The sequence below is a fragment of the Nonomuraea sp. NPDC049625 genome, assembly GCF_040675285.1.
In the GTDB taxonomy this organism is placed as follows: domain Bacteria; phylum Actinomycetota; class Actinomycetes; order Streptosporangiales; family Streptosporangiaceae; genus Nonomuraea; species Nonomuraea angiospora_A.
In genome coordinates this window covers 392,234-504,171 of sequence record NZ_JBFAOQ010000006.1, presented here as the reverse complement: position 1 = coordinate 504,171, position 111,938 = coordinate 392,234, and the positions used below count along the sequence as shown (strand labels likewise).

The window sequence follows — 111,938 nt, the reverse complement described above, 5'->3', positions numbered from 1 at the left end:
CCGCCCCGCCCACCGGCGAGCTGCGCTGGCGGGCACCCCGGCCGGCGCCCGCCTGGCAGGGCGTGCGCGACGCGTCCCAGTGGGGCAACCGCTGCCCCGCCGCCGCCAGCACCAACGGCCCCCGCTCCGAGACCGAGGACTGCCTCTACCTCAACGTGTTCCGCCCCGCCGGAACGAAGGCCGGGCAGCGGCTGCCCGTGCTGTTCTGGATCCACGGTGGCGGCCTGCAGAACGGCTCGGCCAACCAGCACGACGGCACCCTGATCGCCCAGCTCGAGAACGTCGTCGTGGTGAGCGTCAACTACCGGCTCGGCGTGTTCGGCTACCTGGCCCACCCGCTGCTGGCAGCCGAAGCGGGCACGTCCGGCAACTACGGCCTGGCCGACCAGCAGGCCGCGCTGCGCTGGGTGCACCGCAACATCGCCGCGTTCGGCGGCGACCCCCGCCAGGTCACCATCGACGGCGAGTCGGCCGGCGGCTTCTCCGTCTGCGCCAACCTCGCCTCTCCCGCCTCGGCCGGGCTGTTCGCCCGCGCGATCATCCAGAGCGGGTCCTGCACCAGCCGCCCGTACGCGGACGGCGAGCAGGCCGGCGCCTCCGTCGCCACCGCGCTCGGCTGCACCGACCTGGCCTGCCTGCGCGGGCTGAGCGCGGCCAAGCTGGTCGACGGGCCGCAGTTCGCCTCGTTCCTGTACGGCACGCCCGCCCTGCCGGAGAACCCCGACACCGCCGTGCGGGCGGGCCGCTTCCAGCGGGTCCCCCTGATCGTCGGCGCCAACCGCGACGAGGGCCGCACGTTCCTGCAGGGCGCCCGCGGCTGGACCAAGGAGCAGTACGAGGGCTGGGTCCGCGGCCTCTTCCCCGACCGCGCCGACGCCGTCCTGGCCAGGTATCCGTGGCCGGCGCAGTCCGACCAGTTCACCTCGGCGTACCTGGCGGCGGCCGTCTTCACCGACTCCGGCTTCCTGGCCGGCCTCGGCGGCTGCCCGACGCTGCGCTTCATCGAGGCCCTGTCCACCCACACCCGCGTGTACGGCTACCGCTTCGACCACCGCACCGGCCCCGGCCTGAGCCCCGAGCCGGCCGGCTACGAGTGGGGCGCGGGGCACGCCGCCGAGCTGGCCTACCTGTGGCCGAGCTTCGACAACGGAACCCCGATCGCGCCGACGTTCGACGCCTCGGAGCGGCGGCTGGCCCGCGACATGGTGCACTACTGGGGGTCGTTCACGATCGGCGGGCAGCCGCGGGCCGCGTACTCGGCGCGCTGGCCGGCCTTCAACGGGACCTCCCTCGTCATGTCCCTGAGGGCGGGCGGGAAGTCCACGCCGGTCCCGCTGGCCACGATGCTCGCCGAGCACAACTGCGACCTGTGGGAGGCCGGCTGAGATGATGCGCCGCGAGGGCCGGCCGCGAGATCATGGAGGACCCAGGACTCGCGAAGGGCGGCCCCCGTGACGAGAGTTTCCCTGATCGTGCCGTGCTACAACGCGGCCAGGACCCTGCGCCTGTGCCTGGAGTCGGCGCTGTCCCAGACCCGGCCGCCCGACGAGATCGTCGTGGTGGACGACGCCAGCGGCGACGGCTCCCCGGCCATCGCCGAGGAGCTGGGCTGCCGGGTCGTCCGGCTCCCCGACAACCGCGGCGTCTCGGCGGCCAGGAACGCCGGGGTGGAGAGCACCACCGGCGACGTGATCTTCTTCCTCGACAGCGACGTGGCGTTACGCCCGGACGCGGTCGCGGGCGCCGTCCGGATCCTGGAGGAGGATCCCGGGGTCGGCTGCGTCCACGGCGTCTACGACACCGAGCCGCTCATCGACGACGGCCCGGTCGAGTGGTATCGCCTGCTCCACCAGGTCCACTGGCGGCGCAGGCACCTCGGCGAGGTCAACAGCGTCGTGTTCGCGCTGGCCGCGATCCGCCGCTCGGTGTGGCTGGAGGCGGGCCGGCTCGACGAGGGCCTGCGCGACAGCGAGGACGTGGAGTACAGCAGCCGCCTGGCCGTGCGCACCAGGATCCTGCTGACCGACGAGGTGATGGGCCGCCACGACGAGGGGCACCGGTTCCTGCCGGTGCTCGCCGAGCAGTGGCGGCGCGCGCTGCCGCTGATCCCGCTGGCCCTGGCCACGGCCAGGCGCGGCGCGGCCAAGCCCGAGAACGCCAACAGCCGGGCCGGCATCCTCGCCTGCGCGCTCGCGCTGGCGTCCCTGCCGCTGGGGCTGGTGCATCCCGGCCTGTTCGCGGTGCCGGTCGCGCTGGTGGGGTGGTTCGTGGTGGCCGATCCGCGGCTGCTGCGGTTCGTGCACCGGGAGCGGGGGACGGCCTTCACCGCCTACTTCATGACCGTCCACCTGGCGGTCCACGTGGTGCTCGTCACCGGCCTCGCGGTGGGCTCCCTGCGCGTGCTCAAGGGAGCCCCCGCCTGACCCGGCCGTCTGGCGCACGTGGTCAGCGGAGCTGCCGCCCGGCCTTCACCGCCGTCCGGTAGACCTCGGCGGTCCCGGCGGCGGCGCGCGACCAGCTGAGGCTCTCCCTGACGAACCGCTCGCCCCGCTCGGCCAGCCCCCGGCGCAGCGCCGCGTCGGACATCACCTCGATCACGCCCCGCGCGATGTCGGCGGGCTCGCCCGCCCGCACGACGTACGCCGCGGGCCGGTCCGGGTCCGGGCCGAGGAAGACCCGGGAGAAGCCGTCCCCCAGGATCGTCGCCCGGCCCATCGCCATCGCCTCGGTCGCCACCAGCCCGAACGGCTCGAACAGCGACGGGAACACGCACGCCGCGGCCAGCTCGTAGTACTCCAGCAGCTCCCGCCCCCCGACGAACCGCCCCGGGACCAGCACCCGCCCCCGCAGCCCCGTCGCGGCGACGATCCGCTCGACGCCCTCGACGTCCCCCTCGCCGAGGATCACCAGCCGCAGCCCCGGCACCGCCCCGGCGGCCGCCCGCATCGCCTCCAGCAACTGGTAGACGCCCTTCTGCCGCTCGATCCTGCCCACGAACAGCAGCACCGGGTCCCCTTCCGCCAGCCCCAGCCGCCCGCGCAGGTCCGCCGCCCCGGCCCGCAGCGCGTCGCGGTCCAGCGACGGGAGCACCGCCTCGTACGTCCCGCCCAGCGGCACCACGTCGATGGGCGTCCGGGCCCAGCCGGCGGCCACGAGCTGGTCGCGCACCTCCGGCGTGGCCACCACCACCCGCCGGGCGACCCGGGCCAGCCACCGCTCCAGCGCCGCGAACACCTTCAGCGGGTCGGAGATGCTGCGCTGCGGCGCGACGCCGTACTCCGTGGTGTGCACGTGGAAGACCACCGGCAGCCGCAGCACGTAGTGGCAGAGCAGGCCCGACAGGAAGTTCGTCGAGTCGTGCACGGCGACCAGGTCGGGCCGCTCCCGGCGGCGGCGCAGCCGCAGGAAGTAGCGCCAGTTGCTGACCACGACGTTCAGCGCGAGCAGCAGGAACTCCGAGCGCCTGGTGCGGTTGAGCCGCCTTCCCCCGAGCAGGGAGCCGCGCGGCCGGTGCACGCGGACGCCGTCCACGATCTCGTCCACCGGCAGGCGGCCGTCGTTCGGCGTGTACACGGTCAGCTCGTGGCCGCGGGCCAGGTACGGGGTGATCAGCTCAGCGTACCTGCCCAGCCCGGCGGTGACGTTCGGCGGGAACTGGTTGACGACGCAGGCGATTCTCATGGGGGGCTCCGGTAGACGCGGGCGGCCGCCACGGCCACGACGGCCAGCAGGACGAGGTTGGCCAGCGCGAAGCCGGCGAGCCCGCCCGCCAGCCCCTGCCGGTGGATGCAGGCCGCCAGCACGGCCAGGGCGGGCGGCGTCCCCGCGGCCAGGCAGCCGATGAGCACCCTGGCCCCGCGCACCCCGTCCATGGACAGGGCGACCGAGTACAGGTTGAACGCCGTGTGCGCGCCGATGCCCAGCGCCGACAGCGCCATCAGGCCCGGCGAGTACGGGTACTCGCCGCCCATCACCCGGAAGAACACCGTGCTCGCGGCGAACGAGAACACCGCCGTGACCCCGGCGACCGCCGGGACCAGCCGGGCGATCCGCCGCATCAGCAGCGCTTTGTCCATGGTGGCCATCACCGGCAGCAGCACCAGCCCGACCCCGTCGGTGAACACCACGCCCAGCAGCCGCTTGGGGAAGCCGTTGTAGACCGAGTACACGCCGACCTCGGCCGGGCCCGCCCAGTGGTTCAGGAAGATCACGTCGACGCCGAAGAGCACGCCGGTGAGCGCGGCGATGACGGTCACGTACATGCCGTGCCGGTACAGCGACCGGGCCAGCCGCGCCGACCAGAGCCCCGGCCGCACCCGCACCGCCGCCAGCGCCGCCACGGCGAACGCCACGTTCGTGGCGATCAGCGCGACCAGGTACGGCTCGGCCTCCCTGATCCCCAGCACCAGCAGGCAGGAGGAAGCGGCGCCCAGGTACACGACCGCGATGGCCAGCTTGAGCCCCGCCACGAAGGCGAAGCGCTTCAGCCCGCGCAGGAAGCTCTCGGTGAGCTGGTTCACCGTCATGGACGCCGCCAGCGCCAGCCCGAAGGCGAGCGTGCGCGTGTCCACGTTCAGCGCGGCCGTGAGCAGCGGCGCCGCCAGCAGGCCCAGCGCGGCCAGCCCGGCGCTGACCGCCAGCGTGGCCGGCAGCGCCGTCGCCACCAGCTCGGCCCGCCGCCCCGGCTCGGCCCTGGGCAGCTCCTGCAGCATCACGTAGTGCAGGCTCGTCAGCATCCCGACGGTGACGATCAGCGCGATCGACAGCACCACCGTGAACTGGCCGAACGCGCTCGCCCCCGCGCCCCGCGCGATGACCAGCGTGGTCGCCGCCGCCGTGCCGCTGGCCACCGTGCTCACCAGCGTCGGCCCCGCCACCGGGCGCAGGCGCGCCGTGCGGGACTTCAGGAGCCGCACCGCTGGTACGCCCGCCGCGCGAACTCCAGGTCCTCCGGAGTGTTGATCCCGCGCGCCTCGGCCGCGTCCGCCACCGGCACGACCGTCACCGGCCGCCCTTCGGCCCCCGACAGGTGCGTCAGGAACGGCAGGAAGTTCACCTCGCCGGTGGCCGCGCCCGCCGCCGCCCCGGCCGCGTACCGCTCCCACGCCTGCCGCAGCCCGCCGGTGGCCAGGCAGAACACGCCGACGTCGCTGAGCCCGCCGGGACGGCACACGTCGCCCTCGCGGGACTGCCGCACGCGTACGAGCCCGTCCCCGTCCAGCTCGTACTCCACGTACGGATCGGCCATCGGCACCAGCGGCAGCGTCAGCCCCTCGCCCGGGTGGGCGGCCAGGACGTCGCGCACGGTCGCGGGGGAGAGGTTGGCCTGGTCGCCCCAGACCACCAGGATCGTCTCGTACGCCGCCCAGTGCGCGGCGGAGCCGAAGATCGCGTCCCCCATGCCGGTCGGCCGCTCCTGCACGCTCACCGACACCGCGCCCTCGGCGATCTCCCCGGCGGCGAGCTCCCGGAACGGGCCCTCGCCGTCGGGGGAGACGACGACGTGCACGTGCCGCGTCCACGGCCACAGCCGCCGCAGCAGCAGGTGCCACACGGTGACACCCTCGGCCACCTCGATCATGATCTTCGGAACCCCCTGGCCCAGCCGCGTCCCCCGCCCCGCCGCCGGGATCACCGCGCAAACAGTCACTTGTCCTCCAGCAGGGACACGATGTCCTCCAGCCCGCGCACCGCGACCGCGCCGGGGGCGGGCTCGGTGGTGTGGACGTGCAGCGTCACCAGGCCGGCGCCGACGGCGGAGGCCACCCCGTGGGCGGAGTCCTCCAGCACCACGGCCTCGGCCGGATCGACGCCCCACCGGCGGCAGGCCAGGCCGTAGAACTCCGGGTCCGGCTTGCTCACCGGCACGTCGTCGGCGGTCAGCACGTCGCGGAAGCACGCCCCCAGCGACGAGCCCGCCAGCACCCGCTCCACCGACCCCCGGCTGCCGGCGGTGACCAGGTACGCCACCCGTCCCCGCGCCGCCAGCCGGTCGAGCAGCCGGCGCGCCCCCGGGAACGGCCGGACCCGGCCCGCCGCGACGAACTCCCGGTAGAGCCCCTGCTTGCGCCGCGCCAGCCGGGCCGCCACGTCCCGGTCCCCGGTGAGGAGCGCGGCGACCTCGGCGGTGCTCGCGCCCGCGTGATCGGCGTACCGGAAGGACGGGAGGGCGGCCGGTACGAGCTCGGCGACGGCCTGCCGGAACGCGGCCTCGTGCGCGGGGAAGGAGTCCACGAGCGTCCCGTCGAGATCGCACAACCACACCCGCCGCCCGGCCACCAGCCCCGCGACCGGCCCCGCGACCGGCCCCGCGACCGGCGCACCGGCGCCGACGGCGCTTCCCCGGGCGGCGCCGGGCGAGGGGGCCTTCTGGACGGCGCCGGGTGCGGCGCCCGTGGGGCCGCTCATCCGGCCCGTGCCAGCGGGATCTCGCCGAGCACGGCCCGCAGCGCCTCGGCCGTGCGCGGGCCGTCGTGCGTGCCGGGACGCCCGGCGTCCTCGACGTCCGCGCCGATCCAGCGGGCCCCCGCCCAGCAGCCGCGCTCCACGACCCCGAGCGGCACGGCGGGACCCCCGGACCCGCCCCGGCGGCTGAGCACGTGCGTGATCGTGCGCCGCTCGTTGCCCGGGTCGCCCAGGTACGCCAGCGTGCGGTCCACCAGGTCGGTGGCGGTCAGCCCCTGGATGTCGTGGTCGCCCCCGAGGTTGACGACGAACACCCTGGCCGCGGCCCGGCTCTCCGCGACCGCCCCGGCCAGCCCCGGCGTCAGGTAGCTGGGCAGCAGCGACGAGTGCGGCGTGCCCGGGCCGTACACGATGAGGTCGCTGTCCCGGACGGCCGCCAGCGCCTCGGGGCTGGGCGTGACCGTGGCGGCGCGCCGCGCGAGCAGCTCCGGCGACCCGGAGAGCTCGTCCGGGCCGGGCGGCTCGCGCAGCAGGAACAGCCCGGTGATGGCCACCGCGTCCTGCGGCGCGACGATGTCGGCCTCGTCGGCCAGCACCCGCCCGTCCTCCTTGAGCGCGACCAGGAACGCGTTCTCGCCGCCCGTCACGTTGAGCAGCCGCGCCGGCGACCCGAACGTGTGCGCGCACGCGCGTACCGCCGCGTTGAAGTCCTCGCCCAGGCGCAGGTAGGCCCCCGCGAGCACCAGGTTGCCCAGCGCGCAGCCGGCCAGGTCGAGCCCGTCCGGCTCGGCGCGCAGCCGCCCGGCGAACACCCGCAGCTCCCGCGCGATCCGGTAGTCCAGCGGCCCGTCGGCCAGCCGCGCCAGGTCCGCGGCCGTGGTCCCGGCCGGCAGGCGGCGTTCGAGCAGCTCGCGCCGGGGGTCGCCGGGGTCCAGGTGGAGCAGGAGGTTCTTGCGGAAGTCCGAGGGGCCGAGCATGCCCGGCAGGTAGCGGCGCAGCGCGCCGGTGGACAGCCCGTTGTCGTACCCGTTGATCAGCAGGGACAGCTCCAGCCCCGGCACCCGCAGGAGGGCTCGGGCGATCCCCGCCGCGCCGCGCCCGCCGCTGAACATGGCGACCCTCACCGGACCTCCTCGTGGCCCGCGGGGACCCGCAGCACGCCGCGCCGCAGCAGCCAGTGGCGCAGCCCGAGGTAGCCGACGAACAGGGCCCGGTCGCGCGCCCCCCGCCAGAACCGCCAGCCCCGGCTGCCGCCGCCCCGCTCGCGGTGCTCGATCGGCAGCTCCACCCACGCGTGGCCCAGCTCGGCGACGCGGGCCGTGATCTCGGTCGAGCAGTTCATCCCGGCCGACTCCAGCGGCAGCGCGCGGAACAGCGGCCCGTGCACCACCTTGAAGATCGAGTTGAAGTCGCGGTAGCGGGTGCGGTGCAGCAGGTTGCTGACCGCGCCGCTGGCCGCCGACCCCCATCGGTACGGCAGGCTGTCGGCCTTCCTGATCCGGGCGCCCGAGAACGCGAGCCCCGCCCCGGCGCGGATGCGCTCGATGAAGCGGTCCAGGTTCGCGATCGGGAACTGGCCGTCGGAGTCGAGCAGCACGACCCAGTCCATCCGGGTACGCGCGATCGCGGCCGCGATGGCGGCACCCGCGCCCCGGTTGCGCTCGAACGTGACGACGACGAGCCGCGGGCACTCCGCCCGCAGGCCCTCCAGGATCCGCCCGGTCGCGTCGGCGCTGCCGTCGTCGCACACGACGATCTCCCAGGCGCCGATCGCCGGGTTACGCTCCAGGTAGTCCCGCCATTCCGTCACCGCGGCCGCGATGTTGTCCGCCTCGTTGTACGCGGGCGCCGCCACCGAGATGTCGATGAGCGGCGCCGCGGCAGGCGCGTTCGGCAAGGGTCACCTCCTCCGGGTGGCATCCGCGCCGGCTCCCGTCAGGCGCGCGATCCAGCGGTCAAGGGGAAGCAGGTTGAGGCCCACGATCAGCGGGACGTGCGCCAGCGTGAACCAGATCGCCGCGCCGAACGTGATCGGCCCGCCGGTGAACAGGTTGATGTGCGGGGCGTCGATGCGCTCGGGGATCGGCACCGGGTTGACCACCTGCCACATCACGTCCAGGAATCCCGAGAACACGATCAGCACCCCCGTGGCCATGATCTTCAGGCAGCGGCCGGGGGAGCCGCCGCCGATCCGGTACGCGGCGGCGGCGGTGAGCACGATCCCCGGGTAGAACAGCAGGTAGAGATGGGTGTAGAAGCCGTTGCCGTACGCCCGCGCGCCGTCGCCGTAGTAGAACCAGCTGATCCGCGGGATCAGGTAGCCGGTCAGGAAGACGAACGGGGCGTACAGCAGCCAGTGCAGGCGTGGCGACACCCACGGGAAGAACGCGATCGCGCAGCACAGGAAGGCGAAGGCGAGCAGCTTGGCCACGAGCTGCCAGGCGGCGCCGATCTCCCGGGCGTGCGGGGTGGCCAGCCAGACGAAGGCGAAGCCGGCCGCCCCGATGGCCAGGGCGATCCACCAGATGTGCGCGGCCCATGGGCGCCGGGCGTCGAGAAGGGGGTCGGGATGGTTCACTGCCGGTCCTCGTGGAGGGGGGCCATGGGGGAACGCGCTCGCGGGAGCGCTCCCAAACGCAGTATGGCACCTGCGCCCGCAATGATGGCCTCAATACCAAATATCGGACCCGCCGGAATTGTCTGGCCTATTGACTAACCGTAGTGAAGGGGCAAAAGGCCAGCTCAACCCTCTTGCTTCAAGGTATCTGGAAATCTGGAACGTTTTACTCGCGAATCGGCACGAGCGGGCCTGCCTGGGATGTCAAGCCCTCGCTCTCGACGTGATTGCGCCGGCCGTTAGCCGCCCCTCAATTGGGCAAATCTCAGAATTTATGGGCATGTGTGCAGTTCAAGCGGGGTCTGATAGGCTTGGGAGCGCTCCCGCGCCTAGTCCGCATTCTGGGCCCGAAACACTGGTTTCCGGATCGCCGGAACCAGGCCCTGTGGAGGATCCGGCCGGGTGGCATCCCTGCGGGGCCCGCGTCTCGGCGCGACGGCGGGCGAGGGCCGGACCGAATCCTCCAAGGCGTAGAGCGTTGATCCCGGGCCGGAGCTCGGGAATTGCCGGACGATCTCACGATATGTGGACTGTTGCCCACATATGTCCGACATATTTCGCGACGATAGATCGGGCTTTTCGTTTCTGTCAACATAAGTCGGCCGATCATCGAAGTAAGGTAGTACCCATGACAACGGGATCCAACGGCCAGAGCGCCGGAGCGGGGGCGCTGCTGGCGATCCTCCGGGACGGGCGGGCGCGCACCCGCGGCGAGCTGGCCCAGCTCACCGGCCTGTCCAGGTCCACCGTGTCGCAGCGGCTCGACGTGCTGATCGCCGGGAGCTGGGTGGTGGCCGCCGACGACTCGATCTCCTCCGGGGGCCGCCCGGCGGCCGTGTTCGCGTTCAACGAGGGCGCGCGGGTGGTGCTCGCGGCCGACCTGGGCGCCACCCGCGCCCGCCTGGCCGTGCTCGACCTCGGCATGACCGTCCTCGCCGAACGGGCCGCAGACCTGCCCGTCGACCGGGGGCCCGAGCCCACCCTGGAGTGGGTCGCCACCGCCTTCCGCGAGCTGCTGGCCGACGCCGGGTATGACCTCGACCGGGTGTGCGGGGTCGGCGTCGGGCTGCCCGGGCCGGTGGAGCACGCGTCGGGACGGCCGGTGAACCCGCCGATCATGCCCGGCTGGGACGGCTTCGACGTGCCCGGATGGCTCGGGTCGCGGCTCGGCGCACCGGTGCTGGCCGACAACGACGTGAACATCATGGCGCTCGGCGAGCACTGGGCCGCCGGACCCGAGATCGACCACCTGATCTTCATCAAGATCGGCACCGGGATCGGCTGCGGCATCATCTCCGGCGGCCGGCTGCACCGGGGCGCGCAGGGAGCCGCGGGGGACGTCGGCCACATCCGGGTCCCGGCGTCCGAGGCGCCCTGCAGGTGCGGGAACACCGGCTGCCTGGAGGCGGTCGCGGGCGGCGCGTCCATGGCCGCGCAGCTGCGAGCCGCCGGGGTCGACGCGCACGGCAGCCGGGACGTGGTGGCGCTGATGCGCGCGGGCGACCTGCGCGCCACGCGGCTCGTCAGGCAGGCCGGCCGCGAGGTCGGCGCCGTGATGGCCTCGATCGTGAACTTCTTCAACCCCTCGCTCATCGTCATCGGCGGGGACGTCGCCGAGGCGGGCGAGCAGGTGCTGGCGGGGGTCAGGGAGACGATCTACAGCCGGTCGCTCCCGCTGGCCACCCAGCACCTCGGCATCAGGTCGAGCCGGCTCGGCGACCGGGCGGGCGTCGTCGGAGCCGCCGTCATGGTCGTCGACCACGTGCTCGCGCCGGACGCCATCGATCAGGCTTTCGGGCACCATTGACCGCCTCTGCGCGGCGTAGTAACAATTGATCGTCGCAGGCTCCCCGCGCGGTGGCATGTTCGTGGAGCCGGGCACAGTTACGCCGTGACGTGGTCGGCGCACGCGTCCCTCGAGAAAGGGAAACACGCGTGAGCCAGCTCCATGAGCAGGAAGAGGCGCTCCGCCGCACGTTCGGCCTGAGCCGCCGCCGCCTCCTCGCGGCCACCGCCGGCATCGCCGCCGCGGCCGCCGTCCCCCTCGCCCAGCCCGCCGCCGCCGACCCCGTGCAGGCCCAGAGCGGGTGGAACCGGCCGCTGATCCCGCCGGGCAAGCGCGGCATCATCCTCTACACCGTCCGCGACGCGATCGGCCGCGACCCGGCGTCCACGACCCTGCCGTCCGGCTTCCGCCGCGTGTTCGAGGCACTCGCGCGCATCGGCTACCAGCAGGTCGAGTTCGCCGGGTACCGGCAGCACGCCAACGCCGAGGGCGGCGCGAACCTGGAGACCGTCGAGGGCGCCCGCCTGCTGCGGAGCTGGCTCGACGACAACGGGCTGCGGGCCGAGGGCAACCACGGCTTCATCCCGGCCTCGTGGCCGCTGAGCACCGCCGACCTCGACCGGTTCAAGCAGGTGCTGGAGATCGCGAACATCCTCGGCCTGGACCATGTTGGCACCGGCTCCGACCCGACGGGCAGCGCGTACAAGGCCGACTGGGACGTGGCGGCGGAGAAGTGGAACGCGCTCGGCGAGCTCGCCTGCCGGGCCGGGGTCAAGCTCTACACGCACAACCACGACGCGGCGTACGCGTTCCTGCTCGACAGCGGCCCGCTCGACGACCAGGGCCGGCCCACCCGTTCCTCGGGCATCCGCAAGCTGGAGTACTTCTTCGGGATCAGCGACCCCAGGCGGGTCTACTTCGAGATGGACATCTTCTGGGCGCACGTGGCCCAGTTCAAGCACCGTACGTACACGGCGCCCGACGGCTCGGCGCAGACCGACGTCTTCGACCCGCTCGCCACCGTGCTGGCGCAGGAGAAGCGGTTCCCGCTGTTCCACGCCAAGGACGGCACCGCCAACCCGGGCACCGCCAACGGCTACGACATGGTGCCGTTCGGGGCCGGGGACATCGACTACGCCCGCTTCTTCGGCCGGCTCCGCTCCAGGGGCCTGCACAACCCGATGTACGAGCAGGACAACGCGCCCGGCACGGACCCGGGCCAGTCGCTGCAGTACGCCGAGCTCAGCTACCGCAACATGGCCGCCCTGCGCGGCTGACCCCCACCACGACGCCGGACCGCCACGCGATCCCTGCCGTTGCAGCGGCAGGCGTGGCGGCCCGGATCATGACACTCCTCGTCCTAGGAGCGGCATCACCATGCAGCGTACCCTCGCGGTGCTCGGCGGCTTCTTCCTCGCCGCCACCGCACTCGTCTTACCCGGCCCCGCCCAGGCACACGAACCGGCCACCGAGTGGTCGAGCTACGAGAAGATCACGCTGACCAAGAACGTGGGCGAGCCGATCGACCTGGCCGTCCTGCCCGACCGGCGGGTCCTGCACACCGCGCGCAACGGCGACATCAGGCTGACCGACCCGGCCAGCGGCGTCACGAAGATCGTCAACACCGTCCCCGTCTACAACAACTCCGAGGACGGCCTGCAGACGGTCTCCCTCGACCCCCGCTTCGACGAGAACCACTGGGTCTACCTCTACTACGCGCCCAAGACCATGTCGGCGCCGTACCCGGAGACGACGCCGACCGGTTCGGCGCCCAACTCGCTGCCCGCCGGGGCCGACGAGACGTACTGGAACCAGTGGAAGGGCTACAACCAGCTCTCCCGCTTCAAGTGGACCGGCAACGCGCTCGACCTGTCCACCGAGCAGGTCATCATCAAGGTCGAGACGCAGCGCGGGCAGTGCTGCCACGTGGCCGGCGACGTGGACTGGGACGCCGACGGCAACCTCTACCTCGCCACCGGCGACAACACCCCGGCGGGCGCGCCGGGCGCCAACGGGTACGCGCCCAACAACGACGCGCCCGGCATGAACCCGGGCTTCGACTCACGGCGCGGCGCGGGCAGCAGCGACGACCTGCGCGGCAAGATCCTGCGGATCAAGGTCGCGGACGACGGCACGTACACGATCCCCCAGGGCAACCTGTTCCCGCCGGGTACGGCCAAGACGCGGCCGGAGATCTTCGTGACCGGGGTGCGCAACCCGTTCCGGATGGACGTGGACGGGGAGACGGGCACCCTGTCGTGGGCCGACTACGGCCCCGACGCCGGCACCCCCGACCCGAACCGGGGCCCGCTCGGCTACGTCGAGTGGAACATCACCCCGTTCACCAAGCCCATGAACAGCGGCTGGCCGTACTGCACGGGCGACAACTTCAACTACAACGACTGGGACTTCGAGACCGCCCGGCCGGGGCCGTGGTTCGACTGCGCGGCCGGGCCGCTGAACACCTCGCGCTGGAACACCGGCATCGACCGGCTCCCGCCGGCCGTCCCCGCCGACCTCTACTACGGCGACAACAACACCCACCAGCCGGCCGAGTGGGCCGGGCTCGTGGACTTCGACCCGCAGGGCGGCCAGGGGCCGATGGGCGGGCCGATCTACCACTACGACCCGGACAACCCGGCGCCCGGCAAGCTGCCCGCGTACTGGGACGGCAAGGCGTTCTTCGCCGAGTTCTCGCAGGACTACCTGGCGGCGTTCACCGTGACGTACCCGGACGGGCCGGTCACCAAGCTGGAGCACTTCCTGCCCAACGCCGAGCTGCGGGACGCCGCGCAGCCCATCACCGACAGCCCGATGGACATCGAGTTCGGACCGGACGGGTCCCTGTACGTGCTGGAGTACGGCGACGGGTTCTTCCGCGCGAACCCCGATGCCGGGCTCTACCGGATCGACTACACCCCGGACAACAAGACGCCCCAGGCCAGGATGACCATGGACAGGACGTCCAGCGGCCAGGCGCCGCTCACGGTCGCCTTCGACGCGTCGTCGTCCAGGGACACCGAGCCGGGGACGCTGACGTACGAGTGGGACTTCGACGGGAACGGCACGTTCGACGCCACCGGGGCGACGGCCACGCACACCTACACCGAGCTGGGGCAGTACGTGGCGCGGCTGCGCGTCACCGACTCCGGCGGCCGGGCGGGCCTCACCTCGGCCGAGATCACCGTCGGCAACACCGCGCCCGAGGTCAGCGTCCAGACGCCGCCGGACGGCGGGTTCTTCGACTGGGGGAACGCGGTGCCGTACAAGATCGCCGTGCATGACGCCGAGGACGGCGACAGCCCGGTGTGCACGCGCATGCAGTGGACGTTCGGCCTCGGGCACGACGTGCACGCCCACCCCGAGACCACCGGCACCGGCTGCACCGGCGCCTGGCCGACGCCCGCGAACGCGCCCGAGCACGGCGAGACGGAGAACATCTACGGCGTGGTCGTCGCGAGCTACCGCGACAACGGCGCCAACGGCATCCCCGGCGCGCTCGGCGAGGCCGCGCTCACCCTCAACCCGAAGCTCGCGCAGGCCGAGCACGCCGACCAGAGCAGCGGCGTGACCAGGACCGCCGACGACGGGGCGTCGGGCAAGTTCAAGATCACCTCGTTCGACGCGGGGGACTGGCTCGCCTACGACCCGGTCAACTTCACCGGAATCACCGGGGTCCAGACCAAGGCCTCGGGCGCGGGGACGCTCTCCCTACGCTGGAAGTCGCCCACCGCCGCGCCGTTCGCGACGGTGACGATCCCGCCGGGTGACAGCTGGCAGACGATCACCACCGCGCTCGCCGACCCGCCCGCGGGAACCGGCCGGCTGTACGTCACCTCGACCGGCGGCGTGGACGTGGACGCGTTCACCTTCCAGGGCGGGGGCGTCGCGGACACCAGCCCGCCCACCGTCACGGCCACGCTCAACCCTGCCTCGCCCGACGGCGCGAACGGCTGGTACACCCGCAACGTCACGCTCACCGTCACCGCGACCGACAACGGCACGGTGGCCTCCCGCCAGTACTCGCTCGACGGCGGCACCACCTGGGCGAACGCCGCCAACCCGGTGACGCTCAGCGCGGAGGGCGCCAAGGAGGTCCGCTACCGCGCGACCGACAACGGCGGCAACGTCTCCCAGGTCGGCACGGTCACCGTGAAGATCGACAAATCGGACCCGGCGCTGACGGTCACCGGCGTGGAGGCCAAGCCGTACGGCGACTCGGGCACCGTCACCCCGGTCCTGACGGCGACGGACGCGGTCTCGGGGGTGGAGGGCGCCACGGCCAAGCTCGACGGAACCGCGGTTCCCTCGGGCGCGCCCGTACGCCTCTGGACCCTGCCCCTCGGCGACCACTCCCTCGTCGCCACGGCGACGGACCGGTCGGGGCGGACGGTGACGTCGACCGTCACGTTCTCGACGACGACCTCGTACGGTGACGTGCGCGCGCTGATCGCGCACTTCAAGAAGGCGCGCACGGTGACCGCCGCAGGCGCTCGGGAGCTGCTGGAGCAGCTCGACGCGGCCGAGTGGCACGAGAAGCGCGGCAGGCCGGGGCAGGCGATCGAGGCGCTGAAGCGCTTCATCAAGGCCGCGGGCAAGAACGCCAACGTCCCCGACTCCACGTCTCGCACGATCCTGACCCGCGACGCCCAGGCCCTCATCAACCGCCTCACCAACCCGTAACGCTTCGCACGGGCAGTGCCCGGCCCCGCCGGTGTTCCGGCCTCCGCACCCGCCGGAGGCCGGAAGACCGGTACGGCGGGCGGGCCCGCCGGACGTTCGGGCGCCGGTGCGGCGGGAGGGTGTACGACGGTGTCCCGCGCGCCGGTTTCCGGGTTTCCGGGTTTCCGGCGGGGGCGGGGTGAGGCGGCGGTCAGGCGGGGCCGAGGCTCCAGGCCCGGACGGTACGCTCTCCGCCCGTGTCGGCGACCACCGGGTGGCCGCCCCGTTCGGCCAGTGCCAGCGTGGGGATCGTTCCGCCGGGATCCAGGTCGAGCGCTCCTATGGTGTCGCCGTCGTCCAGGTTCCAGACCCGGGTGACGTACTCGTCGTTCCACGGACCGTGGGCGACGACGGCTATGGGCACGTCCCCCCACCGTCCGGTGACCAGAGCCACGGTGCCCCGGTCGTCCGGGCTCTGGTCGCTGAACTCCCACTTCTTCCTGCGCTTGCCCGTGGCCAGGTCGTACACGCGCAGGGTCGCGTCCAGGTGGGTCGAGACGAGGACGGGCTTGCCCTTGATCTCGCCGCAGGCCAGCCGCTCGATCCCGCCGATCTCCCCGGTGCTGAACGAGTGCGTCATCCGCCCGCTCGACAGCCGCCACACCCGGACCCGCTCCCCGCCGTCGCCCGTGACGAGCACGTCGTCCTTGCCCAGCCGGCCGAACGCCAGCCCTCTGATGCCCTGGAAGTGGTCGGTGATCGTGGGGCCGATCTGCTTGCCGGTGGAGATGTCCCACAGCCTCACGACGCTGCGGAGGTCCTTCATGGAGTCGTACTTCTGCGACACCGCCACCGCCTTGCCCGCGCCCGTGACGGTGACCGCGATGACGGGGTCGCTCACCTTGTGCGAGGCGAGGCTCTCGCCGGTCGGGCTCCACAGCCGCATCCGCCCGTCGGTGTGCCCGGAGGCGATCACCGGCGTGCCACCGACCTCGCCGGCGGCCACCTCCGTCGTCGTGGCCCCGCCGTCGCCGAGCCAGGTGGCCGCCCGGTCCAGGCCCCACGTGAACACCGCCCCCTTGGCGGTCCCGCACACGACGGTGCTCCCCGCGGCGGCGAGTGCCGTGATCGCGCCGTCCGCTTTGGGCAGGGGCGCGGACACCGCGACCTGCGTCCCGAAGGGCTCGGCGGACGGCGTCGGCGTCGGTGTCGGTGTCGGGGTGGGGGACGGGCTTCCGGTGAGCGGCTGCTCCGTACGCCGGTCGTCCGGGTCGAGGGGGTCGTTCCTCGGGCGCAGGACAGTGAAGGCGGACACCGCGAGGGCGGCCGCCGCCGCGGCTCCGCCGAACACGGCCCGCCGGCTGACCGACCGGCTCCGCCCGGTCTCCGTATCCGCGTCCGCCACCGGCCCGGCCCCGGCGCGGGGCCCCGTCTGAACGCCGCTCCGGGCATCGGGCCCCGTCTGAACGCCGCTCCCGGCAGGGGGTTCCGTCCGGACGGCCGAGGAGCCGGAGACGGGCCCAGCGCCGGAAGGAGGCCACGCCCCCGGGGGAGGAGGCGGAGGCCCGGCGTGCGCTGCCCCACCGGGCGAAGGCGCCGCCCCCGAAGGGGCCGAACCGGATGGGACCGCTCCAGCGGGCGGCGCCCAGGCGACACCGGGCTGCCCCGCCCCGGCGGGCGCGGGCTGGGCCGGACCGGTGGGCGGGCCGGCGGGGGGTGTTGCGGGGCCGGGGACGCGGGCCGGCGGGCCGGCCTGGCGGATGAGTTGCTGGAGCAGGGTCGTCGGGTCCGGGCGGGTGGACGGGTCCTTGGACAGGCACGCCGCGATCGCCCCCAGCAGGTGCGGCGGCACCCCCGTGAGGTCCGGGGTACCGCTCAGGACGCTGTTCACCACCGCCGCCAGCGTCTCCCCCGCGAAAGGCGTGTGCCCGGTGGCCGCGAACACCATCGTCCCCGCCCAGCTGAACACGTCCGACGCGGGTCCCACCCGCTCGCCCCTGAACTGCTCCGGCGACATGTACGCGGGCGTCCCCACCGGCACCGACGTCCGGGTCGTCGCGTCGAGGGCCTTGGCGATGCCGAAGTCGATGACGATCGGCCCGTCCGGCCCCATCAGCACGTTGCCCGGCTTGAAGTCCCGGTGCACGATCCCCGCCTGGTGGATGGCCGCCAGGGCGGTCAGCGTGGAGATGGCCAGCCGGTCCAGCGCCCCGCCCGACCGCGGCCCCGACGCCCGGACCAGCGTCTGGAGCGTGTCCCCTGGCACGTACTCGCTCACGATGTACGGCCGCTCGTCCGCCATCCCGGCGTCCAGCACCGCGGCCGTGCAGAAGGCGGCCACCCGCCGCGCCGCCTCCACCTCCCGCAGGAAGCTCTTGGTGACGTCCTCGTGTTCCTCGCGGGGGAGGTGCAGGACCTTGACGGCGACCTCGCGCCCGTCGTCGCCGACGCCCCGGTAGACCACGCCCTGTCCACCGGAGCCGAGCACGCCGACGAGCCGGTACGAGCCGATCCGCTCGGGATCGCTCGGCCGGAGCGGGCGCAGGTCCGGCATCCCGCTCCTTCCTCGGGCCAGATCGAGCGATCACACGATAAGGCCGTACGTCCGGATTTACGACATCTTCTCGAAGAAGAACTCGTGCTTCATGAACGACGTGTCATATTCGTGCCCGGGATACGGCGGGATGAGCTGAGACGCCTGGAACAGCCGCCACCCGTCGCGCAACGCCTCCACCCCCGTCTCGTACGGCGGCTCGTCCCCGTCACCGGCGGTCGGTTCGGTGCGCCCGGTGCCGTCGTAGCGCGACCAGCCCACCACCTCGGCGTCGAGCGCGGAGGTGGCCAGGTAGAGAACGAGCACCTGCTGCTTCATGCGACCCTCCCGGGGCGGTTGTTCACGCGAGTCGTCCAGTATTCGACGTCGAACGACGGATCGTTGGTCAGGGCCCGCCACATCCGCACCCGGTTGTGGACCTCCAGTCGCCCGGTCGCCTGCTCGTACCAGGGGAAACGCCGGCCCAGCTCGGCCAGGACGGCGGGATCGTCCAGGTCGGAGGTGTCCCAGAGCCGCACCTGCGGCACGGTCGGGTTGAAGCGGATCTTGAACATGTACCGGCGCACGTCGCTGTCGTTGCGCCGCCCGCCGTGCCAGATGCCGTGGTGGAGCAGCATCACGGTCCCGGCGGGGCAGGTGAGCCGGGTCTGGCCGCGCAGGTTCTGGTAGCGGCCGGTGTCGCTCTCGTTGATCCGGCGCAGGTGACTGCCCGGCACCACGAGGGTGCCGCCCATGTCGGCCGTCACCTCGCGCGGGTAGTACATGAGCTGCACGTCGAAGGCGTCCATGCGGGTGTCGATGATGGCGTCGGCGTGCAGCGGCTGGGCGTGACCGTTGTGCGGCTCGCGGACGTGCACGGCGTGGTGGTCGACGGTCGGGTCGGGGCCGACGAGCGAGTGCAGCGCGCCGGCGACGGCGGGCAGCTCGATCAGGCGGCGGGCGAACGATCCCTCGGGGTAGGCCTGGGTGACCGGAGTGCCGTACGGCGGGCGCGGGATGCCCGCCTCCAGCACGTCGATCGCCTGGTCGTTGAGCTCGTCCGGGACGATCCCGTCGAGCCGCAGATAGCCGGCGGCCACGAATCCGGCGACCTGCGCGGAGGTCAGCAAAGTGGTTCGCATGCCTCGAAGTTAGAACCGGACACCCGCTATGTCGTGGGTTGTAATCATCAACTACTGGTCCATTTTCCCCCGCTGCGGTAGAACAGATCCCTGTGCGGCAGGTGACGATCACGCTCTCCGGCCCGCCGGCGGTGGCCGGCGCGGGGGCGGCGGTGCACGGCGTGGTCAGCGCCCACGACGTGTTCCGGCTGCCCGACCTGTGGCAGCTCCACCTGTACGGGTACGCCGCCGAGCTGGTGCTCGACGGCACCGTGCACGCGATCAAGCCCGGCCACGTCAGCCTGATCCCGCCGGGCGCCGAGGTCCACTACCACTATCGGGGCAGGTCGGAGCACCTGTACGCGCACTTCAGGCTGCCCGGCGGCGACGAGCGGCGGGTCGTGCCCGTCATGCGGGACGCGGGGGACCAGGCGCCGCTCATCGCCGCCTCCCTGCGGCAGGCCATCGCGGCGGTCCCCGACACCAGGGCCAGGGCGTCGGCCGAGGTGTGGACGGTGCTCTGGCGGATCGCGAACCTGCCCGTCGCCGGCAGCGCGCACGCCGTCGTGGCGGCCGCCATGGAGTACATCGACGCGGACCTGGCCGCGCCGCTGACCGTCCCCCGCGTCGCCCGCGCCGCCGGGGTGTCGCACAACCACCTCACCCGGCTGTTCCGGGCCCAGACGGGGCACACGGTGGTCGCGTACATCCGCCGCAGGAGGTTGTCCCGCGCGCTGCACCTGCTGCGCGAGTCGACCCTGGCGATCCCGGCGATCGCGGCGGCGGTGGGCATCCCGGACCTGCAGGCGTTCAACAAGGCCTGCAGACGCGAGCTGGGCGCCTCACCCCGGGCCCTGCGCGCGAGCGGCCCCGAGCACGGCGCGGGTAAGCCGCCACCTGCGGCGAGTGGACCCGATCAGCGGTGAGGCCGGGCGCGTGTCCGGGCCCGCCTGGCGCCGGGGGCGGGCCGTACCCGGTAGGTTGGCCGACCATGGAGGAACGCCACGATCATCACCGCCGCCCCGCCCGTGCCCTGGCCGCGATGGCGCTCGCCGCCCTCCTCGGCACGGCCGCCTGCGGCGACCCGGCCCCGGCGGCCTCGGCGGCCGGCCGGCAACCCGCGCCGAGCCCGTCCGCGCCGAGCCCGTCCGCGTCCACCCCACCGGCGGGCGGGACGCTGCCCGCGCCCGACCAGAAGATCCCCGGCGACCCCGCCCGGCTGGCCGCCGCGCTCAAGGGGACCAGCGCCGCGCTCAACGCCGCGATCGACGCCTGGCCGAAGACCGGCAAGCCGCCCCGGGACGTCGAGCTGCTGGCCCTTCACCAGCAGCGCGCCTACCGCTACACCGCCCGCCACCCCGAGGTGGCCGCCCGGGCCTTCGCGCGCCTGCCGTCCGGGCTGGCCGCCCAGGCCAAGGACAACACCGCCGCCATCCGCGAGCTGCTCTCCCTGGCCCACCCGATCAAGCCCTCGGCCACGTTCAAGGTCCAGCCCGCCCCGCCCGCCGCCGAGCTGCTCGGCCACTTCAAGAAGGCCGAGCGCAAGTTCGGGGTGGAGTGGGAGGTGCTGGCGGCGGTGATGTTCGCGGAGACGAAGTTCGGCCGGGTGAAGTCGGACAGCAACGTCGGCGCCCAGGGGCCCATGCAGTTCATGCCCGGGACCTGGAAGGCGTACGGCATGGGCGGCGACGTGCAGGACCCGCGCGACGCCGTCATGGGCGCCGCCAACTACCTGCGCGCCTCGGGGGCGCCCCGCGACTACCGGCGGGCGCTGTACGCGTACAACCATTCCCGGGCGTACGTGAACGCCATCCTCCTGCACGCCCGCCAGATGAAGCGGGACCCGAGGAACTACTACGCCTACTACAACTGGCAGGTGTTCGTGATCACCACGGCCGGCGAGCGGCGCCTCACCGGCCCGTAGGCCCCGCTACGACCCCCGCTATGACAGGGCGCGCGCGGCGTGGATCAGGGGGACGTGGCTGAAGGCCTGCGGGAAGTTGCCGACCAGCCGGTTGTAGCGGGGGTCGTACTCCTCGGCCAGCAGCCCCACGTCGTTGCGCAATGCCAGCAGCCGCTCGAACAGCGTCTTCGCCTCCTCCTTGCGGCCCTGCATCGCCATCACCTCCACCAGCCAGAAGCTGCACGCCAGGAAGGCACCTTCCCCGCCGGGCAGGCCGTCCACGTCGTTGTCCGCGGCCAGCGGGTAGCGCAGCACGAACCCGTCCGACATGAGCTCCTTCTCGATGGCCGCCACCGTCCCCACCACCCGGGGGTCGTCGGCCGGCAGGAACCCGACCATGGGGATCATCAGCAGCGACGCGTCCAGCTCCGACGACCCGTACGACTGCGTGAAGGTGTTGCGCCGCGCGTCGTAGCCCTTCGAGAGGATCTCGGCGCGGACGACGTCGCGCAGCGTGCGCCACTTGTCGACCGGGCCGGTGCGGCCGAACCGCTCCACGTACTTGACCGCTCGGTCCAGCGCCGCCCAGCACATCACCTTCGAGTGCACGAAGTGCCGCCGGGGCCCGCGCACCTCCCACAGGCCCTCGTCGGGCTCGTCCCAGTGGTCCTCCACGTAGTCGAGGAGCTCCCGCTGGATGGTCCACGCGCGGTCGTCGGGTGACAGGCCGCGCGTGCGCGAGACGAACAGGCAGTTCATCACCTCGCCGTACACGTCGAGCTGGAGCTGCTTGACGGCCTCGTTCCCGATGCGGACGGGGCGGGAGTCCTCGTAGCCGTCGAGCCAGTCGAGGCGCAGCTCGGGCAGCCGGCGCTCGCCCGCGACGCCGTACATGATCTGCAGGTCCTGGGGCCGGCCCGCGATGGCCCGCAGCAGCCACGCGCGCCAGTCGGCGGCCTCCTCCAGGTAGCCGGAGCTGATCAGCGCGTCGAGCGTCAGCGTCGCGTCGCGCAGCCAGCAGAAGCGGTAGTCCCAGTTGCGCACCCCGCCCACGTCCTCGGGGAGCGACGTGGTGGGCGCGGCGACGATGCCGCCGGTGGGGGCGTAGGTGAGGCCCTTGAGCGTGATCAGCGACCGCACCACGGCGTCCCGGTACGGGCCCTGGTAGGTGCACCGCGCGACCCACTCCGCCCACATGGCCTCGCTCTCGCGCAGCTGGGTGTCGGCCTCGATCTGCGGCGGCATCGGCTCGTGCGAGGGGTGCCAGGTGAAGACGAACGGAAACCGGTCGCCCTCCTTGACCGTGAACGTGGCCCGGTGCGCGTAGTCGCCGCCCTTCAGCGGCACGGGGGAGTGCAGCCACACCGAGTCGGGCCCGCCGATGGCCTGCAGGTGACCGTCGCTCTGGCGCACCCACGGCACGATCCGGCCGTAGTCGAAGCGCACCCGCAGCTGCGTGGACATCTCCACGGTCCCGGAGACGCCCTCCACGATGCGCACGACGTCGGGGTTGCGGTCGCGCGGCGGCATGAAGTCGATCACCCGGACCGTGCCCGTCGGGGTGTCCCACTCGCTCTCCAGAATGAGCGTCTCGGGCCGGTAGCGGCGGCGGGTGGCCGGTCTGCGGCCCGTGGGGCCGAGCCACCAGTGTCCGTTGCGCTCGCTGCCGAGCAGCGACGCGAAACAGGACGGAGAGTCGAACCTGGGCAGGCACAGCCAGTCGATCGAACCGTCGCGGCCCACCAGAGCCGCCGACTGCATGTCCCCGATGAGGGCGTAGTCCTCGATCCGCATGCCTAGACGCTACTCGGAGGAGGGGCGATCCCGTGAGGGGGTCCGATCATGTCGCGTCATGCCCGGATCCCCTCACGGGATCACGTCAGGGGGAACCAGCGGGTGAACAGCTGGGTCAACGGCCCGATGGCCAGCGCGAACACCAGCGTTCCCACGCCCACGGTGCCGCCGAGCAGCCAGCCGGCGGCCAGGACCGTGATTTCGATGAGGAACCGGCCCAGCCGCACCGACAGGCCGAGCCGCATCAGCCCGGTCATGATGCCGTCGCGGGGGCCCGGGCCCATCCCGGCGCCGATGTAGAGCACGGTGGCCAGGGCGATGGCGACGACGCCGAGCACCACGTACAGGCCCTGCAGGACCAGGTGCGACGGGGTGGGCAGCAGGAAGATCGCGCCGTCGGCGAACAGGCCCAGGAAGACGACGTTGCTGACCGTGCCCAGTCCGGGCTTCTGCTTCAGCGGGATCCACAGCAGCAGCACCAGGGCGCCGATGCCGATGATGACGGTCCCGATGGACAGATCGGTCCGCAGGGCCAGGCCCTGGTGGAACACGTCCCACGGGTCGTTGCCCAGCCCGGACTCGACCTGGAGGCCGATGCCGGCGCCGTAGAGCGCGAGCCCGCCGTACAGCCTGACGAGGCGCGCGGGAAGGGACGAACTGAGCCGGGGGACGGTCGCTTCACTCATAGTGGCCACAGATTGGCATCCAACCGACTTGCCAAAACAGGGCCAATCACGAAAAGTGGCCTTATGAGGCATCTGTCGGCGACCCAGGTGGCGCGGCTCATCAAGATCGACCCGGCGGCGCGTCCGTACTACCGCGCGCTCGCCGACGGCGTGCGCGTCCTCATCATGGACGGCCAGATCCCGGTACGCGTCCGCATGCCCGCCGAACGCCACCTGGCCGAGACCCTCAAGGTCAGCCGCACCACCGTGACCTCGGCCTACGACCTGCTGCGCGAACGCGGCTACCTGGAGAGCCGCCAGGGCTCCGGCAGCTGGACCGCCCTGCCCGACCCGGCCACCACGGCCGACAACCCGTGGCTCAGCACCGACGGCGACGGCCTCGTCCAGCTCCAGTGCGCCGCCCCGCCCGCGCCGTCGGCCCTGCGGCAGGCGATGCTGGAGGCGGTGGACGACCTGTCCGTGTACGGCATGGGCAACGGCTACGACCCCATCGGCCTGCCCGTGCTCAGGGAGCGCATCGCCGCCCACTACACCGCCAGGGGCCTGGCCACCCGGCCGGAGCAGATCCTCGTCACGACCGGCTCCCAGCACGCCATCCAGCTCGTGCTCGGCCTGCTCGTCGGCGCCGGCGATCCGGTGCTCGTGGAGTCTCCGACGTACCCGCACGCCATCGACGTGGCCCGGCAGCGTGGCGCCAGGATCGTCCCGGTCGGCATCTCGCACGAGGGCTGGCAGGCCGACCTGGTGACGGGGGCCATGCGCCAGTCGGGGGCGCGCCTGGCGTACCTCATGCCCGACTTCCAGAACCCGACCGGCGCCCTCATGGACGACGCCACCCGCGCCGCCGTCGTGGGCGCGGCCAGGCGTACGGACACGGTGCTGCTGGTGGACGAGACCTGGTCGGAGCTGGCGCTGGACGAGGTGCCCCGGACCTCGCCGGCGGCGGCGTTCGACACCGACAGCAGGGTGATCAGCATCGGCTCGGCCTCCAAGCTGTGGTGGGGCGGGCTGCGCATCGGCTGGGTCCGCACCACCGCCGCGCTGGCCCGGCGGCTGGCGATGTTCCGGGCGGCCGTGGACATCGCCAGCCCGGTGCTGGAACAGCTCGTGGTGGCGCGGCTGTTCGACCGGCTGGAGGAGACGCGCGCCGAGCGCCGCCGCACGCTGCGCGCCTCACGCGACGCGCTGGTGTCGGGGCTGCGCGAGCACCTGCCCGAGTGGACGTTCACGGTGCCGCGCGGAGGCGGCACCCTGTGGGTGCGCCTGAACGGCCCGGGCGCCACGCCCCTCGCGGAGGCGGCCGCCCACCACGGCGTACGCCTCGCGCCCGGCCCGTGGTTCGGCCTGGAGGGCACCCTGGAGGGCTACCTCCGCCTGCCCTACACCCAGCCGCCCCAGGTCCTGACGGAAGCGCTCACCCGCATCCGCGCCGCCCGCGACCACGGCCCCACCGGCCCCCGCCGCCCCGTGGACGCGCTCATCGCGATGGTGTGAGGGGGTAAACCTCGACCTCCGCCCGATGCCCGCACGCGGACCGCAACTTGGCGTCCGTGGTGACCAGCGTGCATCCGAGAGCTTCGGCCAGAGCGATGTACGCGGCGTCGTACACGGTCAAGTTGTCGCGTAGCGCCCAGATCCGATCGGCGAGCTTCTCGATCGGATAGCGGACGAGGGGAAGGTCGGAGAAGTCCATGCGTGCTTCATCGGCCCGGTCGATGGGGAGCTTGCCGCTCATCACCAGCCCGCGCAGGGCGCTCAGGAATTCGATGTCGAGCAGTGTGGGAGCGTGCAGCGACCCCGCCTTCTGGAGCGTGCGCACCAGGTCGGGATCGGGTCGCTCGGCCTGAAGGGCGTGGACGCAGGCCGAGGCGTCGACCACGATCATGCGCCGCGGCCCTGGTGGATCGCCGTGAGGATGTCGTCGTTGGTCGGGCCGTTCTCCCGCGACCGCCGAAGCGCTCGCTCGATGACCTCGGCGGTCGTCGGGCGGGTGATGAGCCGCAGCTGGCGACGGAGATAGTCGGCGACCGTGAGGCCTTCGGCCTCCGCCTGAATGCGGAGCGCCTCATACGTCTCGTCCGGGACGTCGTCAATGCGTATCGTCTTCGCCACGCTCTGTGTCACCTCCCTCACGCTAGTCGCTTCCAGCGTGCGACGTCGTCTGCTTTCCCGCAATTCGAGCGCCTCATTCGCTGGAGCCCCGGGCCAAGGGGGCGCGCCATTTGCGGCGCATCGCCATGATCCGCAGCCCGAACGCCAGCACCGCCGCCGCCAGCGTGGCCGGCCAGCCGTGCAGCCCGTACGCCGACAGCGCCGCCATCACCCCCGACCCCAGCAGCGCGGGCACCGCGTACAGCTGGCGGTCGTACAGCAAGGTCGGGATCTCCCCGGCCAGCACGTCGCGCAGCATGCCGCCGCCGATGCCCGTCACCACCCCCAGCAGCGCCGCGTGCAGCGGGGCGAGGCCGTACTCCAGGGCCTTCTCCGTCCCCACCGCGCAGAACAGCCCGAGCCCCGCCGCGTCCAGCACCAGGATGAGCGGCATCACCCGCGCCACGTGCGGATGCCAGAAGAACACGATCACCGTCGCGGCCACCGGCACCAGCACGTACCCGAGGCTCTGGAAGGCGGCGGGCCGGACGTTGAGGATCAGGTCGCGTACGACGCCGCCGCCCAGGGCGGTCATCTCGGCCAGCACCACCATCCCGACCACGTCGAGCCGTTTGCGCACGCCCATGAGCGCACCCGTCAACGCGAAGACGAAGATGCCGACAAGGTCGAGAATTTCAGACACGTCGGAATATTTACCGTATGACCGGTTCGTGGTGCTCGGCCATCATCACCCGCAACCTCCGCGCGAACATGAACAACGCGATCCCGGCCACGATCGCCATCGCCGCCAGCACCAGGTAGTACATCGGATCCGACAGCACCCGGCCGAGCCGCCCCGTCTGCCCGCCGACCGCGTCGCCCACCGACAGCGAGATGAACCAGACCCCGAGCATCTGCCCCTTGAACGCCTCGGGCGCCAGCTTCGTCGTCACCGACAGCCCGACCGGGCTCAGCGACAGCTCCCCGAACACCTGGATGAGGTAGACGAGCACCAGCCACCACACCGACACCCTGCCGGGCCCCGCCAGCGCCGCCGCGACGGCCATGACCACGAAGCTCAACCCTATGACGATCAGCGCGAACGCGAACTTCTGCGGCGTGCTCACCCGCGTCCCGAGCCGCACCCACAACGCGGCGAAGACCGGCACGAAGATCATGATGAACAGCGGGTTGAAGGACTGCGTCGTGGCCGGCTGGATCGGGATGCCGAACAACGACAGGTCGGTGTGGTCCCTGGCGAAGAACAGCAGCTTGCTCGGCGCCAGGTCGTAGATCATCCAGAAGACGGACGCGGCCACGAACAGCCAGATGTAGGCCTTCATCCGGATCCGCTCGTCCTCGGTCAGGTCGTGACTGCCGAGCAGGAGGTACGAGAAGTACGCCACCGGCACGATGAGGATGACCACGGTGATCGCCACGGTGAGCCGGTCGACCGTGAGCGTGCCGGTCGCCGCCCACGCGCCCAGCGCGATCGCCGCCGCCGCCGCGATCCCCGCCCCCCGCCAGAACAGGCGGTGCTGCACGTGGACCGGCCGCTCGCCGATGCCCCGCAGGTATCGGCCGCCCCGGATGTACTGGGCCAGGCCGAACGCCATCCCGACGGCCGCCGCGCCGAACCCCAGGTGCCACCGGTCGCCGGTGGCCAGCCAGCCGACCACGATGGGCGCGAAGAACGCGCCCAGGTTGATGCTCATGTAGAACAGGGAGAACCCGGCGTCCCTGCGCGCGTCGTCCCCCTCGGGGTAGAGCCGTCCGACCATGACGGACATGTTCGGCTTGAGCAGGCCGGTGCCGGCGATGATCAGCAGCAGGCCCTGCCACACGAAGTACGGCGACGACACCGGGAGGGCCATGCTGATGTGCCCCAGCATGATGACGAACCCGCCCCAGAACACCGACCTGCGCGCCCCCAGGATCCGGTCCGCGATCCACCCGCCGGGCAGCGCCACCAGGTAGATGAGCGCGCCGTAGACGCCGACGACCGCCTGCGCCGTCTCCTGAGACAGGCCCAGGCCCTGCTGCGCCGGTGACGCGGCCAGGAACGTGGCGAGGATCGCCCGCAGCCCGTACCAGCTGAACCGCTCCCACATCTCGGTGCCGAACAGCGTGGCCAGTGCCCAGGGATGCCCGAAGAACGTCCTGCCGCTCATGTGTCGCCCCCTCTGTGCACCCGGTCGATTACTCTACGTGAAGGACGCGGGTCTTTCTCCTCAGGCTCTTGCCGCTACCCCCTTGGTGTGGTGCGATGCAGGCCACTCACGCAAGTGAACACTGACTGGAGGCGCGCGCCATGGCCGAAGACCTCGAAGTCCGGGCCGAGATCGAGCGGCAGATCGCCGGCCGTACCGTCTGCGAACGGCTCAGGCACGCCGCCGAGCAGCACCCCGACGCCCCGGCCTATTCCGACCCCGACGGGGACGGCTGGACCACGCTGACCTACGCGCAGGCGCGGCAGCGGGTCCTGGAGATCGCCGCGGGTTTCGTCGCGCTCGGGCTGGAACCCGGGGAGTCGGTGGCGGTGATGATGGTCAACCGCAGCGAGCACGTGCTCGCCGACCTGGGGGCCGTGCACGCCGGCGGGGTCGGCTGCACGGTGTACTCGACGTTCGCGCCCGAGCAGATCGCGTTCGTGGCCGGGGACGTGGCCGCCAGGTACGCGGTGCTGGGCGGCCCGGCCGAGCTGGCCCGCTGGCAGCCCGTCCTGTCCCAGCTGGACGGGCTCCGCAGGATCATCATGCTGGAGGGGGCGCCCGCGGACGAGCGGTTCATGTCGTGGGAGGACTTCCTGGAGCTGGGCCGCGCGCGCCTGGCCGCGGCCCCGGCCGAGGTCGAGGCCCGCATGAGCGCGGTCACCCCCGGCGACGTGGTCACCGTCCTCTACACCTCGGGCACCACCGGCATGCCCAAGGGCGTCCCCCTCACCCACGCGAACGTCTTCTACGAGGTCGCCGCCACCGACCGCATCACGAACCTGCCCGTCCGGGGCACGCAGATCTCCTACCTCACGTACGCGCACATCGCCGAGCGCATCCTCAGCCTCTACCTGCCCCTGGTCAAGGTCTCCCACGTGCACTTCTGCACCGACCTGGCCAACCTGGGCAAGACGCTGGGGCAGGTCAGGCCGATGATGTTCTTCGGGGTGCCGCGCGTGTGGGAGAAGATGATGGCCCGCCTGCTCGCCGTGCTCGCCACCCAGCCGGAGGAGCAGCAGGCCGCCGTACGCCAGGCGATGCGGGCGGGCGCCGCGTACGTGGAGGCCGGCCAGTACGGGCGCACGATCACCCCCGAGATCCAGGCGGCCTACGAGCAGGCGGACGCGTCCCTGCTGTCGATCATCCGCGGCATGATCGGCTTCGACCGCGCCGAGTGGACCGCCACGGGCGCCGCGCCGCTGCCCGCCGAGGTGCAGCACTTCTACGCCGGGCTCGGGCTCAAGGTCATCGACGTGTACGGCATGACGGAGACGACCGGCGCGTTCACCGGCAACAGCCCCTCCTGCTACCGCCTGGGCACCGTCGGCAGGGCCGAGCCCGGCGTCGAGATCCGCATCGCCGAGGACGGCGAGATCCTCACCCGCAGCCCGCTCAACACCCGCGGCTACGTCAACCGGCCCGAGGCCACCGCCGAGCTCATCGACGACGGCGGCTGGCTGCACACCGGCGACATCGGCACGGTCGACGAGGACGGCTTCTACCGGGTGGTCGACCGGAAGAAGGAGCTGATCATCACGGCGGGCGGCGAGAACATCTCCCCGGCCGAGATCGAGAACCACCTCAAGGAGCACATGCTCGTCGGCCAGGCCCTCGCCTACGGCGACAACCGGCCGCACCCGGTGGCCCTGCTGACGCTCGACGGGGAGGTGGCGCCGGGCTGGGCGCAGGCGCGCGGCATCGCGTTCGCCTCGCTGGCGGAGCTGGCCGAGCACCCGGAGGTGATGAAGGAGGTGGAGACGGCGGTCGAGGCCGCGAACGCCAAGCTGGCCAGGGTGCAGCAGGTGAAGAAGTGGGCGCTGCTGGGCACCGAGTGGACGGCCGAGACCGAGGAGCTCACCCCGAGCCTGAAGCTCAAGCGGCGGATCATCCACGCGAAATACGCCGACGTCATCGAGGGCCTTTACAGCGGGCCGCGTTAGGGCACTTTGGCGGGGTTCGCCTGCTCCGGCTGATCCCGGTTTTGCCATTCGTGGCGTGTGTCGAGGTCCTGGCCATTACCGGGCGGTTCCTACCGTCTCGATCATGACCAGAAGCCTTCTTCTCGTCTCGCTCGCGGCCGGGCCGCTCACCGTGCCCGCCCTCCCGGTCGCGACCGAGCCCGTCATCCGCGCGATCATCGTCCGTCCGGCCGAACCCATCGTGGGGGCGAACGACTCCGTACGCCTGGTGGTCGACGTCGTCGCCAAAGGCGTGCGCGGCCAGGGCGGCGTCACCGTCAAAGTCGAACCCGGCGCCCCACCCGGCCCCGTACTGACCGACAAGCTACCGATCCCGGCACCGGCTCCGGCCCCGGCGCCCGCCCCCGACACCGGCTCGGTGGGCTCCGGTCCCGCCCCCACCAGCGGCTCCGTCGGCACCCGCCCCGCGCCGGGCACCGCACCGGGCACCGCGCCCCGTCCGGCACCGGTGGCCCGTCCCGCACCGGGCACGGCGCCCCGTCCGGCACCGGTGGCCCGGCCCGCACTGCCGAACCAGCCCCGGCCGGGCGTCCGGCCCGCACTACCGAACCAGCCCCGGCCAGGAGCCCGGCCGGCGCCGCCGAACCAGCCCCGACCAGGCGTCCGGCCCGTGGCACCCGCCCCGGCGCCCGCACCCGTTCAGGCCCCTGCACCCGTTCAGGCCCCCGCACCCGCTCCCGTTCAGGCGCCCGCTGTCGCTCCGGCGGCGCAGCCACCGCAGCTGGCCGAGGACGCTCTGGAGGGCACCCCTCCGCAGCTGACCTGGCGCACCTCGGGACCGGGATCCGGCCCGCCGGCCCGCATGGCGAACGGCTGGGAGACCTGGCGTTTCCTCCCCGACAAGCAGCTGAACCGGTACTACCCGACCGGCACCTGGACGATCACCGCCACCGCCAGGGGAGCGGGCGGGACGACGGTCACCGAGTACGCGTCGTTCCAGTTCAGGCGGGACACGAAGCTCTCGTCGGTCCGGGCCGACAAGCTGGAGGGCTCCGACCTGGTACGCCTGCGCGGCTCGCTCAGGCGAGTGGACCCGCGCGGCTACACCGACTACGGCCCGTTCGCCAGGCAGCAGCTGGAGATCCTGTGGCGCGGCGACGAGTCCACGGCCTGGGAGCGAATCGGGCAGACGACGACGGACGCCTCCGGGACCTTCGAGGCGACGGTCGCGGGCCGCGCGGGTGGCCTCTGGCGCGTCCGCTATCCCGGAACGGGACACTACGCCTCAGACGCCTCCAAGTCCCGACAAATTACGCAATAGCCGAAAAGATGCCTATAGCACGGCCTTAAACCGCCGTTGCGGAATTGTGATCAGCTTTACTACAACTTTTCCTTACCCTTACGCGTCATTGGCGTTGACATGGCCCCGACTTGGGGCCGTGTCCGAGACGGGGAAGGAATTCCATTTTGAAGATGCGACGTCTAGCCGCCGGCCTGGCGGCTGCCGCCCTGGGCGCGACAATGGTGGCGACCGCCGCCTCGCCCGCGCTCGCGGACCCGGACCCGGGCCTGGACCCGGATGTCGCGGGCTACACGAGCCTGCAGTTCGACGCGAACCCCGAGCCCGCATGGCGGGGCCGGCCCATCACTCTCGAGGGCAAGCTCTCGGTGCAGTGCGACGAGGACTACATCAGTGGCTTCGTGTCGGTGCACAAAGCCGACTACTGCAAGGACTCGGAGCGCTGGCACCGCCTTGCCTGGAAGCGGATCGTGATCCTCTTCCAGCCTGACGGCAGCGGCCGCTGGGAGTACGTGGACACCATCAGGACCAGCGGCAAGGGCTACTTCTCGACGCGGGTTCCGGCCCGTACGTCGGGTACGTGGCGCGCGGTCTTCGAGGGCTCCCGCTCGCTCTCCCCGGCGGAGGGCAAGGACTGGGTCAAGGTCGTCGGCCGCCGCTGATCCACCCCGAAACGCCCGGCCTTTCCCGGCCGGGCGTTTCCCATTTCGACCCCTTTGACGTCGTTGGCGGCCAGGTAGGCCGGCGCGCCGCCGCGGCCGTAAGTGTGGTTCACGCGCATCGCGCGGGCCCGGCCGGGGGCGAGAGTGGCAGCGGCAGCGGGCCTGGATGGAGGTCTTCTCGTCCGCGCTGATCACGTACTCCTCCTCGCCCGGCGCCTGGCCCTGCCAGGTACGGGCGTACAGGTCCACGCACGCGCTCGGCCTGGCCAGGGGCCTTGACCTGGGCGGTCTGTAGCGGCGTGAAGGCGGGCGGGCGACCAGAGCACCTACGGTCGGACAGCCCGGCCGGTCGCTGCTCGGCGAACCGGCCTCTCCAGCGGCGGACGGTGTCCAGGTGCAGTCCCGTCTCGCGGACGATGCGCGCGTTGGAGCGCCCACGCGCCGCATGCAGCACGATTGTCGCTCGCTGCCGGGCCCTGGTGTGGGGTCTTGTGGCCGTGCGCCATCTTCTTGAGCCGGTGGCGCTCGGAGGCGGTCAAGGTGATGGGCACGGGACGAAGCGGCCGATCCTCCCGGAATGGTCAGCGGCCGGTGCGAACGGCGGTGAGGAACCCTCCGCTCGCAGGACCGGGGACGGGACGGCCGTAGGAGGCGGCGAGTTCGGCAAGATCGTGAGGCTGAGGTTGCCAACCGTGTCGGCTGAGCCAGCCGGGGGCATCTTCGCCCAGTCCGCCCTTCCACAATGATGTGTACTGGTCCATCGTCGGCATGCCACGAGTCTGCGCAAGGAAGGCCGAACCAGCGATGTCGCCGTGTTCAAAGGCTAGTCGGCTGCCCGGCGCGGAGAGTTCACCGACTGCGGTCAGCAGACGCGCCGCCTCATCAGCCATCAGGTAGACCAGCAGTCCTTCCGCGAGCCATGCTGTTGGCGCGGTGGGATCGAACCCGGCCGCGACCAGCTCGCCCGTCCAGCTCTCGCGCAGGTCGACCGGAACGATGCCGCGCTCGCACGTCGGCACCGCGTCGCATGCGGCCAGCACCGCCTCCTTGAACGCGAACAGCTCGGCAAGGTCGAGTTCGAACACGCTCACACCGCCCGGCCACGGCAGCCGCAGAGCACGTGTGTCGAGCCCGGCGGCGAGCAGAACCACCTGTGCGCAACCGGCAGCCGTGGCAGTGAGCAGATAGTCATCGAAGAACCGCGTGCGCAGTACTCCATGGAAGGCGAACACGGCGCCCAAGGAGGCCAGCGGCCCCAGTGCGGCAAGGTCTTCGGCGGAGGTGGGCTCCTCGGGAAACGCCCCGGGCGCGGCGTCCAGGAATCTCTGGGCGTACGGATCGTTGAACAGCCGGTCGTCCCTGAGGCTCTCGCGGGCCCTCACCATCGCCACCCCCAGCGCCGTCTTCGCCACGCCCTTCAGTGAGCCGTCTGGCTCCATCGCCGCCTCCTCGATCGAAACTTATTCATCGCCAACGATACATCTCTAGCGATGCTTCTGTGGCGATGTAACCTTCGCACATGGATGGCGGACAGTTGCACCGGCTTGGCAAGCGCCTCATCGAGCTGTCCTCGCAGGTCACCGGCGAGGCCGGCGACCTGTCGCTCACACCCGGGGAGGCCGCTGTCCTGGAAGACGTGATCAAGCACCCCGCCAGCTCGATCAGCGAGATCCACCAACGGACAGGCTTTGTGCAGAGCCACGTGTCCGCGTCGGTCTCGCGCCTCAAAGCGCGTGGGCTGGTGAAAACCGAACCCGACGCGAGCGACGGGCGGCGCACCCGGGTCCGAGTCGCGGACGGAGCTATGCAGGCGATCGGCCGCCGCGCAGCCCGCAGCATCGACCAGGCGATCGGCCGCACCATCGGCGACCCCGGTCGGGCTCGCCGGACGACCGAGCTGTTGCAGGAGCTGGCCGACATCCTGCTGTGACCCGCGCCGGCAAACCTCAAGGGCCGCCCTACCTCGCCGACGCCCCGCCATCACAACAGTCGCCTTACGTCAACCACCGAAGGATTTCCGGAGCCGACCACCAAGCCCGGCGGGACCCAGCGCCCGACGCCCAGCGTGCGCCGTGTGCCCGAGCGTGTCCTGCATGCCACACGTCCCGCACCTCACGTCCCCGGAACGCTCCATCGCCCGGGCTGCCCCAGGACGCCCCACCACCCGCGCGGTCCGGAAGCGGCGGCGCGGCGAAGACGTCCCGGAAGCACGACAACCCGGCGGAGGCTAGTACGACACGGCAACCTGGACGCGGTGGTGCCGGGGCCGCTCGACCTCGTCCACCACCGCCACCCCCAGGTCGGCGAACGAGAACGCGGGCTCCAACGCCGGCACCTCCCCGCCCCCGATCCGATAACGCCCGGTCCGGGACGCCGACTCGTCGAGGAGCACGGGCGGCGGCGCGAGCACCACCCAGTCCAGCCCAGACTTCTCGAACACCTCCAACTCCGCCGCATGCCCCAGCGAGAACGCCCGCGCCTCGGCCGGGAAGTCCGGCGTGTCCACGAGCCGAACCCCCGGCGAGACCTCCAGCAGGCTCCCGATCCCGACCGCCACCAGCCGGGACACCCCGGCCTGCCCCAGCCCGCCGACCAGCGCCCGGGCCGCCGCCGTGTAGAACTCCTCCGACGACATGTCCAGCCGGGCCGCCACCTGGACGGCCGCGTCGTGCCCCGCCGCGACCTCCGCCACGCCGGCAAGGTCGGTGACATCCCCGGCCACCACCCGCACCCGCGCCCCGGACGAACCCGCCCCGGAAGAACCCCACACACCCGCGTACTTCCCGGGATCCCGGACGACGGCCGTCACCTCGTGCCCCCGCCCGACCGCCTCGGCGACCACCCGCATCCCGGCCCGCCCACCGGCGCCGAACACCACGATCTTGCTCACCTTCACCACACCCCTTCTGCCTGGGCCGGCATCCCCGGCCACTCAGCGGAGACGGTAAAGGGCGAGATATCGCTTTCCGCAACGATAGTTACCTACGATGTCGGGATGGCCGAGCCACTCGATCCGGACATGTTCACCGGATGCCCTCCGGTAGTCGCGCCGATCCGCATCGGCGACAAGTGGACCGCGAAGCTCATCCGCTGCCTGGAATCGGGCCCGCGCCGCTTCAAGGAACTCCAGGTCACGCTGCGCGGCATCACCCCGAAGGTCCTCACCGAGTCCCTGCGCGCCATGGAGCGCGACGGCTTCCTCACCCGCACCGCGTACGACGAGATCCCGCCGCGCGTCGAGTACGAGCTGACCGACCTTGGCCGCAGCCTCATCGAACCCATGAACGCGGGCTGCGAGTGGTCGAGAAACCACCTGGCCGAACTGATGAACGCCCGCGAGGCATGGTACGAGGCGGCGGGATGACCCCGCTGACACCGACCGCGTGCGGCGTTTCTCGCGGTTCTGGGGTGTTCGTGTGGAATCGATCTAGGGCGCAAAGTGTTGTCGTGCGGTGAAGGAGTGATTTTGAGCCTCGCCGGACAGGCGTCGTAGTCTGGCCCTCTGGCGAACGAACAGGAGGTGACGCCCCATGTTGCGAGACTCGTTCGGACGGGTGGCGACGGATCTGCGGGTGTCCCTCACGGACAAGTGCAATCTGCGCTGCACGTACTGCATGCCGCCCGAGGGCCTCGACTGGCTCCCCAACGCGCAGCTCCTCACCGCCGACGAGATCGTCCGCCTCGTGGCCATAGGCGTCGAGCACCTGGGCATCACCGAAGTCCGCTACACCGGTGGCGAGCCGCTCATCAGGCGCGAGCTGGTCGACATCGTCGCCCGTACCACCGCCCTGAGCCCCAGGCCGCAGGTCTCGCTGACGACCAACGGCATCGGGCTGGCCCGGCTGGCCGAGCCGCTGGCCGCCGCCGGGCTGGACCGGGTCAACGTCTCGCTCGACACGCTCGACCGCGACACGTTCAAGCGGCTCGCCCACCGTGACCGGCACGCCGACGTGATCGCCGGCCTCGCCGCCGCCGACGCCGCGGGCCTGCGTCCCGTCAAGGTCAACGCGGTGCTCATGCGCGACCTCAACGACCACGAGGCCGTACCGCTGCTGCGGTGGTGTCTCGACCGGGGCTACGAGCTGCGCTTCATCGAGCAGATGCCCCTCGACGCCCAGCACGGCTGGACCCGCGAGGGCATGGTCACCGCCGACGAGATCCTCGACCGGTTGTCGAGCGGGTTCGACCTCGCGGCGGACGACCTGGAGGAGCGCGGCAGCGCGCCGGCCGAGCGGTTCCTCGTGAACGGGGGTCCCGGCCGGGTCGGGGTGATCGGGTCGGTGACGCGCCCGTTCTGCGGGTCCTGCGACCGGGTACGGCTCACCGCCGACGGCCAGGTGCGCAACTGCCTGTTCGCGAGGGAGGAGTCCGACCTGAAGACGCGCATGCGCGAGGGGGCCTCCGACGAGGAACTGGCCGAACGCTGGGTCGCCGCCGTGGCACGCAAGCGCGCCGGCCACGGCATCGACGACCCGTCCTTCCTCCAGCCGGCCCGGCCCATGTCCGCCATCGGCGGCTGACGGCGTGGCGCCCTCGGCCGGGAGCCCGGGTCAGCCGGCCTTCGACGCGGTGATCCTGGCCGGGGGAGAGGCGCGCCGGCTCGGCGGGGCGGACAAACCCGGCCTCACCGTGGGCGGCAGATCCCTGGTCGAGCACGTGGTGACGGCCGTCGCGGACGCCCGCACGACGATCGTCGTCGGCCCCGAGCGCCCGATCCCCGGCGTGGTGTTCGTCCGCGAGGACCCGCCGAGAAGCGGTCCCGTCCCGGCCCTGGCGGCAGGACTGAACGGGGTCACCGCCCCATGGGTGGTCCTGCTCGCGGGCGACCTGCCGTTCCTCACCGCCCCCCACGTCACGTCCTTGCTGAACGCCGCCACAACCCAGCCGCCCAACACCACGGCCGCCCCGGCCCCGCCGGCCCCCGCAACCCAGCCGCCCGCCGCCCCCGTGCGCTCGACGCTTGGCGAGACGGCGCGGTCGGCGCCCGGTGACGTCGCAGGCCCGACACCCGGCGACGTCCTTGAGGCTGTGCCCGGGAACGCGGCACGGGCAACGTCCGAGCGTGCTGCGCGGTCGTCGATGCCCGGCCGGGCAGCGCGACCGATGTCTCAGGACGTCGCAGGGGCGGCGGCGGGAGGTGCCGTGGCGCCGGTGTCCGGAGATGCCCCGGAACCGGCCCCCGAGGAGGGGCCGGTCGGTGGGGTGGTGATGGTGGATGACGGCGGGCGGGAGCAGTGGCTGGCCGGGGTGTGGCCGACGGCGCGGCTCAAGCGGGCCCTGGCCGCCTACCCGGGCCGCTCGCTCAAGGGCCTGCTCGGCCCCCTCACGGCCGTACGGCTGGCGTTGCCGGGAAGGCCCTGGTTCGACTGCGACACAATGGATGACCTGGAGGAGGCTCGTATGAACGTGCTCAACGAATGGACTGTCCTGGCCTGCGAGGAGCTGGGCATCGACCCGGCCACCGTGGACCGCGACCTGATTCTCGATCTCACCAAGGAGGTCGCCCACGGCGTCGCGAGACCGGCCGCGCCCCTGACGGCGTATCTGCTCGGCCTCGCCCAGGGCGCAGGGACCGCCCCCGACGACGCGGCGGCGAAATTGATCACATTGGCGAAGAACTGGGGACAGGCCACAGCCGAGACGCTGACAGACGGCTGACACTCGAACGAACTCTTGAAGTCAAGCCGCCCTCCCGCCTGAAGATTTCCTGTGAATAACGAGGCGGGAGGGAGTGCAAACGGTTTCGGGAAAGCGGCCCTATCCGACTGCGGCCGACGTCGCCAACTGATCAAAAACTTCCGGGAAAGGGCGACGCCGGGTGGTTACGGGGGCAAACCACCCGGCGTCGCGTCATCGGCGTTCCGACGGGGGCCCGGAACGCCGGCACCAGCACTCCGACGGGGGACCGGAGCGCTTGCCTAAAGCGTACACCTACAACCCGTGGGATGCGTCAAGACTTAGTCACGACCCGATCTCGCGTCGATGCAGCGGTATCTCGGTTTGGTTAGCTTCAGGGGTGCCAAAGGTAGGCGGAGGGGCAGCCTTCCCTCTCTCATTGGCCCCGATTACGGCTATGTATGGCAAAAAGACTGCGGCGGCGATGAACAGCAGCCGGTACGGCCACGGCACCGGCACCACGACCGCCAGGATCAGGCAGATCGTCCGGATGCCCATCTTGATGAGGTAGCCGATCTCGCGCTTGCGGATGTCGTCCGTCAGCGACGGCTTGGCGTCCGTGACCTGGTGAACGTCTGGTCTCCTGCGCCACCCCTTCATATCTTCCACCGTAGGCCTGGAACAGGCCGGGTGCGACAGCGCCCCGGTGCGGGAACAGGGGTCATGCGATCATGGCCTTTGAGTAAGGAGGATGTGGAGATGACGGATCGAACGTACCGGGTGACCGAGATCGTCGGAACGTCGGGGGAGAGCGTCGACGAGGCCATCCGCAACGGCATCAGACGGGCCTCGCAGACGCTCCGTCACCTCGACTGGTTCGAGGTGACGGAGATCCGCGGGTACATCGACGCGGGAGAGGTCGCACACTTCCAGGTCGGCATGAAGGTGGGCTTCCGTCTCGAGGACGCCTGACTCGAAAACACCGCAACGGGCCGCGTACGGCTCTCTGACGGCCGTAGGGGGCCGTGCGGGCCCCGGGGATCGGAGAGTCGTCCCCCCGCCCCTCGCCGGAGGCGAGAGGTTAGATTGGCCGGTGTGAGTGTTGAGTTCCGGATCCTGCTGGTGTGCACGGCGAACATCTGCCGTTCCGCCATGGCGCAGGTGATCGCCGAGGCGATGCTCAACTCCGCGCACCTGCCCGTGGCGACGGGGAGCGCGGGGGTTCGCGCGCTGGTCGGCCGGCCGATGGCCCCCCACGCGATCACGGCCCTCGACCGGCTGGGCCTGGACGGCCGGGCGCACCGTGCCCGGATGCTGGATCACGACCTGGTCAGCTCGGCCGATCTGCTGCTGACGATGGAGGCCGGGCACCGGGCCGTGGCCGTCGAGATCGCCCCCGAGGCGGAGCGCAGGACGTTCACGCTGCCGGAGTTCGCCGAACTGGCGACCGGGGCGGGGCACCGCCGTTATCGCTCGGACACGGCCGAACGGGCGCGGGCGATCGTCGAGTCGGCCGCCGAACGGCGCGACGCGCGGCGGGCGCCCGAGGTGTACGACCCGTACGGCGGCCCGTACGAAGGCTACGAGGCGTGCACCAAGACCCTCGGCGAGGCTCTCAGCCACGCCCTGGGCGCTCTGCTGGGCCCTCGCTGATCACGGGCTGATCATGGGGGCCGCGCCCGGGATTGGGCGCGGCCATCGGGAAGGTCAGCTGGCCTGGCTGACCGTGGACATGTTGAAGTCCGGCACCCGCACCGCCGGCATGATCGTGCGCTGGAAGTAGTCGTTCCACTCCCGGGGCAGCGTGCGCCCGGCGGCGCCCACCTCCGTCAACCGCCCGAGCAGGTCGACCGGGCTCTCGTTGAAGCGGAAGTTGTTCACCTCGCCCACGACCTCCCCGTGCTCGACCAGGTAGACCCCGTCCCGGGTCAACCCGGTCACCAGCAGCGTCTGCGGGTCGACCTCGCGGATGTACCACAGGCAGGTGACGAGGAGCCCGCGCTCCGTGGAGGCGATCATCTCCTCCATGGACCGGCCGCCCTCGGGGCCCGACATGATCAGGTTGGAGATCCCGGGCGTCACCGGCAGGCCGCTCAGCTCCGCCGAGTAGCGGGTCTGCAGCAGGGCCTCCAGGGTCCCGTCCTTGATCCAGCCGGTCGGCCCCAGCGGGAGCCCGTTGTCGAAGACCGAGCTCTCCCGGCTGGAGGCGTGCGCCGTGACGAACGGCGCGCACGCGATGCCCGGCGCCGACGGGTCGCTCGACAGCGTGACGGGCAGCGTGCCCAGCCGCTCGCCCACCCGCGTGCCGCCGCCGGGCTTGGAGAACACCGAGCGCCCGTCGAGCGCGTCCCTGGCCCCCGCCGACCAGAACAGGTAGATCATCAGGTCGGCCACCGCGCTCGGCGGCAGGAGCGTCTCGTAGCGCCCGGCCGGCAGGTCGATCCGGGTCTTGGCCCACTCCAGCCGCTGCGTCAGCGAGGCGTCGAGCGCCGCGACGTCCACGTCCGTGAAGTCCTCGGTGGACACGCCCGTCCACGCCGAGCGCTTCAGGTCGGCCGACTTGGCGTTGAGCTCCAGGCGCCCGGTCGGCTGGTCGTGGCGCAGCCGCAGGCCCGCGGACGTGCCGAGGAACGTCGAGGTCAGCGAGTGCTCCGCGAACCCGTACAGCTTCCTGCCGCCCGCCTCGGCCGCCGCGAACGCGTCGCCGAGCGCGGGCGCGAACCCCTCGAACACCCCGATGTCGGTCGGCTCGACGGCGGAGCCCCAGTGCGGCGACTGCGGCACGCCCTCGACGAGGGCGCGGGCGTCCTCCGCGGGCTGGGCCTCCCGCGCGGCCGCGTCGGCCGCCGCCACCACGTCCGCGAGCTGATCCTCGCGTACGGCGGCCCGCGACACGACCCCGACGCTCTGCCCCGCGATCGAGATCACGGTCAGCCGGGCGGAGCGGGCGACGCCGTTCGTGGTGAGCGTGTTGCCCGCGAACCGCAGGTTGGCCGTGGACTTCTCGTCCACCAGCACCACGCAGTCGTCGTTCGCCGAGAGCTCCAGAGCCTTCTCGACCATCTCCTGCGGCCTCATGCTTTGCCACCCTCCTGAACGGTGTTGAGGATCCGCACGCCCCTGAACAGCGCCGACGGGCAGCCGTGGCTGACCGGCGCAACCTGGCCCGGCTGGCCCTTGCCGCAGTTGAAGGCGCCCCCGAGCACGTATGTCTGCGGCCCGCCGACGGCCTCCATCGACTGCCAGAAGTCCGTCGTGGTCGCCTGGTAGGCGAAGTCCCTGACCTGCCCGGCCAGCTTCCCGTGGGAGATCCGGTACGCCCGCTGCCCGGTGAACTGGAAGTTGTAGCGCTGCATGTCGATCGACCAGCTCTTGTCGCCGACGATGTAGATCCCCCGCTCGACGCCCGAGATCAGCTCGTCGGTGGAGGGGCCGTCCGGTGCGGGCGCCAGCGACACGTTGGCCATGCGCTGGATCGGCATGTGCCCCGGCGAGTCGGCGAACGCGCACCCGTTGGACCGCCCGAGCCCCTTCATCAGGGCCATCCGCCGGTCGAGCTGGTAGCCGACCAGGATGCCGTCCTTGACGATGTCGAAGCTCTGCCCCTGCACGCCCTCGTCGTCGTAGCCGATCGTGGACAGGCCGTGCGTGACCGTGCGGTCGCCGGTCACGTTCATCAGCGGCGAGCCGTAGACCAGCTCGCCCAGCTGGTCGAACGTGGCGAAGCTGGTGCCCGCGTAGGCCGCCTCGTAGCCGAGCGCCCGGTCCAGCTCGGTCGCGTGGCCGATCGACTCGTGGATCGTCAGCCACAGGTTGGACGGGTCGATGACCAGGTCGTAGTCGCCCGCCTCGACGGAGGGCGCCGCCAGCTTCTCGGCCAGCAGCTCGGGCAGCCTGGCCAGCTCGCCCTGCCAGTCCCAGCCCGTGCCCGTCAGGTATTCGTAGCCGCGCCCGACCGGCGGCGCGAGCGTCGACATGTCGTCGAAGCCGCTCTCGTGCGCCTTCATCGCGTTGAGCTTCGGGTGCACCCGCACCCGCTGCTGCGTGGTGACCGTGCCGGCCGTGTCGGCGTAGAACTTCTGCTCCTTGACCTGCAGCAGCCGCGCCGACACGTGATCGGCGCCCTTCAGCAGGCCGGCCGACCAGTCGGCCAGCAGGCTCACCTTGTCGGCCGAGGAGACCTCGAACGGGTCGACGTCGTACTCTGACACCCACACGGCCTCGGCGTGCACCGGCTCGGGCGCCAGCTCGATGGGCTCGCGGTTGATCGGGGCGCTCACCTCCGCCACCCGCACGGCCTGCTCGGCCACGGCCGCGGCGGCCTGCGGCGTCAGGTGGATGCCCGCCGCGAACCCCCACGTGCCGCCCTTGACGACACGCACGGCGTAGCCCAGGTCGTCGGCGTCCATGGCGCCTTCGAGCCGGGCGTCATAAAGGCTGAGCGTCTCGGCTCTGACGCGTTCGAGCCGGAAGTCGGCGTGCTCGGCGCCGAGTTCGCGGGCGCGTTGCAGGGCGGCGTCCGCCAGCTGCCGCAGCGGCAGCTCCAGGAAGTCGGGATCGATCTGGCGCATGTCCACGATCCTAACCCTGTGATCTTGTGCCACCCGGACAACCGCATACCCGCCGGTAGGAGATAGCGTCTGGTGCCATGGCACGCTCTGTACTCGTCACCGGGGGCAATCGCGGCATAGGCCTCGCGATCGCCCGTGAACTCGCCGCGGCCGGCGACGCCGTCGCGGTCACCTACCGATCGGGGGAGCCGCCCGAGGGCCTGTTCGGCGTGCGCTGCGACGTCACCAGCATGGCCGACGTCGAGGCCGCGTTCGACAAGGTCGAGGCGGAGCAGGGCCCGGTCGAGGTCCTCGTCTCCAACGCCGGCATCACCAAGGACACGCTGCTGGCGATGATGAAGGAAGACACCTTCACCGACGTCATCGACGCCAACCTGACGGGCGCCTACCGCGTGGCCAAGCGGGCCATCCGCCCGATGATGAAGCTCAAGCGCGGCCGGATCGTCCTCATCTCCTCGGTGGTCGGCCTGTCCGGCCAGGCCGGCCAGGCCAACTACGCCGCCTCCAAGGCCGGGCTGGTCGGCTTCGCCCGCTCCCTGGCCCGCGAGTACGGCTCGCGCAACATCACGGTCAACGTGGTCGCGCCCGGCTTCGTGGCCACCGACATGACGGCCGACCTCGACCAGGAGGCGATCGTCTCCCGCATCCCCCTCGGCCGCCAGGCGGCGCCCGAGGAGGTGGCACGCGTCGTACGCTTCCTGGCCGGCGACGACGCCTCTTACATCACCGGGGCCGTGATCCCGGTCGACGGCGGACTCGGAATGGGGCACTGACGTGGGAATTCTCGAAGGCAAGCGGATCCTCGTGACGGGCGTGCTCACCGACGCCTCGATCGCCTTCTCGGTGGCCAAGCTGGCCCAGGAGGAGGGCGCCACGGTGGTGCTCACCGGGTTCGGCCGGCTGAGCCTGGTCGAGCGCATCGCCAAGCGGCTGCCGGAGCCGGCGCCGGTGCTGGAGCTCGACGTCCAGAGCAACGAGCAGCTCGACACGCTCGCGGCGCGGGTGGGCGAGCACGTGGACGGCCTCGACGGCGTGGTCCACTCGATCGGCTTCGCTCCGCAGACGGCGTTGGGCGGCAACTTCCTCAACACCACGTGGGAGGACGTCGCCACGGCCCTGCACGTGTCGACCTACTCGTTCAAGTCCCTCGCCGTGGCCTGCCTGCCCCTCATGAAGGAGGGCGGGGCGGTCGTGGGCCTCGACTTCGACGCCACGAAGGCGTGGCCCGTCTACGACTGGATGGGCGTGGCCAAGGCGGGCCTGGAGTCGTGCAGCCGCTATCTCGCCCGCGACCTGGGGCCGCACAACATCCGCGTCAACCTGGTGGCGGCCGGTCCGCTGCGCACCATGGCGGCCAAGTCGATCCCGGGCTTCAAGGAGTTCGAGGACAGCTGGCCGGCGAAGGCCCCGCTGGGCTGGGACCTGTCGGACACGATTCCGGCGGCCAAGGCGTGCGTGGCGCTCATGTCGGACTGGTTCCCGGCGACGACCGGCGACATCGTCCACGTGGACGGCGGCGTCCACGCCGTCGGCTCCTGATCCGAGGCTGTTGCGGGGTCTCGCGGGTCGCGGGGCCCCGCTTTTCGATGCGCGGGGGTTCCACCGGGCGCGGGCCCGCTCCTGGGTGCGCGGCCGCTCAGGCCACGCGGTGATGGCCGTTGCCGGCGCCGGGGCCGCTTCCGGCGCGCGCCGGTTCGAAGGGGATCGACTCCATCGGCTCCGTGCGCTGGCGCCGCTGCTGGACGATCCGCGTGGCCAGCACCGCCGACCCCAGCAGCGCGATCGTCAGCGCCGTCCCCAGCACGTCCGAGGCGGGCGGGCTGGGCCGTACCACCCGCTTGTCCTGCATCGGCAGGGTCAGCTCATGGGCGAACGGATTGGGCCACAGCAGGTCCACCCGCGGCTCGTCCGTGTCGACCTTCGTCTCCTTCTCGATCACCGGCCGCCCCGTGTCCACGGTCTGCGGGCGCTGCTCCGGCGCCGTGGGCCTCTTGCTGGGCAGGGATTCCACGCCCCATTCGCGGGGCCGCGACGAACGCGAGGGAGAGGGGACGGGCGAGGGGGAGAGCTTCTGCATGTCCTCCTCGCCCACGCAGGCCTGCCCCGGCCGGCAGGCGCTGTCCTGAGGGTCGTCCTCCTGCCCCGGCGCGGAGGTGGAGGGCGACGCCGAGGACTTGGTGTCAGGCGTGGCCTTGGCGGTCGGCGCCACCTCTCCGACCCGGCCGAGCACCTCGTCGGTGGTGTCGTTCACGCCGTCCGTCACCTTTTTGGTGGTCCCGCCGGTCAGGGTGTCGACCGTGCCGGTGAGCGTGTTCACCACGTCGCACAGTGTGTTGGTCACCCCTGAGAGCAGGCCCCCGTCGCGCGTACAGTCCTGCGCGTCGGCCGCCGCGGCTGTCGCGGCCCCTGGGACGGCCGCCAGCGCCACCGCGAGAACTCCAGCCGAGATCGCGGCCCTGCTCCCCATCCGTCCCCTCCTGCGTCGCTTCCGGGGGAAATCTTTATGGACATCGGACATGAGACGCAGGCGTTTGGCAGGTAAAGTTGCGATTCGGTATCGAGTAGTGATACGCGAGGGGGTCTCTCGTTCCTGGGGCGAGGGGTCAGTCGAGTGACGACACGTCATCGAGGGCATCTCGGATCTCTATGGGCAGCACCACGTCCTCGGCCGTCAGGGCCCCCGTGAGCTGCGCGTGCGTACGGGCTCCGACGATGGCCGAGGCGACCCCCGGCTGATCGCGGACCCAGGACAGGGCGACCGCCAGCGGTGAGACGCCGAGCCCGTCGGCGGCGGTCATGACCGACTCGACGACGCTGCGGCTGCGCTCATCCAGGTACGGCCGGACGAAGTCGGCGAAGTGCGGGGTGGCGGCCCGGGAGTCGGCCGGGATGCCGGTGCGGTATTTCCCGGTCAGCACCCCGCGGCCCAGCGGCGACCAGGCCAGCACGCCCACGCCCAGCTCGGCGGCGGCGGGCAGCAGCTCGCGCTCGGGCTCGCGGGCCAGCAGCGAGTATTCGGCCTGCGCAGAGGTGATCGGGATGCGGCCGGGGATCATCTTCTGGGTGACCGCCGCGACGGCCAGCTGCCAGCCGGTGTAGTCGCACACGCCCGCGTAGACGGCGCGTCCGGAGGAGACGATCGCGTCGAGCGCGGCCAGTGTCTCCTCCATCGGCACCTCGGCGTCGTACGTGTGCAGCTGCCACAGGTCGACGTAGTCGAGCCCGAGCCGGTTGAGCGAGTCGTCGACCGCGGCGATCAGGTGGCGCCTGGAGGCGTCGCGCGGCCGGCGGCCGGTCGGCGTCACCACGGCCTTGGTGGAGATCACCAGCTCCGAACGCGGCACCGAGTCACGCAGCATCCGGCCCAGCAGCCGCTCCGAGTCGCCACCGGTGTAGACGTCGGCCGTGTCGACGAGATTGCCACCCGCGTCCAGGAACGTCCGGAGCTGGGCGGCCGCCTCGTCGGCGTCGGTGTCACGCCCCCAGGTCATCGTGCCGAGCCCCAGCCGGGACACCGACAGGCCACTGTGGCCGACATAGCGCTGCTGCATGATCCCGCCAGGTTACCAACAAGAAACCTGCTCATCGGGCTGACGCACCACTGTTGTTCGCGGTTGGCGCGGCCGCGGCGGCCCACGGTGAAATGTTGTGATCCACGCCTGAGACACTTGCCGGGTGACCACGCTGCTTTTGGCCCGCCACGGGCTGACGGACCTCACCGGCCCGGTGCTGGCCGGGCGTACGCCGGGGGTGCATCTGAGCGAGGCCGGCCGGGCGCAGGCCGAGGCCCTGGCGGCCCGCGTCGCGGGCGTCAGGCTGGACGCCGTCGTCTCCAGCCCCCTCGAACGCTGCCGGGAGACGGCCCACGCGGTCGCCGACGGGCGCGGGATGGACGTGCTGATCGACGACCGGTTCATCGAGTGCGGCTACGGTGGCTGGACCGGCCGCCCGCTGAAGGAGCTCGCCCAGGAGCCGCTGTGGCAGGTGGTGCAGGCGCATCCCAGTGCCGTGACATTTCCGGAAGGGGAGTCCCTGGCCGGTATGCAACACCGGGCCGTCGCGGCGGTCCGGGAGTGGAATCAACGCCTGGGGGAGAAGGCTGTCTACCTGGTTTGCAGCCACGGCGACGTGATCAAATCGATCGTCGCGGACGCTCTGGGCCTGCACCTCGATCACTTTCAGCGGATAACAGCCGATCCTGCGGCCCTGACCATCATTCGCTATGCCCCCCTGCGCCCCTTTGTTCTCAAGCTCAACGATATGGGGGAATTGCGGCTCCCCGAGGATTCGGAGGAGAAAGACGGGGGAGAAAACATCACCGGGAGCGATGCCGCCGTCGGCGGCGGACCCGGAACCACGTAAGGTCAGCGTATGCCGGTCTTCGACTACGACCCACCAGAGAGGTTCGTCGCCGGTGCCCTGGGGCAGCCGGGCGCGCGCGCCTTTTTTCTGCAGGCCAGGGCCGAGGGCAGACTGACCACGGTGGCGCTGGAGAAGTTGCAGGTCGCCGCCCTCGCGGGCAGGCTGGACGAGCTGCTGGACGAGGTGCTGCGCCTGAGCGGGGGCACCGCGCACGTCCCGGCGCTGGCCCCGGCCGACCTGGCCGACGACGCGCCGCTCGAGGTGCCCGTCGCCGAGGACTTCCGGGTGGGCACCATGGCACTGGCCTGGGACGCGGAGAGGTCGCAAGTGGTGATCGAGGCGCAGGAGGTCGTCGACGAGGAAGACGTCGAGGCCGCCGACCCCGCGGTGCTGCGGGTGCGCATCAGCGCGGGAGCCGCTCGCGCCTTCACCCAGCGGGCCCTCGAGATCGTCTCCGCGGGCAGGCCACCGTGCCCGCTGTGCGGACAGCCGCTCGACGCTTCCGGGCATGTCTGCGTGCGCCTCAACGGATATCGCGGGGGTGAGGCGGCTTCATGACCGCTCCGGAGAGCGAGCCGGTAGTCAAGCCGTCCCGGCAACCGCCGTCCATGCAGGAGGACGAGGCCCTCGTGCTGCTGCGCGACGGCCGGCTGGAGGTGGCCGGCCGCCTCGTCGAGGCCACCAACATGACGCTCTACTGCTCGGTCAAGCTGGGCTCCCGCTCGGCCGCCTGCGTCTACAAGCCGGTACGCGGCGAGCGCCCCCTGTGGGACTTCCCCGACGGCACGCTGGCCGCCCGGGAGGTGGCCGCGTTCGAGGTGTCGCAGGCGACCAGCTGGAACATCGTGCCGCCCACCGTCTACCGCGACGGCCCCTTCGGCCCCGGCATGGTCCAGCTCTGGATCGACACCGAGCGCGAGATCGACCTCCAGCGGCTGGTCAAGAGCCGAAATCCGCTGGTGCGCCGGATGGCGGTGTTCGACGCGATCGTCAACAACGCCGACCGCAAGGGCGGCCACCTGCTGCCGCTGCCCACGGGGCACGTCTACGGGGTCGATCACGGGGTCTGCTTCTCCGTCGAGGACAAGCTGCGCACCGTGCTGTGGCAGTGGCGCGGCAAGCCCCTCGCCCGCGAGGCGGTGGCCGTGCTGGCCAAACTGGAGCGCGACATCGAGTCCGGCGCCCTCGGGCGCAGGCTGCGCGAGCTGCTGAGCCTGGAGGAGGTCGAGGCCACCTGGCAGCGGGTCAGGCGGCTGCTGGACACCGGCGTGCATCCGTACCCCTCCGAAGGCTGGCCCGCCATCCCCTGGCCCCCGATCTAAAGCGTTCCCGGGCCCGTCAGGGCCCGCCCCTCCCGGCGGCGGCCGAAGCCCGTTTATTACCCTTTGCCCCATGTGCACGCTGATCGTGAAACCCGGGCGGACGCTCACCCTCATGGGCGTCAGAGACGAGTTCACCGACCGCCCGTGGGAGGCGCCGGGCGAGCACTGGCCGGAGCATCCGGGCGTGGTCGGCGGGCGCGACCTCAAGGCCGGCGGCACCTGGCTGGCCGTCAACCCGGCGGCCCGCCGCGCCGCCGCGCTGCTCAACGGGCGCGGCCGGCACGCGCCGGAGCCGGACCGGCTCTCGCGCGGCGACCTGGCGCTGCGGGCCGTGTCCACCGGCGAGCCGCCCGGCCCCGACCTGACCCGCTACGACCCCTTCCACCTGGTGCTCGCCGACCTGGCGCGGATCCGCATGTTCAGCTGGGACGGCGACCGGCTGACCACCACCGACCTGCCCGACGGCGTCAGCATGATCGTGAACACGGGCCTGGACCCGGCGAGCGCACGGGTCGTCGTGTACCTGCCCAGGTTCGAGAGCGAGGCCTGGAGCGAGCTCATCAAGGCGGAGCCGTCCGCCGACCCCGGCGCGCTCATCGTCCGGCACGAACTCCCCGGCGGGCGCATCTTCGCCTCCCTGTCGGTGATGGAGGTCTCACTCTCGGCGGAGGACGTGACGTACCAGTTCACTGACCTGACCGCTGATCGGGACAGATAGGCTCAAACACATGAGATCGTGGGCTGCCCAGAACGTTCCAAAGCTCCCAGGTGAGAGCATTCCGCTGAGTCTCTATGACACCTCGGCCAAGCAGGTGAGGCAGACCGATCCGGGGCCGACCGCCAGGATGTACGTCTGCGGCATCACCCCCTACGACGCCACCCACCTCGGCCACGCCAACACCTACCACGCCTTCGATCTCGTCGGCCGGATGTGGCGGGACGCGGGCCACGAGGTCCACTACACCCAGAACGCGACCGACGTGGACGACCCGCTGCTGGAGCGGGCCGAGCAGACCGGTGTCGACTGGCGTGAGCTGGCCGAGCGGGAGATCGAGCTGTTCCGCGGCGACATGGAGGCGCTGCGGATCCTGCCGCCCCGCGAGTACGTGGGCGTCACCGAGGTCGTCGGCAGGGTGGCCGAGCTGATCTCCAAGCTGTCCGCCAAGGGCGTCACGTACGGCCTGGACGGCGACGTCTACTTCAGCGTGGCCGACGCCCCCAAGTTCGGCCAGGTGTCCGGCTACGACGAGGCGGAGATGCTGGCCCTGTTCGCCGAACGCGGAGGCGACCCCGACAGGGCGGGCAAGCGCCACCCTCTCGACTGGCTGCTGTGGCGGGCCGAGCGGTCCGGAGAGCCCGCCTGGGACTCCTCTCTGGGCCGGGGGCGGCCCGGATGGCACATCGAGTGCACGGCGATCGCCCTGGACAGCCTGGGGGGCGGCTACGACGTCGCGGGCGGCGGCTCGGACCTGATCTTCCCGCACCACGAGTGCGGCGCCTCCGAGGGGCACGCCCTCACCGGCGAGTGGCCGTTCGCCAAGTTCTACACGCACGCGGGCATGGTGGCGCTGGACGGCGAGAAGATGTCCAAGTCCAAGGGCAACCTGGTGTTCGTGTCCAGGCTGCGGGTGGCCCACGACCCGATGGCGGTCCGGCTGGTGCTGCTGGCCCACCACTACCGCGCGGACTGGGAGTATGTCCCGTCCCTGATGGCCGACGCCGAGCGGCGGCTGGCGCGGTGGCGGGAGGCGGTGGCGCTGCCGTCGGGGCCGCGCGCCGGCGAACTGCTGTCCACGGTACGCGCCCGGATGGCCGACGACCTCGACTCGCCGGGCGCCCTGGCCGCCGTCGACGCCTGGGTCGACGAGGCCCTCGCCCAGGGCGGCCCCGACGCCACAGCGCCCGCCCTGGTCCGCGATCTCACCGACGCCCTCCTGGGCATCGCTCTCTGACACCGTCCCGCGAGCGCCGGGTCGAACGGCGCTCGGCGGGGCGTCGCAACCTCCGCTAGAGGGACGCCTGGTGCAGGCCGGGTGAATGCCGGGGGAGCGCGTGGCGGCTGGTGAGGGCGGTGTCGTAGCGGTGCCAGATGAGCGCCGCCACGTCCGGGTCCGGGCCGAGCGGGTCGCTCACCAGCCCCGCTCCCGCCGAGGCCAGCCGGTCGTGGAAGTGGCCGGGCGCGAGCACGTACGAGGCGATGGCCACCCGGGCGGCCGGGGTCGAGGCGAGCCGTTCCATGGCCTCCTCCAGGGACGGCGAGCCGGCCGAGGCGAAGGCGGCCGTGACCGGCCGCGCCAGGCGTACGGCGAGCCGGTGGGCGGCGGCGCGGACGTCGGCGAGGGCGGACGGGTCGGAGGAGCCCGCGGCCCCGAGCAGGACCGCGTCCGTGGCGCGCAGGCCCGCGCGCGCCAGCTTGCGGGCCAGCGCGGAGGTCAGCAGCCGGTGCGGCCCCAGCCAGCCGGCGACCACGGCGTCGGGGCGGCGGGAGGCGATGACCTCCGGCAGGTCGATGTGGGCGTGGTAGCCGCCCGCCAGCAGCAGCGGGACGACGACCACGGGTCCGCGGACGGCGGGCAGCACGTCGGACAGCAGAGGCGAGCTGATCTCGAGGTAGCTCAGCTCGACCCGGTGCCCGGGACGGGCCATCCTGACCGTCTCCGCCAGGGCCGACAGGGTCGACTCCCCGGCGGCGCTCCGCGTGCCGTGCGCGGCCAGGACGAGCGTGGCCGTACGTTCGATCACAGCCCCGCCTCGTACTGGCAGGCGAGCCGGTAGCCGCGCTTGACCACCGTCTCCACGATCCCGCTCGGCCCGAGCGCCCGCCGCAGCCGCGTGATCGCCATCTCCACCGCGTGCTCGGCGGAGTCGCGGGCGACGCTGCCGGGCAGCACGGTACGCAGGTCGGCGCGGGACACCACGTGACCCGGCTTGTCGGCCAGGCGCTTGAGCACCGCCATCGGGGCCGGGGGCAGCGGGCGCAGCTCGCCGTCCACCACCACCGCGTGGCCGCGGATCTCCAGCCGGTGCTCGCCCGCCACGAGCCGGGTCACCCCGTGCTCGGGCAGGTGCCGGGCCAGGGCTCGGGCCAGCGCGCCGAGGCGCGAGCGTTCGGGCTGCAGCGTCGGCACGCCGCGCGAGGTCAGCGGTTCGGCGGTGACGGGCCCGACGCAGGCGGCCACGACCGTTCCGCTGAACGCCGACAGCAGCGACTCCTCCAGCCCTTCGGCGCGGGCCGCGCCCAGCATCGCGTGCACGGCGGGCGCGCTGGTGAAGGCCACCGCGTCCACCGAGCCGGAGATGGTCTGGCTGATGAGGCGGCGCAGCGGCGAGATGTCGCGGTACGGCAGCCACCGGTAGACCGGGATCTCGATCACCTCGGCCCCCGCCCGGCGCAGGTCCGCCACGAAGTCGCTGAGCGGCTCGCCGTGCTGCTGCACCGCGATGCGCCGCCCGTGCAGGTCCTGGTCGAGCAGGTACTGCTTGACCTCCTGGCACGATTCGGTGGCGGGCGTCCAGTGGTCGTTGAGGCCGGCGGCGCGCACCGCGCCCCGGGCCTTGGGACCGCGGGTCAGCAGCCGCGCGTTGGCCAGGTGCTCGCCCAGGTCGGACGACAGGCCCCAGCCCTCGGCGGCGGCCATCCACCCGCGGAAGCCGACGCCGGTGGTGACCACCACGTCGTCGAGCGGCTCCGCCAGGCTGAGCCGGGTCGCGGCGAGCAGGTCGGCGTCCTCGGCCAGCGGGACCAGCCGGATCGCGGGGGCGCTGACCACGCGGGCGCCGCGCCGCTCCAGCAGCGCGCCGAACTCCTCGCGCCGCCTCGTCGCGGTCACGCCGACCGTGAAGCCCGACAGGGCGTCGGGGGCCGTCTCCGGGGAAGATCCGCCCTCAAGGGCAAGCACGCTCATGCCGGCACCTCCAGGTAGTCGAAGATGCCTGGCCGGGCCCCGAGCACCCGGCCAGGCATCACAGGCACGTGTGACGCAAGTGAGATCACCCTCCGATACTGCTTTCGGGTGGTTTCGCCCGCGGGTCCCCTCTGTTACCGCTGTGCTACAAGCCAGGCCCTCAGGGATTGGCGAGGCGCGGTCACGGGAAACGTTGACGGTGACGACGTGGCCTATCGGGGAGTTGCGGGTGACGGTCCGGCCTATTCGCACGTTCGACGATCCGGTGCTGCGTTCGGTCGCGGAGCCGGTGCAAGACTTCGACCGGGAGCTGCGGCGCCTGGTCAAGTCGCTGACCGCCACGATGCGCGCCGGCGCCGGCCGCGCGGGCCTGGCGGCGCCGCAGGTGGGCGAGCCGGTACGGGTGGTGGTCTACTCCTACGACGGCAAGTCGGGCCATCTGGTCAACCCCCGCCTGGAGCTGTCGGAGCGGCGGGTCACGGCCGACGAGGCGTGCCTGTCGGCGCCGGGGCTGTGGTGGCCACTGGAACGTTCCTACATGGTCACAGCGCGTGGCCGCGACATGATGGGCAAGCCTGTGACGGTCCGCGCGCTGGGGGTGCTGGCCAGGGTGCTGCAGCACGAGGTCGACCATCTCGACGGCGTGCTGTTCAGCGACCACCTGGAGGCGGCCGAGCGGGAGCGCTTCCTGGCGGCGGCCCTGCCCGGCTGAGCCCCGTTCGGCTGAGGGGCGTCGTTCAGGCTGCCGAGCGCACGGCGAGCTCCCTGCGCTGCTGCGGGTCGGTGCCGCCCCACACGCCGTACGCCTGCCGCGTGGTCAGCGCGTACTCCAGGCAAGGCTCACGTACGGGGCAGCCGGCGCACACATGCTTGGCCCGTTCGGCCTGCGACTGGCTCGGCCCTTCCAGAGAGATCGGGAAGAACAGTTCCGGGTCCAGTTCGAGGCAGGCGGCCCTGCGGGTCCAGTCGAGCATCATCATGTTGCTCGCGTCTACCCAGCCGACCTGCTCTCATACCTCCGCCGGCTCACCAGCGGCTCCAACCAAGGGCGCGGGCCCACGGCGCGCTGATGGCCGGCACCGGCGCCTCCGCGTCGCTGAGCACCAGGTCGACGACGTCGATCAGGTCGTCCGCGACCTCGGCGGCCTGCAGGATCTCCTCCTGGCACGTCTGCGGGGTGGGGACCAGGATGCCCCTGGCCCCGGCGGCCCTGGCCGCCTCCATGTCCCTGCCGATGTCCCCCACGACCACGCAGTCGCGGGGGCTGACGTCGAGCACGGCGGCGGCTCTGATCACGAGCCCGGGGGCCGGTTTGCGGCAGGTGCAGCCGTCGGCGTCGTCGTGCACGCAGATCGCCCACGCGTCGAACGGCCCCAGCAGCTCCTCCACCCGGGCGTTCACCTGATCCATGTCGTCCGGGGACAACAGACCCTTGGCCACGCCGGACTGGTTGGTGACCACGGCCACCGGCACCTCGGCCCGTCTGAGCCTGGCCACCGCCTCCACCGCGCCCGGCATGGGCTCGACGAGGTCCGGGTCGCCGTTGTACGGCACGTCCCTGATCAAGGTCCCGTCCCGGTCGAAGAGCACCGCGCCGGGACGTCGCTTTTCGAACACCTTCCACCTCCGTCGCGTGCCCGCCAGCTACCCGGGGCCTAACCAGGCAAACAACTACTTAGCGTGACCAAGTCCAGGCCGTTTCTCCTGTTTGCGCATCTCATGGGCGTGGGGAAGGTTTGGGCATCGCTCCTCTCGGTAGCGGTTCCCGTCCTCTGAGGGGGAACGATGAGGTTTCTCGGCATCGACGCGATCTTCCACGAGCCGGCCGCCTGGTGCCCGCGCGCGCAGGCGGCGATGAACGGTCGCATGCCGGGAGCGGTGCTGTGCGACCCGGCCCCGCGCCGGAGGATGAGAACGGTCCCGCGCGCGTCGGCCAGGAGACGGGCCGTGCGCGCCGCGAGCCACCGCGGCCCGGGCGACCGGGGCCGGGTGCTGGTGGCGCGGCTGGACGGGGCCGGCGCCGTGCTGCTGGCCGGGCCCGCCGTAAGGGCCGTGCGCACGCTGGCCCGCGAGCTGGTCTTCCTGGCCGGCCCGGACGGCAGGCCGGCGGCCGAGCTGCTGCCCGGCGTGGACCGGGTGATCGAATGGCGGGCCCCGTGGATCGACCACACCCCGCCGCCCGTCACCAAGGGACAGGCGGCCGACCTGGTCGGCCGGCTCGCGGGCGTCGACGAGGCGGTGATCCTCACCTCGTTCCACCAGTCGGCGCTCCCGCTGGCCCTGCTGCTCAGGCTGGCCGGCGTCCCCAGGATCACCGCCATCAGCGACGACTACCCCGGCTCGCTCCTGGACGTCCGGCACGTCGTGGACGAGAGCGTCGACGTGCCCGAGGCGGAGCGGATGCTGGCGGTCGCCAGGGCGGCCGGGTTCGAGTTGCCGACGGGCGATGACGGCAAACTCGCTGTTCAGCGGCCATTGCCGGATATAGGCGGAAATTTGGGGCAACTGCTGGATGCCGGCGCCGATGCCGGCAAAGGCACGTACGTCGTGGTGCACCCAGGGGTATCGGCCCCCGCGCGGACCTGGCCGGCCGAACGGCATAGGCGGACCGTACGGGAGCTGGCGCAGGACGGACACCGGGTCGTCGTGACCGGCAACGAACGTGACCTCACCGCCTACGTGGCCGGCGGCGTCGCCGTCGATCTCGGAGGCATGACCACGTTCGCCGAACTCGCCGCCGTCATCGACGGCGCCGGGGTGCTCGTGGCCGGCAACACCGGTCCCGCGCACCTGGCGGCGGCGGTCGGGACGCCGGTCGTGAGCCTGTTCGCCCCCGTCGTCCCCGCGGCGCGGTGGGCTCCGTACGGGGTGCCCACGGTGCTGCTCGGAGACCAGGAGGCGCCCTGCCGCGCAAGCGGGGCGCGCGCCTGCCCGGTGCCCGGGCACCCGTGCCTGTCCCACGTGACAAGCGAGCAGGTGGTCAAGGCAGTGAGGGAGCTGACGCAGTGAAGGTCGATCTCATCTCCGAGCACGCGGACCCGCTGGCGCAGGTCGGCGACGTCGACTCCGGCGGCCAGAACGTCCACGTCGCCGAACTGGCCCGCGCGCTGGCCGGGCGCGGGCACACGGTCGTCGTCCACACCCGGCGCTCGTCCGGGCGGCAGCCCGGGTCGGTGACCATGGCGCCGGGCGTCACGGTCGAGTACGTCACGGCCGGGCCGCCGGTCCCCGTCCCCAAGGACGAGCTGCCCCCGTACCTGGCCGAGTTCACCGAGCGCCTGGCCGACCGCTGGGCCGCGAGCCCCCCGGACGTCGTCCACGCCCACTTCTGGATGAGCGGGCAGGCGGCGCTGCGGGCGGCCGGCGGGGTGCCGGTGGTGCAGACGTTCCACGCGCTCGGCACCGTCAAGCGGCGCTGGCAGGGCGACGCCGACACCAGCCCCGCCCACCGGATCGACGCCGAGCGCGCGATCGGCAGGCGCGCCGACGCCGTGCTGGCCACCTGCGGCGACGAGGTGGCCGAACTGCGCGCGATGGGCGTCCCCGAACGCCGCATCGCGGTCGTGCCGTGCGGGGTGGACCTGTCGGTGTTCCGCCCCGGCGGGCCGGTGGCGCCGCGCACGGGCGGCAAGCTGATCCTCAGCATCGGCAGGCTGGTGCCGCGCAAGGGCGTGGACACCGTGATCAGGGCGCTGCGCCGGATCCCGGACGCCGACCTGGTGATCGCGGGCGGCCGCCAGGACGACGAGGAGGCGGTCAGGCTGTACGAGCTGGCACGGGCGTACGGGCTCGAACGCCGGGTCCACGTGATCGGCAGCGTGCCCCGCGAGCACGTACCGGCCCTCATGCGCTCGGCCGACGTCCTGGTGACGGTGCCGTGGTACGAGCCGTTCGGCATGGTGGCGATCGAGGCGATGGCCTGCGGCGTGCCCGTCGTGGCCTCGGCGGTCGGGGGACACCTGGACACGGTCGCCGGCTGCGGCATCCTGGTGCCGCCGCGCCGCCCGCGCGCCCTGGCCAGGGCGCTGAGCGACATCCTCGACCACCCGGGCAGGCGGGCGGCGCTCGCCGCCGCCGGGGCTCGCAGGGCCCGCGACAGGTACGGCTGGGCGCGCGTCGCCGAGCTGACCGAGTCCGTGTACATGCAGGCCGTCAACGGTACGGTCGGCCGCCTGGCCGCGCTCGGAGGCTGAGCGCCCGCGCCTAACGCTCGTTCGCGGCGCGCAGCCAGGCCAGGTAGTCGGCGACCGCCCGCTCGGGGTCGTAGGCGGGTTCGTATCCCGTGTCCTCGCGCAGGCGGGTGATGTCGAGCCAGGTGTTCTGCGCGGCGGGGTCGCGGCCCTCCGGGAGGCCGACCCGGGCGCCGGGGACGAGCTTCCTGATCGCCGCAGCGACCTCGCCGTTGGTCGTCGCCCTCCCGGAGGCCACGTTGTACGTGCGGTGCGCCAGCCGGTCCGCGAGCTGGAGCAGCGCGAGAGCGCGGCCGCAGTCCTTCGCGTAGCACAGGTCGATGCCGTCCTCCATGTACGCGCCGGCGCGCAACGTGGACAGGTCGGGCTCGGTGCCGCGCGCGGCGGCGTGCACGAGCTGGGGAGCGGCGAAGAACGGCGACTGGGGATGGCCGAGCGGCCCCCAGATCGCGCCGATGCGGTAGTGGACCACGTCGAGGCCCATGGCCCCGGCCAGATGGTCGCCGAGCAGCTCGCCGATCTTCTTGAACGCCGGGATCGGGTGGGGTGACGTCATCGGCAGGGGGAGGTCCTCCTGGAGCGCGCCCTCGCCGGTGACGCCGCCGTACACGCCGATCGTGCTGGCCAGGCCGAGCCGCGTCACCTGCCACTCGCTCGCGGCGCGGAACACGTTCAGGAGGCTCCGGATGGACTTGTCCGCGCCCTCCAGGGGCTGGTACGCGCCGGGCGGCCACGGGATGGACCCGGCGAGGTGCACGATGCCGGTGATCTTGTGCCGCTCGCCGACGGCCAGGAGGGCCGCCTCGTCGGTGAGGTCGGCCTGCTCGACGACGACGGGCGCGTCCGCGAACCTCTCGGGCAGCACGGCGGGCCTGCGCTGGACGAGCACGCAGGATTCGCCGAGGTCGAGCAGGGCCTGGGTGGTGTGCGTGCCGATGAAGCCCAGCCCGCCGGTGATCAGAATCATGGTCAGCTCTCCAGATCGTCAGTGCGACTGACAATCAGTCTAACCCTAGAAGCGGTAGTGGAGAACCACGTTCCCCTTCCGCGACAACGCCGCGCTGGGCGCGGTCAGGCGGTTCATCAGCCGCAGCCATGCCGGGAACCCGGCCACCTCGGGCTCCCGCGTCATCAGGACCTCCTTGACCAGCTTCAGCTTCGGGTGCCAGCGTTCGGGCTCCCTTGGGTCGTCGAGGCCGGGGAACTTGGAGACGTCGATGATGTTCTTGCCGACGGCGAACCGCTTCTGGGCCCACACGGCGAATTTGCTGTAGCCGTTGAAGGCGATCTCGCCGGTGGGGAAGTGGCCGATGAGGCGGTTCACCAGCGCGATCATCTCCTCCAGGGAGAGGAACGCGATCAGCCCGTCGGCGACGATCACCGCCGGCCGGTCGGAGGGCAGGCCGTCCAGCCACGCGGGGTCGGTGACGTCCGCGGCGAGGTCGTGGGGCCTGGCTTCATCCGGCAGTAGCCGCCGCCGGGCAGCGAGGACCTCGGGGAAGTCGACGTCGTGCCATTCGGCGGTGGGCGGCGGGGCGATGCGCAGCGCCCGGCTGTCGAGGCCGGCCCCCAGATCGAGGCCGATCGCGTCGGGGTGGCGGGCGAGGAAGCGCCGGGCGATCTCGTCCAGCTTCCTGGCCCGGTGCGCGATGTAGAGGGCGCTGGAGGAGGGGATGTGGAGCTTGCCGTAGTCGTAGCCGACCTTGCGGACGATCTCGTCGGCCATCCGGTCGCCCAGGACGGGGCGGGGCAGGCGGTTGTCGAGCGCCCTGCCGCACAGTGTCAGCCACAGGGTGTCCTGGAGCGGGGTCAGAGCGGGAATGGGGGTCGTCATCGGTCATTCGTCCCTGTTCTCTTGAGAGGCCTCCCAGGCGGCCGTGGCCGCCTTCAGCGGCGCGTCGTCCGCGTACAGGCCGTGGGTGAAGAGCTCCAGCGTGGGCAGCGTCATCCGGCGCAGGACCTCGGGGCCGAAGCCTTCGTGCCCGAGCGCGCGCGTCAGGGGTGGCGCCATGGTCAGCATGGCGAGGCTGGTCAGCACGGTGAGCACGGCCATCGCCCGCACGTCCGAGGACGGCCGCACCGAACCCTCGGCGATCCCGGCCCGCAGGATCGACTCCGACTCGGCCACCAGCGTGTCGACGAACCTGCCGCCCGCGGGGGTGTCCTCCTCGATCGCCCGGACCATGTAGCGCACCTTGAGCTGGTACTCCTCCGGGTCCGCCATGAACTCGCCCAGCAGGTTGGGCGTCCCCGCCTGGTGCGCCCGCCGTACCAGCACGCCGAGCACATGGTCGTCGCAGGCGCTCCGCAGCTTCTCCTTGCTGCCGAAGTGGTGGATGACCAGGGCGGCGCTCACGCCCGCGGTGGCGGCGACGGCCCGCAGGTTCGTCTTCTGGAAGCCGTCGCGGGCGAAGTGGGCGATGGCCGCGTCGCGGATCTTCGCCTGCGCGGTCAGGTCCGAATGCGCTGAACACATGTTCGGCATGCTAAACGCGCGTTCAGCCTCGTGGCAAGGTTTTGCGCGCGCGGTTTTGCGCGCGCGAACACCCCGGCCCCGCCCGCGGGGTCGCCGCGGGCGGGGCCGGGGTGTTGCCGCCGTCAGGCGGGGACGGGATCGAGGCGCAGCTCGCGGACGATCTCGCGAGCGCTGGCCTCCAGCGTCGGGCCGGCGTCGGCGCCGACGAACATCTCGAGGTAGGCCCGGTGGAAGCAGCCCGCGATCAGCAGTCGCGCGCTGGCCTCGGGGTCCACCTCCGGCCCTATCCGGCCGAGGTCCTGCTCGGCCGCCAGGTACGCGGCCAGCGGCGCGACCTCGGTGCGCGGCCCCAGCCCCGTGTCGCGGACGGCCTCGCGGAAGCGGACCGTCACGTTCGGCGAGGTGAAAGCGGGAAGTGCCGCACTTTGTACGTCGATGTAGTAATTAATGCCCGCTCGGGCAATGGGGAGAAGGTTGTCCGCTACGCACCCTTTTCCGATGCGATAGGAGAGATTGTGAAGAATGCTCAGCCAGAGCGGAAGGCGGTCCTGCAACAGCGCGAGGAAGTGGTCCACGGAGCCCCCGGAGCGGTCCTCCCGGAGGGAGACGGCCATCTCGAGGATGCGGCGCCTGGTGTCCTGACTTCTTTGGTGCGGGTCAACATGGGAAGTCGCCATGGCGTGCCTAACGTGCGCGGTCAGTTGAGTAGGCATCACGGCGCGAAGCCGAGGGTGTTTTCTGGATTTATCGAGCTTTGTGTCTGGAGCCGCAACTTGGTGCAATCTTGTACGGCCCCGATTATTACCCGAAATCCCGAAAATTTCGCGGTTTTTATCCCTGAGGGTTAGCTGTCAGTGTCCCGGTCGCGGCGGCGCAGGTAGCGCTCGAACTCCGCCGCGATCGCGTCGCCGCTGGCCTCGGGCAACTCGGCGGCGTCCTTGCGCTCCTCCAGCTCCTTGACGTACTCGGCCACCTCGGTGTCCTGCGAGGCCAGCTCGTCGACGCCGCGCTCCCACGCGCGGGCCTCCTCGTCGAGGTCGCCCAGGGGCATGGGGATCTCCAGCACGTCCTCCAGGCGGCGCAGCAGCGCGAGCGTCGCCTTCGGGTTGGGCGGCTGGGCCACGTAGTGCGGCACCGACGCCCACAGCGAGATGGCGTCCAGCCCCGCCTCGCCGAACGCGTGCTGCAGCACCCCGACGATGCCGGTCGGGCCTTCGTAGCGGCTCAGCTCCAGGTTCGTCGAACGGGCCAGCGCCTCGTCCGTCGCGCCGCCGAGAATGGGCACGGGCCGGGTGTGCGGCGAGTCGTTGAGCAGCGCGCCCAGCATGACGGCCAGCTCGATGCCCAGCTCGCGGCAGATCTCGATGATGTCGGCGCAGAACGAGCGCCAGCGCATGTTGGGCTCGATGCCGCGCAGCAGCACGACGTCGCGCTCCAGGCCCGGCGGGCGGGCGCGCAGCAGGCGCGTCGTCGGCCACACGATCGAACGCGTCAGCCCCTCGCCCATCTCCACGACGGGCCGGGTGACCTGGAAGTCGTAGTAGTCGTCCGGGTCGAGCGCGATCAGCGGCTCGGCCTTCCAGGCGGACTCGAGATGGGCGATCACACCGCTGGAGGCCTCGCCCGCGTCGTTCCACCCCTCGAACGCGGCAATGAGCACCGGGTCTACGAGCTCGGGGAGCCTTTCGAGCTCTATCACGTGTCGCCTCCTCTCTCCATCGTCTCGCTAAGCCTATGCGGTCGGGAGTACTCGGCGTCACCGATCTCCCCGCGAATGCGCAACCCGCGTCTCACGTGCGAACGCGCCATCGCCGTCCCCTCAGGCGAACACCTCACCGCGCCTCCCCACCACCCATCCCAGCCCGCCACTGGACCCGTCCGAAACCCCTACGCCGCCCCGCGTCACCCGTACCTCCTGCACCCTTATCCCGCCTCCACCGCCCGCAACCCCTCCAGCCCTCCTGCACCCACTCGCTCTCCCGCTCCCCACCCCTCCCACCGCTCCATCCACACCCTCTCCCGCACGCCCACACCCGCCCCGACCACTCGCACCGCCACGACGCCTCTCCTGCACTCCCGAACCCGCCCCGGACCACTCGCACCGCCACGACGCCTCTCCTGGACTCCCACTCCCGCCCGCAGTTCGCACTCCTGCCCTTCTCCGGCAGCCGCACCCGCTCACGCCGCCGCGCCTCTCCGGCGCTCCCGCACCTGCCCGCCTCGCGCACCGCCGAGTCCCTGCGGTACTCGCACCCCACCGGCGCTCCCGCACTCGACCGCCTCTCGCGCCCCGGCGCCTCTCCACCACCCGCGACCCTCCTGGCTTCCACGCCGCCACGCCTCGCCGGCCCCACGTCCCCTGCGTCGCCGCTCTTCGCCTCCTGCGCTCCAGCACCGTCCGCCTCCCGCACACCCGTGCCTCCTGCGCCCTGTGCAAGCGCTGCGCCGGACGTGTCCGCTGCGGGGCTTGCGTCCCCTGCGGCTGGTGTGCCTCGTGTGCAATGTGCCGTTCTATGCGCCTGATATGCCCCCTGTGGCCACGTATCTACCCGCTGCGGTGCATACGTGATCTCCCCGCGACCTGCGCCACCCGCCACTCAGGCCAGGGGACGCCCGCCGGCCCCTCGCGCGCGCGTGCGCGTAAGACAAGCGGGGAAGGATCAGCGGCCGTCGGTCGTGCGGACGATCAGGACGTCGCAGGCGGCGCGGTGGGAGACCGCGGACGGCACGGAGCCGAGCAGCCGCCCCGCCAGGCTGTTGAGCCCGCGATTACCCACAACCAGCAGGTCGGCGCGGTGCCGGGCGGCCAGCGAGACGAGCACGTCCACGGCGTCCCCCTGCTCGGCGGCCAGGACCACGTCGGAGGCGCCGGCCGCCACGGCGTGCCCGCGCGCCGCCCGCAGGGCGTCGTCGGCCGGGGTGGAGCCGCCCACCTTGTACGCGAGGTCGCCCAGCCGGTCGGCGGCCGCGGCGCGCTCGCTCTCCCGCATCGGCAGGTACGCGCAGGCCAGGACCAGGGTGGCGCCGGTCGCCGCGGCCAGGGACCCCGCCGCGGAGACGGCGCGGAAGGAGGAGGACGAGCCGTCGGTGCCGACGAGTACGGTGCGGTAGGTCACGGAGACCCCCAATTGGACGCGGCGTTCAATTGACAGTCGGTACGATAGCGCCCGGCACCCATCCCAGGGCCGCCCGGGTCCCCCGGACCGGAACGCTCACGCCCCTGGAGGCCCCGATTTCGCGCCCAAAGCGAACAGGCGTACGGGCCGCTTGCGAGTAGGGCTCCAGGCGCACCCGATAAGCTCTACCCCATGAGCATCTCCCCGTCCTTCCGAGAAGTGTTGTCCCAGCGCGTCATCGTGGCCGACGGGGCGATGGGCACGATGCTCCAGGCCCAGGACCCGACGCTCGACGACTTCCACGGTCACGAGGGCTGCAACGAGGTGCTCAACGTCACCAGGCCCGACATCGTGCGCGGCGTCCACGACGCCTACTTCGCCGTCGGCGTCGACTGCGTCGAGACCAACACCTTCGGCGCCAACCTCGCCGCCCTCGGCGAATACGACATCTCCGACCGCGTCTTCGAATACTCCGAGGCGGGGGCCAGGATCGCCCGCGAGGCCGCCGACCACTGGTCCACGCCCGACCAGCCGCGCTTCGTGCTCGGCTCCATGGGCCCCGGCACCAAGCTCCCGACCCTCGGCCACCTGCCGTACGCCTACCTGCGCGACGCCTACCGCGACAACGCCGCGGGCCTGATCGCGGGCGGCGCCGACGCGCTGATCATCGAGACCTGCCAGGACCTGCTCCAGGTCAAGGCCGCCGTCATCGGCGCCAAGCGGGCCGTCGAAGACTCCGGCCGCGACATCCCGATCATCGCCCAGGTCACCATCGAGACCAACGGCGCGATGCTGCTCGGCTCCGAGATCGGCGCCGCGCTGACCGCGATCGAGCCGCTCGGCGTCGACGTCGTGGGCCTCAACTGCGCGACCGGCCCCGCCGAGATGAGCGAGCACCTGCGCTACCTCGCCCGCCACTCGCGGCTCAAGCTCTCCTGCATGCCCAACGCCGGCCTGCCGGTGCTGACGGCCGACGGCGCGTACTACCCGCTGAGCGCGCAGGAGCTGGCCGACGCGCACGGCACCTTCACCCGCGACTACGGCCTGTCGCTGGTCGGCGGCTGCTGCGGCACCACGCCCGAGCACCTGCGCCAGGTCGTCGAGCGCGTCCGCGGCAAGCAGGTCGCGCCGCGCCGGCCGCACCCCGAGCCGGGCGCGTCCTCGCTCTACCAGACGGTCCCGTTCCGCCAGGACACCTCCTACCTGGCCATCGGCGAGCGCTGCAACACCAACGGCTCCAAGGCCTTCCGCGAGGCCATGCTGGCGGGCGCCTGGGACGACTGCGTCGAGACGGCCCGCGACCAGGCCCGCGACGGCGCCCACATGCTCGACCTGTGCGTCGACTACGTCGGCCGCGACGGCGTGGCCGACATGAAGGAGCTGGCGTTCCGGTTCGCCACCGCGTCCACGCTGCCGATCATGCTCGACTCGACCGAGCCCGCGGTGCTGCAGGCCGGTCTCGAGATGCTCGGCGGGCGCGCCGCGGTCAACTCCGTCAACTACGAGGACGGCGACGGCCCCGACTCCCGCTTCCAGAAGATCATGCGCCTCGTACGCGAGCACGGCTCGGCCGTCGTCGCGCTCACCATCGACGAGGAGGGCCAGGCCCGCACCGCCGACTGGAAGGTCCGCGTGGCCAGCCGCCTCGTCGAGGACCTGACCACCAACTGGGGCATGCGGGTCGAGGACATCATCGTCGACTGCCTGACCTTCCCCATCGCCACCGGCCAGGAGGAGACCAGGCGCGACGGCCTGGAGACCATCGAGGCCATCCGCGAGCTCAAGCGCCGCTACCCGAGCGTGCAGACCACGCTGGGCCTGTCCAACATCAGCTTCGGCCTCAACCCGGCCGCCCGCATGGTGCTCAACTCTGTGTTCCTCAACGAGTGCGTCAACGCCGGGCTCGACTCCGCCATCGTGCACGCCTCCAAGATCCTGCCGATGGCCCGCATCCCCGACGAGCAGCGCCAGGTCGCGCTCGACATGGTCTACGACCGCCGCCGCGAGGGCTACGACCCGCTGCAGCGGTTCATGGAGCTGTTCGAGGGTGTCGACGCGGCCGCCCTGCGCGCCGGCAAGGCCGAGGAGCTGGCCGCGCTGCCGCTGTGGGAGCGGCTCAAGCGGCGCATCATCGACGGCGAGCGCAAGGGCCTGGAGACCGACCTCGACACCGCGCTGGAGCAGCGACCCGCCCTCGAGATCATCAACGACGTGCTGCTCGACGGCATGAAGACGGTGGGCGAGCTGTTCGGCTCCGGGCAGATGCAGCTGCCGTTCGTGCTGCAGTCGGCCGAGGTCATGAAGGCCGCCGTCGCCTACCTCGAGCCCCACATGGACCGGCTCGAGGGCGAGTCGAAGGGCCGCATCGTGCTGGCCACCGTCAAGGGCGACGTGCACGACATCGGCAAGAACCTCGTCGACATCATCCTGTCCAACAACGGCTACCAGGTCGTCAACCTCGGCATCAAGCAGCCGGTCTCGGCCATCCTCGAGGCCGCCGACGAGCAGAAGGCCGACGTCATCGGCATGTCGGGGTTGCTGGTGAAGTCGACGGTCATCATGAAGGAAAACCTGGAGGAGATGAACTCCAGGGGCCTGTCCGAGAGATACCCCGTCCTGCTCGGCGGCGCCGCCCTGACCCGCGCCTACGTCGAGCAGGACCTGGCCGAGCTGTTCGAGGGCGAGGTGCGCTACGCGCGCGACGCGTTCGAGGGGCTGCGGCTGATGGACTCGTTCATGGCCGTCAAGCGCGGCGTCGCGGGCGCGACGCTGCCGCCGCTGCGCGAGCGGCGCGTCAAGACCGGCGCGGTGCTGCAGCGCACGCCCGTCGAGGAGCTGCCCGCCCGCTCCGACGTGGCCGCCGACAACCCCGTCCCCGCGGTCCCCTTCTACGGCGACCGCGTGGTCAAGGGCATCTCCCTGACCGAGTACGCCGCCTTCCTCGACGAGCGCGCCCTGTTCCTCGGCCAGTGGGGGCTCAAGCCCACCAGGGGCGGCTCGGGGCCCGACTACGACGAGCTGGTCGAGCTCGAGGGGCGGCCGCGGCTGCGCATGTGGCTCGACCGCATCCAGACCGAGGGGCTGCTGGAGGCGGCCGTCGTCTACGGCCACTTCCCGTGCGTCTCCGACGGCGACTCGCTGATCATCCTCGACGACGACGGCAAGGAGCGCACCCGCTTCACGTTCCCGCGCCAGCGCCGCGACCGCCACCTGTGCCTGTCCGACTTCTTCCGCGCCAAGGACTCCGGCGAGGTCGACGTGGTCGGCTTCCAGGTCGCCACCATGGGCGCCAAGATCGCCGAGGCCACGGCCGAGCTGTTCGCCAAGGACGCCTACCGCGACTACCTCGAGCTCCACGGCCTGTCGGTGCAGCTCACCGAGGCCCTGGCCGAATACTGGCACGCCAGGGTGCGCTCGGAGTGGTCGATCGGCGGCGAGGAGTCCCTCGACGACATGCTCAAGGTCAACATCCAGGGCTGCCGCTACTCCTTCGGCTACCCGGCCTGCCCCAACCTGGAGGACCAGAAGCAGCTGTTCGAGCTGCTCGACCCCGAGCGCATCGGGGTGTCGCTGTCGGAGGAGTTCCAGCTCCACCCGGAGCAGGCCACCTCGGCCCTGGTCGCCCACCACCCCGAGGCCAAATACTTCAACGTCTGACCCCACCCGGTCCTTCACCGGCCACCCCGTCCTTCACCGGCCGTTCGGTCCTTCACCGCCCGTTCAGTCCTTGGCCGGCTGGCCGGTCCTTGGTCGGCCGTTCGGTCCTTCACCGGGCGTTCGGTCCTTCACCGGGCGTTCGGTCCTCCACCGGGCGGCGGGCGGATGGCGGGCCTCCCGGCCCGGGGGAGGACGATCGCTCACTGGTCGGCGGGTGGGGGCGGCCTCCCAGCTCGGGCGGACGGCCGCTCACAGGTCGCCGGACGGAGGGCTTCCCGCTCCGGCACTCCACCGGCGCTCATTGGTGGCGGGGAGGGGGCACTCGGCATCGCGTCGGTACGCCGTTCACCCTGCGGACGGATGACCGGCGCCCGCTCCCCAGACGGCAGTGCCCCACGAGTCACTGGTGCTGGTGCCGGTGACGGGGGGGCGGTGACGGGGGCGGTGACGGGGGGCGGCCTCTCCGCGCGTCGGGCGGGGCAGGGACAATAGCGGGCAAAACACTACCGATCGGGGGCATGCATGGAAGCGGTCTTCTTCGACATGGACGGGCTGCTCGTCGACAGCGAGCGGGTCTGGCTGGAGATCGAGACCGACGTGATGGCCAGGCTCGGCGCTCGGTGGACGCCGGAGCACCAGGTTCACCTGGTGGGCGGATCCATGGAGCGAACGGTCGACTACATGCTGGCCGTCTCGGGGGCCGACGTGCCTGCCGAGATGGTGCGGGAGTGGATGACCGGCGGGATGGTGCGGCGGCTGACGGCGGGCGTGCACGTCATGCCGGGCGCCTTGGAACTGCTGATGGCGCTGCGGGACGAGGGGGTGCCCGTGGGGCTGGTCACCTCGTCGCTGAAGGAGATCGCTGAGGCGGTCCTCAAGAGCGTGGGGCGTGACCGGTTCGACGTCGTGGTCACGGCGGACGACGTCACGCGTACCAAACCTGACCCTGAGCCGTACCTGACGGCTGCGCGGTTGCTCGGGGTGGAGCCGGTGCGGTGCGTGGTGCTGGAGGACTCTCCCAACGGCGTGGCGGCCGCGACGGCGGCGGGCTGCGCGGTGGTGGCCGTCCCGAGCCTGCTGGCCATCGACCCCGCCCCCGGCCGGCTGGTGGTGCCGTCCCTGGAGCAGGTCACCGTCGCCGACCTCCGCGCCCTCATCCCGACCTGACCCCCATCCGCCCGCACCCCATCCGTCTCCGCCCCGTCTCCGCCACCCCCATCCGTCTCCGCCACCCCCATCCGTCCCCGCCTCCCAGCCGGCCGCATGCTGGCTGCGTTACCCCTTCCACGCGTGCTTGCTGGGTGGCTCCGCTGGTTCGCCCTGTGCCCCCTACTCGGCACCGTGCTGGACGTCCTCGCCGATGGTGCCGCCGTCCGGGGCGGGGCGCTGACTGCCCGTGGACTCGGGGCGGCGGCCGCCGTTGCTCGGCATGAGCCAGTCGTCGGTGTCGCATTCGCTCGCCTCGCTGGAACGCGTGGGGCGGGGCGAACTCGTGCACCGCGCCGCTCCCGTACGGTCGACGCCGCTGGGCGACGTGCTGTTGCCGCGCCCGCGCACCCGCGCCACGCCGCGCACCGGTGCCACGCCGCGCACCGGTGCCACGCCGCGCACCGGTGCCACGCCGCGCACCGGTGCCACGCTTGCCACGCCAGGCTCGCCGCGCACCTGCGCCACGTTCGCCGCCGCCCGCCTTCGACGCCGCGGCGGCCCACACGAGCGGCGCCGCTGCCTGATCGATCGGGCTGGCCGTCCAGCCGGCACGTCGCCGGCCGCGGCCCCCGCCACCCGCCCGCCGACATGAGCGCGACCGCCGCGCCCAGGGATGGGGAGCCGGACCCTTAGGGGGCAAGTGGTTCTTGCGGAGGAGCGGCGGGTGGCGTTTCGCGTGCCAGGATGGAGACGTAGTCGATATGAGGGGCGGCGTGATGTTCAATTCGATCGCCTGGCTGCCGCTGTGCGCCGGACTGAGCGCGGTGGGCCTGGTGTTCAGCTTCCTGGCCTTCAGACGCAGGGGGGCGGCCTCGGGCATGCGGATGGCGGCGTGGGCGCTGCTGCCGGTGGCGGCCTATCTGACGGGCGCGCTGCAGGCGTTGTGGACCATCGGCGCCACCGTCGTGGGTTTCGTGACGCAGCTGGTGTTCAACCCCTTGGTGTGGGCGGGCGTCGCCGTCGCGGGGCTGTCGGCGGTGCTGTTCGTCGCGTCCGGCGTCATGCGCGGCCGGAAACTGGCGAGCTTCAGGAAGAAGACCCCCGGAGAGGCCCCCGAGGTTAAGCCCTCAGCGAACAAAACCGCGCCCAAACCTCAGCAGCCCGCCGTCGCTCCCAAGCAAACTGCCAAGGCAGAGGACGACTTCTCCGATATCGAGGCGCTGCTCAAAAAGCGTGGCATCAGCTGAATACAAGGACGAAATCGGCTATGTCACAGTTCCGAGACGTAACCGGGACGGCTCGTAGACATTCTCCTCAAGATCGATACGAATGAGTTTCTGGTCAATCACAGTTGAGCCACATAGAGCTCAGAGGGACTAGTCACACCAGCTCAGGCCATAGATTCTGCCTCCTGGGGCCGCGACACGGCGGACCTCGCTCGCATGGGCGCACTACCCTGACCGGGACCGCGCCGACACGGACGATGTCGTCTGGAATCCAGGGGGCTACTGGCATGACCGCACCGCTCGATGTTCCGGAATCGGCCATCGAAGCAGGGCCGGAGACCGTTCTTGAGGGAGCGGAGACCTCGGTCATCAGGGGACGTTCCCTGGGGCAGATCGCGTGGATGCGCCTCAAGCGCGACCGCATCGCGATGACCGGTGGCATCGTCATCCTGCTGCTCATCCTGGTCGCCGTCTTCGCCCCGCTGCTGGTGTCGTGGTTCGGGCACCCGCCGGGTGAGTGGCACCGGGAGAAGCTCGACCCCTCCATCGGCGCGCCGCTGGGCGCATTCGGCGGCATCAGCAGCGACTTCCTGTTCGGCGTGGAGCCCGACTCGGGCCGCGACCTGTTCAGCCGCGTCCTGTACGGGGCCCGCATCTCGCTGCTGATCGCGTTCTTCGCGACCCTGCTGTGCGTGGTGCTCGGCACCGTCCTCGGGATGATCGCCGGCTTCTTCGGCGGCTGGGTCGACACCGTCATCAGCCGCCTCATGGACATCTTCCTGGCCTTCCCGCTGCTGGTGTTCGCGCTGGCGCTGGCCGGCGTCATCCCCGACAAGGCGTTCGGCCTGTCGGGTGACACGCTGCGGATCAGCCTGCTGGTGTTCATCATCGGGTTCTTCAACTGGCCCTATATCGGACGCATCATCCGAGGTCAGACGCTGTCCCTCCGTGAACGGGAGTTCGTCGACGCCTCCAGGAGCCTGGGCGCGCGCAACCACACCATCCTGTTCAAGGAGATCCTGCCCAACCTCCTGGCGCCGATCCTCGTCTACTCGACGCTGCTGATCCCCTCGAACATCCTGTTCGAGGCCGCGCTGTCGTTCCTCGGCGTGGGTGTGCGGCCGCCGACTCCCACGTGGGGAGGCATGCTGTCGGACGCCGTCCACAACTACCAGGTGGCGCCCAACTTCATGATCTTCCCCGGTCTCGCGATCTTCATCACCGTGCTGGCGTTCAACCTGCTCGGTGACGGCCTCAGGGACGCCTTCGACCCCAAGGCCCGATAGCCCTCGTGAGTTTTCAGCAAGTTCTCAACTCCTAGATACAAGGGGTGTGTCAGGTCGATGAAGACAAGATCAAAGGCGTCGGCAGTGGCGATGACCGCCGCTCTCGCCGTGGTCGTCTCGGCGTGTGGCGGCGGTGGCGGTGCCAAGAGCACCAGCGGCACCGGCAGTGACGAGAAGCCCGCGAGCCAGTACAACGCGGGTGTCACGCAGGTCGTCAACCCGTCGGAGAAGACCGGCGGCACCCTGCACATGGGCATGCCGGGCGACTTCGACTCCGTCGACCCCGGCGACCAGTACTACGGCTACGCGTGGAACTTCTCCCGCTTCTACACGCGCGCGCTGACCATGTTCAAGCCGGTGCCGGGCGAGGAGGGTCTGCAGCTTGTCGGCGACCTGGCCGAGGACCTGGGCAAGCCCAGCGACGGCGGCAAGACGTGGACGTACAAGCTGCGCAAGGGCATCAAGTTCGAGGACGGCAGCCCCGTCACCGCCAAGGACGTCAAGTACGCCGTGGCCCGCTCCCTGGACAAGGACATCCTGCCCAGCGGCCCGACCTACTTCAACGACTGGCTCGACCTGCAGGGCTACACCGGCCCGTACAAGATGAAGGACAAGCTCGACGACTTCAAGGCCGTCGAGACGCCTGATGACTACACCGTCGTCTTCCACCTGAAGAAGGCCTACGGCGGCTTCGACTACTTCGCCATGCTCCCGCAGACGGCCCCGGTGCCCGCGGCCAAGGACACCGGCTCGAAGTACAAGGAGCACCCGGTCTCGACCGGCCCCTACATGTTCAAGTCGCACGAGCTCACCAAGCGCATCGAGCTCGTGAAGAACCCCAACTGGGACCCGGCCACCGACCCCAACCGCAAGCAGCTCAACGACTCCGTCGAGGTGCTGCTCGGCCAGAACGAGGACGACCTCGACCAGCGCCTGCTGTCCGGCAAGATCGACGTCAAGATCAACAGCACCGGCGTGGCGGCCAACGCCCGCAAGACGGTCCTGACCGACCCGAAGGTCAAGCAGTACGCCGACTCGGCCGCGATCGACCGGACCTGGTTCACCAACATCAACGGTGACGTCAAGCCGTTCGACAACATCCACTGCCGCAAGGCCGTGATGTACGCGGCCGACCGCTCCGCGATCCAGGGCGCCTACGGCGGCCCCGACGCCGGCGGCGACGTCGCGCTCAGCCTCATGCCGTCGAAGATGACCGGCTACCAGAAGATCGACCCGTACGGCGTCGAGGCCAACCCGACCGGCGACCTCACCAAGGCGAAGGAGGAGCTGACGGCCTGCGGCCAGCCCAACGGCTTCAGCACCACCATCTCCTACCGCAACGAGCGCGCCGCCGAGAAGCTGACCGCCGAGTCGCTGCAGCAGTCGCTCGGCCGCGTCGGCATCAAGCTGGAGATCAAGGGCTACCCGCAGGGCGACTACTTCAAGCTGTACGCCGGCAAGCCCGACTTCGCCAAGAAGAACAACCTCGGCCTCATGGTCTACGGCTGGGGCGCCGACTACCCCGAGGGCTTCGGCTTCTTCCAGCAGATCGTCGACAGCCGCGTGATCCGCGACGCCGGTAACACCAACCTCGGCGTCAAGGACCCGAAGATCGACGAGCTCATCGACCAGGCCGCCGGGGAGACCGACGCCGCCAAGCGCAACGCCATCTGGGCGCAGGTCGACAAGCAGGTCATGGACTCGGCGTTCATCCTGCCCTACGTCTGGGCGCACGGCCTGTTCTACCGGCCGCCGACGCTGAAGAACGTCTTCGTCAGCCAGAACTGGGGCATGTACGAGTACCTCACGCTGGGCACCCAGTAACCGGTCAGGCGACCCCGCCGGACACGTCCGTCGAAAGCAGGTGAAGGCTCCGGCGGCCGGGCTCACGAGGCCCGGCCGCCATGGCCGAGATCAGTGTTCACATACATTCTCAGACGGTTGATAGCGGCCGTCATGCTGCTCTTCGTGGTGAGCATCACGACGTTCGCCATCTTCTTCCTCGTGCCTCGGCTCGCTGGGATGTCCGCTGACGACCTCGCCTCTCGTTATGTCGGCAAGGCCGCCAACGAGCAGGTCATCCACGATACGGCGATCCGGCTGGGGTTCTACGATCCGCTCCTGGTCCAGTACGGGCGGTTCGTGAAGGGCATCTTCGTCGGCGTGGAGCGCAACTACGGCCCCGGCGTCGAGCTGTGCCCGGCGCCCTGCCTCGGCTACTCGTACGTCACGCAGAACCCGGTCCTGCCCGACCTGCTCGACCGCATACCGATCACGCTGTCGCTGGCGCTCGGCGCGGCCCTGGTGTGGGTGTTCTTCGGCGTGGCCACCGGCGTGGTGTCCGCGCTGCGGCGCGGCAGCTTCTTCGACCGCATCTCCATGGGCGTCGCCCTGGCCGGCGTGTCGCTGCCGATCTTCTTCACCGGCATCGTGTCGCTGGCCATCTTCCGCGACCAGCTCGGCCTCGTCGGCGACGTCGCCGACTGGGTGCCGTTCAGCGAGGACCCGCTCACCTGGGCCAACAACCTGATGCTGCCCTGGATCACGCTCGCCTTCCTGTACGCCGCCGGTTATGCCCGGCTCACCAGGGCGGGCATGCTGGAGACCATGTCCGAGGACTACATACGCACGGCCAGAGCCAAGGGCCTGCCCGAGCGGGCCGTGGTGCTCAAACACGGGCTGAGAGCCACGCTCACCCCGGTGCTGACCATGTTCGGCCTGGACCTGGGCCTGCTGCTCGGCGGCGCGGTGCTGACCGAGAGCACGTTCTCGCTGCCCGGCATCGGCAAGTACGCCAGGGACGCCATCGAACGCAACGACCTGCCCCAGGTGATGGGCGTCACCCTGGTGGCGGCGGCCTTCATCATCGTCGCCAACCTGATCGTCGACCTGCTCTACGCGGTCGTGGACCCGAGGGTGAGGCTGGCATGAGTGCGTTCCTCCAGGTCAAGGACCTCAAGATCCACTTCCCGACCGACGACGGCCTGGTCAGGTCCGTCGACGGGCTGACGTTCGACCTCGAACGCGGCAAGACGCTCGGCATCGTCGGCGAGTCCGGCTCCGGCAAGTCGGTCACCAGCCTCGGCATCCTCGGCCTGCACAAGGGCAAGGGCGCCAACGTCTCCGGGGAGATCTGGCTCGACGGCGAGGAGCTCGTCGGCGCCTCCCAGGAGCACGTGCGCGGGCTGCGCGGCAAGAAGATGGCGATGATCTTCCAGGATCCGCTGTCGTCGATGCACCCCTTCTACACGGTCGGCGACCAGATCATCGAGGCGTACCGCATCCACCACAAGGTCACCAAGGCCGTGGCGAAGAAGCACGCCATCGACATGCTCGGCCGGGTCGGCATCCCCGAGCCGCAGCGCCGTGTCGACTCCTACCCGCACGAGTTCTCCGGCGGCATGCGCCAGCGCGCCATGATCGCCATGGCGCTGTCGTGCGACCCCGAGCTGCTCATCGCCGACGAGCCCACCACCGCGCTCGACGTGACCGTGCAGGCCCAGATCCTCGACCTCATGGTCGACCTGCAGCGCGAGTTCAACTCCGCGCTGATCATCATCACCCACGACCTGGGCGTGGTGGCCGAGCTGTCCGACGACATCCTGGTCATGTACGCGGGCAAGTGCATCGAGTACGGCAGCGCCGACGACATCTTCTACCGTCCCGAGCACCCCTACACATGGGGTCTACTGGGATCGATGCCCCGGCTCGACCGGGAGCCCACCGAACGGCTGCTGCCGATCAAGGGCTCCCCGCCGTCGCTGATCAACGTGCCGCCGGGCTGCGCCTTCAACCCCCGCTGCCCGTACGTCGAGCGGACCGGGGACAAGGCCAAGTCCGAGGTCCCGGAGCTGCTCCAGACCCAGGGCGGCCACCTGGTGCGCTGCCACATGGACCGGACGGAGCGGCGGGAGCTGTGGGAGAACGAGATCAAGCCACTGCTGGAGACCCAGTGACCGAGCCCAAGAACGAGCCGCTCCTTTCCGTACAGGGCCTGGAGAAGCACTTCCCCGTGACGAAGGGCCTGCTCAAGCGGCAGGTCGGCGCCGTCAAGGCGGTCGACGGGATCAGCTTCGACGTGTTCAAGGGCGAGACGCTCGGCCTGGTGGGGGAGTCCGGCTGCGGCAAGTCCACCACCGGCCGGCTGGTCACCCGGCTCCTCGAACCCACCGCCGGCAAGGTGATCTTCGAGGGCGAGGACATCACGCACATGGGGCAGGGCAAGCTGAGGCCGCTCCGCCGCGACATGCAGATGATCTTCCAGGACCCGTACTCGTCGCTCAACCCCCGCCACACGGTCGGCACCATCGTCGGCGCGCCGTTCCGTATCCAGGGCGTCAAGACCGAGCACGGCGTCAAGCGGGCCGTCCAGGACATCCTCGCCCTGGTCGGGCTCAACCCCGAGCACTACAACCGCTACCCGCACGAGTTCTCCGGCGGCCAGCGGCAGCGCATCGGCATCGCCCGCACCCTCGCGCTCAAGCCCAAGCTGATCATCGCCGACGAGCCGGTCTCCGCGCTCGACGTCTCCATCCAGGCCCAGGTCGTCAACCTGCTCGAAGACCTGCAGAACGAGCTGGACCTCACCTACGTCGTGATCGCCCACGACCTGTCGGTGGTGCGGCACATCAGCGACCGGGTGGCCGTCATGTACCTGGGCAAGATCGTGGAGATCGGCGACCGCAAGCAGCTCTACAGCGCGCCGATGCACCCGTACACCAACGCCCTGATGTCGGCCGTGCCTGTGCCCGACCCCAAGGCGCGCAAGGAGCGCGAGCGCATCCGGCTGGCCGGCGACGTGCCCAGCCCGCTCAACCCGCCGCCCGCCTGCCGCTTCCACACCCGCTGCTGGAAGGCGCAGGAGATCTGCAAGACGGTCGAGCCGCCCCTGGAGGAGCTGGCCAGCGGCCACCGCGTCGCCTGCCACTTCCCGGAGAACGCCCCGGCCTCCGCCGAGGCAGCCCCCGCCACCGCGTCCTGACGGTGTCCTGACGGTGTCCTGACCGGGGGTGCGCCCCCGGTCTCAGGAGTACGTGCCCGGCGTGATCAACCCGGTCTCGTAGGCCAGCACCACGGCCTGCACGCGGTCGCGCAGCCCCAGCTTGGTCAGCACGTTGCCGACGTGGGTCTTGACCGTCGTCTCGCTCACCACGAGCTTGGCCGCGATCTCCGCGTTGGACATGCCCTTGGCGATCAGCCGCAGCACCTCCAGCTCCCGCTCCGTCAGCCGGTCCAGCCGCGCCGGAGCGGGCTGCTCGTACGCCGACGGCAGCCGCTTGGCGAACCTGTCGAGCAGCCGCCGCGTCACGCTCGGCGCCACGATCGCGTCGCCCGCCGCCACCACCCGGATCGCCTGCACCAGCTCGTCGGGCGGCACGTCCTTCAGCAGGAACCCGGACGCGCCCGAGCGCAGCGCCTCCACGATGTACTCGTCCAGGTCGAACGTCGTCAGCACCAGCACCTTCGGCACGTGCGCCGTCGGCGCCGCCTCCCGCACGATCCTGCGGGTCGCCTCGATGCCGTCGACGCCCGGCATGCGGATGTCCATCAGCACCACGTCGGGCAGCAGCGCCCGCGTCTGCTCCATGGCGTCCTTGCCGTCGCCCGCCTGCCCCACCACCGTGATGTCGGACTCGGCCTCCAGAATCAGGCGGAATCCCGTACGCAGCAGCGGCTGGTCGTCCACCAGCAGCACTCTGATCGTCATTGGCCGTCCTTCAACGGGAACCTCGCCCGCACTTCGAAACCGCCCCCCGGTAGCGGACCGATGTTGAGGATTCCACCATAGAGTGCGACCCGTTCGCGAATGCCCACCAAACCGTGCCCTGGCGGCGCGGACACCCCGGCCGCGCCCAGCCCGTCGTCCTCCACCCGTACGTCCAGCTCACGGGGGTCGTGGCGGACGGTCACCACGGCCTTCGCGCCCGCCCCGGCGTGCCGCAGGCTGTTCGTCAGCCCCTCCTGGGCCAGCCGGTAGGCGGCCAGGTCGACCCCGGCGGGCAGCGGCCGCGGCTCTCCCTCCACGATCAGCCGGGTCGCCAGCCCCGCCTCGCGCATCTGCTCCACCAGCGCGGGCAGATCGTGCACGCCGGGCTGCGGGCCCAGCTCGGCGCGGGCGTCGGTACGCAGGACGCCGACGATGCTGCGCATCTCCGTCATCGCCATCCGGCCCGTGTGCTCGATCGCCGACAGCGCCTCGCGCGCCAGGTCGGGATCGGAGGCCAGCACCCTGCGCGCCGCGGCCGCCTGCACGGTCATCACGCTGACGTGGTGGGCCACCACGTCGTGCAGCTCGCGGGCGATCCGCGAGCGCTCCTCGGCGCGGGCCGCCCTCGTGTCGGCCGCGCGCGCCCGCTCCAGCCGCTCCGCCCGGTCCTTGAGCTCGTCCAGGTACGCCCGGCGCAGCCGCAGGCTCCGCCCCGCGCCCCACACCGCCACCAGCACCACGGCCACCACGACGTGCTCGCTCCAGCTCGTCGCCCTGACCGGGCCCGCCAGAGCGCCCAGCACGTACGTCACCAGCGAGATCAGCAGCCCCGCCAGCGCCATCGCCAGCCCGCGGTAGGAAGCCACCGAGTACAGCAGCACCAGCCCGGCCAGCCCCGAGATCCCGGTCCCGTAGCCGAGCACGGTCAGCAGCGTCTCGGGCACCAGCTCGGCGCACATCGCCGCCAGCGGCCACCTCCTGCGCGCCGCCACGGGCACGCACGCCAGCACCACCAGGACCCCGCCCAGCGGGTCGGGGGCGCGCATGCCGTCGACCGCCAGGCCCTGCGCCTCCAGGCGGTCGGGACCGTAGAGCACGAACATCGCCACCGACGCCGCGGCCACCACTCCGGCGAGCACGGAGTCGTGGAACGTGGTCCGGTCTATGCGCACCGCTTCACTGTAGGCCCAGGTGAAAACCCGTAACCTCCTCCCTCGGGAGGATTACCACCCACACGCCCCCGAACCCGCGCCGCCCCGGCGCAACGGGTGCGCGGGGTGGGTCAAAGTTCGTCGGTGGCGGCGCGGCGGTGGCTGCGGGTGGTGTCGCCCGGTTGGCGGGCCGGGATCGGTGGGGGTGTGCCGCCGAACTCCGGGCACAGGGCCTGGTGGTCGCACCAGTCGCACAGGCGGCTGCGGCGGGCCCGCCACTCGCCGGACTCCAGCGACCGCTCGATCGCCGTCCACAGCGCCATCACCTTGCGCTCGGTGGCCAGCAGGTCGGCCTCGTCCGGGGCGTAGCGCAGCACCTCGCCCTGCCCGCCCAGATAGACCAGCTGCAGCAGCCGAGGCACCTGGCCGCGCAGCCGCCACAGCACCAGGGCGTAGAACTTCATCTGGAACAGCGCCTTGGCCTCGAAGTCGGGGCCCGGCGCGCTGCCCGTCTTGTAGTCGACCACCCGGACCTCGCCGGTCGGCGCCACGTCGAGCCGGTCGACGTAGCCGCGCAGCATGAGCCCCCCGTCGAGGACCGCCTCCACGTAGAGCTCGCGCTCGGCGGGCTCCAGCCGCGTCGGGTCCTCCAGCGTGAAGTAGCGCTCCAGCATGCCGCGCGCCTGGACCAGCCACTCGGCCTGCTCGGCCTCGTCGGCGAACATCTGCGCGTACTGCGCGTCCTCGTCCAGCAGCCGCTGCCACTGCGGCTCCAGGAGCTCCAGCGCCGCCTGGACCGAGCGCCGCGGCGCCGGGAGGTCGTAGAGGCGCTCCAGGACCGCGTGCACCACCGTGCCGCGCACCGCCGCCTGCGAAGGCTTCTCGGGGAGCTGGTCGATCACCCGGAAGCGGTAGAGCAGCGGACAGGTCATGAAATCGCCCGCCCGGGACGGGGAGAGAGCTCCGATGATCTCCGGTTCGGTCAACGTCATGCACCGCACTCTAGGTCAAGACCCCGACAGAATAGCCCTCGCGCCACGATGATCACCCGATCCGGCGCGTAGCATCAAGGCAGCAACAGCACGTAATGGACGTTCAAGGAGTGCGGTGAGCGAGCAGAGCCCGCGGCAGGAGTTCTCCGGCCTTCGGATGGGGAAGCCGTTCGGCATTCCGGTGTATGTCTCATGGACATGGTTCATCGTGGCGGCGGTCATCACCTGGGTGTTCGGGCGCCGGGTGACCAACATGCTGCCCGAGCTCGACAGCGCGGCCGCCTACGCGGTCGCGTTCGTGTTCGCGGTGCTGCTGTACGTGTCGGTGCTGCTGCACGAGCTGGCCCACAGCGTGCTGGCCAAGTTCTACGGCCTGCCGGTGCGCAGGATCACCCTCTACCTGCTCGGCGGCGTGTCGGAGATCGAGAAGGAGCCGCCCACGCCGGCCAAGGAGTTCCTGGTCGCCGCCGCGGGGCCGGCGCTGTCGCTGGGCCTGGCCGGGCTCGGCCTGGCCGCCGACGTCTACGTGATCAACGGCGGCGGCATCGTCGAGGTGCTCGTCTGGTGGCTGTGGGTCGCCAACCTCATCGTCGGCGTGTTCAACCTGCTGCCCGGCCTGCCCCTGGACGGCGGCCGGATGCTGCGCGCCGGAGTCTGGAAGCTGACCAAGAACCCCAGCTCCGGCACCATCGTCGCCGCCTGGGGCGGCCGCGTGCTGGCCGTGCTGCTCGTCGTGTTCTCGATCGCCACGGCCCTGCAGAGCGGCCAGGTGACCGACCCGCTGGACCTGCTGTGGCCGTTCGTGCTGGCGTCGTTCATCTGGCTCGGCGCGAGCCAGTCGCTGCGCGTGGCCAAGATCCGCGCCAGGATCCCGCAGGTCAACGCCCGCGCGCTGGCGCGCAGGGCGATCCCGGTGACCGCCGAGACGCCGCTGTCGGAGGCGCTGCGGCAGGCCGCCGAGCGCAACGCGGGCGCCCTCGTCGTGATCGGCCACGACGGCGAGCCCCTGGCCATCGTGAACGAGGCCGCCGTCCAGGCCACCCCCGAACACCGCCGCCCCTGGGTGAGCGTCGGCTCGGTCGCCAAGTCCCTGGAGCCCACCATGGTGCTCGCGGCCGACCTGACCGGGGAGCCGCTCATCGACGCCATGCGCGAGGCCCCGGGCAGCGAGTACCTCCTGGTGGAACGGGGCGGCGAGATCTACGGGGTGCTCGCCACGGCCGACGTGAACCGGGTTTTCACGGGCGTCTGATTTGTCCCACTCGTTTAAGCGGCGGGCCATGGATAGGGTCGTGTCCAGCAGTTTCGGGCGGTCCGGAGCCGACTCCGGCCGGTTACTGCGATGTGACGACTGGCCGATAGTGTTCTGTTTGGCCAGACTTGCACAGTTGAGGGGTTTGCCGCAGTCCATCGGTTCACCGAATCGAGACGACGTGGCCGCGGCACGGCCCCTTCGTCTGGGTATGCGTATGGCTGGTGGCCAGCACGGCAGTGCGGGTGCCGTAATTTCGCCGGCTTCCGGGGAGGAGACACGAGTGACCGAGCGCAGCGAGGGCACCGATGAGCAGCGCAGCGCCGTCGTCATGAGGGAGGACGCATGACCGACCAAGGCTTCGGAGTGGTGCGTCCGCTTCCCGGTAACGGGCTTGTCGCCTACGCGGGCGGGCTGCTGCTGGTGTGCGACGCCGGCGAGGCCGCGGCCGACGACCTGCTCGACGCGCTGCGCGAGACGGCCGCGTCCGGTGGCGACGGCAGGGCGCTGGCCCGCCGCGCCGCTCAGGTGCTCGCGGCCAACATGGCCGGCGACCCGGCCACCTGCGCCGTCGCGGGCCGGGTCGGAGAAGGCGTGGCCGTCCTGGTCAGCGGCTCGGCCGCGGCCGTCATCGGCACCCCGGGCGGTGAGACGCGGCTGGCCGGCAGCGACTCGCTGACGTGGGCCGACCGGCTCGTCACCGGGCCCGTCGAGCGGGTCGAGCTGAGCCTGCCCGGCGCCGGCACCCCGCACCCCGCGGTCCGCTTCGACGGCGGCGTGGTGCACGGCGGCGGCCTCGTGGGCGACCTCACCGAGCGGTCCTCGGCGCCCGCCCCGTCCAGGCCGCTCACCAGCGAGATGCCCGCCACGGCCTTCCATCTCGAGGCCGACCTGGTCCAGCAGCCTCCCGCGCCGGTGGAGCGGCCACCGTACCCGCTGGCCGACCAGCCGCCGGTCGTGCCGGGGCCGCCGTCGGGCCCGCAGCCCGCGCCGGTGGAGCAGCCGTCGTACCTCTCGCCCCAGGACCAGCCCCCGTACGTCCCGCCCCAGGACCCGCCGCCCTACCACACGCCGCAGGAGCAGCCGGCCCCCTTCTTCGCGCCGCCGCAGGATCAGCCGCCGCCCCTGCCGGAGCCGCAGCAGTTCCCCTCCTACGACGAGCCGCCCCCCGGCAACGGCGTGGCCGACCAGCCCATGCCGCAGCACCTGGGCCCGTCCGACCACTTCGACCAGCCCGCGCCGCCCCTGCTCGGCCCGCCCGACCACTTCGACCATCCGGGCCAGCCGCCGCAGGATCAGCAGCAGCAGGACCACGGCGACCGCCCCCTGGTCTACGGCGTCGACTGCAAGAACGACCACTTCAACGACCCGCGCTCGCCCTACTGCGCGGTCTGCGGCATCGCGCTGGTGCAGCGCACGCTCGTCCCCTACAAGGGGCCGCGCCCGTCGCTCGGGGTGCTCATCCTCGACGACGGCACCGCGCTGCCGCTGGAGAGCGACTACCTGCTGGGCCGCGACCCCGAGCGGGCGCCCGAGGTGGCCGGCGGCACCGCCAGGCCCGCCAAGGTGACCAGCCCGGACGGCTCGGTGTCGCGCCGCCACCTGCGGGTGGCGCTCGACGGGTGGGACGTCAACCTGGTCGACCTGGGCTCGGTCAACGGCACCCAGATCCAGCCGCCCGGTGACCCCAACTTCTACGACATCCCGCCGAACGAGCCGGTCACCATCGCGCCCGGGACGACGGTCCGGGTCGGCGTCTCCCGCACGCTCCGCTTCGAGGCGCACCGGGGATAACCCGGCCGCCGGAACGCCCGCGTCCCCGTCCCGGGGCCGCGGGCGTTCTCGTACGCCGCTCAGGACGCCAGGAGCTCGGGGGCGGTGAGCTGCCCCGGCTCGTACCGGTGCATCGCGACATACGGCCGCCCCGGGAGAGCGCGGCGTCGCCTGCGACGGGCGAGGGCTACGGCGCCGTCCGCCCTGGACGCGGTCCGTCGAGCATTCTCACGGAGAGCCAAAGCCCCATGATTTATTGATAAATGGTCAAATATCCGCAAAATCTTCGGACAAATGGGGCGGGCGGGAAGCGGCCATTATCCGGCCGATCCGGGCAGGCAACCGGTCGTCCCTTACCCCGGGATCCGGTCGCCTCCAACGGGGAGGTTCGGCGGCTGGGCCGGGCAGAACGCCCGTACCCCGCGCAACAGCCGTACCGCGGCCTCCAGCCCGCTCGCCGCCTCCAGCGCCCGCCCTGCGGCGGTCGAGAAGCGGCTCAGCAGGTGCTCGTCCCCGTCGCCGAACCCCCGCCCGGCGACCCACACGAACGTGTGGTCCCGCGTCGCCAGCGGCAGGGGAGTGGCCAGGAAGCCCGGCTCGCCCACCGCCGCGTCGCGCGCCAGCCGGACCGTCGCCGGCACGGTCGCCAGCTCCTTCAGCACCCCCGACTCGGCCAGCCACCGGCGCACGCGCTGGGGATCGCCGGGAGGGGCGTGCGTGTGGATCGCGTCGGCCTCCAGCCGCAGGGCGTCCACGCGCACGAATCCCGCGTAGGCCGTGCCCGTGACGGCGGCGGCGGTACGCGCCAGCCGGTCGAGCAGGTCGACGGCCTCCAGGCAGGAGAACGAGGCGATGAGTTCACGCATGGCGGCATCGGCATGGTTGTATGACATCGCGGTGGTCCCTCGGGGGGAGGAGAGATCGCGCGGCCCGATCGCGCGAAACTGAAGTGCGGGTGCCCTGACTATCACCCCCGACGCGGCTCCTGACTAGCCCTCAACAGGAAATCGGGATTTCTGCCCCCTCCCGGTCCGCACGCGTCACGTGGGACGCAGCACCGACCACGCCAGGTCGTCCGCCCGCGTCCCGTCCGCCTTGACGAACAGCCCCCGGTGCACGCCCTCCCGGCTGAACCCGGCCCGCTCCAGCACCGCGTGCGAGGCCGCGTTGCCCGGGTCGGTGCCGGCCACGATCCGGTGCAGCGCCGTGTTCGCGAACGCCCAGCCCACCAGCAGCCTGACCGCCCGCGTCATGAACCCCTTGCCCCGGAACCCGGGCACCAGCGAGTAGCCCACCATGGCCTGCCCCAGCGAAGGGACGACGTGTGCCAGCTGGATATGTCCGGCGAACGCCCCCGACGCCGCGTCCCTGACGGCCAGCTCGATCCGCTGCCCCGACACCCACCAGTAGCCGGTGTAGCGGCAGCGCCGCTCGTGCTCCTCCAGCGTGCCCATCGGCCCGAAGTGATAGGCCGCCACGGTCGGGTCGGCCAGCATCCGGTGGAAGTCGCCGGCGTCCTCCACGGCCAGCGGCACCAGCCGCACCACGCCGTCGCACAGCTCCCCGTCCGCGAAGAACGGCAGGTACGGCTCCGTCGTCGCCGCGTCCTCCGCCAGCCGGGCGAAGGTGACCATGTCGACGTAGCGGCCGTCGCGCAGCCGCTTGGCGTCCCGCCGGCGCCCCTCCTCGAGGAAGCCCGCCTTGACGGCCACCCGCAGGCTCGCCACGTTCTCCACCGCGGCCTGCAGCTCGACCCTGCGCACCCCGTGGTCGAACAGCCAGTCGGTGACCGCCCTGGCCGCCGTCGCCGCGACGCTCCTGCCCCGGGCCCACGGCGCCACCATGTAGCCGATCGAGGCCACGCCCCACTGATCGGGCCGCACGATCCCGATGGCGCCCACGTAGCCGCCGTCCTGCGTGATCACGAACTCCGCGCCGCCGTCCGCCCACTTCGCCGCCGCCTTCTCCAGGAAGCCGTGCGCGTCCTCCATCCGGTACGGCGACGGCAACGCCGGCAGGAACCGGGCGGTCACCGGGTCGTTGCACACTTTCACGATCGCCTCGACGTCCTCCTCCGCGGGAGGCCGGAGAATCAGGGGACCGGTGGAGATCACGTCGCGCGGAAGCATCCCCCATAGATACCGTGCGTCCGGACGCACTCGAAAGCCCTATAACCTTGCGGCCATGGGTTTCCGCAGGCATGGGCCTTTCCAGGCGGGGGATCAGGTGCAGCTCACCGACCCCAAGAACAAACGCCACACGATCACGCTCAAGGAGGACGGCGTCTTCCACACCCACAAGGGCGCCATCCCGCACAGCGACCTGATCGGGCAGCCTGAAGGCTCCGTCGTGCGCTCCTCGGGGGGCACCCAGTACCTCGCCTTCCGCCACCTGCTGCAGGACTACACGCTGGCCATGCCGCGCGGCGCGGCCGTCATCTACCCCAAGGACGCCTCGATGATCGTCGGCATGGCCGACATCTTCCCGGGCGCGCGGGTGATCGAGGCCGGCGTCGGCTCCGGCGCGCTGACGTGCTTCCTGCTGCGGGCCGTCGGCCCCGACGGGCATGTCACCTCGTACGAGCGGCGCCAGGAGTTCGCCGACGTGGCGAGTAAGAACGTGGAGAAGTTCTTCGGCGGCCCCATGGACGACAACTGGCGCCTGGTCGTCGGCGACCTGGTCGCCTCCATCGACGAGAGCGACGTCGACCGGGTGATCCTCGACATGCTCGCCCCGTGGGAGTGCGTCGACGCCGCCGCCAAGGCGCTCACCCCGGGTGGCGTGATCTGCTGTTATGTCGCCACGACCACGCAGTTGTCCAAGACGGTCGAGATGATTCGCGATCACGGGTGTTTCACGGAGCCGCATGCGTGGGAGACCCTGGTTCGCGACTGGCACGTCGAAGGGCTCGCGGTGAGACCGGATCATCGGATGATCGGTCACACGGGATTCCTGGTCACCGCCCGCCGCATGGCGGACGGAGTGACGCCCCCGCCGAGACGCCGTCGACCGAAGGGGACCACCGAGGAACTATGACAATTTGGCCACGAGGGTGCGTTGGTGCGTGACACGGGAACAGATTCCCGTGTGCAGGTGCTGGGAGTATTAAACGCACTATTGAGGATTATTCACCGAATACTGAATGTCACTCTACGAACACTGCCCGGCCAGGTTACGGAGGGGCCCGAGATAGGTAAGGTCCTAAGTAGTCGCCCTCGACTGGGAAGGAGGTGACGGGCGTGGCAGCTCGCGATGATGCTGAGGCTCGAGCCGCGCAGCGCGAACGGGAGGTCGCTGATCTTTCAACACAGGTCTCCTTCCTCCAGGAGGAGATCACCGCGCTGAGGCGGAAGCTGGCCGAGTCACCCCGTCAGGCCAGGGTCCTCGAAGAGCGTCTTCATGAGGCGCAGGCGAATCTCGCGGCCGTGACCGGCCAGAACGAACGCCTGGTCGCCACACTGAAGGAGGCCCGGGACCAAATCGTCGCCCTCAAGGAGGAGGTCGACCGGCTGGCGCAGCCGCCATCCGGTTTCGGCACCTTCCTCGAGGCCAGAGAAGACGGCACCATCGAGGTGTTCACCGGCGGCCGCAAGCTCCGGGTGAACGTCAGCCCTGCCGTCGACATCGACTCGCTGCGGCGTGGCCAGGAGGTCATGCTCAACGAAGCGCTCAACGTGGTCGAAGCTCTCGGCTACGAAGAGGTCGGCGAGATCGTCATGCTGAAAGAGCTGCTCGACGAGGGCAAGCGGGCCCTGGTCATCTCGCACGCCGACGAAGAGCGCGTCGTGCGACTGGCCGAGTCGCTGGTCGGCCAGCCCATCAGGGCCGGCGACTCGCTCCTGCTCGAGCCGCGCTCCGGCTACGTCTACGAGCGCATTCCCAAGTCCGAAGTCGAAGAGCTCGTCCTCGAGGAGGTCCCCGACATCTCCTACGAGGAGATCGGCGGCCTCGGCAGGCAGATCGAGCAGATCAGGGACGCCATCGAGCTGCCCTACCTGCACGCCGACCTGTTCCGCGAGCACAAGCTCCGGCCCCCCAAGGGCGTGCTGCTGTACGGGCCGCCCGGATGCGGCAAGACGCTCATCGCCAAGGCGGTCGCCAACTCCCTGGCCAAGCAGGTCGCGGAGAAGACCGGCCAGTCCGGCAAGAGCTTCTTCCTCAACATCAAGGGCCCCGAGCTGCTCAACAAGTACGTCGGCGAGACCGAGCGGCACATCCGCCTGGTCTTCCAGCGGGCCCGTGAGAAGGCCTCCGAGGGCACCCCGGTGATCGTGTTCTTCGACGAGATGGACTCGATCTTCCGCACCCGAGGCTCCGGCGTGTCCTCCGACGTGGAGAACACCATCGTCCCTCAGCTGCTGTCGGAGATCGACGGCGTCGAGGGCCTGGAGAACGTCATCGTCATCGGCGCCTCCAACCGCGAGGACATGATCGACCCGGCGATCCTGCGGCCCGGCCGCCTGGACGTCAAGATCAAGATCGAGCGGCCGGACGCCGAGGCGGCCAAGGACATCTTCTCCAAGTACCTCATCGCCGACCTGCCGCTGCACCCGGACGACCTGACGGAGCACGCCGAGTCCCGCGAGGGCACCATCCAGGGCATGATCCAGAGCGTCGTCGAGCGCATGTACACCGAGAGCGAGGAAAACCGCTTCCTCGAGGTGACCTACGCCAACGGCGACAAGGAAGTCCTCTACTTCAAGGACTTCAACTCCGGCGCGATGATCCAGAACATCGTCGACCGTGGCAAGAAGATGGCCATCAAGCAGTTCCTCGAAACCGGCCAGAAGGGCCTGCGGGTGCAGCACCTGCTCACGGCCTGCGTGGACGAGTTCTCCGAGAACGAGGACCTGCCCAACACCACCAACCCCGACGACTGGGCCCGCATCTCCGGCAAGAAGGGTGAGCGGATCGTCTACATCCGCACGCTCGTCTCCGGCAAGCAGGGCACCGAAGCCGGCCGGTCCATCGACACCGTCGCCAACACCGGCCAGTACCTGTAGAACCCCCGAACGGGAGGGCCCGCCGCGGCCCTCCCGTTCGCATGTCCGCGCCCCGCCGCGGCGACCCCGGCGAGGACGCCGGATGCGACACGGCCGATACGCATGCACGCCGCCCCGATCAGGCGCACACTGGGCTGATGACCACGCTCAAACGAGTAGACGTGCACGTCGAAGGCGTCGTCCAGGGCGTCGGCTTCCGCCCCTTCGTGCACTCGCTCGCCCGCCGGCTGGGTCTGGCCGGGCGGGTGCACAACGACGTCGACGGAGTGCACATCGAGGTCGAAGGCGCCCTGGCCGGCGTCGAGGAGTTCCTGACCGCGCTCGAACGCGACGCGCCCGCCCTGTCCGAGATCGAACGCGTCACCGTCGTCAGCGCCCGCCCCACCGGCCACAACGGCTTCACCATCGCCGCCGGCCTCCCGTCGGGCCCGCTGCGGCCCCTCGTCCGCGCCGACGGCGCCACCTGCGACGACTGCCTGCGCGAGCTGGCCGATCCCGCCGACCGCCGCCACGGCTACCCGTTCATCAACTGCGCCAACTGCGGCCCCCGCTTCACGATCGTGCGCGGCGTCCCGTACGACCGGCCCCTGACCACCATGGCCGGCTTCGGCATGTGCCAGGCGTGCGCGGCCGAGTACCACGACCCCGGCAACCGCCGCCACCACGCCCAGCCCACCTGCTGCCCCGCCTGCGGGCCCCGGCTGCGGCTGCGCGACGCCCGCGGCACCGAGCTGTGCGGCGACCCCATCGCCGGCGCCGTCACCCTGCTGCGCGCCGGGCGCGTCGTCGCCGTCAAGGGCCTCGGCGGCTTCCACCTCGCCGTGCCCGCCGCCGACGAGCGGGCCGCCGCGGCGCTGCGCGGCCGCAAGCACCGGGAGGAGCAGCCGTTCGCCGTCATGACGGCCGACCTGGCGCAGGCGCGGCGGCTGTGCGAGATCGACGAGCACGCCGCCGAGCTGCTCACCGGCCGCGCGCGGCCCATCGTGCTGCTGCCCCGCCTGCCCGGCGCCCCCGTCGCCGCCTCCGTGGCGCCCGCCACCCGCAGCCTCGGCCTCATGCTGCCCTACACGGCCCTGCACCACCTCCTGCTCGCCGAGCTCGCCGAACCCATGGTCCTCACCGGCGGCAACGTCTCCGGCGAGCCCATCGCCTACGAGGACGACGACGCGCTGACCCGCCTGAGCGGCATCGCCGACGCCTTCCTCATCCACGACCGCCCCATCCACGTACGCGCCGACGACTCGGTCGTGCGCCCCATGGCGGGCGAGGTGACCGTGCTGCGCCGGGCCCGCGGCTACGCGCCCGAACCGCTCGCGATGCGCTGGCCCGCGCCCCGGCCCGTGCTCGCCTGCGGCGCCGAGCTGAAGAGCACCTTCTGCCTGGCCGAAGGACGGCGCGCGTTCGTCTCCCAGCACATCGGCACCCTGGAGAACCACGAGACGCTCCGGTCGTTCGTCGAGAGCATCGACCACTTCTGCGGCCTGTTCGGCATCCGGCCCGAGGTCGTGGCGCACGACCTGCACCCCGGCTACCTGTCCACCCGGCACGCCATGGAGATCCACGGCGTCGAACTCCTCGGCGTCCAGCACCACCACGCCCACATCGCCTCCTGCCTGGCCGACAACGGCGACCCCGGGCCCGTGCTCGGCGTGGCCCTCGACGGGCTCGGCCACGGCCCCGACGGCACCCTGTGGGGCGGCGAGTTCCTGCGCGCCGACCTGACCTCCTTCGAACGCCTCGGCCACCTCGCCCAGGTCCCCATGCCGGGCGGGAGCGCCGCCGTGCGGCAGCCCTGGCGCATGACCGCCGCCTACCTCGGCGACGACCACCCCGGCCTCGACGTGGCCCGCCGCAACCCCTGGGCCGACGCCCTCCGGCTCGCCCCCGGCTCCCCGCTGACCTCCAGCGCGGCCCGCCTCTTCGACGCCGTCGCGGCGCTGCTCGGCGTCCGCGACAAGATCACGTACGCGGGGCAGGCCGTCGTCGAGCTCGAACAGCACGCCGACCCCGCCGAGCGCGGCACGTACGAGGCCGGGATCACCCACGGCGACCTGCTCGTCGTGGAGGGCGCCGACCTCGTCCGCGCCGCCGCCGCGGACCTGGCCGCGGGAGCCTGCACCCGCGCGATCGCCGGCCGCTTCCACAACGGCCTCGCCGACGCCGTCACCCGCGCCTGCGACACCCTCCGCCACGCCACCGGGCTGACCGCGGTGGCGCTGTCGGGCGGGATGTTCCAGAACGCGCTGCTGCTGGAGGCCACCGTGGCCCGGCTGTGCGCGGCCGGGTTCCGGGTGCTCAAGCACGTGCGCGTGCCGCCCGGCGACGGCGGCGTCAGCCTCGGCCAGGCCGCCGTCGCCGCCGCCCGCGACCGCGTCTGACCACCCGTAACCGTGCCCTCACGGTGCCCTCACCGTGCTCTCTTCGGGCTCTCTTCGGGCTCTCCTCGCGGCGGAGTGGCGGGCCGGGGGAGAGCGGCCGGTCGCCCTAGCATGGCGATCATGGAGTACCTCAACCCCGCCCGCGCCCCGTACACCGCGCACGACCGCGCGCTCATCGGGACCGAGCACGCCCGCCAGGCCCGCGCCCACTTCGCCCGGCACCCCTCCTACCGGCCCACGCCGGTCCGCACCATCCCGGACCTGGCCGGAACCGAAGCCGTCCACATCAAGGACGAGAGCGGGCGCATGGGGCTGGGCAGCTTCAAGGCGCTCGGGGGCGCGTACGCCGTCCACCTGCTCGCCGAGCACGAGGGCGGCGGCACGCCGTTCGTGTGCGCCAGCGCGGGCAACCACGGCATCTCCGTCGCCTCCGGCGCCGCCGAGGTCGGCGTGGACTGCGTCGTGTACCTCAGCGAAGGCGTCCCCGAGGCGTTCGCGCAGCGGCTGCGCGGACTCGGCGCCGAGGTGCGGCGCAGCGGCGAGGACTACGAGGCCAGCATGGCCGCCGCGATCCAGGCCGCCGAGCGGAACGGCTGGCGGCTCGTCGCCGACAGCTCCTGGAACGGCTACACCGGCATCCCGCTCGACGTCATGCGCGGCTACACCGTCCTGTTCGACGAACTCGCCGACCCGGGCGCCCTGCCCGCCTTCCCCGCGCAGACCGCGCGCACCGGCGGCCCCGCCGCGGCCCCAGGAGCGCGCGCCGGCCTCGAGGCGTACTCGGGCAGGCTCAACGGCTCCTCGGCCGTGACCGGCGGCCACAGCACGCCCCACGGGGCCGCGGGCGCGCCCACCCACGTGTTCCTCCAGGCGGGCGTCGGCGGGCTCGCCGCCGCCGGCGCCGCGTACGTGCGCGACCGCTGGGGCGAGCAGCCCAAGATCGTCGTGGTCGAGCCGGAAGGCGCGCCCTGCCTGCTCGAAAGCGCCCGGGCCGGCGAGCCCGTACGCGTCCAGGGCGGCCGCACCATCCTCGGCCGCCTCGACTGCCCGGAACCCTCCGTCATCGCTTTCCAGCTCCTCCACCACCTCGCCGACCTCTACATGACGATCACCGACGACCAGGCGGCCGACGCCGCCCGCCTCCTGGCCGGCCACGGCGTCCACCTGTCCGAGTGCGGCGCCGCCGGAGCCGCCGGCCTGCTCGCCCTCACGCCCGCGGCCCGCGACGCGCTCGCGCTCGACGACGCCTCCCGCCCGCTGGTCGTGGGAACGGAGGGCCCCGTGGAACCAAAGTGATCCAGGTGACGTCAAAAAGGGCGTGCACGCACCTAACCGGCCCAAGCATGCTCGGGGGGACGGCCGGTTGGCCGAGCTCGACCTCCTGCGCTTCATCGCCGCCCTGGCCGTCGTCGCCTTCCACTACCTGGTGGCGTACGCGTCCGTCTGGGGGGCCAGGCCCGCCGCGCTGTTCCCGCCGCTGGCGCCCTTCGCGGGGTTAGGCATCCTCGGTGTCGAGCTGTTCTTCATCATCAGCGGGTTCGTCATCCTCATGACCGTGTGGGGGCGCGGCCTCGGCGGGTTCGCCCAGTCCAGGTTCGTCCGCCTTTATCCCGCGTACTGGCTCAGTCTCGTCGCCACCGCGGCGCTCTACGGGCTCACCGGCGCCAAGGCACTGGACCCAAAACTTTCACCAGGCGACTACCTGGTGAACGCCACCATGTTCCAGCGGTTGTTCAAGGTCACCGACGCCAGCCAGGTCTACTGGTCGCTGTGGGCGGAGCTCCGCTTCTACCTGCTGATGGTCATCCTCGTGATCATCGGGGTCACGTACGGGCGCGTCCTGATCTTCTCCGGCGTCTGGCTGGTGGCCGCCTTCGGCGCCGACCTGCTCGGCAACGAGATCGTCAACGAGATCGTCATGCCCGACTACGCGCCCTACTTCATCGCCGGCATGTCCCTCTACCTCATCCACAAACACGGCAGCGCCTGGCTCCCATGGCTCTACGTGGCCGGCGCGTACGCCCTGTCGATCGGCTCCGCGCTCGACCGGGTCCACCGGCGCGTCGACAACGTCGGGTTCAAGAACATGCCGGTCACCGACGTCAGCGTGATCATCACCATCACGCTGATCTTCGCCGTGATGGCCGTCGCCGCCCTCGGGCTGATCCGCCTCAAACCGTCCAGGACGCTCACCGCGCTCGGCGGCATCACATACCCGCTTTACCTGTTCCATGGCGTTGTCGCGGTGGCCCTCATCCCAGCGCTCACCGGCCACATGCCCCCCTGGGCCATCGCCACCACGACCGTCCTGACGGCCGTGGTGCTGTCGTATCTCGTGTACTCCTTTGCCGAACGGCCCATCCAGCGGCTACTCAAGCCCCGCAGACCCACGCAAACCCCGTCAGCTCCGGCCGTACAGGTTGAAAAGGCGTCGGTGCCATAACTCTGTGACCCTGGGGCACTGTGAAGGGCATAGGCTCGGGCATATAAACGGCGGATAGGCAGATCCGGACGAACAGAGGGTGTTGCATGACGGTGCGTCGGGTGATGGGCATCGAGACCGAGTACGGCATCTCCGTACCCGGCCAGCCAGGCGCCAACGCGATGGTGACCTCCTCACAGGTCGTGAACGCCTACCTGGCCGCCTCGGCGGCCCGGGCGCGCAGGGCCCGGTGGGACTTCGAAGAGGAGAACCCACTCCGCGACGCGCGCGGCTTCGACCTGGCCAGAGAGGTCGCCGACCCCAGCCAGCTCACCGACGAGGACCTCGGCCTCGCCAACGTCATCCTCACCAACGGCGCCCGGCTCTACGTCGACCACGCCCACCCCGAATACAGCTCGCCCGAGTGCACCAACCCCCGGGCCGCCGTCATCTGGGACAAGGCCGGCGAACGCGTCATGTACGACGCCGCCACCCGGGCCTCCGCCATCCCCTCCAACGCGCCCATCCAGCTCTACAAGAACAACACCGACGCCAAGGGCGCCTCCTACGGCTGCCACGAGAACTACCTCATGCGGCGCGCCACCCCCTTCGCCGACATCGTCCGGCACCTCACCCCCTTCTTCGTCTCCCGCCAGGTCGTCGTCGGCGCCGGCAAGGTCGGCATCGGCCAGGACTCCCGCGGTGAAGGCTTCCAGATCAGCCAGCGCGCCGACTTCTTCGAGGTCGAGGTCGGCCTCGAGACCACGCTCAAGCGGCCCATCATCAACACCCGCGACGAGCCGCACGCCGACCCCGAGAAGTACCGCCGGCTGCACGTGATCATCGGCGACGCCAACATGTCGGAAATTTCGACATATCTCAAGCTGGGCACCACCGCCCTCGTCCTCGCCATGATCGAAGAAGGCTTCCTCACCCGCGACCTCGCCGTCGAAAACCCCGTACAAGCCCTCCGGGCCGTCTCCCACGACCCCACCTGCCGCTACGAGATCGCCATGCGCGACGGCCGCAAGCTCACCGCCATCCAGCTCCAGATGGAATACCTCGAACAAGCGCGCAAATACGTCGAAGAGCGAGGCACCGCCCAAGAGGAGATGAACAAGGACATCCTCGACCGCTGGGAGTCCGTCCTCACCCGGCTCGCCGAAGACCCCATGCAGCTCTCCCGCGAACTCGACTGGGTCGCCAAACTCGAACTCCTCGAGGGCTACCGCACCCGCGACGGCCTGCCCTGGTCCCACCCCAGACTCCAGCTCGTCGACCTGCAATACTCCGACATCCGCCCCGACCGCGGCCTCTACAACCGCCTCGTCGCCCGCGGACGCATGCAACGCCTCGTCACCGAAGACGAAGTCCAGCGCGCCGTCGAACACCCGCCCAACGACACCCGCGCCTACTTCCGCGGCCGCTGCCTGCGCCAATACAGCGAATCCGTCGCCGCCGCCTCCTGGGACTCCGTCATCTTCGACATCCCCGGCCGCGAATCACTCCAGCGCGTACCCACCCTCGAACCACTGCGCGGCACCAAAGCCCACGTCGGCGAACTCTTCGACCGCTGCCGCACCGCCGCCGACCTCGTCGCCGCCCTCACCGGCGGCGACTGAGCCCTTCTGAACGAGACCGGCCCGCACGGGCCGGTCTCCTACAGCAGCCCCACACCCAGCGTCAGCGTGCCCACCGCCAGGCACGCCCCGCCCGCCACCGTCAGCCAGATCAACCTGCTCGGCTTCGTGTCACCCGGACGCACCACCGACAGGAAGAAACCCAGCGGCATCAGGATCGGCGCGGCCACGATCAACACCCGCGTCAGGGCCTTCACACCCTCCGGCAGACTCGCCTGGTCCACATAGAGCATCGCCACCAGCGAGAACAGCACCAGCACGCCCGCATGCGCGTGCCCGGCCCGCCACAGGCCACGCCGGACCGGGTTGTCCAGATAGCCGGGGACGTTACGCATCAGGAACTTCAACAGGGTGACGCCGCCGAAGGCCACCCCGGGGACTGTGATGAGGAGCACACCGGCCGTGCTCAGGGATGCGGGGGACATCGGAACCTCCTCGTGTGTAGGTGGATCCATTGTTGGATAGTTTGGCTATCTAGTCAAGCCGGCAAGATCGCTGGGCGATCGGCGCGAAATGTCGCTCGGTTCGGGGAAGATATGCCTTAGAGGCAGTCCCCCAACCGGAGGTAGGACATGGCAACCAAGGACACCGGAGGCCAGAAGCAGGCCGGTCGGCGCGAGAGCGAAGTCGAGGAGACCGAGGCCTCGGCGACGCCGGACGTTCAGGAGCGCCAGGAGAAGCTCACGGACGATGTCGACGCAATTCTGGACGAAATCGACGAAGTTCTCGAAGAGAACGCAGAGGAATTTGTCAGGTCGTACGTCCAGAAAGGCGGAGAATAGGGGATAAATCGGACATCGGATAGAAGGGGGGATCGGTGGAGACGCCGGATGGGTGTAAGCGGTGCCCGGACTGCGGGGAAGAAAAGGAGGTCTCGGAGTTCGGGCGCAATAAGCGAATGGCAGATGGGCTGGCGCGATATTGCAAGGCCTGTTTCCAGCGGCGTCACACGCAGAGTTACCGCAAGCGCAGGGAAGAGCAAGGCAAGACCGTGCGTGAGCGCGTCGAAGTGCCTGATGGGCAGAAATACTGCCCCCGTTGTGCGGAGATCAAGCCACTGGCCGACTTCGGAAAGAACAGGGCGCAGAAGGACGGGCTCACCGATTACTGCAAGCCGTGTCATAACCACGTGATGCGCGAGAATCGCATCAAGCGCCACGGCAGCACTCGCAACTACCACCTGAAGCGCCGCTACGGCATCACCCAGGACGACTTCGAGCGCATGCTCGCCCACCAGGGCGGGCTCTGCGCCATCTGCCGGGCCGTCCCCGGCACGTTCGTCGACCACAGTCATGAGACCGGCCAGGTCCGGGGCATTCTCTGTTTCAACTGCAACAACGGGCTCGGCCACTTCGGCGACAATCTGGTGTTGCTGGAGTTGGCTGCCCTTTATCTGGACGGGGAGATTCTCTGGCCCGAGTTCGTGGTCCTCCCGCGGCAGCGCGCCTCGGATGAGGTGGCGCGGACGCGGAGTTATCACCTGACGCAGCGTTATCGGGTGCGGCATGAGGATGTCGAGCGGATGATTTCGGCTCAGCATGGTTTGTGTGTGGTGTGCTGGGATCGGCCGCCCGAGCATGTGGACCATTGTCATCGCACGGGGGATGTGCGGTTTGCGTTGTGTCTGCCGTGTAATACGGGGATCGGGCAGTTCAGGGATGATCCCGGTGTGGTGTGGCGGGCGCTTTCTTATGTCGAGGCGACCGTTGAGGAGTTCGACGAGGTCGAGGTTTCGGAGGAGGAGTTTCGGGGGTTGGTCGAGGCTGAGGAGCGGCTTCGGGGCGAGTTCTATTCGACGGTGTCGAGGGTGGGCTGATCGGCTTTGGGGAGGGTGTAGTCGACGGCGACGCCCAGGAGGCGGACCGGGCGGGTGAGGTCGAAGCGGGCGAGGATGGTGAGGGCCGCCTGCTGGATGGTGGCCGGGTCCGTGGTGGGGGCGGGGAGTTTTGACTGGCGGGTTCGGGTGAGGAACGGGGTGAAGCGGACCTTGACCGATACCCGGGTGATGTCGCGGCCGGCTTCGCGGGCGTCGTGGGCGACCTGGGTGGCGAGGGCGGCGACGTGGTGGGTGATGTCGGCTTCGTCGGTGAGGTCGTGCTGGAAGGTGGTTTCGCGGCTGTGGCCGCGGGCGATCCAGGGTGTGGTGACGATTTCGGCTTCGCCTTTGCCGAGGGCGAGGTAGCGGTACCAGGGACCGTTGGTGGGGCCGAAGTGGCGGGCGAGGTGGGCGGGGTCGGCGGCGGCGAGTTGGGCGACGGTGTGGAGGCCCAGGGCGGCGAGTTTTTTGGAGATCTTGGCGCCGATGCCCCAGAGTGCGTCGGTGGGGCGGTCGTTCATGATCTCGGCCCAGTTGTCGCTGGTGAGGCGGTAGATTCCGGCGGGTTTGGCGAGGCCGGAGGCGAGTTTGGCCTGATGTTTGTTGTCGCCGATGCCGATGGAGCAGGACAGCTGGGTGCGTTCGCGTACGGTCTGGCGGATGGTGGCGGCGAGGGTTTCGGGGTCGTCGGTGGTGGCGCCGAGGAAGGCTTCGTCCCAGCCCCAGATTTCGACGCGTACGGGGAATTCGCGGAGTACGGCCATGACGTGGGCGGAGGCGGCTTCGTAGGCGGGTGGGTCGCTGGGCAGGAAGATCGCTTCGGGGCAGCGTTTGAGTGCGGTGCGCAGTGGCATGCCGGAGTGGATGCCGTGTTCGCGGGCTTCGTAGGTGGCGGTGGCGGCCACGGTGCGGGGTTGGGTGGGGTCTCCTGAGCCGCCGACGACGACGGGTTTGCCGCGGAGTTCGGGGTGGCGGAGGATCTCGACGGCGGCGATGAACTGGTCGAGGTCGACGTGGAGGATCCAGTCCCTCATGGTTTTCAGTATGTCGTGAGGCGGTGTGGAGGCGGTCGTCGCGGTGGGGGAGGCGCGGCGGGGGACTGCCCAGGCGGGGTTGCCGATGGGTGGTGTTTCGCCTGCTTGGACGACGGCCTGGATGAGGGTGGCGGGGGTTCCGGGGGCAGTGGGGGTTTCGGGGTCGGCGATGGTGCGCGGCGGCGGCGGCGGGGTCTTGTCGCCGCCGGACGGGCCCAGCGGCGGAGAACTCGCCGTTCTCGACGGTCAGGTGGGCGCGTGTACCCACGCCGGAGAAGACCTTGGTCAGCACCACCGGCAGCGAGTACAGCAGCCCTCGGCGTAGAGGGTGTAGAGGATGACCGAGCCGGTGCCTTCTCGGGGTCGCGCAGCAGGATGAACTGGAACAGGAAGCCGCCCCAGACGCTGGTGCCGGCGCTCACACGGCGATGGTGGACATGATCGGCTCGCCGCTCGTGGCGGATCCGGGCTCAGCCGCCGACGTGGGCCGGGCCGCCGACGAGGTCCTCCAGCTTCGCCTGGTACGCGGCGGCGGCCTCGTCGGGGCTCGTGCCGCTGACGACGGCGGCGGTGGCCTCCTGCAGCGCGGCCGACACCTGCGGGTAGACGGCCAGGCCGGGGCGGTAGGCGGTGAGGGGCAGCACCTCATCGGCGACGAACTTCAGCATCGGGTCGGCGGTGAGCACCTCGTCGTTGACGTCGGCGCGTGAGCTGATGCGCACCTGCCCGGCCAGCTGCGCCTTCGTGGCCGCGGCCGAGTGCATGAAGGCGAGCAGGTCCCAGGCGAGCCTGGGGTTCTTGGAGTACGGGTTGAGCACGCGGACGGCGCCGCCGGACATGCTGACGAAGTCCTGGCCGCGGACGCCGGCGCCGGGCCGCTCGGCGGGGATCTTGGCGTAGCCGACGACCTGGTCGCGGTCCTTCATGGGGGCGACGCCGGCCCGGGGTTCGACGACGGAGCGCCAGAAGTAGTCGCTCTCGGCGAGGATGCCGATCTTGCCGGCGGCGAACTGGGCGAAGGACTTGTCGCGGCCCTTGGCCTCCTGCTGCAGCTTGGGGTCGCCGAGGCCGCTGCCGCCGTAGATCTGCCGGTAGAAGCCGAGCGCGTCCTTGAGCGACCGGGAGGCGCCGGTCCACTTGCCGGCGGCGTAGATCTCGGATCCGGCGCCGGCGAGCAGGGGGAGCACGCCCTGCATGGTCGTGGCCTCGCCCATGGCGGTGCCGGCGTCGATCTGGATGGGGACGGGCACGCCAGCGGCCTTGAGCCTGGTGCCGGCGTCGATGATGTCCTGCCAGCTCTTGGGCTGCCACGGGCCGGGCAGGCCGGCCTTGGCGAACAGGGTCTTGTTGTAGAACAGGACGCGGCCGTCGGTGCCCTGCGGCAGGCCGTACTTCTTGCCGTCGAAGATGCCCAGGCTCTGCACGGCCTGCGGGATCTGCGACCAGCCCTCCCACTGTTCGACGGTGGCGCCGCCGACCTCCGGCAGCGGTTTGATGTAGCCGGCCTGGGCGAACTCGCCGACCCAGATGCCGTCGATGTCGATCACGTCGGCGCCGGTCCTGGACTTGAGGTCGAGCGCGATCTTCGTCTTGTACTGCTCGTCGTCGACGCCGCTGGGCTGGAAGAGGACCTTGACGTCGCGGTGCGTCCTCTCGAACTCGGGGATCACCCACCGCTTGATCCAGTCGGCGGACTCGGAGTTCTTGCCGCCGGAGATGGAGTTGGCGGCGATGGTCAGGGAGACGCTGCCTGCGCCGGGGTCCGCGCCGGTGCCGCAGGACGTGAGGGCGAGGGTGGCCAGGGTGGCGATCACCGCAGGTCGGCTGGGGAATCGCATGTCGGCCTCCTGTTCAGGACATGCAGACATACCGACAGTCGCACGGCCGCCGGGAGCCGTAAAGAAACGATCTGAACACGGAACGGGGCGGCGTGTGATCACGCGGGTTCGCCGTGAGCTGATCGTGGGAAGTGCAGACAACAACGCAACATGAGTAGGGTCGCCCTAGGAACACTGACGTTTGGAGGGAGTCGCGTGGCATCGCACAGGGATCTGCCCGCCGGCTTGGTCAACCAGCTTTTCCGCAACACCGGAAGTTCCTCGTTCACGGAGTTTGTCAGCTCGTATGCGCCTGATTTGCTGCCGCAGCGGAATGAGGTGCTGGCCACCCCGATCGGCGACCAGGTCCCGCACGCGACGACGATCGTGGCCGCCACCTTCGCCGGTGGCGTGATCATGGCGGGCGACCGGCGGGCGACGTCGGGCAACATCATCTCGCAGCGCGATGTGGAGAAGGTCTTCCGCGCCGACGACTACTCGTGCATGGGCATCGCGGGCACGGCCAGCACCGGCATCGAGTTCGCCCGGCTGTTCCGGGTGGAGCTGGAGCACTACGAGAAGCTCGAGGGCCGCACGATGTCGGTGGCGGGCAAGGCCAACCGGCTGGCCACCATGATCAGGGGCAACCTTCCGATGGCGATGCAGGGGCTGGTGGTGGTGCCGCTGTTCGCGGCGTACGACCCTGACAAGGACGAGGGGCGGATCTTCAGCTACGACGTCGCGGGCGGGCCGTACGAGCGGGAGAGGTTCGACGCGATCGGCTCCGGCTCGATCTTCGCGCGCGGGTCGTTGAAGAAGCTCTACCGCGACGGCTCGTCGGCCGACGACATGGTGATGACGCTCATCCAGGCCCTCTACGACGCCGCCGACGACGACTCGGCGACCGGTGGGCCCGACGTCACCAGGAAGATCTGGCCGATCGTGTCGGTGATCGACGCCGACGGCTTCCGCAGGCTGAGCGAGGAGCAGGTCTCCGACTACGTGGAGCAGATGCTCGAAGCCCGCCTGATCTCGCCTGACGGCCCCATCGCCCCGCTGCGCTAGAAAGGACCACCGCACGTGTCCATGCCTTTTGGATATGCGTCCCCTGAGCAGATCATGCGGGACAAGGCCGACTACGCGCGCAAGGGCATCGCGCGGGGCCGCTCCGTCGTCGTGCTGCAGTATGTCGACGGCATCCTGTTCGTCGCGCCCAACCCGTCGCGGGCACTGCACAAGATCAGCGAGATCTACGACCGCATCGGGTTCGCGGCCGTGGGCCGCTACAACGAGTTCGAGGAGCTGCGGCTCGGCGGCATCCGCTACGCCGACATCAACGGCTACACCTACGATCGCTCCGACGTGACCGGGCGCGGCCTGGCCAACCTGTACGCCTCCAACCTGGGCCGCATCTTCACCGAGTCGATCAAGTCGCTGGAGGTGGAGGTCGTGGTCGCCGAGGTCGGCGAGACCAAGGACGGCGACGCGATCTACCGGCTCACCTTCGACGGGTCGGTCTTCGACGAGCACGGCTTCGCGGCCATGGGCGGCCAGGCGGACGCGGTGTCCACCCGGCTCAAGGAGCGCTACCGCGAGTCGATGTCGCTGGCCGACGCGCTGGAGGTGGCGCTGACGGCGCTCACCGAGCCTGGTGGCGAGCGGCCGCCGGTGGCGCAGCTCGAGGTGGCGGTCCTCGACCGCAACCGGGAGCACCGCAAGTTCCTGCGGCTCACGGGCGCCCGCCTGGAGCGCCTCCTGGCCCAGACCACCACCCCGCCCCCGGCCGCCACCCCGCCGCCCGCGGCCAAGCCCTCGTCCGAGGACACCCCGCCTCCCACGGGGCCTGAGGGCGACGTGGACGACGGCTCGTCGCCGCTGTAGCCGTCCTCCACTCTTCTCACACCCGCCAGGGGCCGCTACGGCTGCCCCTGGCGGGTTTTTCGTTGGCCCGGTACGGGTGTGGCGGTTTCCGGGTCCGGTACGGGGACGGCGGCGATTTCACGGGCGCACTCCTGGACGCAACCGTCATTTCGGCAACTCGCTGTCGGCCTGACGGTGCCTCCAGGGCTTCGTCGGACGCCGCGCCCGTCGCCCGAAGGAGTGCGGGCGGTCGCGCGACACGGCAGCGGGCGTGTGAACGTGAGGGGAAGGCGGCGGGGCGCGGTCAGATGGCCCTGCGGTGGCCATGGTGTGAGCCCATTTGTGGCGGGGCGAGGGTGGTGAGGGTGTGGGCCGGTGTATGGGCAGCGGTCCGTTGGGTGCGGTGTGCGGGGGGAGCTGTGAGTGGTGAGGGTGGTTGAGGTGGTGAAGGGGTCGTTGAGGTGATGAAGGGGCCCCTGAGGGGGTGGAGGGGTCTTTGAGGTGGTGTGGAGTGGTGGGGAAGACGGCGTGGGGGAGTGTGACTTGTATCACTGGGGTTGAGGCGAACTTCGGGGGGTGGTATCGGGTCTCAGAATCCGTGAACACTTCCATGCGTGGCCTCCTGGCGGCCGGTGCCGCTGTGGTCGTGGCGCTGAGCTCCGGCGTGGCCGCTCACGCCGCCTCCGCGGCGGCCGGCGCGTCCTCCGGGTACGCCGCCGCGTTCCCCAACTTCAAGGCGCCCAAGCCTTTCGGCACGACCCTCCAGTCCGACCCGAAGCACGACTTCACCAAGGGCATCCACTCCCGTCATGACGGCATCCTGCGCGGCCGGATCACCCTGATCCGTGGTGACGTGGCCGAGTACCAGCCGATCAAGTGGAAGAAGGGCACCGAGACCGAGGGCTACTTCGTGGGCCCGCCCGAGGGCGATGTCATGGCGTACGCCTCGCCCGTCGCCAAGGACGTGGTCTATCTGTCGGCGTTCGGCTGCGGGGAGTCGGAGGGCGGCATGACGATCAACCGGGACACCGGGCTGGGCAGTAAGCGCTGCGCCAGGTCGGTGCTGATGAAGCGGGAGGGGAAACCCGCGCTCATCACCGTCTACAAGGGGAAGATCGTCCAGGTTCAGGAGATCTGGACGCCCTGACACGAGGGCCCTGGAAAACGCGGGAAAAAGGACCCGCGCCCCGTGGGGGCGGGCGCGGGACAAAGGGGATTAAAGAGGGGTCACAGAGGGCCGGGTGGGAAAACACCTGGAAGATCTCTCCCGCTCGCGGATCCATGGGCATAGTGTGAGGTGATGGATCGTCGCATCTTCGGGCTGGAGAACGAGTACGGTGTGACCTGCACGTTCAGGGGACAGCGCAGGCTGTCGCCCGACGAGGTCGCGCGCTACCTGTTCCGGCGGGTCGTGTCCTGGGGCCGATCGAGCAACGTCTTCCTTCGCAACGGCGCGCGTCTCTACCTCGACGTGGGCAGCCATCCTGAATACGCAACACCTGAGTGTGACAACGTCATCGAGCTCGTCACGCACGACAAGGCGGGTGAGCGCATCCTCGAGGGCCTGCTGGTCGACGCCGAGAAACGGCTTCGCGAAGAGGGCATCGCGGGTGACATCTATCTGTTCAAGAACAACACGGACTCGGCCGGCAACTCCTACGGCTGCCACGAGAACTACCTGGTCGGCAGGCACGGGGAGTTCGGGCGGCTGGCGGACGTGCTGATCCCGTTCCTGGTGACGCGGCAGATCATCTGCGGGGCCGGCAAGGTCCTGCAGACGCCACGCGGCGCCGTCTATTGCGTCTCGCAGCGGGCCGAGCACATCTGGGAGGGCGTCTCCAGCGCCACGACCCGGTCCCGGCCCATCATCAACACCCGGGACGAGCCGCACGCCGACGCCGAGCGGTTCCGCCGCCTGCACGTCATCGTCGGCGACTCCAACATGAGCGAGACCACGATGCTGCTCAAGGTCGGCGCCACCGACCTGGTGCTGCGCATGATCGAGTCGGGCACGGTGATGCGAGACCTGTCGCTGGAGAACCCGATCAGGGCCATCCGCGAGGTCTCCCACGACATGACCGGCCGCCGCAGGGTGCGCCTGGCCAACGGCCGGGAGGCCTCCAGCCTGGAGATCCAGCAGGAATACCTGTCCAAGGCGAAGGACTTCGTCGACCGCCGCGGCGGCGACGCCATCGCCCACCGGGTGCTGGAGCTGTGGGAGCGCACGCTGAACGCGGTCGACACCGGCAACCTCGACCTGGTCTCCCGGGAGATCGACTGGGTGACGAAATACCAGCTCATCGAGCGTTACCGGAAGAAGTACGACCTGCCGCTGTCCTCGCCCAGGGTGGCCCAGCTCGACCTGGCCTACCACGACGTGCACCGCAAGCGTGGCCTGTTCTACCTGCTGCAGAAGCGTGGCTCGGTGGAGCGGGTGGCGTCCGACCTGAAGATCTTCGAGGCCAAGTCGGTGCCGCCGCAGACGACCAGGGCGCGGCTGCGCGGCGAGTTCATCCGCAAGGCGCAGGAGAAGCGGCGCGACTTCACCGTCGACTGGGTGCATCTCAAGCTCAACGACCAGGCGCAGCGCACGGTGCTGTGCAAGGACCCGTTCCGGAGCGTGGACGAGAGGGTGGACAAGCTCATAGCCGGGATGTAGCGCGTGGTTTACCTCGGGCCTACCAGGATGTCGGGTAGGGTGACGCGAATCTGCCGTCTTCCCGAGGGAAACCCATGCGCCGCGCTATGGCCGTACTGGCCGCCGTGCCACTGATCCTGTTCGCCGCCGCCTGCGGATCCGACGACGGTGCGAGCACCGGCGCCACCGCCACCGGCGCTGGCGCCGGGGCGGGGGTCAAGGTCACCGGTGACGTGGGCGGCAAGCCCACGGTGACCTTCCCCGCCGGCACGCCCGCCAGCAAGTCGTCGTACGAGGTGATCCAGCCGGGCACCGGCGACGGGATCAAGGCCGGCGACCGCGTGATCGTCAACCTGACCGTCTACAACTGGGACGGCAAGGGCAACGCGGTCCAGGGCTCCTCCTACGACACCAAGAAGCCCGAGACGATCGCGGTCGACCAGCAGATCCCGCAGGTGCTGCAGGAGGGCTTCACCAAGGTCAAGCACGGCGGGCGGCTGCTGGCCGTGCTCGCCAACGACAGCATGGCCCAGCAGCAGGCCACGCAGCCGGCCGAGCCGACCAAGGTGTTCGTGTTCGACATCGTCGGCACCCAGCCGCCGCCGCTGAAGGCCGCCACCGGCAAGGAGACCGGCGAGAGCCTCAAGGGTGTCAAGGTCGTCAGCCCGGGCGGCGACAAGGCGCCGACGCTGACCACGAAGACCGACGAGAAGCCGTCGGACAAGCTCGTCGTCAAGACGCTCATCGAGGGCACCGGGCCGAAGGTGGAGGCGAGCCAGACGCTCACCGTCCACTACACGGGCAAGCTGTGGGGCAGCGACAAGCAGTTCGACTCCAGCTGGGAGCGGGGCCAGCCGGCCGAGTTCCCGCTGTCGGGGGTCATCAAGGGCTGGCAGCAGGGCCTGGCCGGGGTGCCGGTCGGCAGCCGGGTCGTGATGAGCATCCCGCCGGACCTCGGCTACGGGGACCAGGCGCAGCAGGGCATCCCCGCCAAGAGCACCCTCGTGTTCGTGGTGGACATCCTCGGCGCCTCCTGAGCCGACCTCCCGTCCGGCCCGCGGGAGGGCCGGACGAGGGCCGGACGAGGGCCGGACACGGTAGCATCGCCACGCCCAGCCCCGCCGCGTGGGAGGACCGATGCCGCACCGCCGTACCGCCGTGTTGCTGCCGGTCCTCGTCCTGCTGGCCGGCTGCTCGGGCGGTGCCGCGCGCGATCTCGGCATGACGGTGGACGGCCCGTTCGGGGCCAGGCCGACGATCACTTTCGCGGGCGGCGGACCGGCCGCCGGGCTCCGGGTGGAGGAGCTGGCGACCGGCGGCGGCGCCCGGCTCGGCGCGGACGACACGGCGATCGTCCAGTACACCGCGCACGTCTGGGACGGCGGGGACAACCGCCTGGTCGACTCCACCTTCGACCGCGGCGCCCCGGCCGCGTTCCCGCTGGGGGAGCTGCCGCCGGGGCTGGACGGGGCGCTGCGGGGCCGCAGGGTCGGCAGCAGGGTCCTGGCCGCGCTCCCGCCCGATCAACGCCGTGGCGCGCGCCTGCCGCCCGGCGTCGGGCCCGATGACGAGCTGGTCTACGTGGTCGACATCCTCGGCGCCCACCCCAAGGGCGCCTCGGTCGAGGCGGGCGGCGGCTCGCTGGCGGGCGTGCGCGTCACCGCCGGCGCCCCGCCCGGGCTGGAGGTGCCCGCCACCGCCCCGCCGGCCGCGTTCGAGGTCAAGGTGCTGGCCAGGGGCGAGGGGCGCGGCACGCGGGCGGGGCAGCTCGTGGTCGCCCAGTACGAGGGCGCGATCTGGAGCCGCCGCCGCGTCTTCGAGGCCACCTGGACGAGCGGCCGGCCGAAGGCGTTCAGGATCGGCGACGGCGGCGTGCCCAAGGGGTGGGAGGCGGCCCTGGTCGGGGTGCCCGCCGGCAGCCGGGTCCTGATGGTCGTCCCGCCCTCGTACGGGTACGGCCCCGCCGGCGACCCCGCCCACGGCATCACGGGCACCGACACGCTCGTCTACGTCGTGGACGTCATCGCCGCCTATTGAGGCAGGATGAACCTCATGATCCGCACTTTCCTGGTCATCGCATCCGCCTTAGCCGTCCTCCTCGGCGGAGCCACGGCCGCGTCCGCCGCCGATGACCCGCCCTTCTGCAAGGGCGTCAAGAAGCCCTGCGTCGTCGGCGGCGATGCCGGCACGACGTGGGTGAACACCTCCGCCGCCAACAAGGCCCAGGCCAAGGTCGTGGCCGCCCGCGTGCTGAAGAACGCCACGGCCGCCTACCGCCGTTACCACGCGCCCGAGTGGGTCGACATCTGGGTGATCAAGAAGGGGGCGTGCTGGCGCAGGTACGGCAACGTCCCGTCCGACGCCAGCCGCGCGTGCACGTACAAGCACGTGAAGCGGAAGCTTTCATAGACTCCCGTTGTGAGTAGCGACGACCTCGACGCGCTGGCCCTCCTGCACGACCCCGTACGCCGCAGCCTGTACGCGGCCGTCGCGGGCCGCGGCGGCGACGTGGGCAGGGGGGAGGCGGCCGAGGCCGCGGGCGTCTCCAGGACCCTCGCCGGCCACCACCTCGACAAGCTCGTCGAGGCGGGGCTGCTCGAGAGCGGTTTCCGGCAGCAGGAGAAGAAGGGGCCGGGCAGCGGCCGGCCCGCCAAGGTCTACCGCCGGGCCAGGGGCGAGCGGTCGGTGAGCCTGCCGCCGCGCGACTACGGCGCGCTCGCCTCCGTCCTGGCCGAGGTCGTCGACGCGCTCGGCGCCGAGGAGCGGGCCGAGCGGGCGGCGCGGGAGGCCGGCGCCCGGCTGGCCAAGAGGCACGCCGGTGAGCCCGTCGAGCAGGTGCTCAGGGAGCGCGGCTACGAGCCGTACGAGGAGGGCGGCGCGCTGCGGCTGCGCAACTGCCCCTTCCACGTGCTGGCCGAGGAGCAGCCGCTGCTGGTGTGCTCCATGAACCTGGCCCTGTGCCAGGGGCTGCTCGAAGGGCTCGGCGACGAGCCGGGCCGGGCCAGGCTCGACCCGCGGCCGGGGGACTGCTGCGTCTCCCTCTCTAAAACAAATGAGGATTGACATAGAAGGCGGACGGGTGGTGTGCTGAGCGTCATGCATCTCGCTGAGCTGAACATCGCCCATCTGCGCGCGCCCATCGACAGTCAGGAGCTCGCCGAGTTCGTCGCCCTCCTCGAGCCCGTCAACACCATCGCCGACGAGGCCCCCGGGTTCGTGTGGCGGCTGAAGGAGAGCGAGAGCGACCCCACCGCCACCGTCATCCACGACTACGGCGACCACCTGCTGATGAACTTCTCGGTGTGGGAGTCGCTGGACAGCCTGTGGAACTACACCTACCGCAGCGCCCACCTGGGCGTGCTGCGCAGGCGCAGGGAGTGGTTCCTGCGCCTGGCGGAGCCGTACATGGTGATGTGGTGGATCCCCGAGGGTCATATCCCGACGCTGGCCGAGGGCATGGCTCGGCTGGAGCGCCTCAGGGCCGAGGGGCCGAGCCCCGAGGCGTTCACGTTCAAGGACTCCTACGACAGCAGCGAGGCCGCCAGCCTGCCCGCCGCCGCCGAGGCCAGGAAGTAGGGCAGGTCCTCCTCCAGGCCCCTGCCCATCGTCGACAGGCGCACCGGGGACTCCCGCAGCGCCTCGTGCAGGCCCTCCACCGGCACCGGCACCAGGCGGTGCCGGACGGCCAGCAGCTCGGACTGGTCCCTGACCCGCTCGCCGAACTCCCCGGGCAGCTCCGGCACCGGCACGTCGGCGGGCGTCAGGGCGACCCGGCCGTAGGCGGTCAGCGAGTGGTGCGAGACCCCGTAGTGGCGCTCGCGCAGGTCGCCCTCGCTGACCCGCAGCGCGGCCACCGGGCGGCCGCGCAGCACGCCTGCCGCGTTCACCGCCTCGCCCGCCGATACCCCGGAGAAGCCCCACCTGGTGCCCGTGCCCAGGTTGCCGGGGCCCTGCGCGACGATCGCCACGTCGGCCTCCAGCACGTGGCGGGCCGCCAGCAGCCCGGTGTGGACGGTGACCGCCTCCACGTCGCCGCCGAACGACTGCCCGACCGTGACCACGCCCGCCAGCCAGTCGATCTCCCGCAGCCGGGCCGCCGCCATCGAGAACCACACCGGCAGCGCGCCGCCGTCCTGCATCACGTACGCCACCCGCGTGCCGGGCCGGTCGGCGTACAGTCCGCACAGGATCGGCGCCAGCGCCGAGTGCAGGTCGGCCACCACCACCGGCATCCCGTCGAGGGAGTCGGCCTCGCGCAATCTGTCATGATGCGGGGAGTCCTGCTCGTCGGCGCCCAGCACCGTGGCCTGCAGCGGCGTGTAACGGGCCTTCACCAGGTGGCCCGGACCGGCAGGATCTTGCGGCAAACGGTTCGGGACGGCCACCACCATGGCGTAACCTCCCGTACCGAGACCCATCGCGAGTGCCGTCGTGTTGAGCAGCACCTCGTCGCCGGGTTCCGGGCGGCCGACCAACGGCGGATAGGCCAGCGCCCGGCACTCCCCTTCGGGGACGGCGACGTCCAGCTCCACCGCTCCCGGCCACTCGCGTCGGATCCGTACAACCTCGCCCTTGCGCCATCTGATCACGGGGGCAGGGTAGCGTCCATGGAGGAGGAGTGAGGCAGATGTCGCGCCGGAAGACCGAACGGTTGCTCAATCTCGTGATCTGCCTGCTCGCCACCCGGAGGCCACTGTCGGCCGAGCAGATCCGCCAGGCCGTCCCCGGCTACGACCGCGATGGCGACGAGGCGTTCCAGCGCATGTTCGAGCGTGACAAGAACGAGCTGCGCGAGATCGGCATCCCCATCGACGTGGTGCGCGACCCCTGGGAGGACGAGCCGGGCTACCGGATCGAGCGCGAGTCGTACGAGCTGCCGGAGATCACCCTGGAGCCCGACGAGGCCGCCGTGCTCGGCCTGGCCGCGCAGGTGTGGCAGCGGGCCAGCCTGGCCGAGGCCGCCTCGGGGGCGCTGCTGAAGCTGCGCGCCGGCGGCGTGGCCACCGACCGGCCCGTCGGCGCGTCCATGGGCGGGTCCATGGGCGGCGGCGCGCTGGAGCTGCGCGTGGACACCCGCGACCCGGCCTTCCCCGCGCTGTGGGACGCCGTACGCGACCGGCGCGTGGTGCGCTTCGACTACCGCGGCGCCGGCAGCGAGAGCGTGCGCGCCCGCACCGTCGAGCCGTGGGGCGTGGTCAGCCGCAACGGCCGCTGGTACGTGGCCGGGTTCGACCGCGACCGGCAGGCGCCGCGCGTCTTCCGGCTCAGCCGCGTCACCGGCCAGGTCACCGTCATGGGCAGGCCCGGCGCCGTCGAGGTGCCCGAAGGGGTCGATCTCCGGGGTATGGTCGGCTTTCCCGACGACTCGACGGACGAGCGGGTGGCCGTCGTCCGCGTACGCCAGGGGACGTGCGAAGGGCTGCGGCAGCTCGCGGCGGCCGTACGCACGGGGGAGCACGGGTGGGACGAGGCCGAGCTGCCCTTCACCGACCCCGAACGCCTGGCCGGCTGGATGGCCAGCCTCGGCGCCGACGTGGAGGTCGTCGGGCCGCCGGACGCCCGCGAGGCCGTCATCCGCCGACTGAAGGGGGCAATGGCATGACAGAGGAGCTGCGATGAGCGGGTCGGCCGACCGGCTGCCCAGGCTGCTGGCCCTGGTGCCGTACCTGATGTCCCACCCGGGGGCGCAGGTCGACGAGGTGGCCGCGGTGTTCGGGCTGAGCGAGAAGCAGCTCATCGACGACCTGCAGCTCGTGTGGATGTGCGGCCTGCCCGGCCACACCCCCGGCGACCTCATCGACGTCTCCTGGGACGGCGGCGAGATCATCATCGACAACGCCGAGACCATCGCCAGGCCGCTGCGGCTGGGCATCGACGAGGCCAGCGCGCTGCTGGTCGCGCTGCGCATGCTCGCCGCGACCCCCGAGCTCGCCCTGCCTGCCAACGAGGTGCCGGGCGACGCGCTGCCCCGCGTGACAGCCAAGCTGGAGCGGGCCGCCGGCGAGGGCGCCGCCACCCTCAGCAGCCAGCTCGCGGTCGACGTGGACGCCGCCCCCGACGCGCTGCCGCGCGTGCGCGAGGGGCTCACCAGGGGCCGCCGGCTGTCGCTGCGCTACTACGTTCCCGGGCGCGACGAGGTGACGCCGCGCGAGGTCGATCCCACGCGAGTCGTGGTCGTCGACGGCCGCACCTACCTGGAGGGCTGGTGCTACCGGGCCGAGGCGATGCGGCTGTTCAGGCTCGACCGGATGCTCGGCGTCGAGGTGCTCGACGTGCCCGCCGACCCGCCGGCCGAGGCCGAGCCCATCGACGTCACCCGGGGCGTCTTCCGGCCCTCGCCCACCGACGAGCTGGTCGAGCTGGAGCTCAGCGCCGCCGGGCGGTGGGTGGCCGAGTACTACCCGTGCGAGCAGGTCACCGAGCTGGGCGAGGGGCGGCTGCGGGTGGCGCTGCGGGCCCGCGACGAGGACTGGATCCTCAAGCTGGCGCTGCGCCTGGGCGACACCGGCCGGGTCGTCTCACCCCCTGAGATGGCCGAGACCGTGCGCCAGGAGGCCGAGCGGGCCCTGGCCCTGTACGCTCACCAGTCATGATGTGGATCTACGTGGCCGGCGGGCTGTGCGTGGCGGGGCTCGGCGTGGTCGGGGTCGCGGGTGCCCGCGTCGTCGTGGCGGCACGTACCCTGAAAAGGGAAATCGCCGAGGCGACGGCCCAGCTGGAGCCGCGGCGGGCCAGATTGGCGGGCCAGGGGGGTGAGACCACGCCCCAGGCAGCGTACGATCGTGGCTGAAACAGGCACTCGCTAGAAAAGGGCGTTTCATGTCGCAACTCGGAGTCCCCGAACTTCTGATCATCGCGCTGGTGCTCGTCCTGCTTTTCGGTGCGAAGAAGCTGCCCGAGATGGCCCGCGGCGTCGGCCGTTCTCTGCGCATCTTCAAGTCCGAGACGGCCAAGCTCCGTGAGGACGACGACGACAACCACACCGTCCAGGCCCAGGCGCAGGCCCCGGCTCAGCCGCAGCCCCCGGCGGCGCAGCCCCCGCAGATCCAGGCCACGCCCGCCCCCGCGCTCTCCGCGGAGGAGCAGGCCAGGCAGCTCGAGGAGCAGGCCGCCCGGCTGCGCGCCAGCGCCGCCGCCCAGGCCGACAAGCGCGTCTGACCCCATCCCTCCTCCTCACCTGGACTGCTAGATGGCGCTGCTCAAACGGTCGAGCCAGCCGGCACCCGACCACGACCCCGAGGGCCGCATGCCCCTCATGGAGCACCTGCGCGAGCTGCGTAACAGGTTGCTCATCGCGGCCGCCGCCGTCGTCGTGGGCATCATCATCGGCTGGATCGTCTTCGATCCGGTCTGGGCGTTCATCAAGGAGCCCTTCTGCGAGACGCCGCAGGCCCAGCAGTTGCGTGTCGGCGAGTGCACGCTGACCTACGGCGGCATCTTCCAGTCGTTCTTCCTGACGTTGAAGGTCTCGGCGATGGTGGGCGTCGTCGTGTCCTCGCCCGTCTGGCTCTACCAGGTCTGGGCCTTCGTCACCCCGGCCCTCTACCGCAACGAGAAGCGCTACTCGATCGCCTTCCTCGGGCTGGCGATCCCGCTGTTCCTGATCGGCGCCTTCCTGGCGTACGTGATCATGGACACCAGCCTGGCCATCCTGCTCGGGTTCGCGCCGAGCGACACCGTGGCCATCATCCAGATCGACGAGTACGTCAGCTACGTGCTGATCATGCTCGTGATCTTCGGCATCTCGTTCGAGCTGCCGCTCCTGCTCGTGTTCCTCAACATCATCGGTGTGCTGCCGCACGCCACGGTGAAGAAGTACCGCCGCTGGGTGATCTTCTCCATGTTCGTCTTCGGTGCGGTCATCACCCCCGGCGGCGACCCGCTGACGATGATGGCGCTGGCCATGCCGATGATCGTGCTCTACTTCCTGGCCGAGTTCTTCATGTTCATGCGTGAGAGGCGCAGGCCCGCCACCGAGGACTTCTCCCACCTGTCCGACGACGAGGCCTCCCCGCTGGTGGAGGACTCCACTCCGGTCGACGACGATCGCCCCGGGGAGGATTCCGGTTCCACGCGATAGGCGATAAGTTCCGGGCGTGTCCCCTCAAATCGCCCTGCTCGTCAACCCCGCCGCACGCGGCGGCCGTACGCTGCGCCTGATCGAACCCGTGGCGCGCCGGCTGCGCGCCGGCGGGGCAGAGCTGTCGGTGATCGTCGGCGCCGACGCCGCCGACGCCCTCGCACGTGCCTGCACCGCCGTGGCCGAGCGCCCCGACGCGCTCGTGGCCTTCGGCGGCGACGGGCTGGTCCACCTGGCCGTGCAGGCCGTGGCCGGCACCGACGTGCCGCTCGGCATCATCCCCGCGGGCACCGGCAACGACATCGCTGCCGCGCTCGGGGTGCCCTGCGCCGATCCCATGGCCGCGGCCCGCGTCGTGGTGCGCATGAAGTCGCGCCTGGTGGACGTCGCCCGGATCCGGGCCGGGCAGGCCGACGAGCTGTTCGCGGGGGTGATGTGCTGCGGGTTCGACTCGCGGGTCAACGAGCGGGCCAACCGGAAGACGTGGCCGCCGGGGATGGCGCGCTATCTGGTGGCGACGGTGGAGGAGTTGCGCTCGTTCCGGCCGATCCCGTTCCGGATGACCCTCGACGACGGTGAGGTCGTCGAACGCGAGGCCATGCTGGTGGCGGTGGCCAACACGTCCTCGTACGGGGCGGGGATGCGGGTGTGCCCCGACGCCCGGCCCGACGACGGGCTGCTGGACGTGATGATGCTGGACGCGGTGTCCAAGACCGAGTTCCTGCGGGTCTTCCCGAGCGTCTACCGGGGGACGCATGTGGGGCATCCGGCGGTGTCGGTGCGGCGGGTGCGGAGCGTGCGGCTGGAGGCTGCGGACGTCATCGCCTATGCCGACGGCGAACGCGTGGGCCCGGCGCCGGTCCACTGCGAGGTGCGCCCGGGGGCGTTACGGGTCATCGTTTGAAATCTACAATGTAAAGGCGCCCGGCTCGGACGCCGGCTGAGGATCGGCCGGACCACTGGGGGACCGACCGGAAAGGCGATTTCGGTAGGCTGACGGGTATGACAACGCCAGCGGAACGCTATGCGGCATTCCGTCACAAGTATGGGGACGACGGGGCCGCGGTGAGATCGTTCCGAGGTCTCTACGACTTCGAGCTGGACGACTTCCAGCTAGACGCCTGCCGCGCCCTGGAGGCCGGCGACGGCGTGCTGGTGGCGGCGCCCACGGGGTCGGGCAAGACGGTGGTCGGCGAGTTCGCCGTCCACCTGGCCTTGGAGCAGGGCCAGAAATGCTTCTACACCACCCCCATCAAGGCGCTGTCCAACCAGAAGTACAACGACCTGGTCAAGCGCTACGGCACCGCCAAGGTCGGCCTGCTGACCGGCGACAACAGCGTCAACGGCGAGGCCCCCATCGTCGTCATGACCACCGAGGTGCTGCGCAACATGCTCTACGCGGGGTCGGCGACCCTGGCGGGGCTCGGGTTCGTGGTCATGGACGAGGTCCACTACCTCGCCGACCGCTTCCGCGGCGCCGTGTGGGAAGAGGTGATCATCCACCTGCAGGAGTCGGTGCGGCTGGTGGCGCTGTCGGCGACGGTGAGCAACGCCGAGGAGTTCGGCGAGTGGCTGGGCGAGGTGCGCGGCGACACCACGGTGATCGTGGACGAGCACCGTCCGGTGCCGTTGTGGCAGCACATGATGGTCGGCAACCGCCTCTACGACATGTTCGTGAACGACGACCTGACCCCGCGCGTCAACCCCACGCTGATGCGGGTGACGCGCGACGCCGAGCGGCTGACGGCGGGGCGGGGCAGGCGCGGCTACGGCCGGCCGCAGCGTTCGCGCCCGCCGGACCGGGTGCAGGTGATCGAGAAGCTCGACGCCGAGGGGCTGCTGCCGGCGATCACGTTCATCTTCTCCCGTGCCGGGTGCGACGCCGCCGTTCAGAAGTGCCTGTACGCCGGGATCCGGCTCACGACCGACCGCGAGCGGCACGAGATCAGGCAGCTCGTGGACGAGCGCACCGCGCATCTGCCGGACGAGGACCTGGCCGTCCTGGGCTACCTGGAGTGGCGTGACTGCCTGGAGCGCGGGCTGGCCTCGCACCACGCGGGCATGCTGCCGGCGTTCAAGGAGGTCGTGGAGGAGCTGTTCACGCGCGGGCTGGTCAAGGCCGTGTTCGCGACGGAGACGCTCGCGCTGGGCATCAACATGCCGGCGCGCAGCGTGGTGATCGAGAAGCTCGACAAGTGGAACGGTGAGACCCACGCCGACCTCACGCCCGGCGAGTACACGCAGCTGACCGGGCGGGCGGGGCGGCGCGGCATCGACGTCGAGGGCCATGCGGTGGTGCTGTGGCAGCAGGGCATGGATCCGCTGTCGGTGGCGGGGCTGGCCGGCACGCGTACGTATCCGCTGCGGTCGAGCTTCCAGCCGTCGTACAACATGGCGGTCAACCTCGTCGGGCAGTTCGGCCGGGAGCGGGCCAGGACGCTGCTGGAGGAGTCGTTCGCGCAGTTCCAGGCCGACCGGGCGGTGGTCGGGCTGGCCAAGCAGCTGCGCAAGCACGAGGAGGCGCTGGAGGGCTACCAGGAGGCCATGACGTGCCACCTGGGAGACTTCCCCGAATACGCGGCGCTACGCCGCAGGCTCTCCGATCGTGAGGCCGAGCTGGCCAGGCAGCGCGGCGCCGCGCGCCGGGCGGCGGCCGTGCGGTCGCTGGAGGCGTTGCAGCCGGGTGACGTCATCCGGGTGCCGGGCGGGCGCCGGGCGGGGCTGGCGATCGTGCTCGACCCGGGCCGCAACCCGCGCGGTCAGGGGCCGAGCCCGCTGGTGCTGACGATCGGCAAGCAGATCAAGAAGCTCGATCCGGCGGACTTCCCCGTCCCGGTCGAGCCGCTGGAGAAGCTGCGCATCCCGAAGAACTTCAACGGCCGCTCGCCCAAGGAGCGCGCCAACCTCGTCTCCACGCTGCTGGCCAAGCTCGGCGACCGCGACCTGGGCAAGCCGGCCAGGGCGCGTGACCACACGGTGGAGGACGACGAGGTCAACGAGCTGCGCCGGCTCATCCGCCAGCACCCGTGCCACGGCTGTGACGAGCGTGAGGACCATGCCCGCTGGGCCGAGCGCTACTACAAGCTGCTGCGCGAGACCGAGGGGCTGCGCCGCCGGGTGGAGGGGCGCTCGCACGTCATCTCGCGGACGTTCGACCGCATCTGCTCGGTGCTGGAGCAGCTCGGCTACCTCGAAGGTGAGGCCGTCACCGACGAGGGCCGCCGGCTGGGCCGCATCTACACCGAGCTCGACCTGCTGACCGCCGAGTCGCTGCGCCAGGGGTTGTGGGAGGAGCTCGACCCGGCCGAGCTGGCGGCGTGCGTGTCGGCGCTGGTGTTCGAGTCGCGGGCCGCCGATGACGCGCGCCGCCCGAAGGTGCCCGCCGGGCGGACGCAGGAGGCGCTGACGTCGATGATCCGGCTGTGGGGGGAGCTGGAGGGCATCGAGTCCGACCATGGGCTGTCCACGATCAGGGAGCCGGATCTGGCGTTCGCGTGGGCGGCGTTCCGGTGGACGAAGGGGCACGCACTGGACGCCGTCCTGCGGGACGGGGTGAACGGCAACGAGCTGGCGGCCGGTGACTTCGTACGGTGGGTCAAGCAGCTGATGGACCTGCTCGGTCAGCTCGGGAACGCGGCCCCGCCCGGCAGCAAGATCAAGCAGACGGCGGGCAAGGCGGTCGACGCGATGCGGCGCGGCGTGGTGGCGTACTCCTCGCTCACCTGACCTTCTCGGAAAGGTCCTACCCGCCCTCTTCGGAGGGCGGGTCCGGGGGTGTGGCCGTCAGGAGTCCTTGCTGAGCGCGCC

106 protein-coding genes and 2 pseudogenes (2 of these 108 running past the window's edge) are annotated in these 111,938 nt (G+C 71.2%); 63 read left to right on the top strand and 45 right to left on the bottom strand.

The window, feature by feature from the left end:
* Together AB0J87_RS28295 and AB0J87_RS28290 are read left to right on the top strand one after the other, a co-directional pair.
* A protein-coding gene (locus AB0J87_RS28295; RefSeq protein WP_363969875.1) for a carboxylesterase family protein crosses the window boundary here: on the top strand, positions 1-1,385 show its 3' portion. Its footprint begins 166 nt before the window's first position; 1,385 of the gene's 1,551 nt are visible here — the last part of the coding sequence; its start codon lies off the left edge, out of view; it ends in the stop codon at positions 1,383-1,385.
* Between the two features lie 66 nt (positions 1,386-1,451).
* Positions 1,452-2,423 carry a glycosyltransferase family 2 protein gene (locus tag AB0J87_RS28290; RefSeq protein WP_363969873.1) on the top strand — a complete coding sequence of 324 codons (972 nt, stop codon included), beginning with the start codon at positions 1,452-1,454 and terminating at the stop codon, positions 2,421-2,423.
* A gap of 22 nt (positions 2,424-2,445) precedes the next feature.
* Here AB0J87_RS28290 and AB0J87_RS28285 read toward each other — a convergent pair whose 3' ends face one another.
* Genes AB0J87_RS28285 through AB0J87_RS28255 form a run of 7 tightly spaced genes read right to left on the bottom strand, consistent with a single transcriptional unit; the run spans position 2,446 to position 8,983 of the window.
* Positions 2,446-3,681, bottom strand: coding sequence for a glycosyltransferase family 4 protein (locus AB0J87_RS28285; protein ID WP_363969871.1), 1,236 nt, complete (start codon positions 3,679-3,681; stop codon positions 2,446-2,448).
* Positions 3,678-4,916 carry a hypothetical protein gene (locus AB0J87_RS28280; RefSeq protein WP_363969869.1) on the bottom strand — a complete coding sequence of 413 codons (1,239 nt, stop codon included), beginning with the start codon at positions 4,914-4,916 and terminating at the stop codon, positions 3,678-3,680. The genes AB0J87_RS28285 and AB0J87_RS28280 overlap by 4 nt, the downstream gene beginning before the upstream one ends.
* Positions 4,904-5,650, bottom strand: a complete 747-nt coding sequence (locus tag AB0J87_RS28275) for an NTP transferase domain-containing protein (RefSeq protein WP_363969867.1) — start codon at positions 5,648-5,650, stop codon at positions 4,904-4,906. The genes AB0J87_RS28280 and AB0J87_RS28275 overlap by 13 nt, the downstream gene beginning before the upstream one ends.
* Positions 5,647-6,408, bottom strand: a complete 762-nt coding sequence (locus AB0J87_RS28270) for an HAD family hydrolase (protein WP_363969865.1) — start codon at positions 6,406-6,408, stop codon at positions 5,647-5,649. Before AB0J87_RS28270 ends, AB0J87_RS28275 begins: the two co-directional genes overlap by 4 nt.
* Complete coding sequence (locus tag AB0J87_RS28265) at positions 6,405-7,529, bottom strand: 2-phospho-L-lactate transferase CofD family protein (RefSeq protein ID WP_363969863.1); 1,125 nt, start codon at positions 7,527-7,529, stop codon at positions 6,405-6,407. Before AB0J87_RS28265 ends, AB0J87_RS28270 begins: the two co-directional genes overlap by 4 nt.
* A complete protein-coding gene (locus AB0J87_RS28260; protein ID WP_350735249.1) occupies positions 7,526-8,302 on the bottom strand; it encodes a glycosyltransferase family 2 protein in 777 nt (258 codons plus the stop codon). Before AB0J87_RS28260 ends, AB0J87_RS28265 begins: the two co-directional genes overlap by 4 nt.
* 3 nt (positions 8,303-8,305) lie before the next feature.
* Complete coding sequence (locus tag AB0J87_RS28255; protein WP_363969861.1) at positions 8,306-8,983, bottom strand: hypothetical protein; 678 nt, start codon at positions 8,981-8,983, stop codon at positions 8,306-8,308.
* 667 nt (positions 8,984-9,650) lie between these two features.
* Between AB0J87_RS28255 and AB0J87_RS28250 the strand changes: the two genes are divergently transcribed.
* The 3 genes from AB0J87_RS28250 to AB0J87_RS28240 all read left to right on the top strand — a co-directional run bounded on the left by AB0J87_RS28250 (position 9,651) and on the right by AB0J87_RS28240 (position 15,491).
* The gene (locus tag AB0J87_RS28250) at positions 9,651-10,829 is read left to right on the top strand and encodes an ROK family transcriptional regulator (RefSeq protein WP_363969859.1); all 1,179 of its coding nucleotides are present in this window, start codon (positions 9,651-9,653) and stop codon (positions 10,827-10,829) included.
* Between the two features lie 128 nt (positions 10,830-10,957).
* On the top strand, positions 10,958-12,085 hold the full coding sequence (locus AB0J87_RS28245) for a sugar phosphate isomerase/epimerase family protein (RefSeq protein WP_363969857.1): 1,128 nt from the start codon (positions 10,958-10,960) through the stop codon (positions 12,083-12,085).
* 100 nt (positions 12,086-12,185) lie between these two features.
* Positions 12,186-15,491, top strand: a complete 3,306-nt coding sequence (locus AB0J87_RS28240) for a PQQ-dependent sugar dehydrogenase (RefSeq protein ID WP_363969855.1) — start codon at positions 12,186-12,188, stop codon at positions 15,489-15,491.
* A gap of 190 nt (positions 15,492-15,681) precedes the next feature.
* Here the strand turns inward: AB0J87_RS28240 and AB0J87_RS28235 are convergent, their stop codons facing one another.
* From AB0J87_RS28235 to AB0J87_RS28225, 3 genes are read right to left on the bottom strand one after another with little or no spacing between them, the layout of a single operon-like run.
* On the bottom strand, positions 15,682-18,024 hold the full coding sequence (locus tag AB0J87_RS28235) for a protein kinase (RefSeq protein ID WP_363969853.1): 2,343 nt from the start codon (positions 18,022-18,024) through the stop codon (positions 15,682-15,684).
* Between the two features lie 57 nt (positions 18,025-18,081).
* A complete protein-coding gene (locus AB0J87_RS28230; RefSeq protein WP_192785635.1) occupies positions 18,082-18,342 on the bottom strand; it encodes a hypothetical protein in 261 nt (86 codons plus the stop codon).
* On the bottom strand, positions 18,339-19,145 hold the full coding sequence (locus tag AB0J87_RS28225; protein ID WP_363969850.1) for a phytanoyl-CoA dioxygenase family protein: 807 nt from the start codon (positions 19,143-19,145) through the stop codon (positions 18,339-18,341). The genes AB0J87_RS28230 and AB0J87_RS28225 overlap by 4 nt, the downstream gene beginning before the upstream one ends.
* A 92-nt stretch (positions 19,146-19,237) precedes the next feature.
* Here AB0J87_RS28225 and AB0J87_RS28220 point away from each other — a divergent pair, with 92 nt between their 5' ends.
* Positions 19,238-20,050 carry a helix-turn-helix transcriptional regulator gene (locus AB0J87_RS28220; RefSeq protein WP_363969848.1) on the top strand — a complete coding sequence of 271 codons (813 nt, stop codon included), beginning with the start codon at positions 19,238-19,240 and terminating at the stop codon, positions 20,048-20,050.
* A 65-nt stretch (positions 20,051-20,115) separates the two neighbouring features.
* On the top strand, positions 20,116-21,048 hold the full coding sequence (locus AB0J87_RS28215) for a lytic transglycosylase domain-containing protein (protein WP_363969846.1): 933 nt from the start codon (positions 20,116-20,118) through the stop codon (positions 21,046-21,048).
* Positions 21,049-21,066: 18 nt separating this feature from the next.
* On the opposite strand, the gene AB0J87_RS28210 is transcribed toward AB0J87_RS28215, so the two are convergent.
* Together AB0J87_RS28210 and AB0J87_RS28205 are read right to left on the bottom strand one after the other, a co-directional pair.
* Positions 21,067-22,821: a glycoside hydrolase family 15 protein gene (locus AB0J87_RS28210; protein WP_363969844.1), complete on the bottom strand. Its 1,755-nt coding sequence runs from the start codon at positions 22,819-22,821 to the stop codon at positions 21,067-21,069.
* An 80-nt stretch (positions 22,822-22,901) separates the two neighbouring features.
* Positions 22,902-23,507 carry a hypothetical protein gene (locus tag AB0J87_RS28205; RefSeq protein WP_350735270.1) on the bottom strand — a complete coding sequence of 202 codons (606 nt, stop codon included), beginning with the start codon at positions 23,505-23,507 and terminating at the stop codon, positions 22,902-22,904.
* Between the two features lie 63 nt (positions 23,508-23,570).
* Here AB0J87_RS28205 and AB0J87_RS28200 point away from each other — a divergent pair, with 63 nt between their 5' ends.
* Positions 23,571-25,001: a PLP-dependent aminotransferase family protein gene (locus tag AB0J87_RS28200; protein ID WP_363969842.1), complete on the top strand. Its 1,431-nt coding sequence runs from the start codon at positions 23,571-23,573 to the stop codon at positions 24,999-25,001.
* On the opposite strand, the gene AB0J87_RS28195 is transcribed toward AB0J87_RS28200, so the two are convergent.
* The 4 genes from AB0J87_RS28195 to AB0J87_RS28180 all read right to left on the bottom strand — a co-directional run bounded on the left by AB0J87_RS28195 (position 24,985) and on the right by AB0J87_RS28180 (position 27,769).
* The gene (locus AB0J87_RS28195; protein WP_363969840.1) at positions 24,985-25,392 is read right to left on the bottom strand and encodes a type II toxin-antitoxin system VapC family toxin; all 408 of its coding nucleotides are present in this window, start codon (positions 25,390-25,392) and stop codon (positions 24,985-24,987) included. The genes AB0J87_RS28200 and AB0J87_RS28195 overlap by 17 nt on opposite strands.
* Positions 25,389-25,631 (bottom strand): hypothetical protein, encoded by a 243-nt coding sequence (locus AB0J87_RS28190; protein WP_363969838.1) that lies wholly within the window; start codon positions 25,629-25,631, stop codon positions 25,389-25,391. Before AB0J87_RS28190 ends, AB0J87_RS28195 begins: the two co-directional genes overlap by 4 nt.
* Before the next feature lie 61 nt (positions 25,632-25,692).
* Complete coding sequence (locus tag AB0J87_RS28185; protein ID WP_363969836.1) at positions 25,693-26,301, bottom strand: trimeric intracellular cation channel family protein; 609 nt, start codon at positions 26,299-26,301, stop codon at positions 25,693-25,695.
* A gap of 10 nt (positions 26,302-26,311) precedes the next feature.
* Positions 26,312-27,769, bottom strand: coding sequence for an oligopeptide:H+ symporter (locus tag AB0J87_RS28180; RefSeq protein WP_363969834.1), 1,458 nt, complete (start codon positions 27,767-27,769; stop codon positions 26,312-26,314).
* Between the two features lie 140 nt (positions 27,770-27,909).
* Between AB0J87_RS28180 and AB0J87_RS28175 the strand changes: the two genes are divergently transcribed.
* The 4 genes from AB0J87_RS28175 (at position 27,910) to AB0J87_RS28160 (ending at position 31,987) form a co-directional block, all read left to right on the top strand.
* Positions 27,910-29,751, top strand: coding sequence for an AMP-dependent synthetase/ligase (locus AB0J87_RS28175; protein WP_363969832.1), 1,842 nt, complete (start codon positions 27,910-27,912; stop codon positions 29,749-29,751).
* Between the two features lie 103 nt (positions 29,752-29,854).
* Positions 29,855-31,051, top strand: a complete 1,197-nt coding sequence (locus AB0J87_RS28170; RefSeq protein ID WP_363969830.1) for a hypothetical protein — start codon at positions 29,855-29,857, stop codon at positions 31,049-31,051.
* Positions 31,052-31,203: 152 nt separating this feature from the next.
* A complete protein-coding gene (locus AB0J87_RS28165; protein ID WP_350735288.1) occupies positions 31,204-31,692 on the top strand; it encodes a hypothetical protein in 489 nt (162 codons plus the stop codon).
* A 166-nt stretch (positions 31,693-31,858) separates the two neighbouring features.
* Entirely contained in the window at positions 31,859-31,987 is a 129-nt protein-coding gene (locus tag AB0J87_RS28160) for a hypothetical protein (RefSeq protein WP_363969828.1), read from the top strand.
* A gap of 27 nt (positions 31,988-32,014) precedes the next feature.
* Here AB0J87_RS28160 and AB0J87_RS28155 read toward each other — a convergent pair.
* Positions 32,015-32,161: pseudogene (locus tag AB0J87_RS28155) on the bottom strand (helix-turn-helix domain-containing protein); the annotation flags it as partial.
* 112 nt (positions 32,162-32,273) lie between these two features.
* Entirely contained in the window at positions 32,274-33,131 is an 858-nt protein-coding gene (locus tag AB0J87_RS28150; RefSeq protein WP_363969826.1) for an SAM-dependent methyltransferase, read from the bottom strand.
* 80 nt (positions 33,132-33,211) lie between these two features.
* Between AB0J87_RS28150 and AB0J87_RS28145 the strand changes: the two genes are divergently transcribed.
* The gene (locus AB0J87_RS28145; RefSeq protein ID WP_363969824.1) at positions 33,212-33,622 is read left to right on the top strand and encodes a MarR family transcriptional regulator; all 411 of its coding nucleotides are present in this window, start codon (positions 33,212-33,214) and stop codon (positions 33,620-33,622) included.
* A 297-nt stretch (positions 33,623-33,919) separates the two neighbouring features.
* On the opposite strand, the gene AB0J87_RS28140 is transcribed toward AB0J87_RS28145, so the two are convergent.
* Positions 33,920-34,582: an NAD(P)H-binding protein gene (locus AB0J87_RS28140; RefSeq protein ID WP_363969822.1), complete on the bottom strand. Its 663-nt coding sequence runs from the start codon at positions 34,580-34,582 to the stop codon at positions 33,920-33,922.
* Positions 34,583-34,687: 105 nt separating this feature from the next.
* Between AB0J87_RS28140 and AB0J87_RS28135 the strand changes: the two genes are divergently transcribed.
* The 4 genes and pseudogenes from AB0J87_RS28135 to AB0J87_RS28120 all read left to right on the top strand — a co-directional run bounded on the left by AB0J87_RS28135 (position 34,688) and on the right by AB0J87_RS28120 (position 37,350).
* Entirely contained in the window at positions 34,688-35,056 is a 369-nt protein-coding gene (locus tag AB0J87_RS28135; RefSeq protein ID WP_350735291.1) for a helix-turn-helix domain-containing protein, read from the top strand.
* Positions 35,057-35,222: 166 nt separating this feature from the next.
* On the top strand, positions 35,223-36,212 hold the full coding sequence (moaA, locus tag AB0J87_RS28130) for a GTP 3',8-cyclase MoaA (protein ID WP_363969821.1): 990 nt from the start codon (positions 35,223-35,225) through the stop codon (positions 36,210-36,212).
* A 49-nt stretch (positions 36,213-36,261) separates the two neighbouring features.
* A pseudogene (locus AB0J87_RS28125) lies at positions 36,262-36,648 on the top strand (NTP transferase domain-containing protein); the annotation flags it as partial.
* Positions 36,649-36,771: 123 nt separating this feature from the next.
* On the top strand, positions 36,772-37,350 hold the full coding sequence (locus tag AB0J87_RS28120; RefSeq protein ID WP_363970128.1) for a DUF6457 domain-containing protein: 579 nt from the start codon (positions 36,772-36,774) through the stop codon (positions 37,348-37,350).
* 303 nt (positions 37,351-37,653) lie between these two features.
* Here AB0J87_RS28120 and AB0J87_RS28115 read toward each other — a convergent pair whose 3' ends face one another.
* Positions 37,654-37,968 carry a DUF3099 domain-containing protein gene (locus tag AB0J87_RS28115; RefSeq protein WP_363969819.1) on the bottom strand — a complete coding sequence of 105 codons (315 nt, stop codon included), beginning with the start codon at positions 37,966-37,968 and terminating at the stop codon, positions 37,654-37,656.
* A 99-nt stretch (positions 37,969-38,067) separates the two neighbouring features.
* Here AB0J87_RS28115 and AB0J87_RS28110 point away from each other — a divergent pair, with 99 nt between their 5' ends.
* On the top strand, positions 38,068-38,280 hold the full coding sequence (locus tag AB0J87_RS28110; protein ID WP_350735297.1) for a dodecin: 213 nt from the start codon (positions 38,068-38,070) through the stop codon (positions 38,278-38,280).
* Positions 38,281-38,403: 123 nt separating this feature from the next.
* Entirely contained in the window at positions 38,404-38,961 is a 558-nt protein-coding gene (locus tag AB0J87_RS28105; protein ID WP_350735299.1) for a hypothetical protein, read from the top strand.
* A gap of 54 nt (positions 38,962-39,015) precedes the next feature.
* Here AB0J87_RS28105 and AB0J87_RS28100 read toward each other — a convergent pair whose 3' ends face one another.
* Positions 39,016-40,386 (bottom strand): metallopeptidase TldD-related protein, encoded by a 1,371-nt coding sequence (locus AB0J87_RS28100; protein WP_363969816.1) that lies wholly within the window; start codon positions 40,384-40,386, stop codon positions 39,016-39,018.
* Positions 40,383-41,879 (bottom strand): TldD/PmbA family protein, encoded by a 1,497-nt coding sequence (locus AB0J87_RS28095; protein WP_363969814.1) that lies wholly within the window; start codon positions 41,877-41,879, stop codon positions 40,383-40,385. Before AB0J87_RS28095 ends, AB0J87_RS28100 begins: the two co-directional genes overlap by 4 nt.
* A 77-nt stretch (positions 41,880-41,956) precedes the next feature.
* On the opposite strand from AB0J87_RS28095, the gene AB0J87_RS28090 reads away from it, so the two are divergent.
* On the top strand, positions 41,957-42,652 hold the full coding sequence (locus AB0J87_RS28090; RefSeq protein WP_350735304.1) for a beta-ketoacyl-ACP reductase: 696 nt from the start codon (positions 41,957-41,959) through the stop codon (positions 42,650-42,652).
* Position 42,653: 1 nt separating this feature from the next.
* Positions 42,654-43,418: an enoyl-ACP reductase FabI gene (fabI, locus tag AB0J87_RS28085; protein WP_363969811.1), complete on the top strand. Its 765-nt coding sequence runs from the start codon at positions 42,654-42,656 to the stop codon at positions 43,416-43,418.
* A 97-nt stretch (positions 43,419-43,515) separates the two neighbouring features.
* Here fabI and AB0J87_RS28080 read toward each other — a convergent pair whose 3' ends face one another.
* Positions 43,516-44,346 carry a hypothetical protein gene (locus AB0J87_RS28080; protein WP_363969809.1) on the bottom strand — a complete coding sequence of 277 codons (831 nt, stop codon included), beginning with the start codon at positions 44,344-44,346 and terminating at the stop codon, positions 43,516-43,518.
* A gap of 136 nt (positions 44,347-44,482) precedes the next feature.
* Positions 44,483-45,430 (bottom strand): aldo/keto reductase, encoded by a 948-nt coding sequence (locus AB0J87_RS28075; RefSeq protein ID WP_350735310.1) that lies wholly within the window; start codon positions 45,428-45,430, stop codon positions 44,483-44,485.
* Between the two features lie 124 nt (positions 45,431-45,554).
* On the opposite strand from AB0J87_RS28075, the gene AB0J87_RS28070 reads away from it, so the two are divergent.
* The 5 genes from AB0J87_RS28070 to mshC all read left to right on the top strand — a co-directional run bounded on the left by AB0J87_RS28070 (position 45,555) and on the right by mshC (position 49,515).
* Complete coding sequence (locus AB0J87_RS28070; protein ID WP_363969807.1) at positions 45,555-46,241, top strand: histidine phosphatase family protein; 687 nt, start codon at positions 45,555-45,557, stop codon at positions 46,239-46,241.
* 9 nt (positions 46,242-46,250) lie between these two features.
* Complete coding sequence (locus AB0J87_RS28065) at positions 46,251-46,799, top strand: DUF3090 domain-containing protein (RefSeq protein WP_355200806.1); 549 nt, start codon at positions 46,251-46,253, stop codon at positions 46,797-46,799.
* A complete protein-coding gene (locus AB0J87_RS28060; protein WP_363969804.1) occupies positions 46,796-47,563 on the top strand; it encodes an SCO1664 family protein in 768 nt (255 codons plus the stop codon). The genes AB0J87_RS28065 and AB0J87_RS28060 overlap by 4 nt, the downstream gene beginning before the upstream one ends.
* Positions 47,564-47,633: 70 nt before the next feature.
* Complete coding sequence (locus AB0J87_RS28055) at positions 47,634-48,281, top strand: NRDE family protein (RefSeq protein ID WP_363969802.1); 648 nt, start codon at positions 47,634-47,636, stop codon at positions 48,279-48,281.
* A gap of 10 nt (positions 48,282-48,291) precedes the next feature.
* Positions 48,292-49,515: a cysteine--1-D-myo-inosityl 2-amino-2-deoxy-alpha-D-glucopyranoside ligase gene (gene mshC, locus AB0J87_RS28050; protein WP_363969800.1), complete on the top strand. Its 1,224-nt coding sequence runs from the start codon at positions 48,292-48,294 to the stop codon at positions 49,513-49,515.
* Between the two features lie 55 nt (positions 49,516-49,570).
* Here mshC and AB0J87_RS28045 read toward each other — a convergent pair whose 3' ends face one another.
* A complete protein-coding gene (locus AB0J87_RS28045) occupies positions 49,571-50,305 on the bottom strand; it encodes a CbiX/SirB N-terminal domain-containing protein (RefSeq protein ID WP_363969798.1) in 735 nt (244 codons plus the stop codon).
* The gene (locus AB0J87_RS28040) at positions 50,302-51,468 is read right to left on the bottom strand and encodes a uroporphyrinogen-III synthase (protein WP_363969796.1); all 1,167 of its coding nucleotides are present in this window, start codon (positions 51,466-51,468) and stop codon (positions 50,302-50,304) included. Before AB0J87_RS28040 ends, AB0J87_RS28045 begins: the two co-directional genes overlap by 4 nt.
* 199 nt (positions 51,469-51,667) lie before the next feature.
* Here AB0J87_RS28040 and def point away from each other — a divergent pair, with 199 nt between their 5' ends.
* Positions 51,668-52,180 carry a peptide deformylase gene (gene def / locus AB0J87_RS28035; RefSeq protein ID WP_363969794.1) on the top strand — a complete coding sequence of 171 codons (513 nt, stop codon included), beginning with the start codon at positions 51,668-51,670 and terminating at the stop codon, positions 52,178-52,180.
* Between the two features lie 25 nt (positions 52,181-52,205).
* Here the strand turns inward: def and AB0J87_RS28030 are convergent, their stop codons facing one another.
* Both AB0J87_RS28030 and AB0J87_RS28025 read right to left on the bottom strand, forming a co-directional pair.
* Positions 52,206-52,448: a WhiB family transcriptional regulator gene (locus tag AB0J87_RS28030; RefSeq protein ID WP_363969792.1), complete on the bottom strand. Its 243-nt coding sequence runs from the start codon at positions 52,446-52,448 to the stop codon at positions 52,206-52,208.
* A 46-nt stretch (positions 52,449-52,494) separates the two neighbouring features.
* Complete coding sequence (locus AB0J87_RS28025; protein WP_350735325.1) at positions 52,495-53,085, bottom strand: HAD-IIIA family hydrolase; 591 nt, start codon at positions 53,083-53,085, stop codon at positions 52,495-52,497.
* Between the two features lie 168 nt (positions 53,086-53,253).
* Between AB0J87_RS28025 and AB0J87_RS28020 the strand changes: the two genes are divergently transcribed.
* Together AB0J87_RS28020 and AB0J87_RS28015 are read left to right on the top strand one after the other, a co-directional pair.
* The gene (locus AB0J87_RS28020) at positions 53,254-54,477 is read left to right on the top strand and encodes a glycosyltransferase family 9 protein (RefSeq protein ID WP_363969789.1); all 1,224 of its coding nucleotides are present in this window, start codon (positions 53,254-53,256) and stop codon (positions 54,475-54,477) included.
* A complete protein-coding gene (locus tag AB0J87_RS28015) occupies positions 54,474-55,661 on the top strand; it encodes a glycosyltransferase (protein WP_363969787.1) in 1,188 nt (395 codons plus the stop codon). The genes AB0J87_RS28020 and AB0J87_RS28015 overlap by 4 nt, the downstream gene beginning before the upstream one ends.
* A gap of 10 nt (positions 55,662-55,671) precedes the next feature.
* Here the strand turns inward: AB0J87_RS28015 and AB0J87_RS28010 are convergent, their stop codons facing one another.
* The 6 genes from AB0J87_RS28010 to AB0J87_RS27985 all read right to left on the bottom strand — a co-directional run bounded on the left by AB0J87_RS28010 (position 55,672) and on the right by AB0J87_RS27985 (position 61,250).
* The gene (locus AB0J87_RS28010; RefSeq protein WP_363969785.1) at positions 55,672-56,625 is read right to left on the bottom strand and encodes an NAD(P)-dependent oxidoreductase; all 954 of its coding nucleotides are present in this window, start codon (positions 56,623-56,625) and stop codon (positions 55,672-55,674) included.
* Between the two features lie 45 nt (positions 56,626-56,670).
* Positions 56,671-57,492, bottom strand: coding sequence for a class I SAM-dependent methyltransferase (locus AB0J87_RS28005; protein ID WP_363969783.1), 822 nt, complete (start codon positions 57,490-57,492; stop codon positions 56,671-56,673).
* A 3-nt stretch (positions 57,493-57,495) separates the two neighbouring features.
* Positions 57,496-58,134, bottom strand: a complete 639-nt coding sequence (locus AB0J87_RS28000) for a TetR family transcriptional regulator (protein ID WP_363969781.1) — start codon at positions 58,132-58,134, stop codon at positions 57,496-57,498.
* 122 nt (positions 58,135-58,256) lie between these two features.
* On the bottom strand, positions 58,257-58,526 hold the full coding sequence (locus AB0J87_RS27995; protein WP_363969779.1) for a hypothetical protein: 270 nt from the start codon (positions 58,524-58,526) through the stop codon (positions 58,257-58,259).
* Between the two features lie 452 nt (positions 58,527-58,978).
* Entirely contained in the window at positions 58,979-59,833 is an 855-nt protein-coding gene (locus AB0J87_RS27990; protein ID WP_363969777.1) for a PAC2 family protein, read from the bottom strand.
* A gap of 961 nt (positions 59,834-60,794) precedes the next feature.
* Positions 60,795-61,250: a universal stress protein gene (locus AB0J87_RS27985; protein ID WP_363969775.1), complete on the bottom strand. Its 456-nt coding sequence runs from the start codon at positions 61,248-61,250 to the stop codon at positions 60,795-60,797.
* 192 nt (positions 61,251-61,442) lie between these two features.
* Here AB0J87_RS27985 and metH point away from each other — a divergent pair, with 192 nt between their 5' ends.
* Both metH and AB0J87_RS27975 read left to right on the top strand, forming a co-directional pair.
* Positions 61,443-64,907: a methionine synthase gene (gene metH, locus AB0J87_RS27980; RefSeq protein WP_363969773.1), complete on the top strand. Its 3,465-nt coding sequence runs from the start codon at positions 61,443-61,445 to the stop codon at positions 64,905-64,907.
* 522 nt (positions 64,908-65,429) lie between these two features.
* Positions 65,430-66,074 (top strand): HAD family phosphatase, encoded by a 645-nt coding sequence (locus tag AB0J87_RS27975; protein WP_363969771.1) that lies wholly within the window; start codon positions 65,430-65,432, stop codon positions 66,072-66,074.
* Positions 66,075-66,236: 162 nt separating this feature from the next.
* Here the strand turns inward: AB0J87_RS27975 and AB0J87_RS27970 are convergent, their stop codons facing one another.
* On the bottom strand, positions 66,237-66,554 hold the full coding sequence (locus AB0J87_RS27970) for a hypothetical protein (protein WP_363969769.1): 318 nt from the start codon (positions 66,552-66,554) through the stop codon (positions 66,237-66,239).
* A 278-nt stretch (positions 66,555-66,832) separates the two neighbouring features.
* Here AB0J87_RS27970 and AB0J87_RS27965 point away from each other — a divergent pair, with 278 nt between their 5' ends.
* From AB0J87_RS27965 to AB0J87_RS27940, 6 genes are all read left to right on the top strand, one after another.
* Positions 66,833-67,303 (top strand): cellulose synthase, encoded by a 471-nt coding sequence (locus AB0J87_RS27965; RefSeq protein ID WP_363969767.1) that lies wholly within the window; start codon positions 66,833-66,835, stop codon positions 67,301-67,303.
* Between the two features lie 266 nt (positions 67,304-67,569).
* Entirely contained in the window at positions 67,570-68,568 is a 999-nt protein-coding gene (locus AB0J87_RS27960; protein WP_350735347.1) for an ABC transporter permease, read from the top strand.
* Positions 68,569-68,625: 57 nt separating this feature from the next.
* Positions 68,626-70,392 carry an ABC transporter substrate-binding protein gene (locus AB0J87_RS27955; protein WP_350735349.1) on the top strand — a complete coding sequence of 589 codons (1,767 nt, stop codon included), beginning with the start codon at positions 68,626-68,628 and terminating at the stop codon, positions 70,390-70,392.
* Between the two features lie 93 nt (positions 70,393-70,485).
* Positions 70,486-71,499 (top strand): ABC transporter permease, encoded by a 1,014-nt coding sequence (locus tag AB0J87_RS27950; RefSeq protein ID WP_357742707.1) that lies wholly within the window; start codon positions 70,486-70,488, stop codon positions 71,497-71,499.
* Positions 71,496-72,524, top strand: coding sequence for an ABC transporter ATP-binding protein (locus AB0J87_RS27945; RefSeq protein WP_350735353.1), 1,029 nt, complete (start codon positions 71,496-71,498; stop codon positions 72,522-72,524). Before AB0J87_RS27950 ends, AB0J87_RS27945 begins: the two co-directional genes overlap by 4 nt.
* On the top strand, positions 72,521-73,549 hold the full coding sequence (locus tag AB0J87_RS27940; RefSeq protein ID WP_363969763.1) for a dipeptide ABC transporter ATP-binding protein: 1,029 nt from the start codon (positions 72,521-72,523) through the stop codon (positions 73,547-73,549). Before AB0J87_RS27945 ends, AB0J87_RS27940 begins: the two co-directional genes overlap by 4 nt.
* Positions 73,550-73,591: 42 nt before the next feature.
* On the opposite strand, the gene AB0J87_RS27935 is transcribed toward AB0J87_RS27940, so the two are convergent.
* The 3 genes from AB0J87_RS27935 to AB0J87_RS27925 form a co-directional block, all read right to left on the bottom strand.
* Positions 73,592-74,275, bottom strand: a complete 684-nt coding sequence (locus tag AB0J87_RS27935) for a response regulator transcription factor (RefSeq protein ID WP_185076857.1) — start codon at positions 74,273-74,275, stop codon at positions 73,592-73,594.
* Positions 74,272-75,447 (bottom strand): sensor histidine kinase, encoded by a 1,176-nt coding sequence (locus AB0J87_RS27930; RefSeq protein ID WP_363969760.1) that lies wholly within the window; start codon positions 75,445-75,447, stop codon positions 74,272-74,274. The genes AB0J87_RS27935 and AB0J87_RS27930 overlap by 4 nt, the downstream gene beginning before the upstream one ends.
* 110 nt (positions 75,448-75,557) lie before the next feature.
* Positions 75,558-76,418, bottom strand: coding sequence for a RecB family exonuclease (locus tag AB0J87_RS27925; RefSeq protein WP_357742721.1), 861 nt, complete (start codon positions 76,416-76,418; stop codon positions 75,558-75,560).
* Between the two features lie 115 nt (positions 76,419-76,533).
* On the opposite strand from AB0J87_RS27925, the gene AB0J87_RS27920 reads away from it, so the two are divergent.
* Together AB0J87_RS27920 and AB0J87_RS27915 are read left to right on the top strand one after the other, a co-directional pair.
* Positions 76,534-77,670, top strand: coding sequence for a site-2 protease family protein (locus AB0J87_RS27920; RefSeq protein ID WP_363969758.1), 1,137 nt, complete (start codon positions 76,534-76,536; stop codon positions 77,668-77,670).
* Positions 77,671-78,015: 345 nt separating this feature from the next.
* On the top strand, positions 78,016-79,464 hold the full coding sequence (locus AB0J87_RS27915; protein ID WP_363969756.1) for an FHA domain-containing protein: 1,449 nt from the start codon (positions 78,016-78,018) through the stop codon (positions 79,462-79,464).
* Between the two features lie 332 nt (positions 79,465-79,796).
* Here AB0J87_RS27915 and AB0J87_RS27910 read toward each other — a convergent pair whose 3' ends face one another.
* Together AB0J87_RS27910 and AB0J87_RS27905 are read right to left on the bottom strand one after the other, a co-directional pair.
* Positions 79,797-80,336: a hypothetical protein gene (locus AB0J87_RS27910; RefSeq protein WP_350735370.1), complete on the bottom strand. Its 540-nt coding sequence runs from the start codon at positions 80,334-80,336 to the stop codon at positions 79,797-79,799.
* Positions 80,337-80,483: 147 nt separating this feature from the next.
* Positions 80,484-81,572, bottom strand: a complete 1,089-nt coding sequence (locus AB0J87_RS27905; protein WP_363969754.1) for a GNAT family N-acetyltransferase — start codon at positions 81,570-81,572, stop codon at positions 80,484-80,486.
* Positions 81,573-81,627: 55 nt separating this feature from the next.
* Here AB0J87_RS27905 and AB0J87_RS27900 point away from each other — a divergent pair, with 55 nt between their 5' ends.
* The 6 genes from AB0J87_RS27900 (at position 81,628) to dop (ending at position 90,868) form a co-directional block, all read left to right on the top strand.
* Positions 81,628-82,479: a tRNA (adenine-N1)-methyltransferase gene (locus AB0J87_RS27900; RefSeq protein ID WP_350735376.1), complete on the top strand. Its 852-nt coding sequence runs from the start codon at positions 81,628-81,630 to the stop codon at positions 82,477-82,479.
* A gap of 194 nt (positions 82,480-82,673) precedes the next feature.
* Positions 82,674-84,446: a proteasome ATPase gene (gene arc, locus AB0J87_RS27895; RefSeq protein ID WP_363969751.1), complete on the top strand. Its 1,773-nt coding sequence runs from the start codon at positions 82,674-82,676 to the stop codon at positions 84,444-84,446.
* Between the two features lie 137 nt (positions 84,447-84,583).
* On the top strand, positions 84,584-86,824 hold the full coding sequence (gene hypF, locus AB0J87_RS27890) for a carbamoyltransferase HypF (RefSeq protein ID WP_363969749.1): 2,241 nt from the start codon (positions 84,584-84,586) through the stop codon (positions 86,822-86,824).
* A gap of 120 nt (positions 86,825-86,944) precedes the next feature.
* Positions 86,945-88,120: a pyridoxal-phosphate dependent enzyme gene (locus tag AB0J87_RS27885; RefSeq protein WP_363969747.1), complete on the top strand. Its 1,176-nt coding sequence runs from the start codon at positions 86,945-86,947 to the stop codon at positions 88,118-88,120.
* Positions 88,121-88,187: 67 nt separating this feature from the next.
* A complete protein-coding gene (locus tag AB0J87_RS27880; protein WP_350735385.1) occupies positions 88,188-89,267 on the top strand; it encodes an acyltransferase in 1,080 nt (359 codons plus the stop codon).
* 86 nt (positions 89,268-89,353) lie between these two features.
* Positions 89,354-90,868, top strand: a complete 1,515-nt coding sequence (dop, locus tag AB0J87_RS27875) for a depupylase/deamidase Dop (protein WP_363969745.1) — start codon at positions 89,354-89,356, stop codon at positions 90,866-90,868.
* Between the two features lie 38 nt (positions 90,869-90,906).
* On the opposite strand, the gene AB0J87_RS27870 is transcribed toward dop, so the two are convergent.
* Positions 90,907-91,311, bottom strand: a complete 405-nt coding sequence (locus AB0J87_RS27870; RefSeq protein WP_350735389.1) for a hypothetical protein — start codon at positions 91,309-91,311, stop codon at positions 90,907-90,909.
* Between the two features lie 147 nt (positions 91,312-91,458).
* Between AB0J87_RS27870 and AB0J87_RS27865 the strand changes: the two genes are divergently transcribed.
* Positions 91,459-91,668: a ubiquitin-like protein Pup gene (locus AB0J87_RS27865; RefSeq protein WP_185076845.1), complete on the top strand. Its 210-nt coding sequence runs from the start codon at positions 91,459-91,461 to the stop codon at positions 91,666-91,668.
* Between the two features lie 116 nt (positions 91,669-91,784).
* Positions 91,785-92,702 (top strand): endonuclease VII domain-containing protein, encoded by a 918-nt coding sequence (locus AB0J87_RS27860; RefSeq protein ID WP_363969742.1) that lies wholly within the window; start codon positions 91,785-91,787, stop codon positions 92,700-92,702.
* Here the strand turns inward: AB0J87_RS27860 and AB0J87_RS27855 are convergent.
* Positions 92,675-93,736, bottom strand: a complete 1,062-nt coding sequence (locus AB0J87_RS27855; RefSeq protein ID WP_363969740.1) for a DNA polymerase IV — start codon at positions 93,734-93,736, stop codon at positions 92,675-92,677. The two genes, AB0J87_RS27860 and AB0J87_RS27855, sit on opposite strands and share 28 nt — an antisense overlap.
* Positions 93,737-94,206: 470 nt before the next feature.
* Positions 94,207-95,574 carry an extracellular solute-binding protein gene (locus tag AB0J87_RS27850; protein ID WP_363969738.1) on the bottom strand — a complete coding sequence of 456 codons (1,368 nt, stop codon included), beginning with the start codon at positions 95,572-95,574 and terminating at the stop codon, positions 94,207-94,209.
* Positions 95,575-95,871: 297 nt separating this feature from the next.
* Between AB0J87_RS27850 and prcB the strand changes: the two genes are divergently transcribed.
* From prcB to AB0J87_RS27805, 9 genes are all read left to right on the top strand, one after another.
* Positions 95,872-96,618 carry a proteasome subunit beta gene (gene prcB, locus AB0J87_RS27845; protein WP_355200857.1) on the top strand — a complete coding sequence of 249 codons (747 nt, stop codon included), beginning with the start codon at positions 95,872-95,874 and terminating at the stop codon, positions 96,616-96,618.
* Positions 96,619-96,639: 21 nt separating this feature from the next.
* Complete coding sequence (gene prcA, locus AB0J87_RS27840) at positions 96,640-97,434, top strand: proteasome subunit alpha (protein WP_350735404.1); 795 nt, start codon at positions 96,640-96,642, stop codon at positions 97,432-97,434.
* A gap of 589 nt (positions 97,435-98,023) precedes the next feature.
* Positions 98,024-98,560 (top strand): hypothetical protein, encoded by a 537-nt coding sequence (locus AB0J87_RS27835; protein WP_363969736.1) that lies wholly within the window; start codon positions 98,024-98,026, stop codon positions 98,558-98,560.
* 153 nt (positions 98,561-98,713) lie between these two features.
* The gene (pafA, locus tag AB0J87_RS27830; RefSeq protein ID WP_185076838.1) at positions 98,714-100,072 is read left to right on the top strand and encodes a Pup--protein ligase; all 1,359 of its coding nucleotides are present in this window, start codon (positions 98,714-98,716) and stop codon (positions 100,070-100,072) included.
* A gap of 74 nt (positions 100,073-100,146) precedes the next feature.
* A complete protein-coding gene (locus AB0J87_RS27825) occupies positions 100,147-101,088 on the top strand; it encodes an FKBP-type peptidyl-prolyl cis-trans isomerase (RefSeq protein ID WP_363969734.1) in 942 nt (313 codons plus the stop codon).
* Between the two features lie 100 nt (positions 101,089-101,188).
* Positions 101,189-102,088, top strand: coding sequence for an FKBP-type peptidyl-prolyl cis-trans isomerase (locus tag AB0J87_RS27820; RefSeq protein WP_363969732.1), 900 nt, complete (start codon positions 101,189-101,191; stop codon positions 102,086-102,088).
* Positions 102,089-102,103: 15 nt separating this feature from the next.
* A complete protein-coding gene (locus AB0J87_RS27815) occupies positions 102,104-102,460 on the top strand; it encodes a hypothetical protein (protein ID WP_363969730.1) in 357 nt (118 codons plus the stop codon).
* A 9-nt stretch (positions 102,461-102,469) separates the two neighbouring features.
* Complete coding sequence (locus AB0J87_RS27810; protein WP_363969728.1) at positions 102,470-103,114, top strand: helix-turn-helix domain-containing protein; 645 nt, start codon at positions 102,470-102,472, stop codon at positions 103,112-103,114.
* Positions 103,115-103,147: 33 nt separating this feature from the next.
* The gene (locus AB0J87_RS27805; protein ID WP_363969726.1) at positions 103,148-103,627 is read left to right on the top strand and encodes a DUF3291 domain-containing protein; all 480 of its coding nucleotides are present in this window, start codon (positions 103,148-103,150) and stop codon (positions 103,625-103,627) included.
* Here AB0J87_RS27805 and AB0J87_RS27800 read toward each other — a convergent pair.
* On the bottom strand, positions 103,573-104,640 hold the full coding sequence (locus AB0J87_RS27800; RefSeq protein WP_363969724.1) for a DUF3866 family protein: 1,068 nt from the start codon (positions 104,638-104,640) through the stop codon (positions 103,573-103,575). The two genes, AB0J87_RS27805 and AB0J87_RS27800, sit on opposite strands and share 55 nt — an antisense overlap.
* A 38-nt stretch (positions 104,641-104,678) precedes the next feature.
* On the opposite strand from AB0J87_RS27800, the gene AB0J87_RS27795 reads away from it, so the two are divergent.
* From AB0J87_RS27795 to AB0J87_RS27765, 7 genes are all read left to right on the top strand, one after another.
* A complete protein-coding gene (locus AB0J87_RS27795; protein WP_363969722.1) occupies positions 104,679-105,653 on the top strand; it encodes a WYL domain-containing protein in 975 nt (324 codons plus the stop codon).
* 13 nt (positions 105,654-105,666) lie between these two features.
* Positions 105,667-106,644: a WYL domain-containing protein gene (locus AB0J87_RS27790; protein ID WP_363969720.1), complete on the top strand. Its 978-nt coding sequence runs from the start codon at positions 105,667-105,669 to the stop codon at positions 106,642-106,644.
* Complete coding sequence (locus tag AB0J87_RS27785; protein WP_350735430.1) at positions 106,641-106,841, top strand: hypothetical protein; 201 nt, start codon at positions 106,641-106,643, stop codon at positions 106,839-106,841. Before AB0J87_RS27790 ends, AB0J87_RS27785 begins: the two co-directional genes overlap by 4 nt.
* 29 nt (positions 106,842-106,870) lie before the next feature.
* Positions 106,871-107,209 (top strand): Sec-independent protein translocase subunit TatA, encoded by a 339-nt coding sequence (gene tatA / locus AB0J87_RS27780; protein WP_350735433.1) that lies wholly within the window; start codon positions 106,871-106,873, stop codon positions 107,207-107,209.
* Between the two features lie 31 nt (positions 107,210-107,240).
* Positions 107,241-108,131 (top strand): twin-arginine translocase subunit TatC, encoded by an 891-nt coding sequence (gene tatC, locus AB0J87_RS27775; protein WP_363969717.1) that lies wholly within the window; start codon positions 107,241-107,243, stop codon positions 108,129-108,131.
* 16 nt (positions 108,132-108,147) lie between these two features.
* Entirely contained in the window at positions 108,148-109,035 is an 888-nt protein-coding gene (locus AB0J87_RS27770) for a YegS/Rv2252/BmrU family lipid kinase (protein WP_363969715.1), read from the top strand.
* A gap of 98 nt (positions 109,036-109,133) precedes the next feature.
* Positions 109,134-111,857: a DEAD/DEAH box helicase gene (locus tag AB0J87_RS27765; protein WP_363969713.1), complete on the top strand. Its 2,724-nt coding sequence runs from the start codon at positions 109,134-109,136 to the stop codon at positions 111,855-111,857.
* Between the two features lie 57 nt (positions 111,858-111,914).
* On the opposite strand, the gene AB0J87_RS27760 is transcribed toward AB0J87_RS27765, so the two are convergent.
* Positions 111,915-111,938: the 3' end of a hypothetical protein gene (locus AB0J87_RS27760; RefSeq protein ID WP_363969711.1), read on the bottom strand. Its footprint extends 162 nt past the window's final position; the window shows 24 of its 186 coding nt (coding positions 163-186); the start codon falls outside the window, past its right edge; its stop codon occupies positions 111,915-111,917.

What these genes read in the sequence shown, in the direction of transcription:
- pafA (WP_185076838.1), top strand. Translation starts at nt 98,714, where the DNA reads ATGGATCGTCGCATCTTCGGGCTGGAGAACGAGTACGGTGTGACCTGC.
- AB0J87_RS27925 (WP_357742721.1), bottom strand. Translation starts at nt 76,418, where the DNA reads ATGACGTTGACCGAACCGGAGATCATCGGAGCTCTCTCCCCGTCCCGG.
- AB0J87_RS27945 (WP_350735353.1), top strand. Translation starts at nt 71,496, where the DNA reads ATGAGTGCGTTCCTCCAGGTCAAGGACCTCAAGATCCACTTCCCGACC.
- AB0J87_RS27975 (WP_363969771.1), top strand. Translation starts at nt 65,430, where the DNA reads ATGGAAGCGGTCTTCTTCGACATGGACGGGCTGCTCGTCGACAGCGAG.
- AB0J87_RS27955 (WP_350735349.1), top strand. Translation starts at nt 68,626, where the DNA reads ATGAAGACAAGATCAAAGGCGTCGGCAGTGGCGATGACCGCCGCTCTC.
- AB0J87_RS27850 (WP_363969738.1), bottom strand. Translation starts at nt 95,574, where the DNA reads ATGCGATTCCCCAGCCGACCTGCGGTGATCGCCACCCTGGCCACCCTC.
- AB0J87_RS28145 (WP_363969824.1), top strand. Translation starts at nt 33,212, where the DNA reads ATGGATGGCGGACAGTTGCACCGGCTTGGCAAGCGCCTCATCGAGCTG.
- AB0J87_RS28100 (WP_363969816.1), bottom strand. Translation starts at nt 40,386, where the DNA reads ATGAGGCCGCAGGAGATGGTCGAGAAGGCTCTGGAGCTCTCGGCGAAC.
- mshC (WP_363969800.1), top strand. Translation starts at nt 48,292, where the DNA reads ATGAGATCGTGGGCTGCCCAGAACGTTCCAAAGCTCCCAGGTGAGAGC.
- AB0J87_RS27935 (WP_185076857.1), bottom strand. Translation starts at nt 74,275, where the DNA reads ATGACGATCAGAGTGCTGCTGGTGGACGACCAGCCGCTGCTGCGTACG.
- AB0J87_RS28010 (WP_363969785.1), bottom strand. Translation starts at nt 56,625, where the DNA reads ATGATTCTGATCACCGGCGGGCTGGGCTTCATCGGCACGCACACCACC.
- AB0J87_RS27960 (WP_350735347.1), top strand. Translation starts at nt 67,570, where the DNA reads ATGACCGCACCGCTCGATGTTCCGGAATCGGCCATCGAAGCAGGGCCG.
- AB0J87_RS28250 (WP_363969859.1), top strand. Translation starts at nt 9,651, where the DNA reads ATGACAACGGGATCCAACGGCCAGAGCGCCGGAGCGGGGGCGCTGCTG.
- hypF (WP_363969749.1), top strand. Translation starts at nt 84,584, where the DNA reads ATGACCACGCTCAAACGAGTAGACGTGCACGTCGAAGGCGTCGTCCAG.
- AB0J87_RS27965 (WP_363969767.1), top strand. Translation starts at nt 66,833, where the DNA reads ATGTTCAATTCGATCGCCTGGCTGCCGCTGTGCGCCGGACTGAGCGCG.
- AB0J87_RS28060 (WP_363969804.1), top strand. Translation starts at nt 46,796, where the DNA reads ATGACCGCTCCGGAGAGCGAGCCGGTAGTCAAGCCGTCCCGGCAACCG.
- AB0J87_RS27765 (WP_363969713.1), top strand. Translation starts at nt 109,134, where the DNA reads ATGACAACGCCAGCGGAACGCTATGCGGCATTCCGTCACAAGTATGGG.
- AB0J87_RS28170 (WP_363969830.1), top strand. Translation starts at nt 29,855, where the DNA reads ATGACCAGAAGCCTTCTTCTCGTCTCGCTCGCGGCCGGGCCGCTCACC.
- AB0J87_RS28205 (WP_350735270.1), bottom strand. Translation starts at nt 23,507, where the DNA reads ATGAGTGAAGCGACCGTCCCCCGGCTCAGTTCGTCCCTTCCCGCGCGC.
- AB0J87_RS27885 (WP_363969747.1), top strand. Translation starts at nt 86,945, where the DNA reads ATGGAGTACCTCAACCCCGCCCGCGCCCCGTACACCGCGCACGACCGC.
- AB0J87_RS28175 (WP_363969832.1), top strand. Translation starts at nt 27,910, where the DNA reads ATGGCCGAAGACCTCGAAGTCCGGGCCGAGATCGAGCGGCAGATCGCC.
- AB0J87_RS27790 (WP_363969720.1), top strand. Translation starts at nt 105,667, where the DNA reads ATGAGCGGGTCGGCCGACCGGCTGCCCAGGCTGCTGGCCCTGGTGCCG.
- AB0J87_RS28285 (WP_363969871.1), bottom strand. Translation starts at nt 3,681, where the DNA reads ATGAGAATCGCCTGCGTCGTCAACCAGTTCCCGCCGAACGTCACCGCC.
- AB0J87_RS28065 (WP_355200806.1), top strand. Translation starts at nt 46,251, where the DNA reads ATGCCGGTCTTCGACTACGACCCACCAGAGAGGTTCGTCGCCGGTGCC.
- AB0J87_RS27805 (WP_363969726.1), top strand. Translation starts at nt 103,148, where the DNA reads ATGCATCTCGCTGAGCTGAACATCGCCCATCTGCGCGCGCCCATCGAC.
- AB0J87_RS27820 (WP_363969732.1), top strand. Translation starts at nt 101,189, where the DNA reads ATGCCGCACCGCCGTACCGCCGTGTTGCTGCCGGTCCTCGTCCTGCTG.
- AB0J87_RS28150 (WP_363969826.1), bottom strand. Translation starts at nt 33,131, where the DNA reads ATGGAGCCAGACGGCTCACTGAAGGGCGTGGCGAAGACGGCGCTGGGG.
- dop (WP_363969745.1), top strand. Translation starts at nt 89,354, where the DNA reads ATGACGGTGCGTCGGGTGATGGGCATCGAGACCGAGTACGGCATCTCC.
- AB0J87_RS27905 (WP_363969754.1), bottom strand. Translation starts at nt 81,572, where the DNA reads ATGCTTCCGCGCGACGTGATCTCCACCGGTCCCCTGATTCTCCGGCCT.
- AB0J87_RS28165 (WP_350735288.1), top strand. Translation starts at nt 31,204, where the DNA reads ATGCGACGTCTAGCCGCCGGCCTGGCGGCTGCCGCCCTGGGCGCGACA.
- metH (WP_363969773.1), top strand. Translation starts at nt 61,443, where the DNA reads ATGAGCATCTCCCCGTCCTTCCGAGAAGTGTTGTCCCAGCGCGTCATC.
- AB0J87_RS28180 (WP_363969834.1), bottom strand. Translation starts at nt 27,769, where the DNA reads ATGAGCGGCAGGACGTTCTTCGGGCATCCCTGGGCACTGGCCACGCTG.
- AB0J87_RS28225 (WP_363969850.1), bottom strand. Translation starts at nt 19,145, where the DNA reads ATGCGAACCACTTTGCTGACCTCCGCGCAGGTCGCCGGATTCGTGGCC.
- AB0J87_RS27865 (WP_185076845.1), top strand. Translation starts at nt 91,459, where the DNA reads ATGGCAACCAAGGACACCGGAGGCCAGAAGCAGGCCGGTCGGCGCGAG.
- AB0J87_RS27900 (WP_350735376.1), top strand. Translation starts at nt 81,628, where the DNA reads ATGGGTTTCCGCAGGCATGGGCCTTTCCAGGCGGGGGATCAGGTGCAG.
- AB0J87_RS28075 (WP_350735310.1), bottom strand. Translation starts at nt 45,430, where the DNA reads ATGCAGCAGCGCTATGTCGGCCACAGTGGCCTGTCGGTGTCCCGGCTG.
- AB0J87_RS27915 (WP_363969756.1), top strand. Translation starts at nt 78,016, where the DNA reads ATGACCGACCAAGGCTTCGGAGTGGTGCGTCCGCTTCCCGGTAACGGG.
- AB0J87_RS28210 (WP_363969844.1), bottom strand. Translation starts at nt 22,821, where the DNA reads ATGCGGATCGAGGACTACGCCCTCATCGGGGACATGCAGTCGGCGGCT.
- tatC (WP_363969717.1), top strand. Translation starts at nt 107,241, where the DNA reads ATGGCGCTGCTCAAACGGTCGAGCCAGCCGGCACCCGACCACGACCCC.
- AB0J87_RS27855 (WP_363969740.1), bottom strand. Translation starts at nt 93,736, where the DNA reads ATGAGGGACTGGATCCTCCACGTCGACCTCGACCAGTTCATCGCCGCC.
- AB0J87_RS28090 (WP_350735304.1), top strand. Translation starts at nt 41,957, where the DNA reads ATGGCACGCTCTGTACTCGTCACCGGGGGCAATCGCGGCATAGGCCTC.
- AB0J87_RS28115 (WP_363969819.1), bottom strand. Translation starts at nt 37,968, where the DNA reads ATGAAGGGGTGGCGCAGGAGACCAGACGTTCACCAGGTCACGGACGCC.
- AB0J87_RS27910 (WP_350735370.1), bottom strand. Translation starts at nt 80,336, where the DNA reads ATGTCATACAACCATGCCGATGCCGCCATGCGTGAACTCATCGCCTCG.
- AB0J87_RS27785 (WP_350735430.1), top strand. Translation starts at nt 106,641, where the DNA reads ATGATGTGGATCTACGTGGCCGGCGGGCTGTGCGTGGCGGGGCTCGGC.
- AB0J87_RS27795 (WP_363969722.1), top strand. Translation starts at nt 104,679, where the DNA reads ATGTCGCGCCGGAAGACCGAACGGTTGCTCAATCTCGTGATCTGCCTG.
- AB0J87_RS28110 (WP_350735297.1), top strand. Translation starts at nt 38,068, where the DNA reads ATGACGGATCGAACGTACCGGGTGACCGAGATCGTCGGAACGTCGGGG.
- AB0J87_RS28230 (WP_192785635.1), bottom strand. Translation starts at nt 18,342, where the DNA reads ATGAAGCAGCAGGTGCTCGTTCTCTACCTGGCCACCTCCGCGCTCGAC.
- AB0J87_RS28235 (WP_363969853.1), bottom strand. Translation starts at nt 18,024, where the DNA reads ATGCCGGACCTGCGCCCGCTCCGGCCGAGCGATCCCGAGCGGATCGGC.
- AB0J87_RS27860 (WP_363969742.1), top strand. Translation starts at nt 91,785, where the DNA reads ATGGCAGATGGGCTGGCGCGATATTGCAAGGCCTGTTTCCAGCGGCGT.
- AB0J87_RS27835 (WP_363969736.1), top strand. Translation starts at nt 98,024, where the DNA reads ATGCGTGGCCTCCTGGCGGCCGGTGCCGCTGTGGTCGTGGCGCTGAGC.
- AB0J87_RS27825 (WP_363969734.1), top strand. Translation starts at nt 100,147, where the DNA reads ATGCGCCGCGCTATGGCCGTACTGGCCGCCGTGCCACTGATCCTGTTC.
- AB0J87_RS28005 (WP_363969783.1), bottom strand. Translation starts at nt 57,492, where the DNA reads ATGACGACCCCCATTCCCGCTCTGACCCCGCTCCAGGACACCCTGTGG.
- AB0J87_RS28135 (WP_350735291.1), top strand. Translation starts at nt 34,688, where the DNA reads ATGGCCGAGCCACTCGATCCGGACATGTTCACCGGATGCCCTCCGGTA.
- AB0J87_RS28020 (WP_363969789.1), top strand. Translation starts at nt 53,254, where the DNA reads ATGAGGTTTCTCGGCATCGACGCGATCTTCCACGAGCCGGCCGCCTGG.
- AB0J87_RS28055 (WP_363969802.1), top strand. Translation starts at nt 47,634, where the DNA reads ATGTGCACGCTGATCGTGAAACCCGGGCGGACGCTCACCCTCATGGGC.
- AB0J87_RS28240 (WP_363969855.1), top strand. Translation starts at nt 12,186, where the DNA reads ATGCAGCGTACCCTCGCGGTGCTCGGCGGCTTCTTCCTCGCCGCCACC.
- AB0J87_RS28030 (WP_363969792.1), bottom strand. Translation starts at nt 52,448, where the DNA reads ATGATGATGCTCGACTGGACCCGCAGGGCCGCCTGCCTCGAACTGGAC.
- AB0J87_RS28160 (WP_363969828.1), top strand. Translation starts at nt 31,859, where the DNA reads ATGGAGGTCTTCTCGTCCGCGCTGATCACGTACTCCTCCTCGCCCGGC.
- AB0J87_RS27870 (WP_350735389.1), bottom strand. Translation starts at nt 91,311, where the DNA reads ATGTCCCCCGCATCCCTGAGCACGGCCGGTGTGCTCCTCATCACAGTC.
- AB0J87_RS28000 (WP_363969781.1), bottom strand. Translation starts at nt 58,134, where the DNA reads ATGTGTTCAGCGCATTCGGACCTGACCGCGCAGGCGAAGATCCGCGAC.
- AB0J87_RS28095 (WP_363969814.1), bottom strand. Translation starts at nt 41,879, where the DNA reads ATGCGCCAGATCGATCCCGACTTCCTGGAGCTGCCGCTGCGGCAGCTG.
- AB0J87_RS28080 (WP_363969809.1), bottom strand. Translation starts at nt 44,346, where the DNA reads ATGGGGAGCAGGGCCGCGATCTCGGCTGGAGTTCTCGCGGTGGCGCTG.
- AB0J87_RS27815 (WP_363969730.1), top strand. Translation starts at nt 102,104, where the DNA reads ATGATCCGCACTTTCCTGGTCATCGCATCCGCCTTAGCCGTCCTCCTC.
- prcA (WP_350735404.1), top strand. Translation starts at nt 96,640, where the DNA reads ATGCCTTTTGGATATGCGTCCCCTGAGCAGATCATGCGGGACAAGGCC.
- AB0J87_RS28120 (WP_363970128.1), top strand. Translation starts at nt 36,772, where the DNA reads ATGCCCGGCCGGGCAGCGCGACCGATGTCTCAGGACGTCGCAGGGGCG.
- AB0J87_RS28215 (WP_363969846.1), top strand. Translation starts at nt 20,116, where the DNA reads ATGGAGGAACGCCACGATCATCACCGCCGCCCCGCCCGTGCCCTGGCC.
- moaA (WP_363969821.1), top strand. Translation starts at nt 35,223, where the DNA reads ATGTTGCGAGACTCGTTCGGACGGGTGGCGACGGATCTGCGGGTGTCC.
- AB0J87_RS28200 (WP_363969842.1), top strand. Translation starts at nt 23,571, where the DNA reads ATGAGGCATCTGTCGGCGACCCAGGTGGCGCGGCTCATCAAGATCGAC.
- AB0J87_RS28195 (WP_363969840.1), bottom strand. Translation starts at nt 25,392, where the DNA reads ATGATCGTGGTCGACGCCTCGGCCTGCGTCCACGCCCTTCAGGCCGAG.
- AB0J87_RS28040 (WP_363969796.1), bottom strand. Translation starts at nt 51,468, where the DNA reads ATGAGCGTGCTTGCCCTTGAGGGCGGATCTTCCCCGGAGACGGCCCCC.
- AB0J87_RS28270 (WP_363969865.1), bottom strand. Translation starts at nt 6,408, where the DNA reads ATGAGCGGCCCCACGGGCGCCGCACCCGGCGCCGTCCAGAAGGCCCCC.
- tatA (WP_350735433.1), top strand. Translation starts at nt 106,871, where the DNA reads ATGTCGCAACTCGGAGTCCCCGAACTTCTGATCATCGCGCTGGTGCTC.